Source organism: Treponema porcinum, assembly GCF_900167145.1.
Lineage (GTDB): Bacteria > Spirochaetota > Spirochaetia > Treponematales > Treponemataceae > Treponema_D > Treponema_D porcinum.
In genome coordinates, this window is sequence record NZ_FUWG01000005.1 from 57,672 (window position 1) to 147,235 (window position 89,564).

Sequence of the window (89,564 nt, forward strand, 5' to 3'; positions counted from 1 at the left end):
GTTCGTTCCTATAGAACAGGTAAATCTTGTCCAGCGCTACATCGGAAACGAAGGCGAAGCACCCAGAATAGACCGGATAGGCAGCAAGTCCTGGGAAGCGCGGAAAAACAAAGTACGTACTGCGGTAGAAGACCTTGCAAAAAAACTCATTGATTTATACTCCAGAAGAAAAGCCGCGCACGGTTTTCCGTTTCCAAAAGATACCGAATGGCAGACGATGTTCGAAGCGGCATTTCCTTACGAAGATACGCCTGACCAGGTTACCGTAACGGAAGAAATCAAGCGCGATATGGAAAAGCCTGTTCCGATGGACAGACTTGTATGCGGTGACGTAGGCTACGGAAAAACGGAAATAGCAATGCGCGCCGCATTCAAAGCCGTAATGGGCGGAAAACAAGTTGCTTTTCTTGCGCCTACAACAATTCTTGCAGAACAGCATTACGAAACGTGTATGGAACGTTTCAAGACATTTCCGGTAAAAATCGCACATTTGTCACGCTTTGTAGCGCCGGCAGAACAGAAAAAAATCCTGAGAAAAGCTGCGGAAGGGCAGATTGACATTCTTGTAGGAACGCACAGGATAATCCAGAAAGACGTCGAGTTTAAAAACCTCGGACTTATGATTATAGACGAAGAACAGCGATTCGGCGTAAAAGACAAGGAAAAACTAAAAGTCCTTAAGAACAATATAGACAGCCTTGCAATGTCTGCAACGCCAATTCCGCGAACGCTTCATATGAGCCTTTTGAAAATCCGGGATATGAGCCTTTTGACAACTCCGCCGCAAAGCCGCCAGCCGATAGAAACCGTCATCGACGCATACAGCGATGAAAGAGTAGCGGCGGCAATCCGAAAAGAAGTAGAGCGGGGCGGACAGGTTTTTTACCTGCACAACCGCGTTGAGTCGCTTGCAGAAACACGCATCAAGCTGGAACGGCTGCTTCCTGAAATGATGATAGATACTGCGCACGGGCAGATGACAAGCGAAGAACTTGACGATATTTTCCGGCGCTTTAAAATGGGTGGCTTCCACGTTCTTGTTGCAACTACAATCATCGAAAACGGAATTGACATTCCGAACGTAAATACAATCATCATTGACAGGGCAGATATGTACGGCGTATCGCAACTGTACCAGCTTAGGGGACGCGTAGGACGAAGCGACAGAAAGGCGTATGCATATCTGCTTTATCCCGAAAACAAATCCCTGAGTGACATTGCAATGAAACGCCTTCAGGTAATCAGTGATTTTACGGAACTTGGAAGCGGCTTCAAAATTGCAATGAAAGATATGGAAATCCGCGGAGCAGGAAACCTGCTTGGAAAAGACCAGAGCGGAAACGTCTATTCCGTAGGTTTTGATATGTACGTGCGGCTTTTGAATGATGCAGTAAACAGGCTTACGGCGCAGGAAGATTACCAATCGCAGGCGGAAGTCCTTATGGAACTGGAATACACAGGTTTTATCCCGGACTCATACGTTCAAAATCCGCAGACAAAAATGGAAATATACAAGAAAATTGCCGGCGTTCAAAACGCAGAAGAACTCGACTCTGTATACACAGAAATGACAGACAGATTCGGTCCTGTACCAGAAGAAGTTTCAAGCCTTCTGTCTCTGGCACAAATCAGAATAATATGCAGAAAACTGAACATTGCCTCAATAAAGGAACACAACGGAATTGCCGCCATAGAATTTGCAAAAGTTTCCGATATATCCGTAAACAAAGTTCTAAGGCTGATTGCAGAATCAGCCGGTGCAGTAAAACTTAATCCGTCAAAACCGAATATGATTTTCCTTAATACAGGAAAAATCAGACTGAAAGAAAAATCAGAATTCATACGCGAAAAACTGGAGAAAATTATATAGAAAAAAAGTCATATCTGGCATTTTCTTTTGTAAATGATTTACCGGAAAAATTTTATGAACCATAAAAGGTTTTCGGTAATAAATAAAGAAAATCACAGAGCCGTCTTACGACAACCAGTTTTTATGCAAAAGAAGAAGGCATCGGATGGATGGATGAGATGTAGTGTACTCGCAAGGCAAATATTTTGCTAAATCCCACTGTTGATAACGCATATTCTGTCTACCAATATATATTATTAAAACATTTTCTACACATTTTACCCATTCCCCTCACTAACCTCTTTTTTTTCGCCGCAAACAAAACTCTAATTATGTAAAATCAAATTTACGACTGTTTATGCTCATTAAAAGTCCTATGCAGCTCATTGCAGTAAGCAAGGAAGAACCGCCGTAAGAAAGGAAAAGCAGCGGAATTCCGGTTATCGGCATAATTCCCATAACCATTCCTACGTTGATGAAAAAATGAATGACGAACATTCCGAGTATACCGGATGCAATATACATACCGAATTTATTTGAAGTATTTTTTATAATGACAATCGTTCTCCACATAATTATCATATAAAGGACAAAAACAACAGCACCGCCGGCAAAACCCATTTCTTCGGAAAGAATGCTGAAAATAAAATCCGTAGACTGCTGCGGAAGAAAACGGTAATGGCTCTGTGTTCCGTGCAGGAAAGACCGCCCGAACGCTCCTCCTGCACCGATCGCAATTTTTGACTGGATAATATTCCATCCTGAACCAAGCGGATCTACCGAAGGGTCCATAAATACGATAAGACGACGAATTTGATAATCCTTAAGGACTTTTCCGGCACCGGAAGAACAAATCAAGCCGATAAAAATGATTGCAGAAACATAAGCTATCCAGAAATAATATTTTCTTCCGTGGAAATAATACCGCACGACAATACTTATTGCGCAAATCGCCGCCGCCGCAAGAATTAAAATCATTTTAAGCTTAAAATCAGACAGCGTTGTAATCAGTACGACTGAATTATGGGCGATATATTCATTCCATACAGGAAGTATCGTAAAAAAAACAGTTGAAGCGCAAATTCCAAACAAAAACATCAGGTATGTCAAAGGAATTTCTGCCATAAAGCACATAAAGAAAAAAATCGGTATATAGACAGTTGCAGTTCCTAAATCCGGCTGTGCAAGAATAAGAAGTGTCGGGACGGCAAAAATAACTGCTGAAATTATCAGCCGTTTAAGCGGATTTTCATTTGCAGAACCGTTCAGATATTTTGCAAGGAATAAAATAAAAATAATTTTTCCGAATTCCGACGGCTGAACGCCAAAATCACCGATTCCAAGCCAGCTTTTTGCACCGTTTACGTATCGTCCGAATAATCTGGTATATACAAGCACAAGCAGAAACACGACGAACAGCCAGCCGGAAATTCTTTCGCATTTACGGTAATCGGTAAGCGCAAAAAATGCAAGAAAAACCATTCCTATTCCTGCCCAGACAATCTGCTTGACGTATTCATTTGTAACAAGAATTCCGTCTGAATTAACGCCTGATGAATAAATAAATGCTATTCCCGTAAAAACAAGAACCAGTACGCAGAGCAAAATAATCAAATCAAAGGATTCCAGTATATTTTTTTTCATCTTACTATTCCTGACGAGCCCTGTTTTTCATCAGATACTTGAAACCAAGAGCCTCAACAGCCTCCTCATAGTTCTGGTTCGCAAAAATTCCCTGCAGGATAATATTCGTTGCATACGGCGCCCACCATTCCCACGGGTTGCAGGCTTCAACAATTGTAGAAACGACAACCTGATCTTCCGGAGGCGCATCGTAAGGAGCATACGCCACCATCCACGAATGCCAGCTTGTCTTATACGGAGCAACTTCCGCCGTTCCGGTCTTGCCTGCCGCCTGCACAGTCTTGTTATGCATAGGATACTGCGGAGTTCCGTCTGTAATCGTATACAGCATTGCCTCCTGTACTTCTTTCCAAACTTTAGGCTCTATATCGGACTTAAACAGAACCTCCGGCACTACTTCCCTAATTACCTCGTTCGAAACAGGATCCCTTACTTCTTTCAAAATGTGGGGTTTGTAAATTACGCCGGAGTTTGAAACCATCGCAACCATATCTGCCATCTGCAAAGGAGTCGCCAGAAGATATCCCTGACCGATTGAACAGGACATTGTATCTCCGCCAAGCCATTTTTCATGGAAGCGACGCTCCTTCCATTCTATAGACGGAACAAATCCTGTCTGCTGGCTAGGCAAATCAATCATAGCACTCTGCCCTAACCCAAATTCCTTGGAATATGCAGCGATTTTATTTATTCCCAGATAATCACGTCCTATAGTCCAATAATATACGTCGCACGACTGTGCAAGCGCATTTTTCATATCCAGCCAGCCGTGACCAGGTTCATGCACGTGACAGTGAAACATACGGTTTCCGTAGTACAATTTTCCCTTACATTCTATTTTTTTTGCCGATGAGAACGCCTCTTCCTGAAGCATTGCCGCAGACATAATAATCTTAAATGTTGATGCAGGCGGATAAGTTGCATTTACGGCACGGTTTACCAAAGGCCTGTTTTTTTCATCATTTATAAGAGACTGATAATATTCACCTGCTTCATCTGTATTAAAAATATTCGGATCAAAAAACGGATATGAAACCATAGCAAGCACCTCGCCTGTAGCAGGTTTCAGAACGACAACAGCCCCTACTCTGTTGCCAAGCGTTTTTTCCGCAAGCGTTTGAATGCGTGTATCAATAGTAAGGATAAGATTTTTTCCCATTTTTGGAGGTTCGACTATAGGAGTATCAGAAAGTACCCTTCCCCGAACGTCTACAGTGCGGCTGGAACGTCCCGGCGTTCCCTGCAAAAGCGAATCGTACTGCTTTTCAATGCCGGTTTTTCCGACGATGCTTTTCTGGGAATATCCCTGATTGTACATAACGTTCATTTCTTCTTTCGTTATATCGCCGACATAGCCTACAACGTGAGAGATAGAGCCGGACTCAACATAGTTGCGGATAGGTTTTGAAATCCAGGAAACGCCCGGCAAGTCAGTTTTATTCTCCGCGATGTTGGAAATAATTGAAAACGGAACGTTTGAGCGTATTTGAACGGTTGCGTATGAACGCCGGATATTCTTCGGAATTTTCTTATCAATATCGTATTTTGAAATGCCGAGCATAGATGCAAGCTTAGTTACGACAGTATCATACATACCGGAAGGAATTTCTCCCGGCGTAATTTCAACGGCAAACGATTCTGTATTGATTACCATAGGAAGATTGGCATTGCGGTCAAAAATTTCGCCGCGCTGGGCAGGAATTGTATTTACCTGACTGGAAATCGTCTTTGACTGCGTGCGGTATTCAGCTCCCTGAATGACCTGAAGATAAAAAAGCTGGTAGAAATATACTACAAAGCCGAAAAAAATTAATATTCCCAAAAGAAAAATTCGGGAAGTTTTATCGAGCGAGCTGCCTTTCCTGAGTCCACGTCCGTTGCGGAATGAAAATGCCATCAGACCTGCTCCTCCGGATGTACGGCAACAAAGCGTCTGAAAGAATCCATAAGCTTGAATATAAACGGAGCGCACAGCGTATTGGCAAGCAGTTCAAACACAAACTGTACGGAAAACAAATTATATGTATTCACGACAAGCGGAAAAAATAGCGAAATCAGCCAGATTAAAAAGACTTTCAGCAGCGTAACGGAAAAACCGATTACAGCCGGCATTATAATTCCACGGTACTGTATTGATTTTCCTAACCAGCCGGCAGAATATCCGATTATTGTCCTGAAAAGACAGTTAAAGCCGAACGGCGCGCCTGTAAGAAAATCCATAAACAATCCGGAAATAAATCCGTCAGCCTCGCCAGTCCCGCGTCCGTTCAGCAGGGAAAGATATACGGAACAAAGCAAAAGCAAGTCTGGAACGGCAGGAAGAATAGTAATATTTGACAGAATGGCAGTTTCAACAAGAGCAGTACAAAACAAAATAAACGCAGAAATAAAAACAGATTTAGTCATCATTCTTTCCTTGAATCATTAATTTCACGCATATTAACGACAACAACATTTTCAAGCCGTGAAAAATCAATAACAGGCGTAAGTTCTATATCCAAAGAAGAATTATACTCAACTATAGTAATCTTCGATATTGTTCCCAACGGCAAATCCCTCATATAATTGCTGTTCTCGCCGGAAGTTACGACAACATCACCGTAATGAAGTTCGTCAAGTACCCGTTTCCTGATGTATTTCATAGAAAGATTTGCATTCTGATTGCCGTTTCCGGAAACAAGTCCCAGGTCACGGGTATTCTGAATACGGGCAGAAACAGTACAGTTCAGATTATATACAGGCATTACGATGCTTGTATATTTTCCTACCTGTATGATTTTTCCAACAAGCCCGGAAGTTCCGTTCTGACAGGCAATGACCGGCATATTCTTTCTTATTCCGGCGGCACTGCCTTTGTTTATCGTAAGGAAAGCATACAGATTATCTGTATCTCTGGAAATAATCTGCGCCGGATAATTCTTTTCCTCTAAAGAATTTGAAAAATCAAGCTGCTCTTTCAACCGTTCGTTTTCTTTGCGAATTTCTGCATTCGACCGCTGCATCTGCTCGTAATTTTCAAGCTTTTTGGAAAGTTCGTCGTATTCCTTCCGGAGTTTTGCAAGCTCGTGCGCAGCTGTAAATACATCTGTAATACCTGTTGCAACGGAATGTACCTGACGTTCGACGGAAGATAAAACGGAAAAACCGACAGTCTTTACATTTATGACAAAACTGCCGGAGCTGAATGCCAGCATAACGCCTGAGATTAAAACAAGAAGCAGCAGGATAAATTCCTGCAATTTGAATGAAAAAGACGATCTTCTTTTTGCAGCCATATTATTCTAATCGTTCAGACTGTCGTAAACAGAACGGTCTGTAGACATATCCTTAAACAGCTCAAAAGCCTGTCCCGCACCAAGCGCAACACATTCCAGCGGATTTTCAACAAGAATGACAGGAACGCCTGTTTCTTTTGAAATAAGTTTCGGAAGTCCTTTAAGCATAGAACCGCCGCCTGTCATAACTATACCGCAGTCAATAATATCAGAAGCAAGCTCCGGCGGAGTCTGGCTGATAACGTTCTTGATTTCCTCAACGATAAGGCGTACAGGCTCTTTGAGTGCTTCACGAACTTCTACACTGTCAATTTCAAGGCGGCGCGGAAGACCGGTAATTGCATCAGTTCCCTTCAGTTCCATTTTTTCAATAGTTTTGTCCGGCGCTGCGTTTCCAATCTGAATTTTCAGGCGTTCTGCAGCCTGGTGGCTTATAATAAGGTTATGAACGCTCTTTACGTGCTTTACAAGCGCCTCATTGAACTTATCGCCGCCTACGCGTATTGAACTGGTAACTACCATTCCGCCCAAAGAAATAACGGAGATTTCGGCAGTTCCGCCGCCAATATCACAAATCATATGACCAGCCGGCTCAAAAATTGGGATTTTTGCACCGATTGCCGCCGCCTTGGATTCTTCTATCACTTCAACTTCCTTTGCGCCGGCTTTAAGCGCAGCCTCAATAACAGCGCGCCTCTCTACGTCCGTAACGCAGGAAGGAATACCGATTTTCATACGGGTAGATTTTATAATCTGATGCTTCGGCGTAATTTTCTGAATAAAATATTTAATCATACGCTCGCAACTGTCTATGTCAGAAATGACGCCGTCTGCCAGCGGTCTGATGGCAATAATGTTGCTCGGCGTTTTTTCAAGCATATTCTTTGCCTCTGAACCAACAGCAAGAATACGCTTCGTGCCTTTTTCAACTGCTACTACAGAAGGCTCGTCTATAACAATTCCTTTTCCCCGAACATAAATCAGCGTGTTACATGTTCCCAGATCAATTCCAATATCAGTCGAAAATCTGTCAAAAAATCCCATAAATCCTCCCGGATTTTATAACTACTTATAATTTGCCATTTTTTCCAAGGAAAGTGAATGATTAACCTGAACACGAAGCGCCTTTCGCCACTCCGCACGGGCTTTCACCAGATCACCTTGTTTTTCATATATTACGCCAAGACCGTAGAATGCATCAGCAGAATTTTGATTTTTTTTCAAAATTCCTTCGAATTCCCTGCGGGCTTCGTCATAATTTTTCTCATCAATATAAATCGTTCCAAGAAGATTCATACTTTTCAGTACCAAATCGTCATCGGAAGATTCATTTTTTATGCGGAACAGATACTGCTTTGCAGCAGTAGCCTGCCCTGCCTTGTAATACTGTTCCGCAATGGAAAGCAGCAGGGAGTCCGACTCGCGGACAAGCAGAGCCTCCGTAAAAGCAGCGATGCTCTCCATATAGTTTCCAAGCGCCGCATAGCATAACCCCCTGTATTCAGCAGCATCATCAGCCTTGTAGCCGTGCTCCTTTGCCAGGGTAAGATATTTTAGCGCTAAATCAGCATAATAGTAAGAAGTAATTGTATTCTTATAAAAATATGCCTTTCCCAGCATATATTCAATCTGTGGACGAACCTGTTTTCCGGCCTTGTACAGGGCAATCCGCATACTGCTTATAGCTTCATCAAGATACCCCTGCGCAAGAGAAGTATCAGTCTGGGCAACTGCAAGATAAAAACTTGCATAGCCGTGATATATAAGGACTGTGCCATCATACGGCCTGTCCTGCAAAATCTGACGGCTTACCTCATATATGGAAGGATAATCATACGTTTTCCATTTTTCAATAAGGGCAACAACAGACGGAGTATTCGATAAATGCCGGTGAACAGTCCTTACTGTAATAACGACGGCAGAAACAACAGTTAAAGATATAAAAAAAGCGATTATCAAAAAAGGTACGAGCCTGCTTTTTTTCCTTACAATGTTACTGCCGGTTAATTTCATTCCAAACCCTAACTATCCTAAAAAAACAGACGGGACGATAAGCCGGGTTCTGTCATCGTTTTACAACGACATAACCATCTATCCGAATTGCCTGTTACCAGACAACTTTAGCAATTTACCCGAAGCGTACAAGTCGGAATACTCAAGCTTCTGCTTAATCTTGCTCCAAATGAGGTTTACACTGCTGCACCTGTTACCAGCTGCACGGTAGTCTCTTACACTGCCATTTCACCCTTACCTGAATAATCAGGCGGTTTATTTTCTGTTGCACTGTCTGTCGTTTTCGGGGATATACAAGAAATTATGTATCTGCCTGAAAACGCCCGGTCATTATCCGGCATTTTTTCCGAAGGAGCCCGGACTTTACCTCACGGCAGTTTCATATCATCATAAAATGCCGCGCGGTTATATCCCGTCTGCATAATTACCTATTCTTCAGAATCTTCTTCAAACTCATCTCCGTCATCACCGGAAACATCATCCTCGGAAGATTCGTCCTCATCCATAAACTCGTTCTCTTCATCATATTCTTCGTCATCAGCAAAGTCATCATCCAGATCGGCAAGACTTCCAGAATCATTGAAGAATGTTTCCTGAGAATCATCATCAGACTGTTCATAGAACAAAATGCGGCTGCAATACGGACAGAACAGGATTTTCTCGCCCACGTGAACTTCATTTGCAAACTGCGCAGGAAGAATCATATGGCATCCGGTACATACACCGTTCTTTACGGCAACAATACCTTCTGAATTGCGCTGGATAATTCTCTGGAACTTAAACAGGATTTCCTGATCAAGACCAGGAACGATTCCTTCTTCCTGCTTTCCCAGTTCATCAAGTTCAGTTTTATACGTATTTATCTGATTGTTCAGAGTTTCCTTGCTGGTATTCAAGTCATTTTCCTGAGAAGCAATCATAGCTTCTGTGGATTTTATAATGTCATCCAGTTCAGCAAGTGTTTTTTCTTCTTTCTGAAGGCTCTTGCGAAGTTCAGCTTCTTTCAAAGAAGCTTCTGAAATCTGCTTGTCAAGCGCCTCATATTCACGGTGAGTCGTAATTGTGTCCATATTCTTCTCACCTTCTTCACGAGTCCTTACAGCAGTTTCAAGTTCAGCCTTTATTGAAAGGACAGACTCCTTTACCGCCTCATACTCCTTGCTTTTTTCAATAAACTCTTTCTTAAGTTTTGAAAGAAGTTCATCCTGTGAAGTCAACTGTTTCGGCGCTTCATCTATTTTTGCCTCAAGCTCATATTTTCTACCCAATATAACCTGAAGGCTCTTCAATTTTTCAAAAACTTCTGTGGTAACCATTTCCCGTTCCTTATAAATCTGTTGTATCTTTTATTTATATAGTAAAATACGATTTCTGTCTATAAAACATCAGGTTTCTATATAATCCCGAAGTCCGTTCGCACGGCGCGGATGCCGGAGGCGCCTTAATGCCTTTGCCTCAATCTGGCGGATACGCTCGCGCGTTACGTTGAAGTAAAGACCGACTTCCTCAAGCGTAAGGGAATAACCGTCGTCAAGACCAAAGCGCATTTTAAGAACTTCCTGCTCCCTTGGAGGAAGAGTACTCAGAACCTCGCGCAGCTGCTCCTGAAGAAGCGTATATGCCGTCTGCGTAGCCGGATTTTCGACTTCCTTATCCTCAATGAAATCTCCCAATGACGAATCTTCTTCCTCTCCGATAGGAGTTTCCAGAGAAATAGGCTCGCGCGCAACATTCTTAACCTGCTTTACGCGTGCCAGAGGCCATCCAAGCTGCTGTGCAATCTCTTCATCAGTTGGTTCACGCCCAAGTTTCTGCATAAGCTGACGGCTCTCGCGCACAACCTTGTTTATCTGCTCAATCATATGCACAGGAACACGGATAGTGCGCGCCTGATCAGAAATTGAACGCGTAATTGCCTGACGAATCCACCAGGTAGCATAGGTAGAGAATTTAAATCCCTTGCGGTATTCAAATTTTTCTACAGCCTTGATAAGACCGATGTTTCCTTCCTGAACAAGGTCAAAGAACTGAAGTCCGCGGTTAGTATATTTTTTAGCAATAGAAACAACAAGACGAAGGTTTGCATTGATAAGCTTGTTCTTAGCCTGCTCCATCATACGCGCACCGCGTTTGATTTCCTTTGCCTTTTCAAGAATATCGTCAATAGTATTTTCAAATTCGTATTCAAGACGATGAAGCTTGCGGTCTATTTTCTGAATTTGCGTATAAATCTCGCGGATATCATCAGTCGTCATATTAAGTTCTGCCTCAAGCTTGGCAGATTCCGACCTGATGGAAATGCGGCGTCCAAGACGTCGAAGCTCTCCTGTACCGGAAATCCTGAGCTCCTTCATCTTTTTTTCCTGCTTCTGATGATATTCATCTATTTTCTGGGTAGCTTCTGCAAATTTCTGAGTAAATTTATCAAGTTCCTCTGTCTGAATGTCAATGTGCTGAAGTCCCGGCTGAATTTTTGCCCTGAGCTCGACAAGCTGCGGATCTTCAAAAATCCTGCCAGTCTGATTTGCCTCGAACATCTGCTTTTTAAGCATCATATACTGCTTCATCTCAGGAAGAACCGGCTTGATGTATTCACTGTAGCAGCTTCTAAGGCGGCGTTTTTCTGCCATCTCTTCGTTTATTTCCTTACGCGGTCTTCCAGGTTCGTGTATGTCTATACGCGTAAAAGCTTTCTGCGCAACCGCAAAAAACTCAGGAATCATAATGCCTGAATTAAGGATAACATTTTTTATAATGTTCTTGCCGTCTTCCATCTTCTTGGAAAGAAAAACTTCCTGTTCGGCAGTCAGCAGATTTTCTTTTCCGATTTCACGAAGATACAGGCGGATTGGATCATCTACATTTGATTCCTTATCGCCGTTTACAAGTTTTCCCCTGACATCCGGAATTTTCTCGGCATCTTCATCTTCTACAACATCATCTCCGTCATCAAGCAGAGCCTCGTCGGCAACGTCATCCTCATCATCAGCGACAACATCGTCCTGTTCGTCCTCATCAACAAGACCAGATTCTATTATTTCGACATGCTGCTGCGCCAGAAGTCCAAGAACTTCCTCCATCGCAGGTGAATTGACAAAATCCGGACCAACAAGATCTGAAATTTCATCGTATGTAATGCCGGGTTTCCCCTTTGCATAATCCAAAATTTTTTGAATAAAAGGATTCTGTTCCTGATCCATTACTGCACACCTTTTTTACCGTAAATTACTGAAGGAGCTTTCTGTCAATCTCCATTTTTTCCCTAAGGATTTCGCGCAGCTGCTCTTTGTCATCGGCAGTTACCGGAGATAAATGGCGCAGACGCTCCATCAAAACATTCCGCCGGCGCTCAAGACTTCTTCGCTTTATCATCCGGATTGAATCCTGTACTGCATTTCCGGTATTATCCCTGTACTCGCCTAATGACACAACGCTTGTTATCAAGTCGGCAAGACGACCGTCCTCGCAGCGATTCAATACCCCTGTTAAAGACAAAGAATTATCCTTGAAACACTCCTCAAGAATAGTAAAAAGCTGTTTGGCTGAAAAATCTTCAAAATCGTCTGCAGAAAGCTCCGCACGCATCATTTTATACTTATCTAAGTCGGCCATTACTGCCAGTACGCTGCGAAGTTCGGCTGTTAGTTTTATTTTTTGCGGCTGAGAAGACGCAGATGGCTGCCGGTTATTCAAACGTTCATGGGCTTTCTCACGATTCAGAAAATCTCTTTTTACGGCCTCCGGCTTTAGATTGAATGCCTGACACAGTTGCTCAAGACACGATTCTTTTTGTATATCTGACTGTAACGCATCTACATAGGTAAAAAAAGCAAGGGATGCTTTAGTTTTACCTTCAGGAGTATCCACAGAATACTCCGAGCCTAGTTTAGATAATAAAAAGTCGCTATCCAATATAGCATTGGATACGGCATTTGTCAATGCTTCTGCGCCATAATTTATCATTATTTCCGCAGGATCTTTTCCGCCTACAAGCTGTATTATGCGCACGGTAATTCCGGCACGGCGAAGCATAAGCATTGCACGCATCGTAGCTTTCTGCCCTGCGCCGTCCGCATCAAAAGAAAGCAGGACTTCATCAGTAAACGGACGGACAAGACGTACCTGTTCATCAGTAAGTGCAGTTCCAAGAGGAGCGACGGCATATTCAATTCCGCACTGGTGGTAGGCAATGCAGTCCATATACCCTTCGCAAAAAATAACTTTTTTATTTTCTTTTATGGCCTTTTTTGCAAAATTGAACGCATAAAGCGTTTCGCCTTTTTTATACTGAATTAAATCACCGGAATTCAGGTATTTCGGACTGTTCGGGTCATTGTCAAGCTGCCTTCCTCCAAACGCAACAACCTGTCCGCGCCTGTTGAAAATCGGAAACATAAGCCGGTTTGAAAAAAAAGCCGTGTCCTGATATTTTTTGCTGAAAAGTCCGCTTCCGCCAAGAAATTCCGGACTGAAATTTTTTCCCAGAAGAAATTTTTTCAGCCAGTGACGGTCTGCCGGCGCAAAACCAAGCTTGAATTTCTGTATCGTTTTCTCGGAAAGTCCGCGCTTTGTAATATATTCAAGAGCCGGCTTTCCCTGCTCCGTTTCCGTAAGCAGATAATGAAACATCGATGCAGTCCGTTCGTACAAGTCAATGTATTCTTCCGAAAGCTTAAGTTTCGGATCTGGAGCAGGCTGAGAATAACCCGATTCATACTTCACCTCTACGCCGGAACGCTTTGCCAGAAACAGAATTGCATCCGCATAAGAAAGCTTTTCCTGCTCCATAATAAATTTTATGACATCACCGCCTGCGTGACAGGAAAAACAGTAATAAAACCGCTTGTCCGGCTCAATATGGAACGACGGCGTTTTTTCATTATGAAACGGACAGCAGCCCCAGTAGTCTTTTCCGCGCGGCTCAAGTTTGGTGTACTCGCCGATAAGGCTTACAATGTCAGTTGCATTCTGCACAGCCTCTATCGTTTCTTTTGATATGAAGGATGCCATCAGTTCCCGGTTTTTTTAGTATTGGAAATATATCCCTCGCTTATATGCGTAGAGAAATTCTTGGAAAATACGTGCTTCCCCTTTGAAGAATCAACAATCCGGAAATAATAGTAATTCGTATCTGCCGGATGAACTGCCGCATTCAGGGCAACAATTCCGGGATTTGAAATTGCTCCCGGCGGAAGTCCAGCCCACTTGTACGTATTGTACGGACTGTCAATCGCTATGTCATCATAAGTAATGACATCCGGATGTTCGCGTCCTTCAATTTCCGTAATGATATATTCTATAGTGGCACAGGAATACAGCCCGATATTATGCTCAAGCCTGTTTTTAAATACGCTTGCAATAAGAGGCGCTTCCTCATCAATCCTGTATTCACGCTCGACAATAGACGCAAGTATTACAACATCGTTCAGTTTTTCAGGGGAAAGTTCAGAAAGTCCCGGAACAGAAGCCGTTTTTTCAAAAAAGGTATCTGCCATAATAGAAACTACGGCACTTCCGCTCATAGACGGAGTAAGAAAATATGTATCAGGAAAAAGATAGCCTTCAAAACTTTCTGCCGGAATATGATACTTTTCCAGAAGAGAAGCATCACGGCAAGATTCCTTAAAATCTTCCGCCTCGCACACGCCGGTATTTTCAAGCTTGAGTGCAATTTTGGAAACAGTCAGTCCTTCAGGAACGGAAACGCGTATGAATTCCTGCTGACCGGACGAAAGAGCCCTGTAAATCTGAAGTATGCTCATACTGCCCGATATTTTATAGACGCCGCTTTTTAGGGAAAACGGCTCCCGGCTTCCAAGCAGGACTGACCTGAAAAACGGAAAACGCGCGCCAAGATAAAAAATAAGTTCGGAACGGATAAGACCGGACTCCTTAAGGTCTTTCGCAATTTTACGGGCAGACGTTCCGGCAGGAACTTCAAACCTCTTTTCATCCGCATTATCCACAGACGACACAGGCATCGCACCAAGTTTCAGGAAAAGCAAAGTGGCAGCAATACAGACAGCCAGAACGGCGGCGGAAACGCATAAAATTTTTCTCAATATTTTCATTATTACCTTATAAAATTTTTAATGTTTTACAATATATATCTATTGTATCCATAGATTTATATATCAAGTTCAAGACCTTCTTCGGCAAGAAAAACATTTACGTCAGCATGAACGATATATTTTGCGTACCAGCGCGCCGCCGTAAGAATAGAATACAGTTTTTTATCGTCGTACATAGGTTCGTGATGAAACAGATACACGTTTTTTATTCCCCAGTGAACTGCAAAATCAATGGCATAGCAGAATGAAGAATGACCCCAGCTTATCTTGCGATACAACTCTTCAACGGTGTACTGCGCATCAAGGACAATAAAGTCTGCGTTACGGAAAACAGCCTCGTGCGCCGGCGTAGAATCAAAATCAGACTGCGCAAGTTCCACGTCAGTAGCATAGACAAATTTCTTTCCGTTTTCAGAAAAGGAAAAACTGAACGAACGTCCAGGATGCGACATTTCGCAGGCAGAAACAGTAAGTCCGCCAACCATAAACGTACTTCCCGGCGCAACTGTACGAAAAGTAATGTTTTTGGTGAATTTTTCAAAACCGGCAGGATAATACGGACTGCTCTGCTGCGCCCTGAGATACTCCTCAGTTCCTTCCGTGCAGGAATAAATGTTCAGCGAAGTATCAGGTGCGTATGCAGGGTCAAAGAACGGAAGTCCCTGTATATGATCCCAATGCAGATGAGAAAGAAAAAGATTGTACGTTTTGTGAGCTGGTTTGTCAGACGATTTTCCAAGAACACGAATTCCCGTACCGGCATCAAGCACGACTTCGGTATTATCATTGCCGCGAAGTTCAATACAGGATGTATTTCCGCCTGCCGTTCCGAAAATCCACGAAGGCAGTTCAGAAATGAATTTTTCCCGCGCATCTGCCGAAACTATATCTTTTGCCGATATACGCTGTATTACAGCCGTAATCTTAGACTGAATCTGCTTAGAAGAAACAGGAGCAGGTATAGAACCTCTGACACCATAAAACCGAACTTTCATTTCTCTTCCTAAATAAAAACTCTACGCCCGCGATAACGCCAGGAAAAGGTATGCACAAACATATCTTCTTTATCACAATTTAAACGATACACCAGTCTTTGTCAAATAACTTTAACAGACTGAACAGGAATGCATTTAAAATAAAAAAAAAGAGCTAGAACAAATCTAACTCTTTTCAAGTGGGGAGTGAAGGATTCGAACCTACGAAGGCTAAGCCAGCAGATTTACAGTCTGTCCCCTTTGACCACTCGGGAAACTCCCCGAAAAAGCTGCCTGTAGGATTTGGACCCACGACCCCGAGATTACAAATCACGTGCTCTACCAGCTGAGCTAAGGCAGCAGACGTTCGATAAGCGTGTCGAACGTGAATTATATTATACCAATCGAGAAAAAGTGTCAACCGGCTTTTTCCGTTTTTTCATATTTTTTTCAAACAATTTCAAATATTTATTTCTGATGACGAATTCCCAGGAATATGAATCCTTTACAAAATGCGATGCCCAACGCACCATTTTCTTCATTGTATTAAAATGATTGAGCCGCAGGTCAACAGCTTTTTCAAGGGCAGCGTACAGGGACTCAAATGTATTCTGCGGATACAGAAAACCAGTTTCGCCGTCAATTATCTTTCTTAATCCGCCGGTTTCGTGTGCAACAGGCACAGTTCCAAAAATCTGCGATATAAAATCTTCCAGACAGCACGGCTCAAAATAGCTCGGCAGAACGGAAAAATCGGCGGCGGCAACGCACAAACGCGACATACGACCGTTATACCCTTTGAAAAACACTGCTTTCCCTGCAAATAAATCTGTCAGTCCCTGAACTTCATTTTCAATCGCCGTTTCTCCCTGCCCCATAATTATAAACCGTAAGTTATCGTATTCCCTAAGAACAGCGTTCATTACCTGAAGCAGAAGCGAAATTCCCTTCTGCCAGACAATTCGTCCGTGGTAGACAAAATATACGCACGGAGCGCCGCCTTTATCGCAGGAAGAAAGATAACCGTACCGGAAAAGATGTTCCATATAGGCGCAGTTTTTATCTTCATCAGAAATGTCTTTTTCGCAAAGGCGCAGAAAAAAATCACGGTTCCGGTACTTTCCTTCCAGTTCCGCAGAATCAGTTTCCATAGGAAAAGGAAGCCCGGAAATTTCAGGACATTCTGGAGAATAATGACAATAATCAATTCCGTTTGTAATGCCGAAAACCGGAATTTTCCGGGCAGCAAAAATTCCGGAAAGTCCGTCCGTAGCCTCGTTATTCGCAGGATTAAGAAGTTCCGTAGCGTAATAGGTAGAAACAGTCGTAAGGACGGCGTTTTTAGAAGCAAGAAGAAACGGCTCTACCCTTACCCCGTTCATCGCGTCCATAAGCCAGTTCCACGGAAGCTCCGTATAGTAATACGCTTCGTCAATGTTGCAGAATTCGTGATGATAAGCAGGACCGGCGTTATGTATCGTTACAAAACACGTTGTTTTTTCAAAATAAGCCGGCTGCATAAGCGCCGCATAGCAAGGAGTAACGGCAGTAGATGCATCCTGACAGTGAATTACATCAGGCAGGTCTTTGGCAGAAACGGCAGCGCCGTATGACACAGCCGCCTTCGACAGAAGCGCATCAAGAAAATGCGCATCAGAATGACCCGTTCCGCATACGTGAGACGGATTAAGCCGCTGCTCTTCCGCAGTGTACACATATACAGCCTGTTTTTCGGAGAATGCAGGATGATTTACAAGAACGACTTTTCCGGGGAAATCAATAAACTGCGCCGTCGTATAGTCCGCCTGAACAGTCTGTCCGCATAACGATATGTCCGCCTTAAACGAATGTTCCTGTATATTTTTAAGGGAGGAAAATGAATTTGCCGCAAAAACAGGAATGAAAAGAGTTACGTCATTCCCTTCCTTTGCAAAATTTTCGCACAAGGCATAGGTAACGTCCTTGACGCCGCCGGCTTCAACAATACCGGCACATTCCATACTGACAATCCAGATTTTCATAAAAAAGTCCGCTATTTGCAGAAATCCGGACGCAGAACTTCAGCGCCGCCCATATAAACAGGCGACGGCACTGCATTTTCGTCCATATAGGCAGTGATGAGAATACGGATGACTTTTTCAAGTCCGCCTTTTATATATGCTTCCTGACTGCAAAACAGCGGAATGCGCGACGTATCTATTCCTACATCATTTGCACGGAGTGCGGCGCACGGATTAAATACGTCCAAATCACGCGTTAACGTAAACTGGACGGAAACAATATCGGCGGCAGACAAAGAATTTTCGGAAAAAAGTTTCCGGCACATTTCAGCAGTCTGAAGGCTGATAGACTCTTTAGTATTTTCAGCGCATACAGCGCCACGAATTCCAAATAATCGTTTCATAGAAAAAATCCTGATGTATAAAATTTATTGTTCGGAGAAAATTGACTTCAACTGGTTCAGAAGGTCAAGCGCCTTTTCCTCATCCGAAGCGGCATTTTTTTTCAAAGACTGTCCGCCGCCGGCTGAAGAACCGGACTTATCTTCCGTACCTGCACCGTCATTCCGAGGAAAAGAAGGCACCTGCGACTGCAAGCATACGTCGCGCGCTTTCTGATACAATTCGCAGTCCGGAATACGGACGTTCCGCACTGAAACAGACCTGATTTCAACGCCCGGATATTTTGATGAAACGGCAATATCCTTGAAAAGTGCATCATAATCAATCGTTTCTGGAAGGAACACGGAAGACTGACCCGGAAGCGAAATCAGTTTCTGCACGGCAGAACGGATAAAATCGTCTGCGGCATAATTTATATATTTTTCAAGAGAATCCTGGTCAGTCAAAGAGCCGTCTTTCACAAGAGAAGGAAGCGAGTCCTTTGAAACAGCCGCAGAAATCAAAAAATCGAAATTATATGAAAAATCCGGGCTGTTCTTGTAAAGACCGGCATACACGCTGCCGGACGGCAATTCGCCGGAAATACGCTTTTCCACCATAACAGGCTTTGTGCTGAACAGCCGCAGCTGCGCATTCGTCGGTAACAGGAATTCCCAGTGCCAGGAAAACTCTCCGCCCTCAATCACATTTTCATTTACACCGCCGGTCTTGGAAACAAGAACACCGGCCGTATCAGCCTTCACCCTGAATTGAGTCCACCCTATAAAAAAGAGCGCACCAGAAAAAAGGACTAATATAATGAAGCATACAAAAAAGATCCGTATTTTTTTCCCCATTTTTTCCCCTTGACTGTCAAAAGCAGTTTTTTTAGTATATCAATGGTTTATGAGAACATCAAGAAAAATCGAGGACAAAAAAAACTACTTCTTCGAACTTTATTTCAACGACGAGAACATACTGAGCAAAAAAAATCAGCAGCCGCCGCTTGTCTTTATCCTTACAAGAAGAACGGTTCTTTTCCTTTTCCTGTACCTCGCCGCAACTACGATGTTTTTTTTTATAGGAAATTTCCAGCGCTTCCTTGACTCAAACCTTATAATCATACTTAGAACGGCGGCAATTACCGCGGCGGCACTAATGTTTTTCTCTGCTGCCGGAATTATCATCGCCGCCGTCTGCTGCATAATCGAAAAAAAAGCGAAATCTTACTATATTATTCACGCAATTTTGATGACAGTTTCAGGCATTGCAGGAACAGCCTGTCTCATTGTTTACCGGGCTGTAGACATTCTTTCACAGGGGATAAATTGATGATATGCCTTAAAATTCCGCCGGTTCTGAAAAAAATGCACGGAATATTTGAACAGCACGGCTACAGTGCATACCTTGTAGGCGGTGCAGTCCGTGATATGCTTATGGGAAAAACACCGTCCGACTGGGATGTTACGACAAATGCCAGGCCGGAAGAAATAATACAGATTTTCCACAAAGTAATTCCAACGGGAATTGCGCACGGAACTGTAACCGTTCACTTTATGAAAAATGAAATTGAAGTTACCACGTTCCGCACGGAATCAGGATATTCGGACGGACGGCATCCCGACCACATAGAATACGCTGCAACAATACAAGACGACTTAAGCCGCCGCGACTTTACGATGAACGCAATTGCCGTAAACCTTGCAGACGGTACGGTAGTAGACCCGTTCGGCGGACAGAACGACATCCGGCACGAAATAATAAGAACCGTAGGAAAACCGTCCGAACGTTTTATGGAAGACGGACTCCGCCCGATACGCGCAATAAGGTTTGCCGCCCAGCTTAAATTCAGTATAGAAAAAGATACGTACTCGGAACTTTTTAAGGCGGAAATCCAGAAAAAAGCCGCCGGGATTTCGGTAGAACGGTTCCGCGACGAAATGATAAAGCTTCTGAAAGCAGAAGAACCGTCCGCCGGCATCAAGCTGCTTGAAGAAACGCACCTTCTTGACATTTTTATGCCGGAATTCCGTCCGTGCGTTCAGTGCATACAGGGCGACGGACGCGGCTTTCACGAATTTGACGTAATGACTCACCTTATGTACGCCTGTGACGGCGCGCCTAAAGACAAGCTGAACGTTCGCCTTGCCGCGCTTCTTCACGACATAGGAAAACCGCAGGCAAAAAATATAAAAACAGAAAACGGCGCAGAACTGTACACGTTCTACAATCACGAGCAGATTTCCGAAAAAATCAGCCGCCCTCTTCTTGCAAGGCTGAAATTTCCTAACGCACTCATAGACAACGTATGCCACCTTGTAAAAAATCATATGTTCAATTATGAACCCACCTGGACAGACGCCGCCGTCCGCCGTTTTTTAGTCCGTACCGGATATGAAAATTTTGAAGATTTAATTGACCTGCGCCTTGCAGACATTTACGGAATGCACAGAATACCACTGCGCCTTCACGACAGCCCGGCAGGAAAACTGCTTTTAGAACTGAAAGACCGGATTGAAGTCGAACACGAAAAAAATTCTGCGCTTACATTAAAGGCGCTTGCCGTAAACGGAAAAGACCTTATGCATGCAGGAATTCCGGCAGGAAAAACAGTCGGAAAAGTCCTGAACTATCTGCTTGAAACAGTACTTGACGATCCTGCGCAGAATACAAAAGATACCCTTCTTACGATTGCGCAGAATTATTGTCAGAATATGCAGAAAGCCTGCTCCGAATGAACGAAACAGGCTTTTCCGCTTAAATTACCATATTCATTACTTCACGCACTTCCGAAAGCGTCTGCTCCGCAATTTCACGGGCCTTTTTTACGCCATCAAGAAGAACGCTCCTTATGTAGGCAGGGTCTTTTTCAAGCTGCGCACGTTTCTGGCGAAGCGGACGAAGTTCCTCGTTCAGTGCAACGGTAAGCTCGTTCTTGAGCATTCCGCCGCCGCCCTCGCCGATTCTTGCGGCAACATCTTCCGGTGCTTCCTGCGTACACAGCGAAATAAGTGACAAAAGGTTTGCAACTTCCGGACGGTTTACAGGGTCATACGTAATAAGCCGCTCGCCGTCAGTCTTGGCTTTCTTTATAAGTTTTGCAGTTTCGTCTTCCGTAGCACTAAGCATAATTGCATTACCGCGGCTCTTGCTCATCTTCTGACAGCCATCAAGTCCCATAATGCTTGGAGTTTTTGAAAGAAGTGCCTGCGGCATAGGGAAAACAGGCTCCCTTCCCTTGCAGAATTTTTCATTAAAGCGCCGGGCAATCGTGCGCGTCATCTCAAGGTGCGGAAGCTGGTCTTTTCCTACAGGAACGACGTTTCCCTTGCAGTACAGAATATCAACCGCCTGATGAACAGGATACGTATACATTCCGGCATTGACGTTCTTAAGTCCTGCCGCCTGAATTTCCTCTTTTACAGTAGGATTTCGGCTGAGTTCCGCATTTGAAACAAGCGTAAGGAACGGAACCATAAGCTGATTTGCCTCTGGAATATAGCTGTGCGGATAAATCATTACGTTTTCGCCCGGCTCAATACCGGCCGCAAGATAGTCAATGACAAGCTGCTTTGTATTCTGGCTGATTTCCTGATACGCATCGTGGTCAGTAAGAACCTGATAGTCCGCAATTAAAATCATCGTAGGAACGCCGAGTTTTGAAAGACGCACGCGGTTTTTCAAAGACCCGAAGTAATGTCCTATGTGAAGCCGTCCTGTAGGACGGTCGCCGGTAAGGACGCGGTATTTCTGCGGATTTTTTACAATATCTTCTTCAATTTTTCTGCTGGTAGCAAGCGCGGCTTCATAAGTTCCGCTGTATTCCAATTCTGCCATTTTCAACTCCAATATATTTGCGCTAGATTTTATCCTAAAACACCTGTTTGTTCCATAGAAACGCAGGAAAAGAAATGCAGGAAAACGCTACAGTTTGAACGCAAGCAGAACAGAACCGCTTGTATAGTACGAACGCATATTGTAAGAAAGATTTACAGCAATCTGAAAAAACGCAAGGTCTATGCCAAGACCGCCGAACACCTGAGGCTGAATTCCCGTGTCAAAAAAAGAATTTGAGCAGGAGAATTTGTCTGAATCAGAAAGTTCGGATTTTTCGGTTTCATTGATTTTTGTAGAATAGCTCCAGCTGCCGTCATATTCAGAAGCGGTAAATGCCGCCTTAAATCCTATAAACGGCGTAAAAATAAAAAGCTTTTTTGATGCCTGAACCTGAGCAAAAACAGTATGCGTTGCAACCGTCATATCAAGATGAGTAGCTACGTTTGCAGAAACAGAATGCTCTTCTGCAGAGCCGTAACCGGCATTCGTCGTAAAATCCTGCGATATTTTAAACTTCATTTCCTGACGCGAGTACATATAGCCTGCACCGACGGAAATTTTCGGAAGGAAAAGATTTCCTTCGTAAAGCGCATACCGTACGTCAGCACCGAACGTCGTATAGTCAATGCTGACACGGACATCATCAAATTCTATAGAATCAAGAACGTTTCCTATGGTCGTAATGCCGTAAAGTCCGATGTCGAACGGAAGGAAAATTCCGCCGAGCCGCGCAGAAATTCCGGCAGAAGGATACGGAATGCGCTCCGGCATATCAAAATCAATTGAAAGCGTATCGACAACGCCGGACTCCGAAAGAAAATCAGAAATGCTGTCACCGATTTTCTGCACGTTGTCGCTTAAAAAGCCGGTATCAACAAAAGTTCCGCTTATGCTAAGGCCGGCAGTAAAATGCGGCGGAACGGACGGAAACAGTTTTCCGATGTACGCATCCGGCTGAACGCCAAGAAGCGAGCTGTTCTCCGGAAAAACAGCTTCCAGCTCACCAATAATGGATTTTAAAGCGGAAGATATTTCCGGCGTCTTTGTTTCTGTATGAGCAGCTGCAAGTAGGAAAACAAGCGCAGCTACGCAAAAAAAATGTTTTTTAGTCTGAATATTCATAGTTCCATTTTACGTGTGAAACCATCTTATGTAAACAGAAAAATGTTCCCGGTTCACATAAACAGGACTATTTTTTAGCAAGTTTTCCTGCTGAGTCTACTTTCCAGGCAGTTTCAGAAAAGTCATTTGTTACTGCAATTTTTCCCACTTCACTTGAAAGTTTTTGAACTGGACTCTGCGGAATCTTCACAGCCGAATACGAATAAACTTAAGGCAAGAGCCCCCCACAGAATAATAAAAACAATCTTCGATTCATCTCTTATCCTTATTATTTATAATAAGTAAATTCTTATTCAACATTCTATATATTGCAAGAGCGGAAAAATTTAGAACCTGCATTGCCCTTATAAACTGTTTTCAACAATTTTTCTTAAATCGTTTTTTTCTTTTTCGCTCAAAAATGATGCGTCGACGGAATTTAAAAGAAGTGCTTTTACCTGCTCTTTGGAAAGATTATGTGTTTCTATAAGGTGCTGCATTTCTTTTCTGGCATTTGTTCTGGAAACTGTCATATTGTCTGAATTGACTGTAACTTTTATGCCGGAAGCAATGAGTTTTTCAAGCGGAAAATCGCCGTAATCTTTAAAGATGTTTGTGTTCAAGTTGCTTGTAGGACACAGTTCAAGCGGAATTTTCTTTTCTTCAAGGATTTTTAATGTTTTTTCGCTTTCTATAGAACGAACGCCATGCCCTAACCTTTTTGCACCGAATTCTACTGCCTTTTCAACGCTTTCTGCTCCCAAAGCCTCTCCTGAATGAATCGTAACAGGAACATTATATTCTCTTGCCCTTTCAAAAAGATACGAATATTTTTCATTAGGAAAAAGAGCTTCAGCACCTGCAAGGTCAAGAGCACACACGCCTTTGTTCAAAAATTCTTTTACAAGGTCTGCTGTTTCAAGATTTTTAAGAGAATTATCTTCTCCACTTCGCATTGCACACAAAATCACATTCGCCTTAAAACCGGAATTTTTAACTCCGCGTAAAACAGCTTCTACAACTTGTTTTTGGGTAAGTTCTTTTTGTAAATGAAGCTGCGGAGCAAAGCGGATTTCTGCATAGATAAAACCTTCTTCAAGAAGTTCCCTGCAAATGTTATAAGCGCATTTTTCAAGGGATTTTTCACTTTGAAGAAGGCTTACAGGAAGGGCAAATTTTTCAAGATATTCGTTTAAATCCCGGCAATCATCTCCAACAGAAAGAAGATTAAAAAGTTCTTCATCACTTTTTGGAAGTGAAATTCCTTCTATTTCTGCAAGGTCTCGGGCGGATTTTACAGAAACAGAACCGTCAAGATGAAGGTGCAAATCAACAGCACATTTTTGATTAAAGACAAAAGAGGTTTTATTCATATTACTTTCCTTTCCCATGGCAATTCATCAGACAACTGAAAAGAACAAAAAGAATTTACTGTTTTTTTCATATTTTCTCCAATTAATTTTATTTTATAACCTTTTTCAGCTTTACTCAAAAAAAATAATTTATTCCAACCGCACCGTCATTCCGAACTCCTTTCGGACTGTCATTCTGAGCTTATCGAAGAATCTCACTCATAGGCCTTTACAACTGTTTATAAGATGCTTCACTCCGTTCAGCATGACAGACTGTAATTTTTTCACAAAACATAACCTGAATAACTATTCGTGTTTAGCTTAGACAGCCTTTAGCATCTAGCCTGGACAGACTTCAGTGCCTAGGTTAGACAGCCTTCCGTGTCTAGCCTAGACACGCAACTGCGTTCTAGGCTAACGCACCACGCGTCATTCCGAGCTCGTTTCGGAATGTCATTCCGAGCCGTTTGTCAGAAATTGTCCACCATTCCAAGCTTTTTCCATCAGGCCCGTATTGTGCACCAGAAGAATCAAAAGCGTGGCAAAGTTCGTGTCCGATTGTAGTTGCACCCAAAACTGCATAATTAAATGCATCGCTTGAATCAAGTTTTAAAACTTCTTCTTGAAGATTTGGGATATTAAATAGATTGTCAACAAAATAAAAACAAAATAAAACAATTATATCAAAAATTTATCTTTCAACCTGTAAAAAAAAATATCCTTTTCCTTCTTATGCAGATTCATTATACTATGCGGTAAAAAAGCCGTTTCCCAGTCTGCCAGTGCAGACTTACGGACTTACGGCGCAAAAAAGAAGGCATAGACATGAGATGTACAAAGGCACTCATTTTTAAGGAAAATCTCAAACACAACATTCTTGCCGTAAAAAAACTTCTTAAGCCGGACACAAAAATATGCTGTGCCGTAAAGGCTGACGGTTACGGATGCGGTGCTGTTCTTGCGGCACGGACTGCACAGGAATGCGGTGCAGACTATCTTGCAGTAGCAACGGCAGACGAAGCGGCGGAACTTAGGAAAAACGGAATTACTGCGCACATACTTCTTCTCAGCCTGTGCACAAAGCAGGAATTCCCTAAGTTAATAGAAAATAATGTTACGCCGCTGATTTTTGACAGCGAGATGATTCAGGCATATAACGAAGCCTGTGCGCAAAAAAAAACAATGGAAAAACAGCCTGTATTCCTTGCAATAGACACGGGAATGGGAAGAATAGGCTGCCTTCCGGACGAAGCCGCCGCTGTTGCACAGGAAATAAGCGGGTGTTCTAACATTGCGCTTTCAGGCGTAATAACGCATTTTGCAGTTGCAGACAGCATTACAAAGGAAAACAGGTTATACACGGAAGAACAGTTCAGCCGTTTTATGAAGGCAGTTCATTCTATAGAAGCGGTGGGTATCAATCCGGGAATAAGAACGTGCGCAAATTCTGCCGCAGCAGTTTCATTACCGCAGATGCAGCTTGATATGGTGCGACCCGGAATTGTCATTTACGGATATTACCCGGATGCGGTAACGGAAAAGTATCTTGCGGAAAACGGAATAAACCTTTCGCTAAAGCCGGTTATGCAGCTGGAAACTGAAGTTGCCGCAATCAGACGTTTTACGCCGGGACGTTCAGTTTCCTACGGCAGAACGTGGACAAGCAGTACTGAAACAGACGTAGCAGTCCTTCCAATAGGATATGCAGACGGACTTTTAAGGCGGAACAGTCCGGGGCTTCTCGTAACAATAAACGGCAGACCGTACCCTGTAATCGGAAGAATTTGTATGGATCAGTGTATGGTAGACATCGGACTGAACAACCCGGACGTAAAACGCTGGGATAAAGCTATTATTTTTGGTTCGAAAGAAAGTGGCGCTGTAATGGACGCGTCAGACATTGCAGAAATGACAGGCACTATTTCCTACGAAATAATGACGGCCGTATCAAAACGCGTACCCCGTATCATTCAGTAGCAGAATGAGAAAAAAATTCATTTACTTCCGCAAGCAGATAAAACGAGCCTGCAACAAGCAGAACAGCGCCGCTGTCTGATGCTTTTTCTAGCGCAGACTGAACTGCAAGAGAACAGTCCGTCTGAGCTTCAAACGTCATTTCGTTTTCGGAAAAGCAGCTGGCAACAGAAGAAATATCACTTGCACGGACATTTCCGGGGCGCGTTATTGTAATATTCCTGCATTTTCCTTTGAAAAGCGGCGCAATGTCCTTAATGTCCTTATCTGCCGCGCAGGCAAAAAGCAGGTCAAAGCTGCTGCAGGAAAATACGGAACAAAGCGTATTTACCGTGTAAAAAATACTGCTGACCGTATGCGCCCCGTCAAGCACAAGCGAACGGATACCACCGTAAAGAGAAGGAACATTCCGTATTTCAAAACGTCCCGGAAGAGATGCTTTCGAAAGCCCCTGTTCTATCTGGCTTACAGTTACGGACGGTACGGCGGTTTTCACTGCGACAGAAGCGGTCGCCGCATTCCACGCCTGTTCTTCACCGCAAAAACGCATTTTCGCCTCTACAGGAAAATCAAACTCATCACATTCAAATTTTACCTGCATAAAACCTTCGCTTGTGTATAAAAAAGATAAATTATGTATGATATCGTATACATCTTTATATAAAGAATTGCATTTTTCAGCCTGTTTTTCAAATACTTTCCCGGCTTCCGGATACCGCTGCCTTCCGACAACAACAGGAACTGACGGTTTTATAATGCCGGCTTTCTCCCCTGCAATTTTTTCTATCGTATCGCCAAGAAATTCAGTATGCTCGCGCTCTATAGTCATAATTACGCTTGCAAGAGGAAGAACGACATTCGTAGAATCAAGCCGTCCGCCAAGTCCTGTTTCATACACCGCAAAATCAACGCCGGCAGTCCTGAAACACAAAAACGAATATACCGTAACAAGTTCAAACCAGGTAAACTGTCTTGCTCCAGGAAGCTCCTCTGCCGGAATGGAAGAAACGCACCTGTACAATTCGTCCGCCGCATCCTCATATACCTTGTCAGAAAAAAATCCATCCGCCGTTCCAATACGTTCCCGAAAATCAGAAATGTGCGGCGACATATAAAGTCCGCACGAATAACCTGCCTCATTTAAAATACAGGCAATCATCTTGGAAACAGAGCCCTTTCCTTTAGAACCGGCAATATGAATGCACGGAACATCATTTTGGGGATTTCCCAATTTTCCGCACAAAAAACGCATTGACTCAAGCCAGAATATTCCCTTCTTCTGCTGCTTTTCAAAATTCAAATAGGAATCAAGCCAGTTCAAAAAATCAGATAGTTTCATAGAAAAAAAATATACGCTTTATTTCTAAAAATGAAAACAGTTTTAATAAAAATATATATTGAGAAATATAAAGAAAAGAGTTAAAATAAAACATTCACAAAAAGAAAAACGACTGCTCCGCACTTCTTTGTTCCAGCATTCAGACGGCAGTCCACAAAACGAATAGGAAAAAAAAACGATGAAGAAAATTTATCTGAAACGAGCATTTTTACTTACAGTTTCTGCTATTGCAGTACTGGGAATTTCTTGTGTATCTGCACCTAAAAATTCAAACGCGGCTCAGGATGAACCTGCTGCAGAGAAAACAATAAAAGAACCAAAATCAATTACAGTGCAGAATACATCAAATCAGGCGGAAAAAAAGTTCAAGGAACATCTTGCTTCCATAGAACTTAAAGTTGTGTCCGCACCAAGTACAAAACGTACTGTATATTCAAAAGCAGCCTTTAAAGAGCCGTACGTTGTTTCCGTCACTGACGAAAACGGCGCAGTTGCAGACTTCAGCGTAACAGTTTCCTGGCCTGTTTCGCGCACAAACGATACGATTTCATACAGCACTACACAGCTTATAACAGATGCAGACGGAAAAATAACTTTCCTGCCGGAGCCGTCTGAAATAGCCGTAAAAGACAAAATATCATTCTATCCTACTCCGGTAAGTTCTTCGCCGTCTGTAGTACGGGCTGCATTCTCCGCAGGAACGCAGGCGCCGTTTGTAGTAAAATCAAGCGCAACTCAGTATCCGGGCGGAATTCTCTATGTATATGATTTTAATGAAAACGGACGTCCGACTACAAACAACTTTACGTTGCTGCAGGATCTTCGCAATGCAGGAATAAATGCTGGAAATGCACCTGTAAGCGATACTTCCTACCTTAATAAAACAAATGCCGAAATTTACAATGCCTGCAAGGATATTGTAGGTAATGCTGCAAATTTCATGATTATCGGAACATTTAAATATGCAGAACCAGCAGTTGAAAATGAAAACGGTACAACTGTAACGCTCACGGCAGACATCACATGCCTGAACATGAAAGACGGTTCAACACTGTACAAAACAACGAAAACAGATTCTGCAACAGACAAAAACAAATGGAGCGCAGAGCAGCAATGCCGCTCTACTCTTGCGGAAAAAGTTGCCGATGCAGTCATCTACGGAATGTAAAACGCTTTTTAGATTATAGTCTAAGTTATAGAAGGAAATTATGATTTACACAGATACACGTGATTCAAAAGTACAGGCAGACTTCAGGACTGCCGTAATGAGCGGAATGAATGCAGAAACCGGCGGACTATATATTCCCGTTGCATTTCCAAAATTAGAACCGTCTTTTATAAACAAAAATCCAGAACCGTCTTTCAGGGACATTGCCTTTACAATGGCAAAACCGTATGTTGAAGGGGAAATTCCTGATGATGATTTGATGGAGATTATTCAGGACGCATATCCTTTTACACCGAAAGTCGTTCCCGTTGACAACACATCATACGTTCTTGAACTGTTCCACGGTCCGACCTGTGCATTCAAGGATTTTGGCGCTCGTTTTATGGCACGCGTTATGTCATATTTCAACAGAAGCGAAAACGGCACTCTTCACATTCTGGTTGCAACATCCGGAGATACAGGAAGCGCCGTCGGAAGTGCCTTCCATAACGTACCGGGACTTGACGTTACAATCCTGTATCCGGAAGGAAAAATCAGCGAAATTCAGGAAAAGCAGCTTTCTACGTTTACAGGAAATGTGCGTGCGCTCAAAGTAAAGGGAACGTTCGACGACTGCCAGAAACTTGTAAAAACGGCATTTACAGATGAAGAACTGCGAAAAGAATTCCGCCTTTCTTCTGCAAATTCCATCAACATTTCACGACTTCTTCCGCAGAGTTTCTACTATATGTACTCTTCGCTCGTCGTAAAAAACAGAGCGCCTCTTGACAGTAAAATTGAAAAACCGTCCATCATAACGATTGTTCCGTCAGGAAACTTCGGAAACCTTACGTCAGGTCTTATTGCAAAGGAAATGGGTGCACCTATCCGCGGTTTTGTAGCGGCAACAAATACAAACCGCACTATCCCGGACTGGATTGCAACAGGTGACTATACGGCGCGTGCTTCGGTAGAAACGTATGCAAACGCAATGGACGTAGGCGCACCGAGCAATTACGAACGCATAAAAGCAATGTATACATTAGAGCAGGTGCGCAGTATGTTCGCATCTTACTGGCTTGATAACGACGGCATAAAAGATGCTATAAACAGCTGCAACACGCGAACAGGCTATGTAATTGATCCGCACGGAGCTATCGGCTGGAAAGCCTGGGATGACATCAGAGGCGGCGCAATGGATGCTCTTGTAAACGGTCAGAAGAATGATTTTACAAAACCTGGACTTACACCGAACGCTCCTGAATGGGCAAATGAAATCGTACAGAAGAATGCCGTAGGTATAATCCTTGAAACTGCCCATCCGGCAAAATTCGGTTCTATCGTAAAAGATTCTATAGGAAGAGAACCGGCAATTCCGCAGCGCCTTCAGGACGTTATGGCTCTGCCAGACAGGGCTGTTCCGATTGAAAACAATTACGAACTGTTCAAGGACTGGCTGAAAGCAAATCTTTCAAAATAAACATCCCGGAACAGAAAAGGCATTTTTTCGCCCTTTCGTAAAAAAAACTGCTTCCTGTCTTGAAAAAAAACATTTCAGGAAGCAGTTTTTTTTTTAGAACGCAATTATTTTGTATACGCTTCAAAAACAATATCAAAGATAAATACAGCCGCAAGAATCCACGTAACAATATTCACGTCTTTTGCCTTCTTTCCTACAAGCTTGCACAGTGCATAGGAAATAATACCCCACGCAATGCCTTTTGAAATAGAATAGGAGAACGGCATTACCATAATCGTAACAAACGCAGGAATTCCCTCTGTTGCATCTGAAAAATCTATTGCAGTTATAGACTTCATCATCATAAATCCTACAAAAATAAGCGCAGGGGCTGTAGCAGCCGCAGGTACAAGCGCAAACAAAGGAGTAAAGAACAATGCAATCAGAAACAGGAATGCCGTAACGACAGAAGCCAGTCCTGTACGCGCACCGACAGCAACACCAGAGGTAGACTCAACGAATGAAGTAACTGTAGAAGTACCAAGACAGGCACCAGCAACAGTTCCAAGCGCATCAGAAAGAAGCGCGCCTTTTGCATTTCTGATATTTCCTTTTTCATCTTTCAGATTGCCCTGCTCTGCAATTCCCATCAAAGTTCCAAGTGTATCAAACAAATCCGTAAAAAGGAATGTAAAAAGCACGATTACAAACTTTAAAGAAAGAATGTTTTTCCATTCAAAGCAGAACAGATATGGTGCGGCAGGAATTGAAATAGGAGAAAAATTCTCAGGAACTTTCGTAATGCCAAACGGAATTCCAATGAGCGTCGTAACGGCTATTGAAATGAGAATAGAACCTGGAACTTTCATAATATACAGAACAATAGTAATCATAAGACCGATTACCGCAACAATAGCCGTTCTGTGTGACATATCAAAATTGACAAATCCGATAAGAGTTCCTGTATCATTGCTTACTATACCGGCATTTGCAAGACCGATTATTGTAATAAACAAACCTATTCCGACAGCAACAGCTTTTTTCAATCCTGCCGGAATTGAATTGATAATCGCTTCACGAATCCCAAAAAATGAAAGAAGAATAAAAATCAAGCCTTCTGCAAAAACAGCGGTCAGCGCAAATTGCCACGTACAGTTCATTGCCATAACGACCGTGTAAGTAAAAAATGCATTCAATCCGAGTCCCGGAGCAAGTGCAACAGGCAGATTTGCAAGGAACGCCATAACAAGCGTTGCAAATGCCGCAGACACAGCCGTTGCTGTAAATACAGAATTGAAAGCCATTCCCGACTCACTAAGGATTCCAGGATTTACCGCGAGAATGTATGCCATTGCAAGGAAAGTCGTAATACCTCCGATTATTTCCCTGCTGATGGTAGAACCATTCTCCTTAATCTTAAAAAATTTTTCCATTTTTATATTCCTCCTAACAGAATAAAAAACGCTATTATTATAGCACAATTAAGAAAAAACAGTAGAAATTTAGTGATTTTTTACGACTAAAAAAGATAACAAAAACGAGTGTATGTCAAAATACAAAAATAAAAAAGATGGATATTTATAGATAAATCTAGTGAAAATGAAAAAAGTGTTAAAAAATACCTATTAAAAAATAGGTATTTTTGAGTGTTTTTTTTGTTTCGCAGAAGTTCTTAAACCCTTATAATATACAGAAATATATATACAATAAAAGCGGCAGAAGGGAGTCGAACCCTCGTCTTCAGCTTGGAAGGCTGAGATAATAGCCGTTATATGACTGCCGCAAGTGATGTAATCATATTACTAAAAAAGAATATTTTAGTCAATAGGGATTACAGTCAATTTTGCAATTTGTTTGAATTTTTTTTAATTTTCCGCAGCTCTGTTTTCAAACTTTGTATAAGACGGAAGGAACATCATCTCGACCTCACCTGTTGCGCCGTTACGCTGTTTAGCAACTATGCACTTAGCCTCCTGAACAGGATTTTTTTCTTCAACAATTTTTCTGTCACGATGCAGGAAAAGAACTACGTCTGCATCCTGCTCTATAGAACCAGAACCGCGAAGCTGCGCAAGATTCGGCTCCTGCCCTTCTGCATCACGCGCAACCTGACAAAGTGCAACAATAGGAATTTCAAGTTCACGGGCAAGAGCCTTAAGGGATTTTGAAATTTCCGACTGCGATTCGTAAACAGGTGCATTAGGATTTTCCGTAGAAATCAGACCGATATAATCTATAAAAATAATCTGAACTCCCTGATTGACTTTCATACGGCGTGCCATCGAACGTAAGTCAAGCAGCTGCATATTAGGAGTATCAACTATATACAGAGGCGCATTGTAGCATTTTCCGGCAGCATCCTGAAGTTTCTGAAAATCAGCCGTACTAAGCATACCGGAACGGATTTTTCCGCTGGGAACGCGCGAAACTTGAGAAAGAAGCCTCTGACCGATAGACTGATATGACATTTCAAGAGAGAAAAATCCGCACGGAATACGTTTGTCAATGGCAATAGTTTCCATCATAGAAAGGGCAAACGCTGTCTTTCCGATTGACGGACGTGCGCCGATAATAATCATCTCTGACTTCTGAAAACCGCTTGTCATCGTGTCCAGACGCGCAATTCCGGACGGAATTCCTGTAAGTTCATTCTTTTTCTGATAGTTTTTCTCGATAATTTCAATTGTCCGGGAAACAATTTCTGTCATCCCGTGAACATGAGTCGTTTCATTCCTGTCTGAAAGCGTAAAAATCTTTTTTTCGGCTTCTTCCAGAAGAATTTTACTGTTATTAGACTTGTCAAAGGAAGATGCCTTAAGTTCCGCAGACATTTTTATTAAATCACGGCGCGTTGCACAGTCAAGAATAATATCAACGTAATAGTTTATGTTTGCAGCAGTCGGAACTGTATCCGTAAGACCTGCAATATACGCAGTTCCGCCAGCCTGTTCAAGTTTTCCTGTTTTTGAAAGTTCGTTTATAAGAACGAGCGTATCGCCGTGTACATTCTGCTTGAAGAGAGAAATCATCGCCTCATAGATTACCTGATTTTGAAATGAATAAAATCTGTCCGAATGGAGCAAAGTTACAACATCAGACAGGGCATTCCAGTCAATAAGAAGCGCTCCGAGCGCAGCCTGTTCCGCATCTAGATTGTGCGGCGGAACTTTATCCTTCAAATCAATATCCATTTTTTTCTCCCAAAAGACAAATTAAGAAAAGATAATCACATTATATAAACAGGTTATCCACAAAAACGTACGCCCTTTTAAAGACAACAAAGGCGACAGACCGCAAGCGTTCCGTCGCCTCTTTTTTATATGAAGAAAATCACCCTTCAGCCGCATTATACCGCCGGAAGGTAAAATTCTCCGCACGAATGAAAAAAACTGATTACTCAGCCTTTTCTTCTGCAGGAGCTTCTTTTTCTTCAGCTTTTTTAGGTTCTTCTTTAGGCTGTTCTGAAGACCCCTTTTCTTCCTGCGGTTTTACAGAAATTGAAATTTCTGCAACCTGTGCTTCATACAACTTGATAGTTGCATGATAGTTACCTACAGTTTTGATTGCAAGACCAGGAAGTTCAATGCGCTTGCGCTCGATTTCAAAGCCCTGTTTTGCAAGTACGTCTGCAATAACAGCCGTAGTAACAGCACCGTAAAGCTTACCGTTTGCACCAGCCGGCATAACAACCTCAAATGATGCACCTTCAAGTTTTTCCTTAAGTGTTCTTGCATTCTGACGCTTAATTTCCTTACGTGCCTCAATTTCAGCTTTTCTTGCTTCGAACATAGCAGCTGTTGTTTCATTAAACGGAACAACAAGATTACGCGGAAGAAGGTAGTTGCGTGCATAACCTGTAGCAACGTTCTTTACGTCGCCTTCTTCACCAAGATGTTTTACGTCAACATTAAGAATGACTTTCATTTTTCAAGCTCCTCTTGAATTATTCAGCTGCGTTACCAGGAGTTGGATCGCAGCCGTTTTTTTTAGAATACAGTATTAGTCAGCAACAAACGGCAGAAGGCAGATTGCACGTGCGCGTTTGATTGCACCGGCAAGTTCTCTCTGATGCTTTGCACAGGTACCTGTAATGCGGCGCGGAAGAATCTTACCGCGCTCTGTAGTAAAGCGGCGAAGACCGTCAGAATCTTTATAGTCAATCTTTGCCTTGTTTGCACAGAAACGGCATACCTTCTTGCGAAAGTATGTCTTGCTCTTTGCACGACCGCCGTCGCGGCCGTCATCATCACGACCGTCAGATTCTACAGCAGCATTCTGCTGAACTGCATCTTTTTCTTCAAAATTTTCAATATCTTTTGCTTCGTCAGACATAAATTACTCCAAATGTATAATTTAGAACGGAATATCTTCAGGAAAATCACTTCCGGAACTACCGTACGGGTCACTTCCGTATCCTGGCATTGAAGCCGGAGTCTGGTTAGGAATGGCAGCTCTTGGCTGGAATCCGCCTGATGCACCCCCGGTCACAGGACCGCCATCAGATTTTCCGCCCAAAAGCTGGACATTATTTGCAACGATAGAAACTTTACTGAATTTCTGACCGTCTTTTTCCCATCTGTCCTGCTTCAAATAACCGTCAACGCAGATCTGCTTGCCTTTCGTAAGATAAGGCTTAAGGTTTTCTGCTGTTTTTCCCCAAATCGTTACGTCAAAAAAGTTTGCTTCTTCAACGTACTGCTCGCCACTTTTGTGGCTTCGGTTTACGGCGATGCTCACATTAGCTCTTGCCTGGCCGTTTCCTACATAGCCGAAGGAACGTTCGTCAGCTCCTAAGTCGCGAGTAATTCTACCAATCAGAACTACGTGATTTAAATCATTCGCCATATATCACCTCTGTAAATCGTTTATTTTTCTTCTAATTTAACAAAGAGATATTTAAGAAGATCAGGTGTAATCTTAAAAGCTCCGTCAATTTCAGAAATTTTCCCAGGATTAAGGGACAAGGTAAACAGGAAGAAGCGTCCGCGTTTCTGCTTTGCTACTTCATAGGTAAGATCGCGGTCACCGAAAAGTTCTTCTTTTTCGATTTCTGCGCCGAATGATGTAAGGATATTGCGTACTGCTTCCTTACCTTTGCTTGACTTTTCTTCATCTAACGGGAAGATAGTCATAAGTTCATACTTTCTCATAGTTTCTCCTTCTGGACGTATGGAAGCTTAAAAAAGCTTCAAGGGGTGTTTGATTATAATACCGAAAACAATGCGTCAGGTCAATACAAACAAACAATCCGGCAATCTTGCGTAGGACAAATTATTGACCGCAATCAGTTAGAAATATATAATGAACTGAATTGACTTTTGAGGAACAACCAGACAATGAAAAGACACTTTCTATCCGCCTTTTTTCTCGCACTGATACCGCTGATTGCCTTTGCCGCACCGCGCACAGACTACGAGGCATTGATACAGAACGCGACTGCTCAGAATTTTGAAGAGGTTGTTGCAGAAAATCCGAAACTCCTTAAAGCCGAAATTGGTCCGCTTAAGGAAAATGCATTGCTGTGTGCAATCAGGCTTGACAAGCCGGAAGAAATCATTTCGTTCCTGCTCTCAAAAAAAATAAAGGCGGCAGGAATGAACGGAAAAAAACAGGATGCCCTCATCTATATCAGCATTTATTCAGCCGACAATCCTGTTGTCGCAGCCGCCGTCTTAAAGCAATACGGCGGAAAAAAGGAGCTGACAAAGGCTCTTACAAGAAAAGACTCATATAAAAAATGCGCCCTTGACTACATCAAGGAAAACGCAAATATGATTACATACGAACTTATCGCAAGAACGGTTGATGATTCCGTCATAGAAAAATACCGTCCGAAATCCGAACCTACGGTAAAAAAGCGCCTTCCTACAGGCAGCAGCAAAACGGAAGAAAACATTGAGCCGGCAGACGAACCGGACACCACGGCAGAAACAACAGAAGAAAATACAGCTGCCGATGCCGGACATGTCGATACAGTTCCGGAAATAACCGAACTACCAGATAACGAAGATACCGCTGAAAATCAGAACGAAAAAGAAAACGTTTCTTCCGCCGGGCAGGAAAAACCGCAGGTACAAAACACAGTTCCGGCAGAACCGTTTAAAAAACTCTTTTTATATGATTACGAACCGGCACAGAAAGAACTTGTCCCAGAACCTCAGAAAGAAAAGTCTGCAAACCTCGCGTCAATCGCAAATCCCAATGAACGCGACATAAACGGCAGAACGCTGCTTATGAAAGCCGTAAAAGACGGAAACGACTGGGAAGTGCGTTCGCTCATAAAATCTGGCGCAGACGTAAATATGGCAGACCTTGAAGGCTGGACGGCATTTATGTATGCAATCAGATACCAGAACAGCCTTGAAATCGTAAACATACTGCTTGATAACGGCGCAGATCCTGCAATTCCAAACAAATACGGAACTACCTCACTCCAGCTGGCTGCAACATACACCAGCAACCCGGAAATTCTCCGCGTCGTACTGGAAAAATATCCTGCCGGTTCAAACGAAATTTTCAAATCATTCATTCTTGCCATAACTGCAAATACAGGAAGCACTGCTACACAGGCAGCAAAAATCAACGTTTTTATAGAAAAGAACGTACCTCTTAACCGTTTCTACGAGGGCAAAACGCCTCTTATGCTTGCCGCAGAATACAGTTCTTCCACCCAGATTTTAAAAATACTGATTGACAACGGAGCTCTTCCTTCAATACGTGACGCAAGCGGAAAAACGGCATTCTACTACGCCTCAATGAACACAAGTCTTGAACACGACGACATCTACTGGTCACTGAACGGACACTGACACAGAAATTCATCACAAGGTATGGAAAATGAGAATAACAGGCGGAAAACTAAAAGGAAGAATAATAAAATGTCCGGACGGCGTTATCCGCCCGGCAATGGACAGAATGCGCGAATCCGTATTTGCAATACTTGGCGACCTGACGGGAAAATCCTGGCTTGACCTTTTCAGCGGTTCCGGAACAATCGCAATAGAAGCCGTATCACGCGGAGCATCTTCCGTTGAACTGTGCGAAAAAGACAGGATAAAGGTAAACACAGTCCTTGAAAACGTATACGTAACGGAAAAAGAATGCGGCGTAAAAATCCAGTGCCATTTTATGCCCGTAGAATATTTCATAAAGCGCTGCAAAACACAGTTTGACTATATATTTTTTGATCCGCCGTTCCCCTATAAATTCCACGAACAGTTGATTGCAGAAGCAGACAGGAGGAACATTTTAAAGGACGGCGGAACTATTCTTGTTCACCGCCCGGAAGAGCATTTTATGCCGGACGAAATCGGAAGGCTGCACAGAACAGACAAAAGAGTCTACGGACGTTCAATAGTCGATTTTTATAAATACTGAACAAAAACAATATTTGTCAAAAGACCGCACATTCCTGCAAAAAATGTAACGAATTACAACATAGTACCATTGACTTTTCAACTTTTTGTGTTAATATTAAGCACGTAAAAAAGTATGAATTCTTTTTTAGACGAAATAGGAAAAAGGCAAGATTCTCAAGGTTTTATAAAAGTAACGGATAATCCTGTATCAAGTTTGACATCCGAGCAGAAAGCCGTCCTTAATAGAAAAGGAAACACACTTTTTAACGAAGGCAATATAGAGGGTGCACGGCGTATCTTTACTACAACAGGATATTCGGACGGACTTACGCGCGTCGGAGCAGTCTACGAACAGAAAAACAGAAGTCTGGATGCCTTAAAGCAATATGTTCTTGCCCGCAACAAAAACAAGGCAGAGCCGCTGTATGAAAGGGCTGCCGCAGTAATTTCGGCATTATTACAAAATATTTAATATAAAAAACTGATACAGAAAAAGGACTTTTTAATATGAGTGATGATTTGACAATGGACACCCAGACAGAACCGTTTTTTCCTCAGGAAACGCACAGTACTGAAACTGTGCCACATAACGAACTGACTGAAAAAATAGCCGAAATTTCAAAGAAAGGCTATGCGCTGCTCAAACAGAATGACATAAACGGTGCAGAAGAAGCGTTCCGGCAAATTCTTGAAATGGACGAGAACAACAACTACGCACTTGTCGGTCTGGGAGATTCAGAAAGAAAGCAAAATCATTTTAACGAAGCAATAAAGCATTACAGCACCTGCCTTTCGTTCCATCCGGGAAACAATTATGCGCTGTTCGGACTTGCAGACTGCTACAAGGCATTGAACCAGTACCACAAGGCAATTTCAATCTGGGAGCAGTATCTTGTCCACGATGACAGGAACATTACGGTTCTTACGCGAGTTGCAGATGCCTACCGGAAAATTCACGATTTTAAGAAATCAAAGGAACTGTACCTTAAGGTTCTTGATATGGAACAAGACAATGCCTATGCACTCATCGGTCTTGGTCACCTGCACTACGACTTTAAGGAGTACAAGGACGCACTTTATTACTGGACCCGTATGTTCAATCTGAACAAAGAAAATCTGGACATACGCATACTTACTTCCATCGGAAACTGCCACCGCAAGCTAAAGACGTTTGATCAGGGTATATATTTCTTTGAAAAGGCTCTTGAAATGGATCCTGAAAATTTCTATGCGCTGTTCGGACTTGCAGACTGCTACCGCGGAATGAACCAGCAGTACCGTTCTATAGAATACTGGAACAAAATCCTTGACATCGATCCGCAGAACAAAGTAATCCTTACAAGAATAGGCGATGCGCTCCGAAACACAGGTGACTACGCAGGAGCAACTGAATACTACAACAAGGCGCTCAATATTGATTTTGATATTTATGCTGCGCTCGGACTTGCACTCATCTGTAAGGGTGAAGGAAAATATGAGGAAGCGATAGACCGCCTTTCAAACCTCATCAAAAACGACCAGAAAAATTACCGCCTTTACATCGACCTTGCAGACTGCTATATAAAGCTTAACAAACCGCAGAAAGCAATAGAAGCACTCGAGTCATTCCAGAAGTTTGGAATAAGAAGTACTGCAATCAACGAACTGCTTGACAAACTTAGAAACAACAAGCCGTTGTACAACTGACACATTATGAACAGGACGTACATAACAGGACTTCTGCCGGACGAACTGTGCAGGGAACTCGGACTGGTGCAGAAATTCCGCGGAACTCAGATTTTCAAATGGATCGGAAACGGCGCTGTTTCTTTTGAGCAGATGACGAATTTAAGCAAGGATGAACGCGCCGTTCTTTCTGAAAAAGCCTCTCTCCGAAGTTCCTGCGTTTCTCAGGTACTCAAAGACCCGGACGGAACTATAAAACTTCAGGTAACGCTCCGAGACGGACGCGCAGTAGAAACCGTCCTTCTTACGGACAAGGAAGGTAGAAAAACTGCCTGCGTTTCCTGCCAGGCGGGCTGTGCAATGAAATGCGCATTCTGCCAGACAGGTCAGCTTGGTCTTGCAAGAAATCTTGAGCCGGAAGAAATCGTAGAGCAGTTCCTCTTTCTTGAAGCAGAATGCGGAAAACTTGACAACATTGTCTTTATGGGAATGGGAGAACCGCTGATGAATCTTCCTGCAATCCGAAAAGCAATCACTGTCCTTACGCATAAAGACGGGCGAAACCTGTCTTCCCGGCGCATAACGCTTTCAACGTCCGGCGTAATCAAGGGAATATACGACCTTGCGGACAACGGACCTCTAATCCGCCTTGCAGTATCGCTTACAACTGCGGACGAAGAACTGCGCTCGCAGATTATGCCGGTGAACAGAACAAATCCGCTTCCTGAATTACGCACTGCGATTGCATATTACGCAGAAAAAACAGGAAAACGCGTAACGCTTGAAGCGGCGCTTATGGCAGGGAAAAACACAGGAAAGGAAAGCGCTGAACGGATGATACAATTTGCGCAGGGAATAGACGTGAACATCAACTTAATTCCGTGGAATTCGGTAGAAGGATTGCCGTTTACAGAACCGTCCGCCGCGGAAGTAAGGAATTTTACTGACATTCTTAAAAACGCAGGACTGAACGTAACGTTAAGAACAAAACGCGGCCGGACTATCGGAGGAGCGTGCGGTCAGCTGGGCAAAACACTAGTCGATTCAGTGCAGAAATCAGGCTTATAAAAACAGTTTTCCACTGTATGAATAATTTTGCTTGAATATCCCTTTTTTATGGCTTATAATTAGAATGTAAAAATAAAGCTAACGGAGCATCAACCTATGCAGAAAAAAATATATGTAGCCGGAATGTTTGATCCAGATACAGCCGGAAAAGTGGATGCAGCAGTAAGAGCTGTTGCAGGCGTTTCAAATGTAGTTGCGAACCCGGATAAATCACAGGTTCTTGTCGATTTTGATGAAGGTACAGCAGGAATTGAGAACGCCATAAACACCGCAATATCAAGTACCGGTGTTGAAGTTCTCGGCTGATGTATGAAGCTGACAATTCTTGATGGAAATGCAGTAAATCCCGGTGACGTGTCCTGGGATTTATTCAAAAAATACGCAGACATAACTGTTTTTCCCCGTTCATCAGAAAAAGAAGTCATATCACGCATTGCAGAGTCGGATGCAGTTTTTCTGAATAAAATCAGAATAGATGAAAATGTCATTTTGCACTGCCCTAACCTGAAATATATCGGCGTACTTGCAACCGGATATGATGTAATTGATATTCCGGCAGTAAAAAAAGCAGGAATATGCGTAACGAACATTCCTTCCTACAGCACAATGGCAGTTGCCCAGCACGTTTTCTCGCTCATAACGTTTTTTACAAATCACATTTCAGCACATAACGATTCAGTGCAGAACGAAGGATGGATAAAAAGTCCGGATTTTTGTTACTGGGAAAAGCCGCTTTTTGAATTATATGGAAAAACACTTGGAATTTTAGGCTACGGAAATATAGGACGGCAAGTTGCAAAAATCGCAGAAGCATTCGGAATGAACGTACTCGTCTGCCCTCACAGCCCCTCTGCAGACATTCCGAATTGCGTTACTCAGGAAAAACTTTGGGAACAGTCTGATTTCATCACCCTGCACGCCCCTCTTACCGCAGAAACAGCCGGAATTATAAATAAATCTTCTATAGATAAAATGAAAGACGGCGCATACATCATAAATACCGCACGAGGCGGACTTGTCGCAGAAGACGACGTCCGTTCTGCCCTTGAAACCGGAAAAATCGCCGGCTACGGATGCGACGTTCTTTCTTCCGAACCGATGAAAGACTCCTGTCCGCTGTACCGTGCACCAAACTGCGTCATTACGCCGCATATTGCCTGGGCACCGCTTGAAACACGGGAACGGCTGATAAAAATCGCCTTTGACAATTTTGAAAGCTGGATTCAGGGGAAGCCGAAAAATATGATTTATTGATGAATATTGACACATACAGTTTATTTAATTATATTAAAGTAACTTAAGTTTAATTAAATATCAGGAGATATTATTATGGGAAAGACAATTGCTCAGAAAATCTTTGAAAAACATCTGGTAGACTCACCATTTCCGAATACATACGTATTGAAGCTTGACCGCGTATTCTGTCACGAAATCACTACGCCGATTGCGATAAACGATCTTGTTGACCGCGGTATGGATAAAGTATTCGACAGCACGAAAATCAAGGCTGTAATCGACCATGTAACGCCGGCTAAAGACAGCAAGACTGCAGAACAGGGAAAAATCCTGCGTGACTGGGCAAACCGTCAGGGAATAAAAGATTTCTTTGATATCGGCTGTAACGGCGTATGCCACGCGATTTTCCCGGAAAAAGGATTTGTACGCCCGGGTTACACTGTCATTATGGGAGACAGCCATACCTGTACACACGGCGCATTCGGTGCATTTGCCGCAGGCGTAGGAACTACTGACCTTGAAGTAGGAATTTTAAAAGGCGTATGCTCGTTCCGCGAGCCGAAATCAATAAAATTCGTTCTTAACGGAACGCTGAAACCGGGCGTTTATGCAAAAGATGTAATTCTGTTCCTTATCAGTAAAATCGGCGTAAACGGCGCAACGAACTGTGTAGTTGAGTTCACAGGTCCTGTAATTGACAATTTTGGAATGGAAGAACGAATGACACTCTGCAATATGGCTGTAGAAGCAGGCGGAACGTCAGGAATCTGCTATCCGGATGAAAAGACAGTAGAGTATCTGTGGGAGTTCATAAAAGACGAATACAAGACAAAGGAAGAAGCAGCTGCTGACTACAGGCAGTGGCGTTCCGACGATGATGCAGTTTACGAAAAAGTATATACGTATGATTTGTCAAACCTTGAACCGGTATGTACTTTCGGTTACAAACCTGACCAGGTAAAAACAGTTTCCGAAATGAAAGGAACAAAAGTTAATCAGATATATATCGGTTCCTGCACGAACGGACGCATAAGCGACCTTCGCATTGCGGCAGAGGTTCTTAAAGGTCATAAACTTGCAGAAGGTGTGCGCGGAATCGTAAGTCCTGCAACTCCGGACATATACAAACAGGCGCTGAAAGAAGGCATTATAGAAATCTTTATGGATGCCGGATTCTGCGTTACAAATCCTACGTGCGGTGCATGTCTTGGTATGAGCAACGGTGTTCTTGCAAACGGAGAGGTGTGCGCATCTACAACAAACAGAAACTTTAACGGAAGAATGGGAAAAGGCGGTATGGTTCACCTTATGAGCCCGGCGACTGCTGCCGCTACAGCAATAAGCGGAACAATCACCAATTCTCCGCTGTTTAAATAAAATTGCCCGACTGAATATATATTTTGGAGGAACAAATGAAACAATTTGGCGGTAATGTATTATTTTTGGATCGTTCGGATATCAATACGGACGAAATTATCCCGGCTAAATACCTGACTGAAATTTCAAAGCAGGCATTAAAACCCTACTTACTTGAAGACTTGAAGCTTGACGGATTCAATCCAAAAACTGATGTTGCCGGCAAGAAAGTAATTATCACAAGAGAAAATTTCGGCTGCGGTTCTTCCCGGGAGCACGCACCGTGGGCTCTTGAAGTAAATGGTATTTACGTTGTCGTTGCAACAAACTTTGCTCGCATATTCCGTCAGAATATGTATAATTGCGGTATGATGGCAATCGAAATGGACAAAAAGTCAATTGAAGATATGTTCAAGACTTTCAGCGACAAGGATACTGAATGTAAAGTCGTATTCAATGACGACGGAACTGCAAAAGTAAAGCTGATTGCAGGAAGTTTGTCAAAAAGCTATCCGTTTAAACTTGATGACTTTGAAAAGGCTCTTGTTGAAAACGACGGCTGGATTGGGTTTGCCGACAATAAATATTAATCTTTTGGAAAAGAGAAACTCTCTTTCATTTTATACCGTATGAAATACTGTATGAAATAATGAAAACAAATTTTCTGCATTTCATACAGTATTTGTAAAAAATGAAAGGAAGTTCTCTTTTTTATTTTTTGGAGGTTTTTCAGATGAGCGACAAAAAAACAAAAAAGCAGAAACTTGCAGTAAAAATCGCACTTATAACGTTTGCCGTTATTACAGTGCTGATGGTATCGTTAGTAGTTATAAACATCTCCGTAACGAAAGTAGTAACCACAAGCGATTATTCAGATTTATCACGCGAAATAGGAAATGCAAAATCAAGAGAACTGACAAACTGGTTTAATTCCTATCTTTTAGATTTGAATGTCTATGCAGAAAGCGAAGTTGTAAAAACAGGAAATAATGAAAAAGTCATAGAATGGCTTCAGCATAATACCCGCCTTAGAAACAAAGACTACGACTATATGTTCTTCTGCGGAAAAGACGGAACTACATACAGGGATACAGGTCTGAAAGGAGCTGTAGGTGGCATTCTTGAAAGAAATTACTACAAAGCAATTTTTCAGGACGGAAAAAAGACCTATATCGGAAATGTAATCCTGTCAAAAACATCGGGTCAGTATGTCATTCCGATAACAAAAGCAGCTGTTGACGAGAACGGCAGAACTTTCGGATTTTTCACGGCAATGCTCGGTCTTGAAACGCTGAAAAAAGAAATTGCAGAAATTTCAATTTGCGAAACCGGTTATATGTTCCTGACAGACAGTTCAGATACAATCATAGCCCATCCAAACAGCGATATGATCCTTCAGAAATTTACCAAAGACGAAAATTCAAAAACGTATTACAGCGCACAAGGCCAAAGCATAATATCCATGAACCGCTCAGACGGAAAAAAACTGCGAGTTACAATCACAGAAATTCAAGGCGCACCAGGCTGGAATATATCAATCGTCATACCGAATGCGCAGATTGCAAAGGCAAGTATGCTTTCAAGAAATGTCATTATTGCAATGGGAATAGTTATTGCAATTTCAATTTTTGTATGTGTCATATTAAGCATTCTTTCAATCACAAAAAAATTAAACAATGTAACGCATCTTGTAGAAACGCTTGCTACTGGAGAGGCAGACTTAACGCAGCGTTTTGAAATAAAAGAAAACAACGAAATAGGAAGTGTTCTTGGTTCAATAAATAAATTCATAGAAAAACTTCATAGAATTATATGCGCCATAAAGAATGCAAAATCTGTCCTTATAGAAGCAGGGGACAAAATGCATTCCGGGATCGATACCCAGAATATGCACGTAACAGAGATTACGCAGGGAATATCAAACATAGACAGGCATATTACAAATCAGGCTGCAAGTGTTGAAGGTACGGCTTCTGCAGTTACAGAAATTTCCCAGAACATCGATTCGCTTAACAAGATGATTCAGGATCAGTCGTCAAGTGTTGTCGAGGCGTCTTCTTCTATAGAAGAAATGCTTGGAAACATCAATGCCGTAAACGGTTCTGTTGCAAAAATGACAAACGAATTCAAAGAGCTTGAAGAAAATACAAAAGTCGGCATAGAAAAGAATGCCGTAGTTAATTCACAGCTCCAGCGCATCGCAGAACAGTCTACAATGCTTATGGACGCAAACACGATTATCCAGAGTATTGCAGAACAGACAAATCTGCTTGCAATGAATGCAGCGATTGAAGCAGCACACGCAGGAGATGCAGGAAGAGGATTCAGCGTAGTTGCAGATGAAATCAGAAAACTTGCAGAAACATCTTCTGAACAGTCAAAGCGCATCGGTGAAGAGTTACAGAACATTCAGGGCGGAATCACGCAAGTTGTAACAGCATCAAGTGAGTCCGAACAGGCACTTTCCTCTGTTTCTCAACGTATAAATTCAACCGGTGAACTTGTAATGCAGATTCACAGTGCAATGGAGGAACAGCATCAGGGGTCACAGCAAATTCTTCTAGCACTCCGGCAGATGAACGACAGCACAAGCGAAGTTCGTCAGGCATCAAATCAGATGCAGGAAGGAAATCAGGAAATTCTTAAAGAAGTGCAGATTTTGCAGGAGTCAACTGCTGAAATACGCGAAGCAATGAGTTCAATCACAACAGGTGCTGAAGAAATTACGACTGTCAGTTCGTCACTAACTGAAATTTCTCAGAGTCTTAATGATTCCATCGGAAAGATTGGAAAAGAAATAGATTTGTTCCAGGTCTGATGATACAAACTGCGTAAAAAAAGCGTGTCCGAATGATAACTTTATCGTTCAGGCACGCTTTTTTATTTTTTTGCTGAAATGTTTTATTCTGAAATAAAACCGCGCATTTTAAGTTCGTCAAGAATTTGCCGTACAATCTGCTCCGGAGTATATTTTGACGTATCAATAATAACGTCTGCAAAGGAATAGGCATTATTGTCTATATTGTACAGTTTTTTATAACGGCGGGAATCTTCGCTGTCACGCATTGCAGTAAATTCCTTTATCTGCTTTAAGTCACCGCCTTCGCGCGTAAACACACGGTTTGCACGCACTTCATCGCTTGCATACAGATAAACCTTCAAATCAGCTTCTTTCAGCATCCAGATAGCAAGGCGGCTTCCCAAAACGCAAGGCTCTTTTTTCGCAAGCTCAACCTGGTGAGAATCCACATACATATCGTAGCTGTCGTCCGTCTTTGCACTTTCGATAACCTGTGCAAGCGTCATTCCCTTCTCTGCTGCCAGCTGGCGGAACGTATAGTTTATAAGAGTTACGCCCAATGCCTGACTGAGCAGCGTACTTACAGTCGTATTACCGCAGCCGGATTTTCCGGAAACAGCAATGCGCAAATCTTTGTTCAATTTCATAGACACCTCTATTCCACGTTTTTGCTCTGTTCGCGAATATTCTCTAAAGAATCTTTTGCCGTAATGACCATAGCCCCTACTTCTGCAAACTGATTTTTACTGCCGATTGTATTTATTTCGCGGTTCATTTCCTGACAGATAAAATCAAGGCGTTTTCCGGGCGCAGGATTATTTTCAATTTCCGCTTTCATTGCATCAAGGTGACTGTGAAGGCGGACTATTTCTTCGTTTATTGTGTATTTTACAAGAAGCGCGGCTGTTTCCGTCATAATACGGTTTTCGTCCGTATGTTCGCCTAAAAGTTCCTTGAATTTTGCCGTAATCTGCTCGCGGAACAACCGTTCCATTTTCGGCTGCCATTCCTTAAAGAAAGAAGCACAGCGGCATAAATCATCAAGTTTTTTCAGAAGGTCTTTTTTTAGATTTTCACCCTCGCGCGCACGGTCTTTCAAAAACAAATCAAGACAGCAATCAAAAACAGGTTCAATGAGAGACTTGTACAGGCTCACATCGTAATTCCTGTTAGAATTGAGAACGCCCGGCTGGCTTATTATAAGGCTGAGCGGAATATCGGAGGAATAACCTGTTTCCACCGCAATTTTTTTGATTGCATCAAGATATGCTTTGGCCGCATTTGTATCGGCGGAAATTTCAGCGTCAGACTCAAGTTCTTTGATACGCACAAAAACATCTACCTTGCCTCGGCACACTTTTTCCGAAATCCGCGCGCGATAGTAACTTTCCAGCTGATTTAAGTACGGCGGAAGGTTTATCGTAAGGTCAAGAAAGCGCGAATTCACCGATTTTATTTCAACGGACACGACAGCAGTTTCAGTCGAGCGCTCTTCATACGCATATCCAGTCATTGACGTCATATAATTCTCCAAATATTTTCAACCGGTAATAAAAACCGGCATTAAAAATTTTATTTTCAAAACAGTTTTTAGTTCAGCAATGCTTTTCCAAGTTTCCAGTTATCACCGGCACCCATAGTCACGAACAGACAGCCATCCGGATATTTTTCCGAAAGCGGCTTGTCAAGTTCTTCAAGCAGAAAATCCTTTGCATCAAGAATTTCCTCAAAATAATGAATGTCAGAATTGTATTTCTGCGCTTCTTCAAAAAGAGTCCTGCCGTTTATCGTAAAATCAGCGCTGTTCTCACGGGCAGATGCATAAATTTTGTGCAGAATAACTACATCAGCATCGCCAAAAGAAGAAGCAAATTCCTTAAGGAGCGCCTGCGTGCGCGAATACGTATGGCTCATAAAATCGACGATGATTTTCCTGCCCTTGTAAAATTCGCGGTAACCGGCAAGCGTAGTGCGGATTGCCGTAGGGTGATGACCGTAATCGTCTATAATGACAACGGAATTACCGGACGGCGAAGTATATTTTCCAACAATCTCACTGCGGCGTTTTCCACCGGAAAATTCAGCAAGACCAAGGCGAATCTGCTCGTTATAGTCAGAAGGATTTTTTCCTGCCGTACGAAGCAGCTGGTATGCAAGCGAAACGGCGGCGGCGGCATCACGGACTTCGTGCTTTCCCGGAACGGTAAGATAAAAATCTCCAGGCAGGCGCAGGGAGAAATAATTTTTCTCATCCTTCACGTCACCGAACTCAAGGTGATAGTCGCCGGAAGCATTTTCTCCGTACGGAATAAGTTTTATATCAGGACGTTTTTGACCGGCAATTTCAGCCGTTTCTACAGCGCCGGCGTCATCTGCACAGTAGATAAGTTCGCCGTTCTGCGGAAGCTTACAGATATAGTCAACAAACGCGTTCCGTATATCTTCGTAAGTCGGATAATAATCCTGATGGTCACTTTCAACGCTTGTAAGAACTATTTTCTGCGGACAGAACGACATAAAATGACGCTGATATTCGCACGTTTCGGCAACAAAAAAGTGACGTTCTGCGGAACAGCATCCGGGAGAAGTATAGGTACAGCTGTTCCCGAATGAATTGATGACGCTTCCTGCCAAAATCTGCACAGGAAGGTCAAGATGCTTTAAAATCGTTCCAGCAAGTCCGGTCGTACTTGTCTTTCCGTGAACGCCGCAAATTCCGCAGGAATACGCTAAAGAAGAATAACTGCCAAGTGCCTGTGTATATAAAAGGCACGGAATATTCTTTCCGGCGGCGGCAATTAAATCCGGGTTTTTCTGCATAGAATAGGCTGAAGAATAGACAACATACTGAACGGAGTCCGTAATATTCTTTTCAGAGAAAGGAAGAGCCTGAATTCCAAGTTTTTCAAGAATTTCGTCAGTATAAAAACGTTCGCTTACGTCACTTCCGGTAATAACAGCTCCGCGGCTGAACAATATTTCAACAAGGGCTGCCATTCCCGTTCCTTTTATTCCGACAAAGTGAATGTGAACGCCCTGTAAGTTTTCCGGTAATCCTGCATTTTCCATAACAGTATTCTACTGCAATCCGGAATAATGTTCAATTTACTTCAGGTTTTCCTGACGCCCAGTAATTTTTGCCGCACGTTTTCAGTGTTTATTCTGCAAGGCTAAGGTAAATCTGGTCTGCAAGACCGAAACCTGCATTTTTTGTCATACTTGCGGCATATTCATCATAAAGCATATCTTCATACATCTGCGAGGCAAAATCGTTTCCGCCTAAGCCGGACTTAGAAACGGTTTTACGCATAGAAGAAAGCACCTGCTTTACAAAATAACTTTCAAGTTCCATTGACTTTTCATACAAAGTACTTGTCTTGTCAATCGTCCGCCTTGAAGAATGAGCGCCAGCCTGATTTGCCGCAGCACCCTGCACAGGCGCATTTTTATCACTTGCCGATTTATACGTACCGGAAAATCCGGTAGTAAAATCACCATTCAACCTTCCTTTTTCCAAAATTTGAGAACTGGCGACGGTAGACCGTTTTTCACCCTGAATGCGCTCCAGAAGACTTGCAAAATCAGAAGTTTCTTTGTTCATACGTGCAGACTGCAAAGCGCCGTTTCCGTTTGTCATAACTGATACTGCATTAAGTGCCGCTGTATTCATTATCTACCGCCTTTATTCTTCAAAAATCAAACTTATCGCTTTAAGTTTGCCGCTGTACTGAGCATACTGTCTGTTGTCTGTACGGCTTTTGAGTTGAACTCATACGCACGCTGCGCAACAATCATCTGAACCATCTCGTTTACAACGGATACGTTTGACATTTCAAGGAATTTGTGGCGCGTATCACCAAAACCGTCATAACCAGGTGTTCCGCCGAAAGCCTCTCCGGAAGCGTTTGTCTGGACGAACAAATTGTCGCCGTCTGCCTGGAGACCTACGCTGTTCGGAAAGCGGAACAGTTCAAGCTGCCCTACTTCAACAGGTTCGTTTCCGCCATTTACTTTTACGCTCACGCGACCGGTCTGCGTAATGTTGAGGGTAGAAACGTCGTAGCCTTCAGGAAGAATAATCTCCGGCTGAACTCGAAGACCATTTGAGTTTACCAGCTGACCGTTTGAGTCAACCTTAAACGAACCGTCGCGCGTATAAGCATAGCTTCCGTCGTATTTCTGAACGCGGAAAAATCCTTCTCCAACAATAGCAACGTCGGTATCAACGCCGGTATTCTGCAATGACCCCTGCTTCATAATCCGCTGAGTTGCGGCAATCTTTACACCGCTTCCCTGCTGAATTCCAACAGGAGTAACAGTGTCTTCCGTCGCAGGAGTTCCGGCAAGCTTTACGTTCTGATATACCAGATCTTCAAATTCAACGCGCTGCTGCTTGTAGCCTGTCGTGTTTACATTAGAAAGATTGTTTGAAATTGCATCTATATTTGCCTGCTGACCGTTCATTCCGGTTGCAGCTGTCCATAAACTTCGTACCATATTAAAACTCCGCTATCAAAATTTCCTATCTGTTAAAAACTGCCGTTTTTGTCCACAGCGTTCCCATCATACTGTCTTCGCTCGTAATCGTCTTTTGATTTGCCTCATACGCGCGGTTTACTTCAATCATCTGAACCATCTCGTTTACGACATTTACGTTTGACGTTTCCATATAGCCCTGAAGGAAGCGCGGGCGGTCATTTCCCTCTGCAATGACGGCAGAACCGGAAATATCAGTTGAACGGTACAAATTTGCGCCTGTTTTCTGAAGATAGCGCTCATTGTCAAAACGGACTGTCTTGAAACGGTCTATAACCTCGTTCGTGTCCTGTGAATAAATCATTCCGTCTTCATTAACGGTGAATTTATCGTCCGTAACATAGATATATCCGCTTTCGCCAAGAACAGGATATCCGTCTTTTGTTTCAAGGATACCTTCTTTTCCAACCAGAAAATTTCCGTCACGGGTATAGCGTTCGCCAGCAGGTGTCTGCACAGCAAAAAAACCTTTTCCTGAAAAAGCTATATCTGTATTTGAATCAGTTTGTCTGAAAGAGCCTTGCGTAAAATCTGTGTAATTTTCGTTCGTTTCAACGCCAAGTCCAAGTTTTCCGATAACAGGAGCTGCATCTGCAGAGCCGAACGGCGTTTCGTACACGCCGTCAAGATTCATACGTCTGATTAAAAGTTCCGAAAAAGACTTGCTTACCGTTACGTCGCGCTTGTAGCCTGCCGTATCAACATTGGCAAGATTGTTAGAAATCGCATCAAGCCTGTTCTGCTGTGCGTTCATTCCGCTTGCGCCTGTATACCATCCACGAATCATTACTGTACCTCCAAGACCCTGCGGCATCTGATGCCGTTACTTTATAATCGGAATTAAAAAAGGCGTTATTTAGGAAAACTTGCAGAAAAAATCGTATAGTTTCGCAGAGCGTTTCCCCTTTTTTTTGTTGTAAAAACAGACAATGAAGCTATAATAAAGTTATGACTAACAATAAGAACGAGCCGCGTGTCCTTGCCTTGATTTTAGGCGGCGGAAAAGGCACAAGATTATATCCTCTTACAAAAGAACGCTCAAAGCCAGCTGTTTCTTTCGGCGGTAAATACAGAATTGTAGACATTCCGATTTCAAACTGCATTAACTCAGGTTATAAAAAAATTTACCTTTTAACGCAGTTTAATTCTGCGTCCCTTCACCTGCACATAACAAATTCATATAATTTCGACCGTTTTTCTTCGGGATTTGTAGAAATTCTTGCCGCAGAGCAGACTCTTGAACATTCCGGATGGTATGAAGGAACGGCTGATTCCGTGCGAAAGGGACTCGTCCACTGCCGCTCGCAGCATCCGACCCACTACATAATTCTTTCCGGCGACCAGCTGTACCGTATGGATTTGCGTGCATTCTTCGAGGCGCACCTTAAGTCAAACGCTGATATTTCCGTTGCAACAACGGCAGTTACGCGCGAAGCGGCATCGGGCTTCGGAATAATGCAGATTGACTCAAACAATAAAATCAATTCCTTTATTGAAAAACCTGCAAAAGATATGGACATTGAAAGCTGGAAAATTCCGCAGGAATCACGGGGTGCGCTTCCTGCAAACAAAAAATACCTTGCGTCAATGGGAATTTACATTTTCAACACAGAGGCACTTGAAAAAGTCCTTGACAGCAGTTTTACCGACTTCGGAAAAGAGATTATTCCGCACGCAATCAAGCAGATGAACGTAAATTCCTATATTTTCGACGGTTACTGGGAAGACATTGGAACGATAAAAAATTTTTATGACGCAAACATCCAGCTGACAGACATAAATCCGCAGTTCAACTTCTATGAAGAAGACGAGCCGATTTATACGCATATGCGAAACCTTCCGCCGTCAAAAATAAACAGTGCTCAGATGACCGCAACTCTCACTTCCGAAGGGTGCGTCATCACCGACTGCAAGATACACCGCTCTATAATCGGACTTCGTTCTATAATTGAGAATAATACAGTGCTTGACGGTGTTGTAATGATGGGTGCAGATTTTTACGAAACGCGTGAAGAAAAAAATACAAACAAGAAAAAAAATATTCCGACGCTTGGAATCGGACGGAACTGCCACATTACAAAAGCAATTATAGATAAGAATGCCAGAATCGGAAACAACGTCCGGATTAACGTTGACGGAAAAAAATATGAAGACGGTGACCACGGAAGTTTCTACAGCGCCGACGGAATTATCGTCATCAGAAAAGGCGCTGTAATTCCTGACGGAACTGTAATCTAAAGATAAACCGGCTATTGATTTGAGACTGCGGAAGCCTAGTCTTCTGCAGTGCTGCCGAGTTTTCTGTTCAAAGTCTTGCGTTCTATTCCAAGAATTTCTGCGGTCCTGGATTTATTTCCCTTGTTCGCCGCAAGATTTTGCTGAATGATTATCTTTTCCGCCTCTTCAAGCGTAATTCCGAACGGAACGGAAATTGAGCCTTCCCCCTGATATTCGCTGATTGACGGCGGCAAATCTTCAAGCGTAACCTTCGTGCCGGAACACATAACGCAGGCGCTTTCTATACAGTTCTGAAGCTGTCTGATATTTCCCGGCCAGTTATACTTATATAAAGCGCTGCGTGCACGGTTATCAACACCTGTAATGGACTTTCCGTTTTCCTCGCTGAATTTCTTGACGAATGCATCTACAAGCAGCGGAATATCGTCCTTTCGTTCGCGCAGGGCAGGAACAGGGATACTTACAACGTTCAGGCGGTAGTACAAGTCTTCGCGGAAACGGCCGGCCTTTACCTCTTCCGCAAGATTTCTGTTCGTAGCCGCAACTACGCGTACGTCAACTTCAAGCGTTTCTTCGCCACCGACGCGCTCGAATTTTTTTTCCTGAAGAACACGAAGCAACTTGATTTGGGTAGACTGATTTATCTCGCCTATTTCATCAAGAAAAATCGTTCCGCCGTGCGCAAGTTCAAAGCGCCCTTTTTTCATACTGTCTGCCCCGGTGTAAGCGCCTTTTTCGTGCCCGAACAGCTCGCTTTCAAGCAGAGATTCACTGAGTGCGGCGCAATGCACTTTTATAAATGAATTGTTTTTTCGCGGTGAAAGCGAATGGATTGCATCCGCAACAAGTTCCTTTCCAACGCCGCTTTCTCCGGTAATGAGAACGCTCGCTTTTGACGGCGCAACTTTTTCAACAAGATTGAAAACCTTTTGAATTTCTGCGCTTTTTCCTATCATCTTGCCGAACGAATGAACTGTATCAAGTTCTGACAAAAGCATTTTGTGCTTAAGGGAAAGTTCCCTTGTTTCAAGCGCACGTTTTACGATTGCGTTCAGCTGATCAAGATTAAGCGGTTTTGTCAGGAAATCATACGCACCGTTTTTCATTGCATCTACCGCGGCATCAATACTGCCGTGTCCGGTAAGTACAATTACAGGAATTCCAGGCGTTTCCGTCGTTACGCGGCGCAGGACTTCTTCGCCGGAAATGCCGTCCATACGCAGGTCTGTTACTACAAGGTCAATGTCGCCCTTGCTTACAAGTTCAAGTCCCTGCCTGCCGTTTGAAGCCGTACGGACTGTATAGTCCTCCATTTCAAAATTCGAAGCAAGTCCGTTCCTGATATTTTCTTCATCATCTATTACAAGAATTGTAAATTTCATAGCAGTTCACCTTTTTTCCGTCAATTTTCCGTCAGCTTTCTATAAGTTTTCTATCTGTCTGCGGTACAGGAATAGAAAGCACAAATGAAGTTCCCTTCCCCTGTTCTGACTTAACCTGAATATCGCCGGAAAACTCTTTTATAATTTTATAGACCATCGTCATTCCAAGACCAGTACCGTTCGCTTTTGTCGTAAAATACGGCTCGAAAATCCGCGCCGCCGTTTCTCCGCTCATTCCGGTTCCGTTATCTTCAACCGCAATCAGAATTTTATCATACGATTCCGAAACAGTTATGATAATCTTACCGGTCATATCCTTCTTTTCCGGCTGATTTTCCTGCGCACAGCAGCTGTCGCCGTAACGTTCCTTGATTGCCGCAAACGCATTCTGAATAAGATTGATGACGGCTTCGCGGAAGAGTTTTTCGTCAATAAGAAGGCGCGGACAGTTTGACGGAGCGTTAAGGACAAGCGAAACGCACGACTTGTTGAATTCAGGCGCAAAAAATTCAACGATATTGGAAAGAACTTTCACCGGATTGGAAAGAGTAAGCTCCGCCTTTACAGGGCGCACCGCAAACAGAAAATCCATCACAAGTTTGTTCAGGTTTTCAATTTCTTCATTAACTACGTCAAGATGTTCCTCAAGCAGTTTTTTGTCAGGGAGCATTCCGTCCGTACTGCGCTTTTTGTTTACCGCACGCTGAATAAGCTGAATGTGAATTGAAATTGCGCCCAGCGGATTTTTTATTTCGTGCGCCATTCCGGCAGCAAGATTTGTAAGGCCAGCCATATTTTCCATACGGCGGAGCTTCACCTCCTGCTTGCGTTTTTCCGTAATATCATAAATTTTTATGATGTTTCCGCGCATTTCCGAATTGTGCACCAGAGAAAAAATAGACACCGTAAGAAAACGGACTGAACCGATTGAATCAGTCGTTGTAAATTCCTCAGAAACATTAGTCTTATCTTCATCTGCACATTTTTTAAGGAACTCGGAAATCTCCGGTTCGGAAATAAATTCCCACACGCGCAGATTTTCACCTTTTGCTTCGTCAGAATAATACATAAACGAAAGATAGCGTTCGGCAATTTTATTTATTTTCAAAATCTTCCATTCGCGGTCAACAACAATCAGACCGGTAGAAAGCGACTCAAGAATAGAGTCAAGCATTTCGTTTTCGGTCGTAATGGAATTCAAGACTGTTTTCAGCTGCTCCTGAGAAAGCTTGGGGAGCATTTCGGAAACACGTTTTACATAATCACGCATAACAGCACATTCCCATACATTTTATTTACTTTTGAAAGTTCTTTTACAAGGACTTCCAGCGCAGACTGAACGGACTGGTTGAATACGGACACATTGTTCCAGCAGTCCTGAACTGCCTTTACCACACAGGAAGAAGCCTGCGCACCGGAAGGAGTTTTGAAGAGCGGGCGCTGATATTCAAGGAGTCCGCGAAGAAACACCTTGAGCATAATGCGCGGCTCAAAGTTTTTACATTCTTTTATGACGCCCTGAATATCCGGAATATGACCGGAAGCAATCTCCGATAAAAACGACTTTGCGCTTTGCCTGAGCTGATCCGGCAAGACAGGAAGAAACGTCTGCAAATAGTCATCAATAGAGCCTGAAAAACTGTTTTTATGAAATACCCGGGATATTACGTCCTGCTGCTGTTCCAAAGTTCTTTCGGAAAAATTGTACGTACGAACGCGGCTCAAAATTGTCGGCATAACAGCACTGCGGCGCGTTGCAGTCAGAATAAAAACAGTATCTTCCGGCGGTTCTTCAAGGATTTTTAAAAGTGCGTTTCTTACGCTTTCAAGCATCCTGTCAGCATTTTCGATAATTATCGTTTTTGTTCCGCCGGAACTTTTCATCCGCGCCCAGGAACTCACGTTCCTTATATGGCTTATCGGTATTGAGGCGTATAAAAAATCTTTTTCCAGTTTCTGGCAGAGTTCAACAAGTTTTCCGCAAGTTTTTTCAACAGTTTTAAAGTCAGGCAGATTATGCGGAAAATCAACTGTTTCAAGTTGTTCATCAATTTCAGATGTTACAGAAGCAATTTTATTGATTTTATCATCATCATTCCACAGCACTGGAGAAAAACGCAGAGTAAGCTTACGAACACTGCGCAGGAACAAATAGCGTGCTGCCGTAAGGTACGATGCATTGTTTGCGGCTGCCTGCAAAAACGCATAGGATGCAGCGGCAATTTCCGGAGTACAGTCGCGCGGACCTGTCAAAATAAGATTGCCGCTTACAAGAGCCTTGTGCTGCAGGCAGGACGGACACGTGCAGTTCCAAATAGCGTGCGGCGTTTCGGTACACGAAAGAATGCGCGCCGTTTCCAAAGCAGCAGTAAGTTTTCCGCTTCCCTGCGGTCCTGAGAAAAGTACGCTGCCCGGAAACTGTTTCGAGTCTAAATCAGACTTAAGCTGCTCTGAAATAGTCTGGTGAAGAAGATTGTCATACATTTGCAGCCATTCCTTTTACATACTCGGCAGAACTGTTTATCACTCCTGAAAGCACAGAAAAAAACAGGCTTTCGGAAACGATGTTGTCAATGTTAAACCAGGGCTGAACTGTCATTACGACCATAATGAACAAAACAACTACAAGCCCTTCCAGCACTCCAAGAAGAAATCCAAGAATTCTGTCCAGACCTCGCATAATTTCACCTGAAAACAATTTGTCAACAAGCTGCTGAATAATGCAGATTATGAGAAAAACGACTACAAATATAAGAAGGAACGAAAGAACGGCAGAAATAATTGTATTGTGGATCGTATTTTCAACAAACGGCGTAAGTTTTGGTGAAAAGATAATAGCGCACGCAAGTCCGCCGAATACAGACATTTTGCCGAAAAATTCCTTTATAAGTCCTTTTATCATAGCAAGAACGGCAAAAATCAAAATGATGATTAAAAAACATATATCAACAGGCGCAAAAACCATATCATTACACTCCAACGAACGTTTTGTTCACCTCAGTATACAATAAACCGGCAATTTTTTCAGCCGGCTTTTCAGTTCCAGAAAGCGAGCGCGCTTTTTCTCCGAACTGCCGCCGTATATCCGCATTAAGGAAAGGCTCTAAAGCCGTGCGCATTTTTTCAGAAGATGCATTTTCCCGCGCAAGAACGACGGCGGCACCTGCTTTTTCAAAATACGCAGCATTATCCTCCTGGTCACCGCGCGTTCCGCTTCCGCACAGAGGAACAAGCACCATCGGCTTACCAAGAACGGCAGATTCCCAAATTGAATTCGCACCGGCGCGGGAAAGAACTACGTCACAGCATGCAATAACATCAGGCATCTCGGAATAAATAAAAGGATACGGTCTGTAATTCTGCCGGACACATTCAGCTGCAGATTCCATCACAAAATCATCAGCGTTTTTTGTTCCCGTCTGATGCACTACAATAAAGCGCCTGCACAGCCATTCGATATTTTCCTTTACAAGATAATTTATCTGTCTTGCCCCAAGACTTCCGCCCAGAACAAGAAGTACAGGTTTATCAGCCGCCTCTATTCCAAGAAAAGAACGCCCTCTTTCCGCGCTTGCAGAATAAAACACTGGCCGAACGGGATTTCCAGTAACAATACATTTTTGGGCAGATGAAACACCCAAAAATCCGGCAGTTTCTTTGTATGAAACAAGAATCTTCTTTGCACTCTTTGCATTTATGCGCGTTGCAAGTCCGGGCGTAAAGTCACATTCATGGGTATACACAGGAATACGCAAAAGGCGCGCGCTGAAGCACGGAGGAACGCTTACAAATCCGCCTTTTGAAAAAAGAACGTCTGGGTTTATTTTAAGAAGAATGAAAAACGAAGCAATAAATCCTGCAAAAATCTTGAAAAGGTCAAAAAAATTTTTCAGTGAAAAATAACGCCGTAACTTTCCGGACGGAATTCCGTAAAACCGGTCTGCGCTTGGTTTTCCGTCAGCACCGATGTTTTTTTCTACAATCGTCCTGTCCATGCCGGATGAATTACCTATCCAATATATGTGTACTTTTTTGTTGTTTTCAGCACAAATTGCACGAACAGCATCAGCAACGGCAAGCCCCGGATAAATATGACCGCCAGTACCGCCACCCGTGCATACAATAGTAATATCGCTCTTATTTTTTGTCATAATACCAAATTGTATTATTCTTTATGGTATTTTTCAAGGAGAGAAAGTATGGCTTCTTTTTTAAAAAGACTTGCATAGGCATACGCGCTCATTCCCATGGCATCAGGAATGTCGACGTCAGCACCGTTTTCCACAAGAAGGCGGCACAAGTCGATTTTATCAGCACCAACTGCAAGAACAATCATCGTCTGTCCGTCCTTGCTAAGTCTGTTCACGTCAGCACCCTGCTTTATAAGAAATCCTGCAATATCAGTATTTCCCTTCCACACTGCATCCATAAGCGGAGTATAGCCGCGGTCATCAGAAACAGGATCAACGTCACAGCCGTGAGAAACAAGCCATTTCACAAGTTCAAGACTTTCGCACCGGCAGGCAACATTCAGCATTGGAGTTCCTTCACTGTTACGGATATTAACGTCCATTCCTGCACGCAGATAACAGGCGCACAGCTCCGTATTTTCCTTTTCAATCTGCAATGCAAAGCAATCCGACGAAAACGGAAGCCCATGCTCAAACAGGTAGCGGTATGCTTTGTTTTTTTCAAAATCAGAAATAATCTGCCCTTTCTGCTCCCCAAGATAAGAAACAAGAGCGCCAAAATCCTCGCTGACAACAAGCTTATCGGAACAGTCAATTTCACGACTCAAGTCCTGCAAGTCAGTATAGACAGGAACTGATGCGCCGCACATAAAACCGGCGATAAAATCAATTTCACGGCTCCGTTCCTCAACTGAAATAACGCAGTGAGTAATGCCGCCAAGATTTCCATATACAGAGCGCAGTTCTGACTCCTCAGGTGAAACAGCAGATAGCACTGCATCCTTAAAATTACGTTCCACAGCAGAACGCATTTTCTTCATTTTATTTTTGTCGGAACAGATTAAAAGCCAATTCATAGCATCTATTATAAGACTGAAAAATCAATAAGACAAGAAAATTTTTGTTTCAGGAAGTCATAAAAAAAAGACCCGAACTTTTGTTCAGGTCTTTTAGTGGACGGTGAGAGGATCGAACTCCCGACATTCTGGGTGTAAACCAGACGCTCGTACCAGCTGAGCTAACCGTCCGTATCTCGTTGCGATGTATAAACTATATCACAACAAGATATTTTATGTCAACAGGTAAAATAAAAAAAATGATTATTTTCCGCAAATTTTTTTCTGACATTCTTTATAAATCTCTGATGTCTTCTGAACGACATCAGATGGAATTTCCTTAATGGAAGCATCGCCAGCAAGACCGTTCGCCTTAAGCCAGTCGCGGACAAACTGCTTGTCATAGCTTGCAGGGCTTGAACCCGGTTCATATTTAGAAAGATCCCAGAAACGGCTTGAATCAGGAGTAAGCACTTCATCAGCAAGCACAAGTTCGCCGTTCTCGTCAAGACCGAATTCAAACTTCGTATCTGCTATGATAATGCCGCTCCTGTATGCGTGCTCGTAGCACTTTTTGTATACGTCAAGTGCTGCCTTTTCAATTTTTTCGCCAAGCTCACTGCCCAAATCATTTTTCATATAATCCAAAGTTACGTTTATATCGTGTCCTTCGGCAGCTTTTGTAGAAGGCGTAACAATCGGCTCGTCAAGTTTTTCAGCCTGAATATAAGTCTTGTCAAACTTATGACCAAGGAACGGCTCGCCCTTTTTATACGCTTCATACATAGAACCGAACATATAGCCGCGGACAATTACCTCATATGGAATCATCTTAAGTTTTTTTACAAGAATAGTACGCCCTTCATACTCCGGTTTCTGGAATTCAGCAGGCATATCTTTCAAATCAGATGAAATCATATGATTTTTTACAATATCCTTAGTATAGTCAAACCAGAAATTGGAAAGCGCGTTCAGAACTTTTCCCTTGTCTGTAATTAACGTAGGAAGAATAACGTCGAATGCGCTCAAACGGTCTGTCGTAACGATGACCATCCGTCCGTCTTCAAGGTCGTACACTTCGCGGACTTTTCCGCTGATGATTTTTTTCATTTTACTGCCCCTGTCTATATGAAATTATTACCAGATAGTACCATTTTGTGTACTATTTTTCAATTGCCCGCATTTTCTTACATCCGGCATTACGCTTCTTCCTCAACTTCAGAAAGTTCTTTCTGCGTATCAGCCGGTTTGTTTCCAAGAATAATGGCTATAGGATGAAGAAACGAAACGTTCTCGCAGATAATCTTTACAATCATCATAAGCGGAACTGCAATTATCATTCCGATAAAGCCCCACATCCATCCCCAGAAAGTAAGGCTTACAAGAATGACGAACGGCGAAATGCCAAGATTTTTCCCCTCTATCCTAGGCTCAACGATGTTTCCGAGAATCATATTTACCGCCGTTATCGAAACGAATATAAATATAATGCGAAGAGAGTTTGGATAGAACTGAATAAGCGTAAAAAGAGTTGTTATCAGCACGGAGAAAATAGAGCCGAACGTCGGTATGAAATTCATTACGAACGCAAGAAACGCCCACAGAACGGCAAAATCAACGCCGGCGATAAGGCAGCAGATGAACACAAGCGCACCTGTTGCAAGAGAAATAAAAAATTTTATGGAAAGAAAATGAACCGTTTCCGTTATTATTTTTCTAGTTACCGTCATAACACGGCGGCTGTTCTTCCCCTGAAAAATCGCATCGACTTTTTCGTGGCTGTAGCGCATTTCAATCAGCAGAAATACAATGAAAAGCAAAATCATTCCCACATTCTTTGTAAAGGCAAGAACATCACCGGAAAAAGAAATTGCCGTTTTCTGCACGAATTCCCGGACTTTCAGCTGCCCCCAGATATTCTCAAAAAAACTTTTGTCGTCATAGAACTGGAATTCAAAAGTATCCGCGCACATCTTGTACAGATACAGGAATTTCGATTCGTATTTCGGATACTGGCTTAAGAAAGTCGTAAGGCTTGTTCCGATTATAGTCGAAAGCACCATTATAATGACGACTACAATCAGAACCATAACAATAGAACCCAGTACCCAAGGAAATTTCAGCTTTTCATTCAGCCGCTTTACAATCGGATAGAACACGCAGGAAAGCAGAACAGATATTACAACAGGAAGCATAAACGAAGCCGTTACCTTCATTAAGAAACCCATTATAACAACGCTGCAAAATAAAAGCAGATACAATATATTCTTTGAATACTGGTCTTTAGTCATACACTATTTCTTTTTAGGGCAGATTTTATCAAAGCCGCAGAACGGCACAAGAACAGGCGGAATTGTAATTGAACCGTCTGCATTCTGATAATTTTCAAAAATTGCAAGCATTGCGCGGCCTACGGCAATGGCAGTACCGTTCAATGTATGAACATACTTGTTCTTTCCGTCATCGTCCTTGTACTTGATGTTCAGACGGCGCGCCTGATAATCAGTACAGTTTGAAGTAGACGTAACTTCGCCGTACTCGCCGCCGTTTCTTCCAGGCATCCACGCTTCCAGATCCCACTTGCGGTATGCAGGAGCGCCCAAATCGCCTGTACAAGTGTCAACAACGTGAAACGGAAGTCCGAGTCCTTCAAAAATCTCCTCTTCAATTTCGCGGAGCTTGTGATGAAGTTCGTCAGACTGTTCCGGCGTAGAATATACGAACATTTCAACCTTGTCAAACTGGTGAACGCGGTACAACCCCTTACTGAACTGACCGGCAGCTCCTGCTTCACGGCGGAAACAGTGAGAAAGTCCGCCGTACAAAAGCGGCAGTTTTGACTTGTCAAGGACTTCTCCTGAATGATAGCCGCCAAGCGTAATTTCAGCTGTTGCTACAAGACAAGTTCCCTCTTCTTCAATGGCGTAGACGTTAGATTCGTTTCCGCGCGGATTAAATCCGATTCCCTTCAAAACTTCTTCCTTCGCGACGTCAGGCGTAATGAAAAGTTCAAAGCCGTGCCTGCGCAAAGTGTTCAGCGCATACTGAATAAGCGCCTGTTCAAGGAAAACAGCCTCATTCTTCAGATAATAGAATTTAGGACCGGAAACTTTTGTTCCGCGGTCAAAATCAAGCAGGTCAAGTTCTTCTGCAAGCTGAACGTGATCTTTCGGCTCAAAATCAAACTTTCTCGGAGTACCGACTTTTTTCACTTCAAGATTTTCTGTATCAAGTTTTCCCACAGGCGCATCAGGATGAACCATATTCGGAATCTGGCGCGCAGCTTCCTCAAGTTTTGCTTCAACATCACCGGCTTCAGCCTCAACGGCAGCAATTTCTTCCTTTATTGCCTTTCCTGCCTCAATGAATTTCGCCCTTGTTTCAGCGTCAAGTTTCTGCTTCATACTTGCGGCATTTTCATTGCGTTTCTGCTGAAGTCCCTGAAGTTTTGTAACAAGTTCGGTGCGCCTGTCGTACAGCTGAACGACAATGTCTGCATCCGCCGTCATATTACGGTTTTTAATATTCTGTTTTACAGCCTCAAGGTTGTCCTTTATAAATTTATAATCAAGCATTTTTCAAGCTCCCGTATATCCCTGAATAAAAAATCTGCAACTCAAACTTTGAGTTATGAAAACTACTGCAAATCGTACGTAACAGTAAGATTTGACTGAATTTTTATAGTTCCGTCACGTTCAGAAGTTTTCGTTACGCTCTCGTTTGTAATGGAAACCACATCTCCAGTCTTTGAACCGCTCGCTCCGGCAAGCAGAGAAGCGGCGTCCTGTGCATTCTGAACGGCAGCCGTTCGTGCGCGACGAATTTCGCTTGCAGAATCAGCATACGTATATTCAACCGAAGTCAGTTTCATAGACGCAGACTTACAGTCAATGACTGCCGGAACAATGCCGAGATTGCGTACCGTAACGGTTACAGTACGGCGGGCTTCATAATTGTTCCCCGGATTTGACACTGTACATTCAGACTGAAAAATATCATTTTCATTTACGCCGGCAGCAACTGCCGCAGTTACAAAACGTCCTGCAATAGTACCGTTGTCAGTTACAATCTGCTTTGCGCTCCAGCCGGAAGTCGTAACGGAAAAAGAAAGAACCGCCGAATCAGGAGAAACAGAAACAGAGCCTGTTCCGTTTACCGTTACTGTCCTGACTTTTTCTGCCGGTTTATTTATAGTACACGCCGTAACAAACATTCCGGCAAGTACAATTAAAACCATTTTTCCTGCGTATTTCATAAAACCTCCATATCAATACACTTATCTGATGTTAATATAAAACCTCTTTAAATAGATGCTTCGTTTTTTTGCCGCATCCCACAGCCTGCTTGCAGGATAGTTTTTTACAAGCAAATCATAGGAATCAACAGCACCTTTTATATTCTGAACTTCGGACTTTGCCTCAAGAATCTGACCTTGAAGATACAGCCCCTCGTCCATTTTTTCAACAGCCTTGTCAAAAAACAGTTTTATTGCGTCAAACGCCTGTGCATACTGTTTTTCATCGTACAGCGAACGCGCCGTTTTCAAAAGATCGTCTGCGCTGAGCGACGACGTATTTTTCAGTTCAGGCGCGCCGTTTTTTTCCGGAGTTTTTTTACCGGAAGAAGAGTCTGTGCGGACTCCCGGAACATTAACAGACGGAGAATGTTCATCCGGCTTTGAATCAGAAGTCTGGACGACAGTCTTTACGCCAGATTCTTCCGGCACAGAAACGGAAGAAACTCCTTTTTCGGAAGAAACGCTGCGTTCAGGCGCTTTTTCCGAAGGAGATGCCCCCGGCGCTTTTTTTGCTTCCTCTTCCGCTTTTTCACTTTTCTGCTGTCCCACTAGCTTTTCAGCCTTTATAGTTTCTGCCGTTATTTTTGCTTTCGGCGGAACAACCTCTGCGTAGCTCGGAGCCATAATATGCCCGGATGATGAATCCGCCGCTTCGTCAGTAACAACCACCTCAAGATAATCATCAATGTAATTTCCCGTCAGCGTATCGTTCTTGTAAAAATGAAGCAGAAACTTTCCGGGAACGCGCGAACGGAGCGTAAACGACTGATTTTCGCCGCCAAGTTTTCTTCCGCCGAAAATAAAATTCTTATTTCTTACGTCGCTGTTTCCTTCTTCGTCGATATTTTCCTGGTAAATCCAGCCTTTTCCCGGATATACAACGTCAATCAGCTGATTACGCTTTATGGTCATCGAGCGCGACGGTACAGGCGGCTCAACTTCTTTTTCCGGCAAGGATTTTCCGTCATTTTCAGAAAAATCTTCTGCGGCGGTCTGTTCCGTAAAATCAGCTTCAGTTCCGGAAGAAACAACTTCTCCACCGGAAGAAACAGCCGGTTCCTGAACTGCACCTGTCACTCCAGAATCAAAAGGCGGCTGGATTTCCGCTTGTGCCATTGAAGGTTTTTCAGCAGTTTCAAAATCAGGCTGAATAACGGAATCCGTATCTTCGCCGGCAGTTATTTCCTCAGAAGGAATTTCCTGTACGGAAGGCTCTTCTATTTCCGGGATAAGTTCTGCTTCAGGTTCTGCTGCCGGCTCTTCAATTTCCTGCAGAACAGGAAGCGCATCGACCTGAACCGGCTCAAGTTCTGCTTCATACGCCTCTCCCAGAGAAGGTTCATCCTCTTCGGAATAAACACCATCTTCCGTAACTTCAGCAAAATCTTCCGCCGCTTCCGAAATATCAGAAACGGACGCTGGATTTGAGGCACACGAAAATGCCATAAGAACTACAAAAATCAAAAAAACATACAATATTTTTTTCACGGAGCAGCTCCTATAATCTCTTCAATTCGTCTGTCATTCGCCCTGCCCAAAGCTTCAATTTCCGTCCTGTCAGGCACGGTAAACCATCCCTCAACGTCCTTTCCGCTCCATCGTTCTGGAGTTTTTCGGGCAGTACTGTAGCCGTCGGGAGAAGCAGGACTTTCCGGTACGACAAGCGGCTGATCAATTACAAGTTTCCGGTCTGAATCAGAAAGCGCCCCGCCTTTTTTTTCAGGCGCACTTACCTGCACTGAAAGCAGAATGACGGCACACAGCGTCATAAAAATAAGAATGACGCACAGTGCAACAATCTTTTTCTTACTTCCAAAGAGGAGTTCCTGTATATGTTCCCGAACAGACTGAAAATCAATCATTTTTTACTATTCCGCTTTATCAGACGGTTCAGACTCAGACTCTGGCTCAACTTCAGGTGAAGAGCCGGTTTCGGATTCAGCTTCAAGCTTCTCCGCCTCTTCAGCAGCCTTTTTTGATTCCCGGGCAAGCCTTCGTTCTTCCGCCCTACGTTCCTCTTCCTCTTTTTTTATGCGCTCAATCTCCGGGTCGGTAATACTGCCGTCCTCATTGTAAATGCGTTTCGGAGGGCGCGGAGGAATGTACACACCCTCTTCCGGCGGAACATCCTCTTCCACAAAATCAGCATCGGCAGAGTCAACTTTTGCCCCGATTTTTATATCTTCATCAAGACGAAGCGCAATAATCTTGCTTACACCAGATTCTTCCATAGTAATGCCAAGCATAGTGCTTGCGCCCATAACAGTCTTTTTGTTATGTGTAATGACGATGTACTGACTGACATTCGCAAAACTTTCAAGCGTCGTTACAAAACTTGAAACATTCTTGTCATCAAGAGCCGCATCAATCTCATCAAGCAGACAGAACGGACTCGGGCGCACCTGATACGTAGCAAACAGAAGTGCTACGGCCGTCATCGTTTTTTCACCGCCGGAAAGAAGTGCAATGCTTTCAAGCTTTTTTCCCGGCGGCTGCGCAAGAATATCTATTCCGCTTGTAAGGACATTCTGAGGATCTTCAAGGCGAAGTTCCGCCCTACCACCGTTAAAAAGACGGCGGAACATATTATGAAAATTCTTTTTTATTTTATTATATGTTTCAAGGAACATTTCAGAAGACTTAGACTTAATTTCTTCGCTTACACGGATAAGGTTGTCAAGGCTTTTCTGCGTATCGTCATAATTTTCCTTCTGACGCTCGTAGCGGTCTTTCACTTCGGCAAATTCTTCTACCGCCATCAGGTTCACCTGCCCCAAAGAACGCAGGACTTCGCGCGCTTCTCCCAGTTTTTCGCGAAGTTCCGCAGAAGGAACGTTTATCTTGTACATGCGCTCTTCAAACTCAAGAAGATCGCGCGAATGCTGTTCCTGGAAATTCTGCTTTATGTTGCGTATCTCGGTGTCGCTTGAATTAAGCGAAAGCGTAAGCCGTTCAAGCTGTGCCTGACATTTATTCTGCTCTTCCTGCTTTTTAAGAAGAGTATCTTTCTTTCCTGAAACGTTTGAATTGTTCTCCGCAATTTTTGAATCAAGTTCCTTCAAATCATCGGCAAGCTTTATACCACGGTGTTCAATTTCCGCAAGTTCTTCCTGTACCTCGACAATCTGCGCATTCATATCCTCGGAACGTTTTGTTTCGGCGAATAACTCTTCTTCCGTAGTGCGGAGCGTATTCTGCTCGGAAACAAGATTGCGGCGCAAAAGACTGGTCTGCTGCAATGCCGACTGAATTTGCGCTTCCATCTGCGCTTTGTTTACGCGAAGCTTGTTCAGAGTTTCCTTATATTCATCAATTTTTGCAGACAAATCTGCATTGTCTGTATGCAGGTCATCAATATTCCTGTTTATTGTATCAATCTGCGTAAGGTTTTCACGGATTTTTTCATCAATCTCACGCTTTTTTGTCATAATTCCTTCAGGAGAAAGGAATTCAATAATAAACGCAGGAGAAGCCTTAAGATAATCATCAAGGGATGCTTCAAGGCTTTCTAACATACGGCGCATTTCTTCAAAATCATCCGCCGCCTCTTTTACGGTTTTTGCATAATCTTCTGATGAATGGCTGGCGGCAGCAAAATCTGCAAATACGTTGCGGCGGCCTTCTGCAAAGACTTTAAGTTTTCCGACTGTCGAATCAAGATTTTCTTTTGCCTTCTGCATCGCACTTTCTGAAAATCCAGCGTCTTTCAGTCTGGAATCAAGCATAGTTACGATGTCTTCGGTAATTTCCGTAAGTTCTTTCTGCAGGACAACCCTTGATTCGTTCAGAGAAACAATTTTCTGCTTGTTAGAAGAAACAGTTTCTTCGTTCTGCGTTATCTGAGTAGCGGCAGTCTTTATGTTTTCCTCAAAGTCAGAAATGTTTTTCTCTACGTCAGAAACCTGCTTTTCCTTTGAATGAAGTTCTGCTTCCTGCGCGTCAATTTCTTCCTGAAGATTGTCAATGTTTTCCTGAATTGAACTCTGCCGAAGCTCAAGGGCAGAAATTTTTTCCTTTATTTCACGGGCGCGCGCATTAAACTGATTTACAAGGTCAAGTTTTCCGCTCTTTTCCGTCTGAATTTTGATAAGTTCGGACTGCATAGAATACACTTTTTCCTGCATTTCGCGGACTTTATCCATATTTTCAGAAATAGTATTGTTAATTTCCTCTATTTCGGCGCGAACGCGGTCACGTTTTTCCGTAACGGCATTAAGTTCGTTCTCATTGCGCGCCTTGTCCGTAACAAAATTTTTCAGGCGGAGAAGCGCGATGTCCAGTTCATAGTTAAAAATTTCTTCCTTTACGGCACGATAACGGTTTGTCTTTTCCGCCTGAACTTTAAGACTGTCGTAGGAACGCTTGATTTCAGCCATTGCAACTTCAATCTGCTGCATATTCTGCCGGGTCTGTTCAAGTTCACGCTCTGCTATTGCACATTCAGCCTTACTGCGTGAAATTCCTGCGGCTTCCTCAAAAAGGTAGCGGCGGTCTTCCGGGCGGCTTGAAAGAATCTGATCAATTTTTCCCTGCTCCATAACGGAATACGCCGATTTTCCGACGCCGGTGTCCATAAAAAGCTTTACTACATCGCGCGCACCGACAGGCCTGTTGTTTATAAAATATTCGTTTTCGCCGGAACGGTAAAGCCGGCGCTTTATGGCAATTTCAGATTCTTCGAGCGGCAAAAGTCCGTTCTCGTTGCTCATCGTTAAAGTAACTTCTGCAACATTAAGGGGAGCGCGGCGCTCTGTTCCGTTAAAAATAACGTCCTCTTTTTTCTCCGCGCGCAGATTTTTTGCCTTGTTTTCCGCAAGAACCCACTTTATAGCGTCAACAACGTTACTTTTTCCGCAGCCGTTCGGTCCGAGCAGAGCCGTAATTCCGTCAGAAAAATCAATATGAGTACGGTCGGCAAACGATTTAAAACCGAAGATGTCCAGACTTTTTAAAAACACGAAAAACCCCTAAATTTTAAATTTTACAGTTTTTTAAGTATAGCGATTTTCTATCCATATATCAATAAAACATCAATCAATAGATTCAGTATGCATTATTGAAGAAAAAAACAGGCAGGCGGCAAAAAACGCATACACGGCAGACAGAACGTACATAGCAGGCGCAAAAACGTCAAGAATCCACAGCGTATTTAAAAAAGGCGGAACAAACAGAATGAACGCCAGAAGAACGCATCCTGCAATCATCCGCTTTATGTTTTTTCCGCACGCCTGTTTTCCGATATAAAAAACAGCAAACGAAGCAAGTACAAGCATAGAAAGGAAAAGCACCGGCTTTACGAAAAGTTCAAAGAACGAAAACACGGAGCCGGAAGCACTTATGATGCAGTACGGCATATAAACGGAAAAAAATCCGGCAGTAACAGGGAAAAAAGAACGTATGCGGAATTCAACAGTATCTTTCGTAATGAAAAAATAAGCGATATACAAAAGCAGGAGAGGAACTATATACTCCTCCGCCGCATAATACAGAAAATTTGCCGCAAACGAATATTCCGGAATCCGGTGCCTGAAAGAAAACACAGCAACAAGAAGGCTTACAAGAACGCCGGTCACCGCACCTGATACGGTAACAGCCACTTCAGTCTTATCACCTGCCCTTATTCCGCAGAAAACAAGAACGGCAGGAATCAGCATAATCATAAACAAAAACATAGGTGTACTTTACCACACAAGGCAAGTTCTAACAAGAATAAACAGAAAGATTATCAATGAACTTCCAGCAGAAAAAAACAGTTCCACTAGACACACATACCTTTCTTCAATATAATAACTAATACGCTACATGAGATATGTGTTTTGTAACACTAGGAGGATAGTTGGCATACAATAATAACAACAATAAGGGGCAGCGGATAAACGATATGATCCGCGTGCGAGAGGTCAGACTTATAGACGATGAAGGCAACCAGAAAGGAATCGTTCCTACGCTGGAAGCACTGAAAATGGCTAAGGAAAAGGATCTTGACCTTGTTGAAGTTTCACCGAATGCTAACCCGCCGGTCTGCAAGATACTTGATTTTGGCAAGTACCGATTCGAACAGGAAAAAAAGCTCCGTGAATCCAAGAAGAATCAGAAAGTACTGAAGCTCAAGGAAATCCGAATGCAGCCGAAAATCGGCTCAGGCGACCTTGATACAAAAGCCAAACATGTTCAGGAATTCCTAGACGAAGGAAGCAAGGTAAAAGTAACCATCCGTTTCCGCGGACGTGAACTTGCACACACAGAACTCGGCTATGATGTCCTGCAAGAAGTTTTGAAAAGGCTTACTTCTGCGTATGTCGTTGAAAAGGCACCGGCAATGGACGGAAAGACTATGTCAATGACAATCTCTGCAAAAGCCAAATAATTTATTTGAGGTAAACAGAATGCCTAAACAGAAGACAAAACGTGCTGCTGCAAAACGCTATTCTTTAACAGGAAGCGGAAAAGTTAAGCACAAGAAGCAGAACCTTCGTCATATTTTGACAAAGCGTTCACCAAAAAGAAAAAGACAGCTCCGCTCAACAGGATATGTAGCAGAAGCTGACGCAAAGAAAATCCGCAAGCAGATGCTGCCGTACGGTTAATGAGGTGTAAAATATGTCAAGAGCAATAGACGGAACAAAAAGAAAAAATCGCCGTGCAAAAATCCTTAAGCTTGCAAAAGGTTTTATCGGCGACCGCAAGTCAAATTATAAACCTGCAAAAGATGCTGTAGTTAAGGCTCTTAACCACGCATACACAGACCGCCGCGACAGAAAAGGCAACTTCCGCGCATTGTGGATTGCACGTATCAACGCTGCTGTTCGTGACGAGGGACTTTCATACTCACGCTTTATTGACGGATGCACAAAGGCTGGTATTATTATCAACCGCAAGGCACTTTCAAATATGGCTATTGAAGACCCGACTGCTTTCAAGGCAGTTGTTGAAGCTGCAAAAAAAGCATTGAAGGCATAATATGATTTCACTCGATCAGATTCATCTTCTTGAAAAAAAAGTTGAAGGCGCTGTTGCAAAAATTGCACAGCTACAGGCAGAAAACGATGCTCTTCGCAAGTCTTGCGCCGAGCTCACAAACGCGCTGTCTGCCAAGTCGGAGCAGCTTTCCGCTTTTGAACAGGATCAGGGTAAGATCGAGGACGGAATCATAAAGGCACTTGACCGGCTGAATTCCATTGAAAATTCAATATTGAATGTAGCCGGCAGGGCACTTTCCGGGCAGGAGCAGAAAACTGCTCCTGCTTCGCTGCCTGACGGACAGGTACAACCTGCACGGCAGATGCCTGTTTCACAGGAAGAAGAACCTGCTTCACAGAACAGCGTTCGGCAGGAAATTACAGAAACATCGGCAGAACCTTCCGTTCAGCCAGAAAATCTACAGAATCAGACACAATTCTTTGATATGGAAAACGTTTCTCAGAATGACGAAGCGGCAGTTTCAGACGAAGAATACGACTCCCCGGACAACGGTCAGCAGACATCGGACAGTTCGGAAAACGGAATGTTTGATATTTTCTAGTCACATAAAGTCATACGCACCAAAAAAGATGGGAACACTGCAAATCAATATTCTAGGCACATCCTTTACAATAAAAGCAGACGAAGACAGCGAATACCTGAACAAACTGCTCCGCTACTATAAGGGCGTTACTGACACTATTGAAAAAAAACAGACGCTTACAGATCCGCTTCAGATTGCAATTATGGCAGGAATTATGATGTGCGATCAGGTCTATCAGGATAAAAAAACAAAAGTAAAAATACAGAATGCCTATGAAAACAACACAGCAGATTCAGAGGCAGACAGAATCACCCGAGAACTGATAGAAAAAATAGATAAAGTATTATGACTCATATCTGGATTGACGCAGACTCCTGCCCGCGCCTTGTCCGGGAATATACTGCGGACTATGCGCAAAAAAATCACCTTCCGCTGACATTAGTTGCAAACAAACCTGTTCCTGCTGGTTCAGATGAAAAAAATTTTGAGATGGTTATATGCCCTGCAGAAAAAGACGCCGCTGATAACTACATTGTTTCTTCCGCTTCGGAAAAAGATATTGTAATTACGCGCGATATACTTCTTGCAGAGCGGCTTGTTGCAAAAAACATCAGCGTTATAAACGACCGCGGAACAGCATTTACAAAAGATAACATTCAGGATAAAATCGCCGACCGCAATTTTGACCTTCAGCTGGCACAGATTGGTCTTGGCGGCTCAAAAAAAAATTCTTACGGAGAAAAAGAATTTTCCAAATTCAAAAAATGCTTTGAAAGGGAACTCCAGAAACTGAAGAATTAAACCCTCTTCCATTCAAAAAAAACTATACTTCCTCGTCATCCGGAATATGCGTAAGGATTGAAATTACACGTTCACGTATCTTCATAAACGCAAGGACAATCTCAGGGTCAAACTGTTTTCCTGCTTCTGACTGAATCATATTGAACGCATCATCCATTGACCAGGCATCTTTATAACAGCGACGATGTGAAAGTGCATCAAAAACATCCGCAACGGCAACAATACGGGCAGCAAGAGGAATTTCATTTCCCTTGAGCGGCCGCTTCACAACAACTGCACCGCCAATCTGGAATTTTGTATTCTCCTGCCCTGCTCCGGCGTCATTTTCATTTGAATACGTAACAAGCTTGTCCAAATCGAACTTTCCCGGATAGCCGCTTTCGTTTCCGTCCCAGCGCTCGTGGTGATGAAGCGCAACATCCGCGGCCATTTCGTCAAGAGATGATTCCGGCGGATAGAAAAGCATTGCACCCAGACAGGTATGACCTTTCATAATATTGCGCTCATCGTCCGTAAAGCGCGGAAACTGCTTTTTCAGAATAATGTCGGACACACCGACTTTTCCGATGTCGTGGAACTTCGCCGCAATCTTAAGGTTATCGCGGAACTTATGCCGTTCCTCCTCCGGGACGTTGTTGTTGAATGCCCAGCGGTCGTAAATTTCAAGCGAAATATTAGAAACGCGTTCTACATGCGGATACGTTTCCTTAGGGTCACGGAATTCAGACATCTTGAGCATACGCCTTACCATATTCTGCGTGTTATAAGCATGCTGCAAAGCCTGAACGGCAGCCGTAGCAAAATGACTTATATAAAGTTCCGCATCATCATCAAACGGAATGACATTTCCAGCTTCATCCTGTGCATTAATTATCTGAAGAACACCAAGAAGCTGTCCGCTCGCCATTTTAAGCGGAATGGTATACATTGATTTTGTACGGTAATTCGTCGTTAAGTCTGTCTGCTTGTTGAATTTAAATGGAAGTTCCGCCGGTAAATCATACGCATCTGCTATGCGAAGGCTTTTTCCTGTGCTGGCAACATATCCGGCGATAGATTTTTCGTTAATCGGAAAAGAGAAAAAGAGATACGGAAGTTTTTCCCCGGAAGGCAGTTCACGAAGCTGCGTATCATTCTGAGAATATTTTATAGAAAGATTAGTACCGTTCTCGCCAGAAACAACATAAATAGAACCGGCATCAGCATTTACAATCCGTCTGGTTTCAGTAAGAATGCGCTCCAATAGAACGTCAACGTCCTGAATTTCGTTCAGCTTATTTTCAAGTTCTATAATAGACTGAAGTTTTTTTTCTTTCTCACTTACAACAATCATAAATATCCCTTTCCCCTATTATGCAATTTTTTCCATGTTATTTCAACTAATAAAAAAGAAAGAAAACACAAACATACGGCAGAACAGCTACTGAATCAGCATGCAGTCACCGTAACTGAAAAAGCGGTAGCGGTTTTCAACAGCCGTTCTGTAGGCATTAAGAATATTCTCGCGCCCGGCGAACGCACTTACAAGCATTATGAGCGTACTTTCCGGCGTGTGAAAATTCGTAAACATCTGGTCAACGACCTTAAACTTATATCCCGGATACATAAAAATGCGGGTAGAACCAGTTCCGCTCCTTACAAGCCCGTTTTCATCACAGGCAGACTCAAGCGTTCGCACGGACGTAGTACCGACTGCAAGCACCGGCCTTCCCTGCTTTTTTGCCTCATTTATTTTCTGCGCAGTTTCCGGCGGAACGGTAAAAACTTCCTCATGCATTTTATGATTTTCAATCATTTCTTCACGGACAGGAAGAAAAGTTCCCAGTCCCACGTGAAGCGTAACGAACGCGCGCTCAATTCCCTTTGCATCAAGCCGGGAAAGCATTTCTTCCGTAAAATGAAGTCCTGCCGTAGGACAAGCGGCGCTTCCTGTATTCACCGCATACACATTCTGATAGCGCTCGGAATCTTCTTCCGTATCTTCACGCTTAATATACGGCGGAAGCGGAATATGTCCGTTTTTTTCAAACCAGTCTTCCGAAATTATAAAATCAAACTGAAGCGCGCGGAATTCAGTTCCTTCATTCCCAGGACATTCAATGATTGTGCCGACAGTTCCGTCCGGGAACGTATAGCGCATTCCAGGCTTCTGCTTTTTTGCGTTCTTCACCATTGTATTCCAGACGCGGCAGTCTTTGTCAATCTGATTAAGAAACATAAATTCCGTTTCGCGCCCGGTAGTTTCCTTTATTCCGTAACAGCGCGCACGGCGAACACGCGAATTATTGAATACCATCAAAGTATCAGGAGAAATCAACTCAGGAAGGTTGTCCATTGCAAAATGAGTTACAGCGCCGTCGTTTTTTCCAAGGCGCATAAGCTTATCCTGACCGCGTATTCCGCTTGGATGCTGGGCAATTAATTCTTCCGGTAAATCAAAATAAAAATCTGAAGTTTTCATATAAAATTCCTGTTTTTAGGACGTTTTTCAAGCCGCTTCCGTTAAAAAAGCGCAGGCTGTGCAGTTCCGACATTCCCGGAAGGCGCAAGTCCAAGATGCTCGTATGCCTTCTGCGTAACAATCCGTCCGCGTGGCGTGCGCTGCAAAAGACCGCACTGAATAAGATACGGCTCGTAATAGTCTTCAAGCGTATCCATGGATTCTCCGATAGAAATCGCAAGCGTTTCAGCCCCAACCGGTCCGCCGCCAAAATTATGTATAATAGAAAGAAGAATATCCCTGTCGCATTTTTCAAGACCTATATCATCAATCTCAAGTTTTTTAAGTCCCTGCCGCACAATATCAACGGAAATTTTGCCATTCCCAAGAACCTGCGCAAAATCACGCATACGGCGAAGAACTCTGTTTGCAACACGCGGAGTTCCACGCGAACATTTTGCCATTAAAAGAGCAGCTTCCTGTTCAACTTCAGCCTGAAGAATATCGGCTGAACGGCAGATAATCGCAGCAAGTTCATTCTGCGAATAAAATTCAAAACGAGGAATAATGCCGAACCGGCTGCGCAACGGGCTTGAAACGCTGCCGGCTTTTGTTGTTGCCCCAACAAGCGTAAATGGCGGAATCGGTATACGGACAGTACGAGCCGCAGCCCCCTGCCCGATAATCCAGTCAAGTTCAAAATCTTCCATTGCTATATACAGCATTTCCTCTATCGCCGGCTTCAAACGGTGAATTTCATCTATAAAGAACACAGTACGCGGCGTTATGGTAGAAAGAATTCCGGCAAGATCCTTTGGCTTATCAAGAGCCGGAGCAGACGTTATCTTACAGTCAACGCCAAGTTCGTGCGCCGTAATCTGCGCAAGGGTCGTCTTTCCAAGACCCGGCGGACCTATCAAAAGAAGATGGTCAAGCGGCTCTTCCCTCTGGCGTGCGGCTTCTATAAAAGTAGACAGGTTATTTTTTACGGTCGTCTGCCCAAGAAAGTCCTTTAAAAGTTTAGGTCGCAGAGTTGCATCCTGTTCATCAGAATCAGTCTTTAAGTCGGCGCGGACTATTGATGAAAAACCGTCAATGCTGTCAGAATTAAAATCAGTCATTTTTTTTATTATAGCAGAATCACCGGCTATGCCGCAAGCAGGAAGAAAATCCGTACGCAGGACAGACGGTACACATCCTATGACTATGAAAGTTCAACTATAGCACGGCGGAAGAGCGCATCTTCCTTCTCTTTCTGCGTTTTTCCGGCAAATGCTGCATCATTCTGCAGTGTTTCCGAAAGAAGCGCGATTTTCTGCTCCACAAGACGCTTGTCATAGCCCATACTGACAAGAGAAATAACTACATCATTAAACGGAACTTCAGGAGAAATACGCACAACAGAAGGCGTTTCGCGCAACGAAAGCTTACCCTTAAGCGCAAGAAGCATTTTTCCGGCAGTTTTCTTTCCGACTCCTGGAATTTTCTCCAGCATTTCAAGGTCGCCGTCGTCAAGAACCTGCATAAGGCGTGCGGAAGAAACGCTGCTCATAATCTTGACAGCCGCCTTTGCACCGATTCCCTCTACTTTCATCAAGTCAAAAAAGAGCGTACGTTCGTCAGCAGAAGCAAAACCGTACATCTGCATTGCAGTTTCAGTATGCTGAAGGAACGTAAACACCCTGCAAACAGAACCGACTGTCGGAAGCATATCTAGATTTGAATCAGGAATGCAAATATCCCATTCAACCCCGCCAGTATCTATAAAAATCTGCTTTGGAAATTTCCCGGTAATCGTACCGGTTAAAGAATTAAACATAGGTATATGATAAACAAAATACGGAAGAACGGCAAGAACGAAAGAAAAAGCAAAACGACAGGAGGAAAAGCAAATGTCAGGCGGACGGAGAAAAATGAAGATGCGTAATTGCTCCGGCAAGCGCATCGGCAGCGTGGTCAGGTTTAGGCGGAACTTCAAGCCCCAGCAAAATCTGCACGTATTTTTCTACAAGCTGCTTGTCTGCGGAAGCAGTTCCGGTAACAGCCTGCTTTATCTGATTAGGCGTGTATTCACCGAGCGGAATACAATGCTGTGCAAGGCAAAGCGTAACAACACCGCGGGCTTCCGCAACCCCCATTGCACTTGTTACGTTCCGCGCAAAATACAGCGTTTCCATACCGGCTTCCGCAGGCTTAAATTCGTCTATCACCGCACACAAACGGTTATAAATTGTCAAAAGACGTTCCTGACGGGAAGCAGCAGAATTTGTGGATATGACGCCGTAACTTACCATACGGTATCGCCCTGCGCAAAAGTCAACCACACCAAATCCCGTATTTGCAAGACCGGGGTCAATACCAAGAACACGGCGTATTTTTCCGCGCGCAACTTCATCGTCATTCAGCCGGGAAGATTGAGAACCTGGTAATAATGCAAAATCAGAAACAGTATTTTTCATAATATGCAGACTAAAAAAAATGAGGCGGCTGAACTACAACCGCCTCACATTATCGACCGAACCAAAAACAGGCTGAATTACTCAGCTGCCTCCGGATCAAAATCATCTGGATATTCAACGTTTGAATAAACGTTCTGAACATCGTCATTATCTTCAAGTCTGTTGATAAGTTTTGCAACTTTTACAGCCGTATCAGCATCAACAGGAGAATACATATCAGGAACCATTCCTACATCAGCAGAAAGTGACTCAAAGCCCTTTGCATTCAAAGCATCTGCAACAGATGCAAAAGCATCAGCAGATGTAGTAACAGTAATAATTCCGTCTTCATTTACAATGTCATCAGCACCAGCTTCCAGAGCAACTTCCATTACTTCGTCCTCAGAAACTTTTTCTGCATCGTATTCGATAGTACCTTTGCGCTGGAACATACGTGAAACAGAACCGGCAACACCAAGATTTCCGCCGTTCTTATTGAAAATATTGCGTACATCTGCAGCAGCACGGTTCTTGTTATCTGTAAGAACTTCTACCATAACGGCAACACCGCCGGCAGCATATCCTTCATATACAAGTTCTTCATATGCAGTTGCTCCGTCTTCACCTGTTCCTTTTTTGATAGCGCGCTCAATATTATCCTTAGGCATATTAGCAGCACGAGCCTTGATAATCACCGTACGAAGACGTGGATTTGAATTAGGATCTCCTCCGCCCATACGAGCAGCAATAGAAATTTCCTTAATGAATTTAGTAAAGATTTTACCACGCTTTGCGTCTGCAAGACCTTTTGCATGTTTTATGGTTGCCCATTTACTATGTCCTGACATTCAAGAACCTCTTATAAATTAAAATACAATAGAATATTAGTTATTTATATTACTATAAAACAGACGGATATGTCAACATTCAAAACACTCCCAAAAAGCGCAGCATTAACTCATATCCAGCATTTATTCCGCAATCAAGTCGAAAAAGACCGTATTTTTCATATACAGACTTTTTAACAAAAAACGCCGGATGTGGCGGCATCCAACCCGATGATCTGTCATACAAATCTTCGATGACATAGGCTAATAAATTCCACGTACATCAGTTTTGAGGAACTGTCAAATGTTTTCATAGGTTTTCCATAAGGAAGAAAAAATTAACTGCAAAGTTCATCCCTTCTCTTTTTCAATACATCTTCAAATCTTGTAATAAATGATTTCAAATAGTATTCCCTGCGTGGTTCACTGATAATTTCGTACCCCTCGTAGCTGCCAGGTATTGATTTAACAAAATCTATGATTTCATTCAGTTTACTTTCAACGAGTTCTGTATTACTGATAACAGCTGCTTTCAATAATTCTACTTGTGCAGCAGAAATTTCCGACTCAGTCAAATCAAGAATTGAACGATAATTCAGATGGTGTTCGCCATCAATTGTAAAAGGTTCCTGAACATTTGTATTATTTCGCGCCTGATCTGCTTCCGGCAATTTCAAAATCTGTTCTATCGCAAGAGTACTTTTTTTAGGATAAAAAGAAGCACCATTATCAAATATTGGAGCAAGTTCTCTCTTGTCGCCACACGAAAGAATTCCCCAGTTTCCATTGTTTCGGTCATTGTTTCCAATTAAACCATCTATTACAACCTGATTCCAAAACCGTTCAGAAATCCCATTTATCTTTGAAATTTCTGGATTTAATTCAAAATGAATAAAAAGTTCTTTCAGATTAACAAGATGACCATCATCTGTTTCATGAAGGTCTACATTAAAGTTCTGATTCATTTCTGAGATATGAATATTCTTCAATGTCCTCATTTCCAGAAGACGGGTGTTCTCATCACAAAAATCCTTACATGCAACAACCAAATTATTTTTTCTTATACCTAAAAGCGTTTTGTGAACAGGATAACCCAAAATCTCATAGATATGACTTCCGATGAATTCCGACAATGGTGTCTGCGAAAATTTTGAAAGCTTATCACTCTTTGCCATTCCTTCATTTGACTTTGGGTATTTTGCAATCCAAGGCTCCCCGTTAATTAAAATTCCATCTTTGTCACCAGCAGCGCCACCGTATGATCCGTTTCTGTTACTATATTCAGCATTTGAAAAGTCAAAAATTTCCATACTTTTTTCCTTATGCAATTGGATATTTCATAATTAATTTGTCCCGAGTCTCACTATCAATAGCGCCGTCTTTCAGGAATCGATCTGCCATCATATAAAGCATATCTGCACACTCATAAAACATTGTATCGTTATTCCGGTCGTATTCCTCAAGCTCTTTGATTGTATTTTTCAGAGCTTTTGGCAAATCCGTAAATTCAATTCTTATTTCATCATTAATAAAATTATACTTCTGAGGAAGAGCAAGAGATGAGTTTATCAAATCCAGCAGATTTACTCCCAAAGAATCTGCGATTTTTACAAGAGTATTTACCCTGCATTCCATTACATCGGCCGTCCCATTACATATACTGCAAAGGGTTGTATAAGGAACAGCACTCTTTTTTGAAAGACTATAAACTGAAATTCCCTGCTGTTTAATATATGCTGAAAGATTCATATTATCACCGTTAACAGTATATAACGGCTAACAGTGATAGTCAATTAAACTTTCTACGCGTTCCTATCTTGTCTTAAATAAAAAAAGATTAAACTTCATGTAAGTTCAAATCATGAAAAACAATTACATAACCTGCGGGACAATATTTATAATTATTATTCACTTCGCCCTTAATAAAACTCACACCATAAACACCTTCGTTTGCAGAAGACGCTTGGGAAGAACTCCAATACCAATTATTTCCAAAATCAAACCCTCCAACAGCATTTAGTGATTTTTGCAAAACTTCCTTATTTTCAAAAACTGCATAAAGTTCAGAAACACTAGGCAAATACCAACCATTATTAAATTCCGAATTTAAATAATAAAAATCTGAACCATAATTATAAGCAAAATAAAATGCAGGATAATTTTTTGGCTCTAAAACACCTTCGCTATCAGAATTACAAACATCAAGCCAATTATCTCTTCCAATCAAATCCCCAGAAAAATAATAACCACTTTCCACGGAACCAAATCTGCTAGCTTGAATCTCCACAAACTTAGTATTATACCCAAAAGTATCTCTAGGAGCCCAACTCATAGAATTAGAAGATTTATACAATCCCATCATCATTGCATTATTACCAGAAACTCCAACAACAACACCAACAGGCTCATATATTCTTTTCCAAAAAGAATAATGCTCAACAGGAACAACCCTTCCATCGCTTAAAACAATATCCCCAATCTGAACCTTACTTCCGCCACCATAAAATTCACATCCAACAAAGACAACAATAAAAAGAAAACAACATAAAAAATAAAATTTCTTCATAAAAAAATTGTACACGAAATTCTCACTTTTGAAAATGGAAAAAATCATTCAAAACAAAAATCTTCTTAAAAAGAATCAAATCAAAATTACATAAGAAATAACATACTAAAAAATAATTACTTAAAAATCCCGATGAGGCATTATTAAATGTACAAAATTTAACCTTGAATAATGCAGAAGTCAAAAGCAAAAGTTCCCTCTGGAGTTTCTTTCATCTTTGGTAAATTTTCAATCAATCCATCTTCATCATCTAAATAGTTGTTTGATTCAATCTGAACTGAGCCTTCTATATTTGTAGAGTAACCTAATGTTTCAGCAATTCCAAATGCAAAAACGTCCAGAAAATTCGCTCCATGAAAAGCTTTTATGGAAGTTTTTTTTTATAAAACTTGAGTTTGCATTTTTTATTACTGTTTGTCCTTCATAACTTTCATAAAGCTTTTCTTCAAGTCCCGAAATATCTATATAATATCCTAAACCTTCAAAATATGGCATATTATCTGCAAAGTCGATAAAATCATCTTCATTTAGATTGTCCACATTGAAAAGTCCATTACTTGCAACTATTCCATATAATCCTAAATTTCGTTTTAATTTATCATTTATTGCGCTATTTGTTATTGCATTTATAACTCGTTCAAATTCTTGACCATCTCTTTGGAATAATGACAATAAGGAACAGCACTCTTTTTTGAAAGACTATAAACTGAGATTCCCTGCTGTTTAATATATGCTGAAAGATTCATATTATCACCGTTAACAGTATATAACAGCTAACAGTGATAGTCAATTAAACAATAAGTTTCATTTTTTTACTTTGAAAAATCTCTTTTATTAAAAAATAGTCTTGATTCATCTTCAAGCAATGTTTCTATCGCGGTCTGTTTTGTTTTTGCATATTGAATCACAGAGGCAAGACGATACCAATTTTATTCTCCGAACTCGAATAAGTCATCAACCGTTACAAGAGTAATGTTATTTGATGATGCATTTTCCTTTACATAATCTGAAAATCCGCTTTTACTGAAGGCATAGAAATATGTTTCTTTTGCATGTGCAAAAATTGACTTTCTTGAAAGCATATCTTCCATTTCGGATTTTCCAAAGGATTCACCTTTGAACTTACATTCACAGAAAATATACTTTTCATTTTTATCATCAATTAAAAGAACATCTATATCGTCCTGACATTTTCTTGCAGGATTATTTCCCCACCATTTTCCATATTTTGATGGAATAAAGGGCAACTTTCTGTTTTTTGCCATACGTATCATATATTCAAGACAGATTGTTTCAAAAACAAATCCAAAATAAGAAAAGAAACTCTGTGGGTCCATTATTTCCTTTGCGGATTCTTCGTCCCCTAGAATTTCATAGAAGCTTTTCTTCTCAAATAAAAAGTGATACCAGAAAGAAAAATAATTATCTTCAATTTTGTAGATTGTTTTTCTGGAAGCTTCATCCTCACCACAAGGAACTTCCTTTTTTATAAGACGGATTGTCTGAAGGATTCCAAGATACTTTGAACATTTTTGTGTGTCCTCATGTATTTTCGTAGCAATTTCATTTACTCTTGAAGCACCTCCAGCAATCGCTTCAAAAATACTGTTGTAAATTGCTGGTTCCCGTAATTCCTGTTTAAGAAAATAAATTGGTTCATCCTTAAGAAATCTTCCTTCTCTTAGTATTTCCCTTGCAATGTTTTTTTCGATTGGTTTTTCTGAATCAAAAGCCTGCAAATAACATGGAATGCCACCTAAGATTCCATAGGCCATCAGTTTTTCTTCATTTGAATATTCAGGAAAAAACAATGCCGAATCAAAATAATCAAATGCCTTAAGTTCAAGATGTGCTGTTGAACGTCCATAAAGTGGACTTTTTGAACCTAGAACTTCATCTTCCATAAAACTTACAGAGGAACCACAAAGAACAAGGAATATATTTTTCTCTTTCCACTGATGATCTATTGTGTGCTGAAAAATGCTCTTTATTGATTTATTCTCACTAGCAATGTATGGAAATTCATCAATTACAATAACAAGTCTGTCTTCAGTTGCTTTTGATGTAACATATTTTAATGCTGTTTCCCAATCTGAAAATTCACCAAAAAAATCATTATCAAAATATGTTTGCACAGTTTTTGAAAAATCAAGAAGATTTAATGAATCATTCTTTTCCTGTGCTGAAAAGAACAACGGTTTTTTATTTTTAGTGAATTCTTTGAGGAGTTCTGTCTTTCCGACACGCCTACGGCCATAAAGAACGAGAAATTCAAATTGTTTTGAATCATATAAGTCTTCTAATAATTCAAGTTCCTTTTTTCGACCTTTAAACATATTTACTCCATTTGAAAATGTAAACTTTAGAGTAGTATACTTTAGAGTTTACTGTTTTTCAACCTTTTTCAGAGGCTCAACAAAATGCTATCCCTTCATTTCATTCAGGAATTCTTCCACATTCTTGTATTCAATTCCGTTTGAAGCAATACCGGAGCCGCCTTTGTACAATACGCATCGGCGAGTAACTTTTCCGTATATCTTCTCGGTGTTTGCAATGTTGTCTTCATTCAAAAGATGTTTTGCCTGTTCTTCAACTATTTCATCACTGTGCTTGATTTCAAAACATTCTATTTCAGCTTTTTTCTTATCATAGATGACCATATCAAATTCACCGGCAGCAAAATACAGTTTAAAGACTTCTTTGCTTTTTCCATATCGCCGCTTAGTATCAAGAAGAACTATATCTTCAAGCATGTGCCCCATAACCGTTGCCAATAGTCGTTCTGTAATAAAAGTTTTTACAGGCTCACTCAACTGATCAAATTTCTCGTCCTTCAGAATCGAATGAACAAGAGCCTTTGCCTGGCAGAATCTCATTCCCGGCTGAGTAAAAATCTTATTTTCTGAAAACTTTAATTTTTTGCCTATTGCCCTCAAATCACACTCGTCAAGAAGATCCAGTGCTTCTAAATATTCTTTTATTTCTTCAACATGGTCATCTGTAATTTGAACAATCTGCAAATCTTTATTCTTTATCTCAAGAATTTCCATAAGATTTTTAGTAACTGAAACTTCATTCAGATTATCAAAAATCTCTATTCTATTTTCTTCTTCCCTCTCTTTTCTCAAATTCCGGTCAAGAAGATGAAGGTCGTGAGATTTAAAATCATCAGTAAGAATCTGAACCAGGAATTTATGAGATTCATTTTCAATTATTCTGTTTATTGCACCAGTAAGTTCTTTTTTTTCATAAAGGTCGTACAGATTTCGGAAATGATTTCCATCCTGATAGCACTTTAAAGAATGCTGAATGTTAGAGCAGATTGCAGTATCAATATAAATTCTGGTTGACTCATTATCACGGAAGGATGCATCCTCTGCATTTACTTCTTTATTTTCAAAGTTCCAGACTCCAGCCTTCAGTGTTCCTCCATAGCGGATATATTCATCAACATCATTAATACCAAGCAGTCTTGAATGTTCGGAAAATGGAATATAGGTTGTATGAACCATTACTGCCCGGTCATAAAGCTCTTCATGAACTGCCAGCCAGAAACCAAGGGAATCTGTTCCGGAAAGAACAATCTTCATTCCCATTGCCGAATAAATATCAGACAATATTGCTGCGGAATCGATAAAATCGCTGATGAGAGTCACTTCATCAATAAACACATATTTAATGCCAAGTTCACGAAGCTGTTTCAAATCTTTATTCAATGCAGCCATTGTATCTGTGACTGTTGCCTTGATATAAACACTACGCTTAAAGTCCCCTTCTTTCATTTCGTAAAAGCACTGGCGAAGCATCGTTGTTTTGCCAGTTCGCCTAAGTCCGTAGACGAGGCAGACTTTATCCAGAGTGTCACTGTAAAGATATTCCTGAATCTGCGTAAAACAATCGCGTTTATGAAAATCCTTTGTCTGTGATGCAAAATCCTTAAGATCCTTACCATACATAATCCTGAGATTGAACTTTGCATCTTTTATTGATGGTGTCTCGATAAATGCAGCTGAAGATTTCAATTCCGAAAGCTTCGACTGCAGGGATTTTCGGAATTCTATCTTTTTCTGAAATTCTTCAACTTCTTCATTTTTGATATATTTGCTTTTTATTTTTCCGTTTTCTGTCCACTGCTGGTAATAACGTTCCTTTCCGTTAATCATTTTTTTTGAAATATAACCGACTGGCAACGAGGCAATCTGACTTTCAAGGTCTGAAATCTGAATATTTATATCTTCCATATCTTGTCCTCAAAATTTGATTTCAGTACCTATTATAACCTATAATAACCTGTTTGAAAACAGGTTATTATAGGTTATTCTTGTTAAAATATAAAAAATCATATAAAATACGAAATACCACGAGGGGCTTCCTTCTCTTAGTATTTCCCTTGCAATGTTTTTTTCGATTGGTTTTTCTGAATCAACGGTTTTTTATTTTTAGTGAATTCTTTGAGGAGTTCTGTCTTTCCGACACGCCTACGGCCATAAAGAACGAGAAATTCAAATTGTTTTGAATCATATAAGTCTTCTAATAATTTAAGTTCCTTTTTTCGGCCTTTAAACATATTTACTCTATTTGAAAATGTAAACTTTAGAGTAGTATATTTTAGAGTTTACTATTTTTCAACCTTTTTCTTTTCTCTGTATATGACTTTTATCTTCTGATACTCCTCAGGAATATGTCAATAAAGTTGTCGCATGAATTTTGCCAAGGTCTTGAATTTCTAATTGGCGTATATTATACTTTCGATGAAAAAGGTAGTTGATTCCCATTTTTATCGAAAAAAAAACAATGCTTTAATGAGGTTTTTATGTATATAAAACGGACAGTTGAAAAATCAATATTGGAAGCAGCAAAATCATTCCCATGTATCGTTTTGTACGGACCGAGACAAGTTGGAAAGTCTACAACTCTAGATTATGTATTTCCTGCAAATTTCAATCGTGTTACTCTTGATGATACTGAAGATAGAGAATTAGCAGAAAAAAATCCAAAGCTTTTTTTGGAAGTAAATCCATGGCCAATAATTATAGATGAAATTCAAAAAGTCCCAGCTCTTCTAGATGCGATAAAAATAAAAATTGATGAACAAAGAAAAATATGGCTTAAAAATAATGAAGAGCGAAAATTGATGTATGTACTTACTGGCTCAAACAGGTTTGAGCTTCAACAGGGTATTTCTGAAACGCTGGCCGGGCGTTGTGGTATAATAGAAATGTCTTCTTTTACTTTGAGAGAAAAAAAGGCTATGGAAGCACACTTGTTTACTCCTAAAATTGAAGTTTTAATTCAAAGGAGTCAGCAGGAAAAATCAGAATATTTAACTAGAACCCAAATCTTTGAAGAAATATATAAAGGTGGTATGCCAGATATTTGTACAAATGTTTCTGAGCGTAATATATATTATAAATCTTATGTAAATACGTATATCGAAAAAGATGTTCGTAAGCTGATTGTAGCTTCAAATGAAACTCAATTTAGAAATTTTATATCTATAGTCGCATTACGTACTGCACAAGAACTTCACTATGATGAAATAGCCGGTGCTGTTGGAATTGATGTAAAAACCTGCAAACGCTGGCTTTCCATACTAGAAACATCTGGAATAATATACCTTTTACAGCCCTATATGTCTAATATGTCAAACAGGATTATAAAAGCGCCAAAACTGTATTTTATGGATACAGGATTATGTGCTTATTTGTGTAAATGGCCGGATTCAAAAATGTTAGAAAATTGTGCTATGAGTGGAGCATTTTTCGAAACTTATGTAGTAAGCGAACTAATAAAGAATTTCTTTTCGTTTAATGTAAATCCTAGAGACTACTTATATTATTATCGTGATATTGATCAAAAAGAAATTGATCTTTTGTATGTTGACGAAGATGGGATCTACCCAATTGAAATTAAAAAAGGAATTTCTCCAAAAAATCCTACAAAAAACTTTAATGTACTTCAAAAATACAAGCGTCAAATTAAAACTGGTCTAGTTATTGAATGTTGCGATAAAATTAGACCCCTAAATGAAATTTCCTATTCCTTCCCCGTATATCTTTTGGGGATATAGGGGGTGGTTTCTTGTGAAAATATTCCGCTTCGCTTCATATTTTCACGGGTGTATAAACTACAGAAAGTGTTCAACAGACCATTTTTAGCGTTGTAATTTCAGCATAAAAAAAAAGACTCCGCCAGGTTAATCTGACGGAGTCCTATGAATTTTACACAAAAAACAGCTGCAAAAATTAAGACAACTGCAAGCGGAAAACAGTTTTATAAAATTATAATAGGTCATCAACTGTAGCCGTTTGCACCAGTTACTAGAATTTTCATTTTTCAAAACCTCTTTAGTTTTTGAAACTTAAAACAGCACTTTTTTGAAAGAAAAATTGACATACACTGGAAAAATCCACTTTTCAAAAGTTGTTTTGTCCAGTATTATTATAGACATGATTAACAGAAGTATTTCCCAACACTTGATTTATTTACTTTCCATGTATCCGACAGTAACCATCACAGGTCCTCGTCAATCAGGAAAAACAACGCTTGCACGAATGTTGCTTCCAGAATGGAACTATGTATCTTTAGAAGATCCTGAAATGCGGGAGTTTTGCACTATCGACTGCAAAGGATTTTTAAAAACATATCCAGAGCACACGATAATAGATGAAGCACAGCGTGTACCGGCTCTTTTTTCATATTTACAAACTCATATCGACCTTGCAGGCGAAAAAGGAATGTATGTTCTTACAGGTTCACAAAATTTGAATATGATGGAAGCAATCTCCCAATCTTTGGCAGGACGAACATCAGTTCTTAAATTACTGCCGTTTTCTTATGAAGAACAAAAAAATGCAAACATCCTTCCAGACACTGTTGAAGAACAAATATTCAAAGGAGGTTATCCGCGTATTTTTGACGCACACATTCCGCCGGAACAGTTTTATCGCGACTACACAAACCTTTATGTTGAGCGTGATGTAAGGCAACTTAAAAACATAGGCAATCTGGAAACATTCACAAGATTCGTAAAACTTTGTGCAGGAAGAATCGGACAGCTTTTGAACTATCAGAATCTTGCTGACGACTGTGGCATTGGAGCAACAACAGCAAAAGAGTGGATTTCTCTTTTAGAAACAAGCTTTATCATCTATATTTTAAAGCCCGACTACCGCAACTACACAAAAAGAATTATAAAAAGTCCAAAACTTTATTTCACAGACACAGGACTTGCCTGTTCCTTATTGGAAATTCAAAATGCAGAACAACTTAAATCTCACTATCTGCGAGGCAATTTATTTGAAAACCTTGCCATAAACAGATTCAGGGCAGCATCATATAATAGCGGAAAAGAACCAAACCTTTCATTCTGGCGAGACAAGAACGGCATAGAAATTGACCTAATAACAAACAATATTTCATTAGAAGGAAAAGAACTTCCGACTGCCTGGGAAATAAAAGCAGGCTCAACCTACTCGCCCGACTATTTCAAAAACCTTAAACACTGGGCAAGACTCGCAAATGCCGGGGAAGATTTCTGTAAAGTTATTTACACAGGTGAAACAACCATGCAGACGCAATACGGAGAATTAGCATCCTGGGAAAAATTGAAAATATGACCGTTATGAGCGTACGGACAGATTGAGCGTTCAGCTTCTTTCAATGTTTTACCCACAACTAAACGTATGCCCTTCCACCTTGCGGATAAACTCGTAGTCAATTGTGCGGTGCAGGCTTTCTTCAAGGGAAAGTGTTACATTCTACTATCCAAGAATTTTCCAGTTTCCTTGTGATTGAAGTTTGGAATCATTTCGTTGAACAAGTCAATTAATTCCCCACGAGACCACTCGCCTTTTTTCTTCATATTTTCAATTGTTAAAGTAAAGTGCTGAAGGAGCTGTTCGTCATAAATCAATTCATTTTTAATAACGCCAAGCGAATCAAATTTGTCCATAACGACAGTTTCATTTTCAGTAAAAAATTCTTCAAAATCCTTTTCGCCAGTTGTGTCGCTCTTGAAAAAATATACAGGATATTTGTGATGAGCCTTCAGTTCACCTACTCTTGCACGAGCTTCATCTTCTGTTGCACACTGAACTGGTTCATACCCAAGATTCATAAGATATTTTTCTGCAATGCTTGAAAAAGTCACAAGATTCAAATCGTGGTCAAGTTTAGGAAAGAACAAATCCCTGTTTTCACCAAGCAGACAGCTCATAAGGCAAAGTTCTCCGGCTTCTTTTGGAGTAACAAAATAACGGCGAACATCATTAGGAGCCGAAAGAGGCTGACCTTTATCAAGACGACGGTTAAATCCGTACAGAAGGCTTCCGTCACTGAATGCTACATTTGCAAAACGAGCCGTAGATACCGGCATTTCTACAGAACGACGGTTAAGATAGAATTCCATAATGCGTTTTGAAGCTCCCATCATATTCACAGGATTTGCTGCCTTGTCTGTTGATACACAGAAGTATTTTTTTGCACCACATTCTTTTGCCATAATCATAGTGCTGTCTGTGTTGAAGATGTTTGTATCAATCATGCGCATGAGCGTGTATGGGTCTTTTTCAGAACGAACATGCTTCAATGCAGATGTATTAAATACATAATCGTAACCACCAATACGTTTTTTTTTGCTCGTTGATAAAGGCTCGGAAAATCTCGCTTCCACAGTCTAAAGCAAATGTTGCAAACTCACCGTCACCATAACCAACAGATGAACGAATGTCACGAACAAGCTCAACCATGTTATTTTCAGAAATATCAACAACATGAAGAACTTTTGAATTTCGGGTAAAAAGTTCACGGCAAATTGCAGAACCGATTGTTCCTGCACCGCCAATTACGAGAAACCGTGAGTTTCGAATAGTTTCAGATAGATATGCTTCGTTTACGGCAATATCTTTTTCAAATAATGGGGCTGTACGGCCGATTAAAGGCAGAATGTTGTCTTGCATAAATAATTCCTATTTATTTAGATTTCTATAATAGAATATTGAAAATATATAAAACTTCTCTACAAAAGCTGATACATAAAAACACAGCCTTCATCATACTTTGGTTTTATATGCTGATGTACAAACTGTTCATCTTCCGGATCAAGTCTATGAAACCCCATAGTCTTATAATGCTTTATAAGCTTGTCCTCCGGCAAAGCATAAATGTAAATAGCCTGAATTCCCACTAAACTTCTAATAAAATTTACAAAAGGTAAAACAAACTCAGCAAAAACTGTTGATCCTAAATTCTTAGCATCTGGATGATTTTTTCTATATTGTAATGCCTAACCGCAACTTGGACTAAAACAGCAAAGCTAATAAGGTGTATAATACAAAGGAAGGACACCTTATGGGAAGAACGCGAAGAACTTTTACGGCAGAAGAAAAATTGAAAGTTGTGATGGCTGTTATTCAGGATGGAAAAGCGGTCAGCGATGTTGCAAAGGAAAACAACATTCATCCAAACATGATCCTGAACTGGAAGAAAGAATTCTTGGAAAATGCGGCAATGATATTCAACCGTACCAGACCGGACATTACAGAAAAAGCCCAGCAGAAGAAAATCGATGAACTTGAAGCAAAACTTCAAAAGAAGGATGAAGTAATCG

At 41.9% G+C, this 89,564-nt stretch carries 86 protein-coding genes, 4 tRNA genes and 1 other RNA gene (1 of these 91 only partly in view); 26 read left to right on the forward strand and 65 right to left on the reverse strand.

All coding sequences use genetic code 11. The features are described from left to right. A protein-coding gene (mfd, locus tag B5D55_RS04060; RefSeq protein ID WP_078932721.1) for a transcription-repair coupling factor crosses the window boundary here: on the forward strand, positions 1-1,870 show its 3' portion. Its footprint begins 1,793 nt before the window's first position; 1,870 of the gene's 3,663 nt are visible here — the last part of the coding sequence; its start codon lies off the left edge, out of view; its stop codon occupies positions 1,868-1,870. 309 nt (positions 1,871-2,179) lie between these two features. Here mfd and B5D55_RS04065 read toward each other — a convergent pair whose 3' ends face one another. The 17 genes from B5D55_RS04065 to B5D55_RS04145 form a co-directional block, all read right to left on the reverse strand. Continuing rightward, entirely contained in the window at positions 2,180-3,493 is a 1,314-nt protein-coding gene (locus B5D55_RS04065; protein WP_078932722.1) for an FtsW/RodA/SpoVE family cell cycle protein, read from the reverse strand. A 4-nt stretch (positions 3,494-3,497) separates the two neighbouring features. Beyond that, positions 3,498-5,390: a penicillin-binding protein 2 gene (gene mrdA / locus B5D55_RS04070; protein ID WP_078932723.1), complete on the reverse strand. Its 1,893-nt coding sequence runs from the start codon at positions 5,388-5,390 to the stop codon at positions 3,498-3,500. After that, positions 5,390-5,902, reverse strand: a complete 513-nt coding sequence (gene mreD / locus B5D55_RS04075; RefSeq protein WP_234975371.1) for a rod shape-determining protein MreD — start codon at positions 5,900-5,902, stop codon at positions 5,390-5,392. Before mreD ends, mrdA begins: the two co-directional genes overlap by 1 nt. Beyond that, entirely contained in the window at positions 5,899-6,768 is an 870-nt protein-coding gene (gene mreC, locus B5D55_RS04080; protein WP_078932724.1) for a rod shape-determining protein MreC, read from the reverse strand. Before mreC ends, mreD begins: the two co-directional genes overlap by 4 nt. Positions 6,769-6,774: 6 nt before the next feature. Continuing rightward, entirely contained in the window at positions 6,775-7,812 is a 1,038-nt protein-coding gene (locus tag B5D55_RS04085; RefSeq protein ID WP_078932725.1) for a rod shape-determining protein, read from the reverse strand. 21 nt (positions 7,813-7,833) lie between these two features. Next, complete coding sequence (locus B5D55_RS04090; protein ID WP_234975372.1) at positions 7,834-8,727, reverse strand: tetratricopeptide repeat protein; 894 nt, start codon at positions 8,725-8,727, stop codon at positions 7,834-7,836. 76 nt (positions 8,728-8,803) lie between these two features. After that, positions 8,804-9,200, reverse strand: an RNA gene (gene rnpB / locus B5D55_RS04095) — RNase P RNA component class A. 9 nt (positions 9,201-9,209) lie between these two features. Beyond that, the gene (locus B5D55_RS04100; RefSeq protein ID WP_078932727.1) at positions 9,210-10,097 is read right to left on the reverse strand and encodes a zinc ribbon domain-containing protein; all 888 of its coding nucleotides are present in this window, start codon (positions 10,095-10,097) and stop codon (positions 9,210-9,212) included. Positions 10,098-10,166: 69 nt separating this feature from the next. Next, positions 10,167-11,981 (reverse strand): RNA polymerase sigma factor RpoD, encoded by a 1,815-nt coding sequence (gene rpoD, locus B5D55_RS04105; protein ID WP_078932728.1) that lies wholly within the window; start codon positions 11,979-11,981, stop codon positions 10,167-10,169. 25 nt (positions 11,982-12,006) lie between these two features. Then, positions 12,007-13,791 (reverse strand): DNA primase, encoded by a 1,785-nt coding sequence (gene dnaG / locus B5D55_RS04110; RefSeq protein WP_078932729.1) that lies wholly within the window; start codon positions 13,789-13,791, stop codon positions 12,007-12,009. After that, positions 13,791-14,852 (reverse strand): endolytic transglycosylase MltG, encoded by a 1,062-nt coding sequence (gene mltG / locus B5D55_RS04115; protein ID WP_078932730.1) that lies wholly within the window; start codon positions 14,850-14,852, stop codon positions 13,791-13,793. The genes dnaG and mltG overlap by 1 nt, the downstream gene beginning before the upstream one ends. A 56-nt stretch (positions 14,853-14,908) precedes the next feature. After that, entirely contained in the window at positions 14,909-15,847 is a 939-nt protein-coding gene (locus B5D55_RS04120) for an MBL fold metallo-hydrolase (RefSeq protein ID WP_078932731.1), read from the reverse strand. Between the two features lie 180 nt (positions 15,848-16,027). Further along, a tRNA-Tyr gene (locus B5D55_RS04125) sits at positions 16,028-16,109 on the reverse strand. A 5-nt stretch (positions 16,110-16,114) separates the two neighbouring features. Next, positions 16,115-16,187 (reverse strand) — tRNA-Thr (locus tag B5D55_RS04130). 34 nt (positions 16,188-16,221) lie between these two features. Next, positions 16,222-17,847, reverse strand: coding sequence for a glycogen/starch synthase (locus B5D55_RS04135; protein WP_078932732.1), 1,626 nt, complete (start codon positions 17,845-17,847; stop codon positions 16,222-16,224). A gap of 11 nt (positions 17,848-17,858) precedes the next feature. Further along, a complete protein-coding gene (locus B5D55_RS04140; RefSeq protein ID WP_078932733.1) occupies positions 17,859-18,230 on the reverse strand; it encodes a chorismate mutase in 372 nt (123 codons plus the stop codon). Positions 18,231-18,254: 24 nt separating this feature from the next. Continuing rightward, positions 18,255-18,971, reverse strand: a complete 717-nt coding sequence (locus tag B5D55_RS04145) for a hypothetical protein (RefSeq protein WP_078932734.1) — start codon at positions 18,969-18,971, stop codon at positions 18,255-18,257. 142 nt (positions 18,972-19,113) lie between these two features. Between B5D55_RS04145 and B5D55_RS04150 the strand changes: the two genes are divergently transcribed. Both B5D55_RS04150 and B5D55_RS04155 read left to right on the forward strand, forming a co-directional pair. Further along, positions 19,114-19,539 (forward strand): hypothetical protein, encoded by a 426-nt coding sequence (locus tag B5D55_RS04150; RefSeq protein ID WP_078932735.1) that lies wholly within the window; start codon positions 19,114-19,116, stop codon positions 19,537-19,539. Next, positions 19,539-20,945, forward strand: a complete 1,407-nt coding sequence (locus tag B5D55_RS04155) for a CCA tRNA nucleotidyltransferase (protein ID WP_078932736.1) — start codon at positions 19,539-19,541, stop codon at positions 20,943-20,945. The genes B5D55_RS04150 and B5D55_RS04155 overlap by 1 nt, the downstream gene beginning before the upstream one ends. A gap of 19 nt (positions 20,946-20,964) precedes the next feature. Here B5D55_RS04155 and trpS read toward each other — a convergent pair whose 3' ends face one another. From trpS to B5D55_RS04175, 4 genes are all read right to left on the reverse strand, one after another. Next, positions 20,965-22,044 carry a tryptophan--tRNA ligase gene (trpS, locus tag B5D55_RS04160; RefSeq protein WP_078932737.1) on the reverse strand — a complete coding sequence of 360 codons (1,080 nt, stop codon included), beginning with the start codon at positions 22,042-22,044 and terminating at the stop codon, positions 20,965-20,967. Positions 22,045-22,131: 87 nt separating this feature from the next. Then, complete coding sequence (locus B5D55_RS04165; protein WP_078932738.1) at positions 22,132-23,166, reverse strand: hypothetical protein; 1,035 nt, start codon at positions 23,164-23,166, stop codon at positions 22,132-22,134. 344 nt (positions 23,167-23,510) lie between these two features. Next, on the reverse strand, positions 23,511-24,518 hold the full coding sequence (gene add, locus B5D55_RS04170) for an adenosine deaminase (protein WP_078932806.1): 1,008 nt from the start codon (positions 24,516-24,518) through the stop codon (positions 23,511-23,513). A gap of 388 nt (positions 24,519-24,906) precedes the next feature. Then, the gene (locus tag B5D55_RS04175; RefSeq protein WP_078932739.1) at positions 24,907-25,188 is read right to left on the reverse strand and encodes a M13-type metalloendopeptidase; all 282 of its coding nucleotides are present in this window, start codon (positions 25,186-25,188) and stop codon (positions 24,907-24,909) included. A 134-nt stretch (positions 25,189-25,322) separates the two neighbouring features. Here B5D55_RS04175 and alr point away from each other — a divergent pair, with 134 nt between their 5' ends. Then, positions 25,323-26,474 carry an alanine racemase gene (gene alr / locus B5D55_RS04180; protein WP_078932740.1) on the forward strand — a complete coding sequence of 384 codons (1,152 nt, stop codon included), beginning with the start codon at positions 25,323-25,325 and terminating at the stop codon, positions 26,472-26,474. On the opposite strand, the gene B5D55_RS04185 is transcribed toward alr, so the two are convergent. Beyond that, a complete protein-coding gene (locus B5D55_RS04185; protein WP_078932741.1) occupies positions 26,464-27,810 on the reverse strand; it encodes a bifunctional folylpolyglutamate synthase/dihydrofolate synthase in 1,347 nt (448 codons plus the stop codon). The genes alr and B5D55_RS04185 overlap by 11 nt on opposite strands. A gap of 178 nt (positions 27,811-27,988) precedes the next feature. On the opposite strand from B5D55_RS04185, the gene B5D55_RS04190 reads away from it, so the two are divergent. Continuing rightward, positions 27,989-28,978 (forward strand): hypothetical protein, encoded by a 990-nt coding sequence (locus B5D55_RS04190; RefSeq protein ID WP_078932742.1) that lies wholly within the window; start codon positions 27,989-27,991, stop codon positions 28,976-28,978. Positions 28,979-29,018: 40 nt separating this feature from the next. Continuing rightward, positions 29,019-30,437: a threonine synthase gene (thrC, locus tag B5D55_RS04195; protein ID WP_078932743.1), complete on the forward strand. Its 1,419-nt coding sequence runs from the start codon at positions 29,019-29,021 to the stop codon at positions 30,435-30,437. Positions 30,438-30,541: 104 nt separating this feature from the next. On the opposite strand, the gene B5D55_RS04200 is transcribed toward thrC, so the two are convergent. The 7 genes from B5D55_RS04200 to rpsF form a co-directional block, all read right to left on the reverse strand. Beyond that, complete coding sequence (locus B5D55_RS04200; protein ID WP_078932744.1) at positions 30,542-31,849, reverse strand: NCS2 family permease; 1,308 nt, start codon at positions 31,847-31,849, stop codon at positions 30,542-30,544. 278 nt (positions 31,850-32,127) lie between these two features. Further along, positions 32,128-32,199, reverse strand: a tRNA-Gly gene (locus B5D55_RS04205). Between the two features lie 82 nt (positions 32,200-32,281). Then, positions 32,282-33,607: a replicative DNA helicase gene (dnaB, locus tag B5D55_RS04210; RefSeq protein WP_078932745.1), complete on the reverse strand. Its 1,326-nt coding sequence runs from the start codon at positions 33,605-33,607 to the stop codon at positions 32,282-32,284. A gap of 202 nt (positions 33,608-33,809) precedes the next feature. Beyond that, positions 33,810-34,340: a 50S ribosomal protein L9 gene (gene rplI, locus B5D55_RS04215; RefSeq protein ID WP_078932746.1), complete on the reverse strand. Its 531-nt coding sequence runs from the start codon at positions 34,338-34,340 to the stop codon at positions 33,810-33,812. Positions 34,341-34,415: 75 nt separating this feature from the next. After that, a complete protein-coding gene (rpsR, locus tag B5D55_RS04220; protein ID WP_078932747.1) occupies positions 34,416-34,748 on the reverse strand; it encodes a 30S ribosomal protein S18 in 333 nt (110 codons plus the stop codon). Positions 34,749-34,769: 21 nt separating this feature from the next. Continuing rightward, the gene (locus B5D55_RS04225) at positions 34,770-35,261 is read right to left on the reverse strand and encodes a single-stranded DNA-binding protein (protein WP_078932748.1); all 492 of its coding nucleotides are present in this window, start codon (positions 35,259-35,261) and stop codon (positions 34,770-34,772) included. A 20-nt stretch (positions 35,262-35,281) separates the two neighbouring features. After that, positions 35,282-35,566 (reverse strand): 30S ribosomal protein S6, encoded by a 285-nt coding sequence (gene rpsF, locus B5D55_RS04230; RefSeq protein ID WP_078932749.1) that lies wholly within the window; start codon positions 35,564-35,566, stop codon positions 35,282-35,284. 186 nt (positions 35,567-35,752) lie between these two features. Between rpsF and B5D55_RS04235 the strand changes: the two genes are divergently transcribed. The 10 genes from B5D55_RS04235 (at position 35,753) to B5D55_RS04280 (ending at position 45,917) form a co-directional block, all read left to right on the forward strand. After that, positions 35,753-37,225, forward strand: coding sequence for an ankyrin repeat domain-containing protein (locus tag B5D55_RS04235; protein WP_078932750.1), 1,473 nt, complete (start codon positions 35,753-35,755; stop codon positions 37,223-37,225). 28 nt (positions 37,226-37,253) lie between these two features. Continuing rightward, positions 37,254-37,793 (forward strand): 16S rRNA (guanine(966)-N(2))-methyltransferase RsmD, encoded by a 540-nt coding sequence (rsmD, locus tag B5D55_RS04240; protein WP_078932751.1) that lies wholly within the window; start codon positions 37,254-37,256, stop codon positions 37,791-37,793. A 114-nt stretch (positions 37,794-37,907) separates the two neighbouring features. After that, positions 37,908-38,246: a hypothetical protein gene (locus tag B5D55_RS04245; RefSeq protein ID WP_078932752.1), complete on the forward strand. Its 339-nt coding sequence runs from the start codon at positions 37,908-37,910 to the stop codon at positions 38,244-38,246. Between the two features lie 35 nt (positions 38,247-38,281). Beyond that, positions 38,282-39,460 (forward strand): tetratricopeptide repeat protein, encoded by a 1,179-nt coding sequence (locus B5D55_RS04250; RefSeq protein ID WP_078932753.1) that lies wholly within the window; start codon positions 38,282-38,284, stop codon positions 39,458-39,460. A 6-nt stretch (positions 39,461-39,466) separates the two neighbouring features. Further along, the gene (gene rlmN / locus B5D55_RS04255) at positions 39,467-40,507 is read left to right on the forward strand and encodes a dual-specificity RNA methyltransferase RlmN (RefSeq protein ID WP_078932754.1); all 1,041 of its coding nucleotides are present in this window, start codon (positions 39,467-39,469) and stop codon (positions 40,505-40,507) included. A gap of 96 nt (positions 40,508-40,603) precedes the next feature. Beyond that, a complete protein-coding gene (locus B5D55_RS04260; RefSeq protein WP_078932755.1) occupies positions 40,604-40,813 on the forward strand; it encodes a heavy-metal-associated domain-containing protein in 210 nt (69 codons plus the stop codon). A gap of 3 nt (positions 40,814-40,816) precedes the next feature. Further along, the gene (locus tag B5D55_RS04265; RefSeq protein ID WP_078932756.1) at positions 40,817-41,761 is read left to right on the forward strand and encodes a D-2-hydroxyacid dehydrogenase; all 945 of its coding nucleotides are present in this window, start codon (positions 40,817-40,819) and stop codon (positions 41,759-41,761) included. Positions 41,762-41,836: 75 nt separating this feature from the next. Further along, positions 41,837-43,120, forward strand: coding sequence for a 3-isopropylmalate dehydratase large subunit (locus tag B5D55_RS04270; RefSeq protein WP_078932757.1), 1,284 nt, complete (start codon positions 41,837-41,839; stop codon positions 43,118-43,120). A 35-nt stretch (positions 43,121-43,155) separates the two neighbouring features. Further along, positions 43,156-43,689, forward strand: a complete 534-nt coding sequence (locus B5D55_RS04275) for a 3-isopropylmalate dehydratase small subunit (RefSeq protein WP_078932758.1) — start codon at positions 43,156-43,158, stop codon at positions 43,687-43,689. A 143-nt stretch (positions 43,690-43,832) separates the two neighbouring features. After that, entirely contained in the window at positions 43,833-45,917 is a 2,085-nt protein-coding gene (locus tag B5D55_RS04280; RefSeq protein WP_159446151.1) for a methyl-accepting chemotaxis protein, read from the forward strand. An 83-nt stretch (positions 45,918-46,000) separates the two neighbouring features. Here the strand turns inward: B5D55_RS04280 and cmk are convergent, their stop codons facing one another. The 6 genes from cmk to flgF all read right to left on the reverse strand — a co-directional run bounded on the left by cmk (position 46,001) and on the right by flgF (position 51,222). Continuing rightward, complete coding sequence (gene cmk / locus B5D55_RS04285) at positions 46,001-46,546, reverse strand: (d)CMP kinase (RefSeq protein ID WP_078932760.1); 546 nt, start codon at positions 46,544-46,546, stop codon at positions 46,001-46,003. 8 nt (positions 46,547-46,554) lie between these two features. After that, the gene (locus B5D55_RS04290) at positions 46,555-47,421 is read right to left on the reverse strand and encodes a YicC/YloC family endoribonuclease (protein WP_078932761.1); all 867 of its coding nucleotides are present in this window, start codon (positions 47,419-47,421) and stop codon (positions 46,555-46,557) included. 68 nt (positions 47,422-47,489) lie between these two features. Next, entirely contained in the window at positions 47,490-48,968 is a 1,479-nt protein-coding gene (gene murC, locus B5D55_RS04295; protein ID WP_078932762.1) for a UDP-N-acetylmuramate--L-alanine ligase, read from the reverse strand. Between the two features lie 88 nt (positions 48,969-49,056). After that, positions 49,057-49,569, reverse strand: a complete 513-nt coding sequence (locus B5D55_RS04300; RefSeq protein WP_078932763.1) for a rod-binding protein — start codon at positions 49,567-49,569, stop codon at positions 49,057-49,059. 32 nt (positions 49,570-49,601) lie between these two features. Beyond that, positions 49,602-50,396 (reverse strand): flagellar basal-body rod protein FlgG, encoded by a 795-nt coding sequence (gene flgG / locus B5D55_RS04305; protein ID WP_078932764.1) that lies wholly within the window; start codon positions 50,394-50,396, stop codon positions 49,602-49,604. Positions 50,397-50,421: 25 nt separating this feature from the next. Beyond that, entirely contained in the window at positions 50,422-51,222 is an 801-nt protein-coding gene (gene flgF, locus B5D55_RS04310; protein WP_078932765.1) for a flagellar basal-body rod protein FlgF, read from the reverse strand. Between the two features lie 161 nt (positions 51,223-51,383). Between flgF and B5D55_RS04315 the strand changes: the two genes are divergently transcribed. After that, entirely contained in the window at positions 51,384-52,673 is a 1,290-nt protein-coding gene (locus B5D55_RS04315) for a glucose-1-phosphate adenylyltransferase (RefSeq protein WP_078932766.1), read from the forward strand. A 35-nt stretch (positions 52,674-52,708) separates the two neighbouring features. Here the strand turns inward: B5D55_RS04315 and B5D55_RS04320 are convergent, their stop codons facing one another. The 15 genes from B5D55_RS04320 to B5D55_RS04390 all read right to left on the reverse strand — a co-directional run bounded on the left by B5D55_RS04320 (position 52,709) and on the right by B5D55_RS04390 (position 69,050). Continuing rightward, positions 52,709-54,055, reverse strand: coding sequence for a sigma-54-dependent transcriptional regulator (locus B5D55_RS04320; protein WP_078932767.1), 1,347 nt, complete (start codon positions 54,053-54,055; stop codon positions 52,709-52,711). 31 nt (positions 54,056-54,086) lie between these two features. Then, positions 54,087-55,325, reverse strand: a complete 1,239-nt coding sequence (locus B5D55_RS04325; protein ID WP_078932768.1) for a two-component system sensor histidine kinase NtrB — start codon at positions 55,323-55,325, stop codon at positions 54,087-54,089. Beyond that, complete coding sequence (locus B5D55_RS04330) at positions 55,310-56,539, reverse strand: DNA polymerase III (protein WP_078932769.1); 1,230 nt, start codon at positions 56,537-56,539, stop codon at positions 55,310-55,312. Before B5D55_RS04330 ends, B5D55_RS04325 begins: the two co-directional genes overlap by 16 nt. Further along, positions 56,532-57,020, reverse strand: a complete 489-nt coding sequence (locus B5D55_RS04335) for a CvpA family protein (RefSeq protein ID WP_078932770.1) — start codon at positions 57,018-57,020, stop codon at positions 56,532-56,534. Before B5D55_RS04335 ends, B5D55_RS04330 begins: the two co-directional genes overlap by 8 nt. A 4-nt stretch (positions 57,021-57,024) precedes the next feature. Then, positions 57,025-58,206 (reverse strand): UDP-N-acetylglucosamine--N-acetylmuramyl-(pentapeptide) pyrophosphoryl-undecaprenol N-acetylglucosamine transferase, encoded by a 1,182-nt coding sequence (locus B5D55_RS04340; protein WP_078932771.1) that lies wholly within the window; start codon positions 58,204-58,206, stop codon positions 57,025-57,027. A gap of 14 nt (positions 58,207-58,220) precedes the next feature. Continuing rightward, positions 58,221-59,102: an ankyrin repeat domain-containing protein gene (locus B5D55_RS04345; protein ID WP_078932772.1), complete on the reverse strand. Its 882-nt coding sequence runs from the start codon at positions 59,100-59,102 to the stop codon at positions 58,221-58,223. A 97-nt stretch (positions 59,103-59,199) separates the two neighbouring features. Then, positions 59,200-59,273: transfer RNA gene (locus B5D55_RS04350), tRNA-Val, on the reverse strand. Between the two features lie 72 nt (positions 59,274-59,345). After that, entirely contained in the window at positions 59,346-60,191 is an 846-nt protein-coding gene (locus tag B5D55_RS04355; RefSeq protein ID WP_078932773.1) for a phosphoribosylaminoimidazolesuccinocarboxamide synthase, read from the reverse strand. Positions 60,192-60,280: 89 nt separating this feature from the next. Beyond that, complete coding sequence (locus tag B5D55_RS04360) at positions 60,281-61,372, reverse strand: AI-2E family transporter (protein ID WP_078932774.1); 1,092 nt, start codon at positions 61,370-61,372, stop codon at positions 60,281-60,283. 3 nt (positions 61,373-61,375) lie between these two features. Next, the gene (gene serS / locus B5D55_RS04365) at positions 61,376-62,656 is read right to left on the reverse strand and encodes a serine--tRNA ligase (RefSeq protein ID WP_078932775.1); all 1,281 of its coding nucleotides are present in this window, start codon (positions 62,654-62,656) and stop codon (positions 61,376-61,378) included. Between the two features lie 62 nt (positions 62,657-62,718). Further along, positions 62,719-63,336 carry an SIMPL domain-containing protein gene (locus B5D55_RS04370; protein ID WP_078932776.1) on the reverse strand — a complete coding sequence of 206 codons (618 nt, stop codon included), beginning with the start codon at positions 63,334-63,336 and terminating at the stop codon, positions 62,719-62,721. A gap of 21 nt (positions 63,337-63,357) precedes the next feature. After that, entirely contained in the window at positions 63,358-64,866 is a 1,509-nt protein-coding gene (locus B5D55_RS04375) for a tetratricopeptide repeat protein (RefSeq protein WP_078932777.1), read from the reverse strand. Then, positions 64,863-65,240, reverse strand: coding sequence for a hypothetical protein (locus B5D55_RS04380; RefSeq protein ID WP_078932778.1), 378 nt, complete (start codon positions 65,238-65,240; stop codon positions 64,863-64,865). Before B5D55_RS04380 ends, B5D55_RS04375 begins: the two co-directional genes overlap by 4 nt. Before the next feature lie 6 nt (positions 65,241-65,246). Then, positions 65,247-68,336 (reverse strand): chromosome segregation SMC family protein, encoded by a 3,090-nt coding sequence (locus B5D55_RS04385; protein WP_078932779.1) that lies wholly within the window; start codon positions 68,334-68,336, stop codon positions 65,247-65,249. A gap of 72 nt (positions 68,337-68,408) precedes the next feature. Beyond that, entirely contained in the window at positions 68,409-69,050 is a 642-nt protein-coding gene (locus B5D55_RS04390) for a hypothetical protein (RefSeq protein WP_078932780.1), read from the reverse strand. Positions 69,051-69,214: 164 nt separating this feature from the next. Here B5D55_RS04390 and infC point away from each other — a divergent pair, with 164 nt between their 5' ends. Genes infC through B5D55_RS04420 form a run of 6 tightly spaced genes read left to right on the forward strand, consistent with a single transcriptional unit; the run spans position 69,215 to position 71,683 of the window. Further along, positions 69,215-69,745 carry a translation initiation factor IF-3 gene (gene infC / locus B5D55_RS04395; RefSeq protein WP_078932781.1) on the forward strand — a complete coding sequence of 177 codons (531 nt, stop codon included), beginning with the start codon at positions 69,215-69,217 and terminating at the stop codon, positions 69,743-69,745. A gap of 19 nt (positions 69,746-69,764) precedes the next feature. Further along, positions 69,765-69,965, forward strand: a complete 201-nt coding sequence (gene rpmI / locus B5D55_RS04400; protein WP_078932782.1) for a 50S ribosomal protein L35 — start codon at positions 69,765-69,767, stop codon at positions 69,963-69,965. A 13-nt stretch (positions 69,966-69,978) separates the two neighbouring features. Then, on the forward strand, positions 69,979-70,338 hold the full coding sequence (rplT, locus tag B5D55_RS04405; protein ID WP_078932783.1) for a 50S ribosomal protein L20: 360 nt from the start codon (positions 69,979-69,981) through the stop codon (positions 70,336-70,338). 1 nt (position 70,339) lies between these two features. After that, entirely contained in the window at positions 70,340-70,900 is a 561-nt protein-coding gene (locus tag B5D55_RS04410; RefSeq protein WP_078932784.1) for a cell division protein ZapB, read from the forward strand. Further along, on the forward strand, positions 70,887-71,231 hold the full coding sequence (locus B5D55_RS04415) for a cell division protein ZapA (RefSeq protein WP_159446152.1): 345 nt from the start codon (positions 70,887-70,889) through the stop codon (positions 71,229-71,231). The genes B5D55_RS04410 and B5D55_RS04415 overlap by 14 nt, the downstream gene beginning before the upstream one ends. Next, complete coding sequence (locus tag B5D55_RS04420) at positions 71,228-71,683, forward strand: DUF188 domain-containing protein (RefSeq protein WP_078932786.1); 456 nt, start codon at positions 71,228-71,230, stop codon at positions 71,681-71,683. Before B5D55_RS04415 ends, B5D55_RS04420 begins: the two co-directional genes overlap by 4 nt. 22 nt (positions 71,684-71,705) lie before the next feature. Here B5D55_RS04420 and B5D55_RS04425 read toward each other — a convergent pair whose 3' ends face one another. The 13 genes from B5D55_RS04425 to B5D55_RS12045 all read right to left on the reverse strand — a co-directional run bounded on the left by B5D55_RS04425 (position 71,706) and on the right by B5D55_RS12045 (position 84,521). Further along, the gene (locus B5D55_RS04425) at positions 71,706-73,016 is read right to left on the reverse strand and encodes an HD domain-containing phosphohydrolase (RefSeq protein WP_078932787.1); all 1,311 of its coding nucleotides are present in this window, start codon (positions 73,014-73,016) and stop codon (positions 71,706-71,708) included. Between the two features lie 87 nt (positions 73,017-73,103). After that, entirely contained in the window at positions 73,104-74,144 is a 1,041-nt protein-coding gene (gene queA, locus B5D55_RS04430; RefSeq protein WP_078932788.1) for a tRNA preQ1(34) S-adenosylmethionine ribosyltransferase-isomerase QueA, read from the reverse strand. Between the two features lie 41 nt (positions 74,145-74,185). Beyond that, on the reverse strand, positions 74,186-75,244 hold the full coding sequence (gene ruvB / locus B5D55_RS04435; protein ID WP_078932789.1) for a Holliday junction branch migration DNA helicase RuvB: 1,059 nt from the start codon (positions 75,242-75,244) through the stop codon (positions 74,186-74,188). Between the two features lie 83 nt (positions 75,245-75,327). After that, positions 75,328-75,942, reverse strand: coding sequence for a Holliday junction branch migration protein RuvA (gene ruvA / locus B5D55_RS04440; RefSeq protein ID WP_078932790.1), 615 nt, complete (start codon positions 75,940-75,942; stop codon positions 75,328-75,330). Between the two features lie 76 nt (positions 75,943-76,018). Further along, positions 76,019-76,582, reverse strand: a complete 564-nt coding sequence (gene ruvC / locus B5D55_RS04445) for a crossover junction endodeoxyribonuclease RuvC (protein WP_078932791.1) — start codon at positions 76,580-76,582, stop codon at positions 76,019-76,021. Between the two features lie 77 nt (positions 76,583-76,659). Beyond that, entirely contained in the window at positions 76,660-77,409 is a 750-nt protein-coding gene (locus tag B5D55_RS04450) for a YebC/PmpR family DNA-binding transcriptional regulator (protein ID WP_078932792.1), read from the reverse strand. Positions 77,410-77,726: 317 nt separating this feature from the next. Beyond that, the gene (locus tag B5D55_RS04455) at positions 77,727-78,698 is read right to left on the reverse strand and encodes a HipA domain-containing protein (RefSeq protein ID WP_078932793.1); all 972 of its coding nucleotides are present in this window, start codon (positions 78,696-78,698) and stop codon (positions 77,727-77,729) included. 10 nt (positions 78,699-78,708) lie between these two features. Next, positions 78,709-79,137, reverse strand: coding sequence for a helix-turn-helix domain-containing protein (locus tag B5D55_RS04460; RefSeq protein ID WP_078932794.1), 429 nt, complete (start codon positions 79,135-79,137; stop codon positions 78,709-78,711). Positions 79,138-79,225: 88 nt separating this feature from the next. Continuing rightward, positions 79,226-79,954 carry a DUF1566 domain-containing protein gene (locus B5D55_RS04465; protein WP_143593187.1) on the reverse strand — a complete coding sequence of 243 codons (729 nt, stop codon included), beginning with the start codon at positions 79,952-79,954 and terminating at the stop codon, positions 79,226-79,228. A gap of 312 nt (positions 79,955-80,266) precedes the next feature. Further along, a complete protein-coding gene (locus tag B5D55_RS11420; RefSeq protein WP_143593188.1) occupies positions 80,267-80,626 on the reverse strand; it encodes a hypothetical protein in 360 nt (119 codons plus the stop codon). Positions 80,627-80,883: 257 nt separating this feature from the next. Beyond that, positions 80,884-82,290, reverse strand: a complete 1,407-nt coding sequence (locus B5D55_RS04475; protein ID WP_078932797.1) for an ATP-binding protein — start codon at positions 82,288-82,290, stop codon at positions 80,884-80,886. A gap of 87 nt (positions 82,291-82,377) precedes the next feature. Then, the gene (locus B5D55_RS04480) at positions 82,378-84,195 is read right to left on the reverse strand and encodes a DUF6788 family protein (RefSeq protein WP_078932798.1); all 1,818 of its coding nucleotides are present in this window, start codon (positions 84,193-84,195) and stop codon (positions 82,378-82,380) included. Between the two features lie 137 nt (positions 84,196-84,332). Further along, positions 84,333-84,521, reverse strand: coding sequence for an ATP-binding protein (locus tag B5D55_RS12045; RefSeq protein ID WP_078932799.1), 189 nt, complete (start codon positions 84,519-84,521; stop codon positions 84,333-84,335). Between the two features lie 246 nt (positions 84,522-84,767). Between B5D55_RS12045 and B5D55_RS04490 the strand changes: the two genes are divergently transcribed. Both B5D55_RS04490 and B5D55_RS04495 read left to right on the forward strand, forming a co-directional pair. Next, positions 84,768-86,024: an ATP-binding protein gene (locus tag B5D55_RS04490; protein WP_078932800.1), complete on the forward strand. Its 1,257-nt coding sequence runs from the start codon at positions 84,768-84,770 to the stop codon at positions 86,022-86,024. A 424-nt stretch (positions 86,025-86,448) separates the two neighbouring features. After that, complete coding sequence (locus tag B5D55_RS04495) at positions 86,449-87,573, forward strand: ATP-binding protein (RefSeq protein WP_200805276.1); 1,125 nt, start codon at positions 86,449-86,451, stop codon at positions 87,571-87,573. A 134-nt stretch (positions 87,574-87,707) separates the two neighbouring features. Here B5D55_RS04495 and B5D55_RS04500 read toward each other — a convergent pair whose 3' ends face one another. Next, positions 87,708-88,628 carry a polysaccharide biosynthesis protein gene (locus B5D55_RS04500; RefSeq protein ID WP_268811094.1) on the reverse strand — a complete coding sequence of 307 codons (921 nt, stop codon included), beginning with the start codon at positions 88,626-88,628 and terminating at the stop codon, positions 87,708-87,710. Then, positions 88,555-88,914, reverse strand: a complete 360-nt coding sequence (locus tag B5D55_RS11945) for a polysaccharide biosynthesis protein (RefSeq protein ID WP_268811095.1) — start codon at positions 88,912-88,914, stop codon at positions 88,555-88,557. The genes B5D55_RS04500 and B5D55_RS11945 overlap by 74 nt, the downstream gene beginning before the upstream one ends. A gap of 391 nt (positions 88,915-89,305) precedes the next feature. Here B5D55_RS11945 and B5D55_RS04505 point away from each other — a divergent pair. After that, the coding region (locus B5D55_RS04505) for a transposase (protein ID WP_143593190.1) at positions 89,306-89,564 on the forward strand (259 nt) is incomplete at its 3' end.

Bases quoted from the DNA above. Each gene is read 5' to 3' on its own strand.
- B5D55_RS04065 (WP_078932722.1), bottom strand. From the start codon at position 3,493: ATGAAAAAAAATATACTGGAATCCTTTGATTTGATTATTTTGCTCTGC.
- mrdA (WP_078932723.1), bottom strand. From the start codon at position 5,390: ATGGCATTTTCATTCCGCAACGGACGTGGACTCAGGAAAGGCAGCTCG.
- mreD (WP_234975371.1), bottom strand. From the start codon at position 5,902: ATGATGACTAAATCTGTTTTTATTTCTGCGTTTATTTTGTTTTGTACT.
- mreC (WP_078932724.1), bottom strand. From the start codon at position 6,768: ATGGCTGCAAAAAGAAGATCGTCTTTTTCATTCAAATTGCAGGAATTT.
- B5D55_RS04085 (WP_078932725.1), bottom strand. From the start codon at position 7,812: ATGGGATTTTTTGACAGATTTTCGACTGATATTGGAATTGATCTGGGA.
- B5D55_RS04100 (WP_078932727.1), bottom strand. From the start codon at position 10,097: ATGGTTACCACAGAAGTTTTTGAAAAATTGAAGAGCCTTCAGGTTATA.
- rpoD (WP_078932728.1), bottom strand. From the start codon at position 11,981: ATGGATCAGGAACAGAATCCTTTTATTCAAAAAATTTTGGATTATGCA.
- dnaG (WP_078932729.1), bottom strand. From the start codon at position 13,791: ATGGCATCCTTCATATCAAAAGAAACGATAGAGGCTGTGCAGAATGCA.
- mltG (WP_078932730.1), bottom strand. From the start codon at position 14,852: ATGAAAATATTGAGAAAAATTTTATGCGTTTCCGCCGCCGTTCTGGCT.
- B5D55_RS04120 (WP_078932731.1), bottom strand. From the start codon at position 15,847: ATGAAAGTTCGGTTTTATGGTGTCAGAGGTTCTATACCTGCTCCTGTT.
- B5D55_RS04135 (WP_078932732.1), bottom strand. From the start codon at position 17,847: ATGAAAATCTGGATTGTCAGTATGGAATGTGCCGGTATTGTTGAAGCC.
- B5D55_RS04140 (WP_078932733.1), bottom strand. From the start codon at position 18,230: ATGAAACGATTATTTGGAATTCGTGGCGCTGTATGCGCTGAAAATACT.
- B5D55_RS04150 (WP_078932735.1), top strand. From the start codon at position 19,114: ATGAGAACATCAAGAAAAATCGAGGACAAAAAAAACTACTTCTTCGAA.
- B5D55_RS04155 (WP_078932736.1), top strand. From the start codon at position 19,539: ATGATATGCCTTAAAATTCCGCCGGTTCTGAAAAAAATGCACGGAATA.
- trpS (WP_078932737.1), bottom strand. From the start codon at position 22,044: ATGGCAGAATTGGAATACAGCGGAACTTATGAAGCCGCGCTTGCTACC.
- B5D55_RS04165 (WP_078932738.1), bottom strand. From the start codon at position 23,166: ATGAATATTCAGACTAAAAAACATTTTTTTTGCGTAGCTGCGCTTGTT.
- add (WP_078932806.1), bottom strand. From the start codon at position 24,518: ATGAATAAAACCTCTTTTGTCTTTAATCAAAAATGTGCTGTTGATTTG.
- alr (WP_078932740.1), top strand. From the start codon at position 25,323: ATGAGATGTACAAAGGCACTCATTTTTAAGGAAAATCTCAAACACAAC.
- B5D55_RS04185 (WP_078932741.1), bottom strand. From the start codon at position 27,810: ATGAAACTATCTGATTTTTTGAACTGGCTTGATTCCTATTTGAATTTT.
- B5D55_RS04190 (WP_078932742.1), top strand. From the start codon at position 27,989: ATGAAGAAAATTTATCTGAAACGAGCATTTTTACTTACAGTTTCTGCT.
- thrC (WP_078932743.1), top strand. From the start codon at position 29,019: ATGATTTACACAGATACACGTGATTCAAAAGTACAGGCAGACTTCAGG.
- B5D55_RS04200 (WP_078932744.1), bottom strand. From the start codon at position 31,849: ATGGAAAAATTTTTTAAGATTAAGGAGAATGGTTCTACCATCAGCAGG.
- dnaB (WP_078932745.1), bottom strand. From the start codon at position 33,607: ATGGATATTGATTTGAAGGATAAAGTTCCGCCGCACAATCTAGATGCG.
- rplI (WP_078932746.1), bottom strand. From the start codon at position 34,340: ATGAAAGTCATTCTTAATGTTGACGTAAAACATCTTGGTGAAGAAGGC.
- rpsR (WP_078932747.1), bottom strand. From the start codon at position 34,748: ATGTCTGACGAAGCAAAAGATATTGAAAATTTTGAAGAAAAAGATGCA.
- B5D55_RS04225 (WP_078932748.1), bottom strand. From the start codon at position 35,261: ATGGCGAATGATTTAAATCACGTAGTTCTGATTGGTAGAATTACTCGC.
- rpsF (WP_078932749.1), bottom strand. From the start codon at position 35,566: ATGAGAAAGTATGAACTTATGACTATCTTCCCGTTAGATGAAGAAAAG.
- B5D55_RS04235 (WP_078932750.1), top strand. From the start codon at position 35,753: ATGAAAAGACACTTTCTATCCGCCTTTTTTCTCGCACTGATACCGCTG.
- rsmD (WP_078932751.1), top strand. From the start codon at position 37,254: ATGAGAATAACAGGCGGAAAACTAAAAGGAAGAATAATAAAATGTCCG.
- B5D55_RS04245 (WP_078932752.1), top strand. From the start codon at position 37,908: ATGAATTCTTTTTTAGACGAAATAGGAAAAAGGCAAGATTCTCAAGGT.
- B5D55_RS04250 (WP_078932753.1), top strand. From the start codon at position 38,282: ATGAGTGATGATTTGACAATGGACACCCAGACAGAACCGTTTTTTCCT.
- rlmN (WP_078932754.1), top strand. From the start codon at position 39,467: ATGAACAGGACGTACATAACAGGACTTCTGCCGGACGAACTGTGCAGG.
- B5D55_RS04260 (WP_078932755.1), top strand. From the start codon at position 40,604: ATGCAGAAAAAAATATATGTAGCCGGAATGTTTGATCCAGATACAGCC.
- B5D55_RS04265 (WP_078932756.1), top strand. From the start codon at position 40,817: ATGAAGCTGACAATTCTTGATGGAAATGCAGTAAATCCCGGTGACGTG.
- B5D55_RS04270 (WP_078932757.1), top strand. From the start codon at position 41,837: ATGGGAAAGACAATTGCTCAGAAAATCTTTGAAAAACATCTGGTAGAC.
- B5D55_RS04275 (WP_078932758.1), top strand. From the start codon at position 43,156: ATGAAACAATTTGGCGGTAATGTATTATTTTTGGATCGTTCGGATATC.
- B5D55_RS04280 (WP_159446151.1), top strand. From the start codon at position 43,833: ATGAGCGACAAAAAAACAAAAAAGCAGAAACTTGCAGTAAAAATCGCA.
- cmk (WP_078932760.1), bottom strand. From the start codon at position 46,546: ATGAAATTGAACAAAGATTTGCGCATTGCTGTTTCCGGAAAATCCGGC.
- B5D55_RS04290 (WP_078932761.1), bottom strand. From the start codon at position 47,421: ATGACGTCAATGACTGGATATGCGTATGAAGAGCGCTCGACTGAAACT.
- murC (WP_078932762.1), bottom strand. From the start codon at position 48,968: ATGGAAAATGCAGGATTACCGGAAAACTTACAGGGCGTTCACATTCAC.
- B5D55_RS04300 (WP_078932763.1), bottom strand. From the start codon at position 49,569: ATGAATACAGCGGCACTTAATGCAGTATCAGTTATGACAAACGGAAAC.
- flgG (WP_078932764.1), bottom strand. From the start codon at position 50,396: ATGGTACGAAGTTTATGGACAGCTGCAACCGGAATGAACGGTCAGCAG.
- flgF (WP_078932765.1), bottom strand. From the start codon at position 51,222: ATGATTCGTGGATGGTATACAGGCGCAAGCGGAATGAACGCACAGCAG.
- B5D55_RS04315 (WP_078932766.1), top strand. From the start codon at position 51,384: ATGACTAACAATAAGAACGAGCCGCGTGTCCTTGCCTTGATTTTAGGC.
- B5D55_RS04320 (WP_078932767.1), bottom strand. From the start codon at position 54,055: ATGAAATTTACAATTCTTGTAATAGATGATGAAGAAAATATCAGGAAC.
- B5D55_RS04325 (WP_078932768.1), bottom strand. From the start codon at position 55,325: ATGCGTGATTATGTAAAACGTGTTTCCGAAATGCTCCCCAAGCTTTCT.
- B5D55_RS04330 (WP_078932769.1), bottom strand. From the start codon at position 56,539: ATGTATGACAATCTTCTTCACCAGACTATTTCAGAGCAGCTTAAGTCT.
- B5D55_RS04335 (WP_078932770.1), bottom strand. From the start codon at position 57,020: ATGGTTTTTGCGCCTGTTGATATATGTTTTTTAATCATCATTTTGATT.
- B5D55_RS04340 (WP_078932771.1), bottom strand. From the start codon at position 58,206: ATGACAAAAAATAAGAGCGATATTACTATTGTATGCACGGGTGGCGGT.
- B5D55_RS04345 (WP_078932772.1), bottom strand. From the start codon at position 59,102: ATGAATTGGCTTTTAATCTGTTCCGACAAAAATAAAATGAAGAAAATG.
- B5D55_RS04355 (WP_078932773.1), bottom strand. From the start codon at position 60,191: ATGAAAAAAATCATCAGCGGAAAAGTCCGCGAAGTGTACGACCTTGAA.
- B5D55_RS04360 (WP_078932774.1), bottom strand. From the start codon at position 61,372: ATGACTAAAGACCAGTATTCAAAGAATATATTGTATCTGCTTTTATTT.
- serS (WP_078932775.1), bottom strand. From the start codon at position 62,656: ATGCTTGATTATAAATTTATAAAGGACAACCTTGAGGCTGTAAAACAG.
- B5D55_RS04370 (WP_078932776.1), bottom strand. From the start codon at position 63,336: ATGAAATACGCAGGAAAAATGGTTTTAATTGTACTTGCCGGAATGTTT.
- B5D55_RS04380 (WP_078932778.1), bottom strand. From the start codon at position 65,240: ATGATTGATTTTCAGTCTGTTCGGGAACATATACAGGAACTCCTCTTT.
- B5D55_RS04390 (WP_078932780.1), bottom strand. From the start codon at position 69,050: ATGTTTTTGTTTATGATTATGCTGATTCCTGCCGTTCTTGTTTTCTGC.
- rpmI (WP_078932782.1), top strand. From the start codon at position 69,765: ATGCCTAAACAGAAGACAAAACGTGCTGCTGCAAAACGCTATTCTTTA.
- rplT (WP_078932783.1), top strand. From the start codon at position 69,979: ATGTCAAGAGCAATAGACGGAACAAAAAGAAAAAATCGCCGTGCAAAA.
- B5D55_RS04410 (WP_078932784.1), top strand. From the start codon at position 70,340: ATGATTTCACTCGATCAGATTCATCTTCTTGAAAAAAAAGTTGAAGGC.
- B5D55_RS04420 (WP_078932786.1), top strand. From the start codon at position 71,228: ATGACTCATATCTGGATTGACGCAGACTCCTGCCCGCGCCTTGTCCGG.
- B5D55_RS04425 (WP_078932787.1), bottom strand. From the start codon at position 73,016: ATGATTGTTGTAAGTGAGAAAGAAAAAAAACTTCAGTCTATTATAGAA.
- queA (WP_078932788.1), bottom strand. From the start codon at position 74,144: ATGAAAACTTCAGATTTTTATTTTGATTTACCGGAAGAATTAATTGCC.
- ruvB (WP_078932789.1), bottom strand. From the start codon at position 75,244: ATGACTGATTTTAATTCTGACAGCATTGACGGTTTTTCATCAATAGTC.
- ruvA (WP_078932790.1), bottom strand. From the start codon at position 75,942: ATGTTTAATTCTTTAACCGGTACGATTACCGGGAAATTTCCAAAGCAG.
- ruvC (WP_078932791.1), bottom strand. From the start codon at position 76,582: ATGAAAAATACTGTTTCTGATTTTGCATTATTACCAGGTTCTCAATCT.
- B5D55_RS04450 (WP_078932792.1), bottom strand. From the start codon at position 77,409: ATGTCAGGACATAGTAAATGGGCAACCATAAAACATGCAAAAGGTCTT.
- B5D55_RS04455 (WP_078932793.1), bottom strand. From the start codon at position 78,698: ATGGAAATTTTTGACTTTTCAAATGCTGAATATAGTAACAGAAACGGA.
- B5D55_RS04460 (WP_078932794.1), bottom strand. From the start codon at position 79,137: ATGAATCTTTCAGCATATATTAAACAGCAGGGAATTTCAGTTTATAGT.
- B5D55_RS04465 (WP_143593187.1), bottom strand. From the start codon at position 79,954: ATGAAGAAATTTTATTTTTTATGTTGTTTTCTTTTTATTGTTGTCTTT.
- B5D55_RS04475 (WP_078932797.1), bottom strand. From the start codon at position 82,290: ATGTTTAAAGGTCGAAAAAAGGAACTTGAATTATTAGAAGACTTATAT.
- B5D55_RS04480 (WP_078932798.1), bottom strand. From the start codon at position 84,195: ATGGAAGATATAAATATTCAGATTTCAGACCTTGAAAGTCAGATTGCC.
- B5D55_RS12045 (WP_078932799.1), bottom strand. From the start codon at position 84,521: ATGTTTAAAGGCCGAAAAAAGGAACTTAAATTATTAGAAGACTTATAT.
- B5D55_RS04490 (WP_078932800.1), top strand. From the start codon at position 84,768: ATGTATATAAAACGGACAGTTGAAAAATCAATATTGGAAGCAGCAAAA.
- B5D55_RS04495 (WP_200805276.1), top strand. From the start codon at position 86,449: ATGTATCCGACAGTAACCATCACAGGTCCTCGTCAATCAGGAAAAACA.
- B5D55_RS11945 (WP_268811095.1), bottom strand. From the start codon at position 88,914: ATGCAAGACAACATTCTGCCTTTAATCGGCCGTACAGCCCCATTATTT.